This is a genomic window from Streptosporangium sp. NPDC000239 (assembly GCF_040300765.1).
Lineage (GTDB): Bacteria > Actinomycetota > Actinomycetes > Streptosporangiales > Streptosporangiaceae > Streptosporangium.
Window position 1 is genome coordinate 1 of sequence record NZ_JBEPEI010000005.1, and the last position, 112,027, is coordinate 112,027.

Consider the following 112,027-nt stretch of genomic DNA (forward strand, 5'->3'; position numbering starts at 1 on the left):
GCCCATAATCCGCTACCGCAGACACTTACCGCTTAACCTGCAGAAACAGGATCACGCGAAGGGCAGCTCATACACCACTTCGCTGGACGTGACCGATCGGCCGGATGTTCCACCTGACCTACTCCCTGCCGGGGGTGTGGAAGCTGCTCAGGTGGCACGGCTGGTCATGCCAGGTGCTAGCCCGCCGGGCGAGCGAACGGGATGAGGAGGCGATCGCCGTGTGAAAGACGCGAGGTATGGCCGGGCGTGGGACCACCGCGACGGACCTGGGTGCGTGGGTCTGCTTCGAAGACGCGTGCGGCCGGACGATGAGGCCACCGATGGCCCACACCTGGCGCGCGCGTGGCCTCACGCCGGTGATGCGGGTACCGGGCCGCCGCGAGAGCAGGGTCTCGGTCGCCGCCCTGACCTGTTACCGCCCCGGCAGGAGTTCCTGGCTGATCTACCGGATCCACCTCTACTGGCGCCGCAAAAGCGAGGCGGCAAGGTTCACCTGGCGCGGCTACCGGGACCTGATCGTCATGGTGCATGTGTAGCTCGGAGCGCCGATCGTCCTCGTCTGGGACAACCGCAACCGGCGCATCTGCCCGGACATGCGACGCTTCATCGCTGGCAACGCCGACTGGCTGCGGGTCTTTCAGCTGCCCTCACACGCTCCGGATCTCAAAGGCGGTGGAAGGCATCTGGTCGCTGCTGAACCGCAGCGGCCTGGCCAACCTCGCCGCGGCGAACCAGGATCACCTGGTGCGTGTGATCAAGCGCGGGTTGAAGAAGGTCCACCAGTACCGGCCGCATCTGATCGACGGCTGCCTGGCAGGGACCGGCTTGCTCCTCAAGCGCCGTAATCCCACGAATTAAAGGCCAGCAGGGTTTGGCGAAACCCTTCGGTCAGGGTTCGGCTGGACCGTGCCCTTCGAAGGCGAACGGAGTCAGGCGACCTTTGCGGCCGGTGTGGTGAAGGTGTTGTCGGCGTCGGGGCGTCGGCGGATCCAGTGGTCGAAGCTGAAGTTCTCGCCGCGGGTGGCGTGGCTGGTGGAGACCTTGACTTGATCATGTAGGTCAGGTCCTCGCCCCGGTGCCCGGGGGACCGCCGGACACTGCCGACGAAGGACCCGTCGATGGCCATGGCCCCGCACTGACCACCTGCCTGAGCGGCAGTCGAAGCATCAAGACCTTGGCCGACGTGCCCGCCGTCTCTCAGGACATCGACGTCGGCAAAGGGACCGTCGGCCGCAGGCACAACATCGTCACCGACATGGGGACCGCCACCGCCTGTTGCGGATGCTCGGTGGTGACCATGGTAAACGGCGAGCTTGAATAAGCTGAGTTCGACAGGCGGATGAAAGGGCTGTGGGCTCACCAGCGGGAACGCTGAGACGGGGCGGAGACGGAGAGATACGTTTCCGGAGGGGCTACCAAAAAGCCCTAGGATCGCGCTCTGGGTCGTAGATGATACGAGGCGGTGTCTGCAAGGGAATGGTCTTGATCATAGGTGGGAGTGCGCGACGAACCGGTCGGCTCCTCGGCGTGGCTGTGGTTTTCCTTGGCGCATGCCTCCTTACGTCGGGGTGCGGGGTGTTCTCTGGGAAGACTCAAGTCGATCCGGCTGTCCTCGACGAGGTGCGTGGTATCGGCAAGGTGTTGGGAGAGGACACCGACGAAGGAGACTATGGGGCGGGAATTGAAGTCACAAACCTGCTCGTCATCGATGTCGGGGGCGTGAACGGCCCTGATGCGTCCCGTAAGGCCCGTGATCTCTTAAGCAATCGCAAATGGGTGGTTGTGAGAGAGGTGGCTCCCGACGGGGTCGAGATGAGGTCGACCGCGTGGAAAGGTGTATATCTGGATTTCCAGCCGTTCTTCTCCGAGGAACGCCGCACCTATCCAGATGGGATCAGCAAAGCGATCAAGGCGTCGACCAGGCCGGAGACGCTTCTGATCGTGAGCCTGGATCAGACCTGACGATAATTCAGTTTCCCGTTCACCGGGTTGTACTTAAACAAAGAAGATGAAACGCGCTTCACGCCTTAGGCTGGATTCTGATTGCTGTGGCCCATAGGTGCCTAAGGTGAGATGGGCTCCGCCCGTCGGTTTATTCGCGAAGAGGCCGGCGGGCGGAGCTGTATTTGGGCTTGAGTAGATCATCCTTCTTGAGGATTGATGATGAGCCGTTGGTCATGGTTTCCGTTGCGTGCAATTCGGCGACTGTGTGAGAAAATTCTTGATTGGCATGTGCCTGTCGTGCCCACGTGATTCGCCGGTCGTTGTTGGATGATTCATTCTGTTAGGGCTTTGAAAAAGCCATAGGATGCGGGAAGATGAGGAGGAAGGGGGTACTCGTGGAAGGGCGGTGGGACGTTGGTTGCCTCTTCGGAAGGGAAACGAAGCGAGTCGGGTCCGTGGAAGCGATGGCCTCGTCGTGCAGTGTGGGTGCTCGCGCCGGTTCTGCTGCTTTACGTGGTCGTCATGACACCGGCGTGGATGCACGACCATCAGTTGGCCGGTCTGGTTGACCGGGCTCTGGGCTACCCCCTGCCGAAGGGGAGCGATCTCGGGGACTACGAGCCACAGAGCGAAGTGAGACCAGGCGCCGATCTGTGCAACTATCACGTTCGTTTTGAGATCGAGACGGAAGCCTCGGCCGAAGAGGTGCTGACGTACTATCGGACCGCGAAAATCACCCCTGTCGGAGAGGGTGACTTGGCGGTCAACGTCTGGGAACCTTTCGGTCCCCCTGCTTCTCCTATGGACGATCCGAAGGAGAACGGCGGTCGTCGGCGGATCATCGTCGAACTTCAGGACAACCATCACGACGGCGGCTTCTGGGATCTCCGCTGTCTTTGAGGGTCATGGTCTCCGGTCCTGAAGGCCGGAGACGACTCAGCTGAAGGCCTGGTGCCCTCACGGGCTCGACATTGTGACCGCGGCGGACGTGATTTTTTCAGGTGATCCGGCTGGCCGCTGAAAAGGTGCAATACAGCGTGGGCCGACACATTGAATCGACTGTTTGCGGGTGGTCCGGTGGGTCGTCGCCAAATGAACCGCCTTCTCGGTGGCCGGGTCGTGTTCGTGAGCACGCCCTCCAACGGTCTTGAGAGTGAGGACCGAACCTTCGAGCTCTTGAAACCGCGGAGAAGAGGACGTTGTTCTCCTGCTCGGCATCGCGGCGATGCTCATGGACGGAAACGGCCAACCCTCCAGAGCGTGACTCTCGGCTTGAGAAAGCCGGTCTTGTCGTGCTGGGCGTACGGCGTCGGGAGGCCTGATGCGGCCGGAGGACGCGTGGAGGCTTGTGATTTCAACCGGGGTCGAGCCCCCTGCGGCCGTGGACGAGGAAAGCGAGGATCACCTCGGGGAGGTCAACCGGCAGTGGGAGAACGTCGCGCGCCGGACCGGGTGATCGACCGTGACGGGACCTTCCTGCCGTCTCCCTCCGGGGCGGGGCGTCTGGATCAGCCAGGTGACGTCCGGCTGGCCCAGGAGCTAGCGCTTGATCCTGGAGAGCCGAAGTTCGTCACGATGTCGAACCCCGGAAACGCCGTCAGCGGTGTCACGGCCGAAGAGCACAGTACGTGGATAAGAGGCCTGGACCACCTGACGGACCAGAAGGACAAGTCTGACCGTTCTTCCGTCCTTCATGGCCGGCCTGATCCGTGTGCCCAGGCCAAGAGGCAGGACTGCGCATGCCGATCGAACAGTCCCGTTCTGAGGGGCAGAACCCGGCTGGACGACGCCCCTCGAAGATGAACGGAGTCAGGCGACCTTTGCGGCAGGGGCGGTGAAGGTGTTGCAGGCGTCGGGGGAGTCGGCGGCGAAGCCTCGGCGGATCCAGTAGGCGATGTTGGCGTGTTTGCCGTGGGTGGCGTTGCCGATGGCGACCTTGATCATGTAGTTCAGGTCCCTCTTGCGGCGGCCGAGGGACATCCAGACGCTTCCGATGAAGGCACCGCCGAAGCACTCGGCCTGGAGCTCCATTCTGCGGGTCGCGTCGAGTTCCGCCGCCTTGTTCCTGTACTTGCGGTTGAGATACGACGTCATGATCCCGGTGAGCTGCTGCACGTGGTGGCCGTACTCGTGGGCGATCGTCGCGAACAGGAGCAGCTCTGTCTGCTTGGAGAGGATGTCCCGGTCGAGCCGGAAGGTGATCCTCTGGTTGTTCGGGCAGTAGACGGCCTGGGCGGTCTTGGGGTATTTGCCGCAGCCGGTCTGCAGGTCCGTCCGGGTGGTCGTGACGAGCTTGGGCCTGGAGAACGAGAAATTCGCCTCGGTCAGATGGTCTCCCCAGCCGGTGTTCAGGCAGTCGAGCAGGAACTCCAGATCGACCCGGGCCGCGTCGAGGTCGTCGGGCTGGGTCGGCTGCTCGTCGCACGACTTGATCCTGAACCGCCCGCTGTCGTAGATCGGGTTGCTCTTCGTGGGGTCCTTGCTCACGGACGCCTGCGCGAAGGGGGCCGCGCCGGCCGTACCGGCGAACAGCAGGCTCGCCAGCACACCGGAAACAAGGGAGATGGCGGGGATACGCATGATCCCGAACCTTAATGGAGGTAAAGAGGGGGGTAAAGCGAAATGCCCCTGGTGGGTATGGTCAACGAAACGGGGGATATCGGATGTTAAGCCTGATAGGCGGACCGAGGGCGGTTTAAAGATGACCGAAATCTGAGATAAGAGGCATCCGAAGAGATAATACGAAAAATCCGGAAAAAGACGGAAGAGGTCAGGAGACCGTGCTCGCGGAGGCGGACCAGGTGTTGCACGCCGACGGGGAACCCACCTCGAAGCCGCGCTGCATCCAGTAGGCCTGGCTGCGGCCCTTCCCGTGGTCGTTCCTGATCCAGTTCTTGTGGCCGTTGGCCGTGACCCACTCGATGATCGAGTCCCAGTCGGCCTGCTCGACGGACAGGTCGGCGGAGACCTGGCGGAGGAAGGCCGAGCCCAGGCAGTCGGCCTGCAGTTCGAGGCGGCGGGAGAAGGCGAGCTTGGTCGAGAGCCTGGCGTTCCAGACGCTCCTGCCGTAGTAGTCCATGACGCCCATGAGCTTCTGCACGTGGTGGCCGTACTCGTGGGCCATGAACTGGGCGTGGTTGATCGGGTAGGGGTTGCTCAGCGCCTCGCGGAGCACACCGATGTAGATCGTGCGGTTGGTCGAGCAGTAGAACCCCGCGGCCTTGGCCGGCCACCGCCCGCACGGGCTGGTCACCTTGGTAGTGGTGGTGAAGCGCAGGGCCGGGCGGGAGAAGGGCAGGCCGGCGGCGGTGAGCCGCGCCCTCCACACCCGGTCGAGACAGCGGGTGATGCGGGTCATGAACGTCCGGTACGAGGAGGCGCTTCCCTCGCGGATTCCTCCCGCCAGGCACCGTGAGGACGAGGAGACGCCACGCACCCGGTAGAGGGGGCTGGTCGTTGCGGCGGCGCGTCCGGTGGGCGCCTCCCGCTGCGCGCCCCCGGAGAGCCGGGAGGGCTGGGGGGACGGCTTGGCCGCCGGTGAGTCGGCCGCGGGGGTGCTGAGGTTCGTGGTGGCCGAGGCGGCCGTGGCGGGCTTGGCGCCACCGAGGGGGCCGGTGAAGGGACCGATGGGAGCGCACGCACTCACGGCGCCGACGACCACGAGCAGGAGAGATGCCGTGATCGCGGTGGTGAGTGATGGTTGTTGCCCGGAGGGGGAAGTGCGCATGGTGAGGCAAAGGGTATTGCAAGTGTGGATAAAGTGTGCAGAATCGCCGTCCCCGGGGGAGGTGTCCGTCATGCGAACTAGACTCGGCTCTGACGCTGACCGACAGAGGGGATGATTCCGTGAGCGAGCGGACCGGACGGCCTGGCAGTCTGCTGGATTCGGTCAAGGGACCACGGGACCTGAAGGCGCTGGGGGCGGACGAGTTGCCCCGGCTCGCCGCGGAGATCCGGGATCTGCTGATCAGTTCGACGGCGCGTGGCGGCGGTCACCTGGGCCCCAACCTCGGTGTGGTCGAGCTGACGATCGCGCTGCACCGGGTCTTCGACTCCCCGCGCGACCGCATCCTGTGGGACACCGGCCACCAGGCCTACGTCCACAAGATGCTCACGGGCAGGGCGGCGGACTTCGACCGGCTCCGGCAGGAGGGCGGCCTGTCCGGCTACCCCAGCCAGGCCGAGTCCGAGCACGACGTCATCGAGAACTCGCACGCCTCGACCGCGCTGTCCTACGCCGACGGCCTGGCCAAGGCCCACCGGCTGCGCCGCGAGAACGACCGCACGGTCGTCGCGGTGATCGGCGATGGAGCGCTCACCGGCGGCATGGCCTGGGAGGCGCTCAACAACATCGCGGCCCACAAGGACCTGCCGCTGATCATCGTGGTCAACGACAACGGCCGCTCCTACTCGCCGACCATCGGCGGTCTCGCCTCGCACCTGGCCTCGCTGCGCGCCACCCAGCGCTACGAGGACATGCTGGAGTTCGTCAAGGACAACCTGGCGAAGGTTCCCGTGGTCGGCTCCCCGGTCTACGACGCGCTGCACGGCGTGAAGAAGGGCATCAAGGACGTCCTGGCCCCGCAGGTGATGTTCGAGGACCTCGGCCTGAAGTACATCGGCCTGGTCGACGGCCACGACGAGCAGGCCGTCGAGGCCGCGCTGCGCAAGGCACGCGACTTCCGCCGCCCGGTCATCGTGCACGTCCTGACCAAGAAGGGCTTCGGCTACTCCTTCGCGGAGAACCACGACGAGGACCGCTTCCACTCGCCCAGCGCCTTCGACCCGCTGACCGGCGAGGAGAAGCCCAAGCCGCACGGCTGGACCAACGTCTTCAGCGAGGAGATCGTACGGCTGGCCGCAGAACGCCAGGACATCGTGGCCATCACCGCCGCGATGCTCGGTCCGGTCGGCCTGATCCCGTTCTCCGAGGCCTACCCCGAGCGTCTCTACGACGTCGGCATCGCCGAGCAGCACGCGCTGACCAGCGCGGCGGGCCTGGCCCTCGGCGGGCTGCACCCGGTCGTCGCGCTCTACTCGACCTTCCTCAACCGGGCCTTCGACCAGCTGCTCATGGACGTCGCCCTGCACCGCCTGCCGGTCACCGTCGTGCTCGACAGGGCGGGTGTGACCGGTGACGACGGTGCCAGCCACAACGGCATGTGGGACCTGTCGATCCTGCAGGTCGTCCCCGGCCTGTCGATCGCCGTGCCGCGTGACGAGCCGCGCCTGCGCGAGCTGCTGGCCGAGGCGGTCGCGATCGAGGACGGCCCGAGCGTGGTCCGCTACCCCAAGGGGCCGGTGTCCACGGAGATCGAGGCGGTCGGACGGCTCGGCGAGATGGACGTGCTGCGCCAGGGGCGGCAGGGCGGCGACTCCGACGTGCTGCTGGTCTGCGTCGGCCCGATGGCCGAGCTGTGCGTCGAGGCGGCCGCGCTGCTCGACGCCCAGGGCATCTCGGCGACCGTGGTCGACCCGCGCTGGGTCAAGCCTCTCGACGAGGAGGCCCTGGTCAAGGCCGCCTGCGCGCACAAGCTGGTCGTGGTCGTCGAGGACAACGGCCGGGTCGGCGGCGTCGGCGACGCGGTGGCCAGGGTGCTGCGCGACGCCGACGTGGACGTCCCGGTCCGCACCCACGGCATCCCGCAGCGCTTCCTCGACCACGCGAAGCGGGCGAAGATCCTCGGCGACGTCGGGCTGACCGCGCAGGACATCGCCCGCCAGATCACCGAGGCGGTCGCGCGGCGCTCTCCGGCTCTGGAGAACCAGCCGGCCCGCTGACCGCCGTCGCCTCGGCGGCCGGTGAGACGGCCGCCCTGGCGGCGCGGCTGCGCCGTACGATCACGAACAGGCCGACGGCCAGTACGGCGGCGCAGGCGGCGATCGGCACCAGCAGGTGCTGGTGCTCACGGGCGAAGGTGCCCGCCATGGAGCCGAGCGTCAGATAGGTCGTCACCCACAGGGCGCTGCCGGGAACCGCCCAGCGGATGAACCTCCTGTACGGCACGCCGAGGCTCCCCGCCAGGACCGGGGTCAGCCCGTTGACCAGCGGCAGGAAGTAGGAGGCGGCCAGGGCGGGGCCGCCTCCCTCACTCATGGCCACCCGCTCGGCCCTGCTCCAGCGGCGTTCGCCGATCCACCGGCCCGCTCTGCTGTGACGCACGCGCGAGCCGTACCGGCGGCCGATCAGCCAGCCGCCGGTCGAGCCGAGGAAACAGCCCACGACCCCGGCCAGCGCCGCGACCGCGATCTCGGCGGGGCCGGTCAGCGCGGTTCCCGCCACGACGATCGCGGCGTCCCCGGGGACCACGGTCCCGATCAGCAGGGAACCGTCCAGCGTGAGCAGCGCCAGCAGCACCGCGCCGACCAGGAATGGGTCCAGCTGGCCCAGCGTGTCCAAGAGCATGACCCCATGCTTCCTCTGGACGGGCAGGCGGACATCGGGATTTTCCCCTAAAGAACCCCGAGTATCACCGTTCAGCGACTGATCGGTTGGGCATGACTTGCTCCATAAAGGTGGGCGACTGTGGATGGTCAAGGAGGACCCCATGGGTGCGCAACGTGCCAGAGGAGTATTACGCGTAAAGTCGGTCGAGCAGTCGATCAGGGACACCGAGGCCCCCGAGCACCGGCTTCGCAAGGATCTCTCCGCGCTCGACCTGACGGTCTTCGGGATCGGCGTCATCGTCGGCACCGGAATCTTCGTGCTCACCGGGCGGGTCGCCAGAGACCTGGCGGGACCCGCGGTCGCGTTGTCGTTCGTGGTGGCCGGAGTCGTCTGCGCGCTGGCCGCGCTCTGCTACGCGGAGTTCGCCTCGACCGTGCCCGTCGCCGGTTCGGCCTACACCTTCTCCTTCGCCACACTCGGCGAGTTCCCCGCCTGGATCATCGGGTGGGACCTGACGCTGGAGATGGCCCTGGCGGCCGCGGTCGTCGCGGTCGGCTGGTCGGGCTACCTGACGTCGTTGCTGAGCTCCTACGGGATACATCTGCCCGATGCGATCGCGGGGGAGGGGGCGGCCTTCAACCTGCCGGCCGCGTTGATCGTGCTGATCCTCACCGCGGTCCTGGTCGCCGGGGTCAAGCTGTCGTCCCGGGTGAATCTGATCATCGTCGCGATCAAGGTCGCCGTGGTGCTGCTGGTCATCGTCGCGGGGCTGTTCTTCCTCAACGCGGAGAACTACACGCCGTTCGTCCCGCCGGCGCAGCAGACGCCCGCGGTCGAGGGCCTGGCCGCGCCGCTGATCCAGGTGTTGTTCGGGGTCACACCGGTCGCCTTCGGCGTCTTCGGCATCTTCGGCGCGGCGGCGATCGTGTTCTTCGCCTACATCGGCTTCGACATCGTCGCGACCGCCGCGGAGGAGACCCGCCGCCCGCAGCGCGACCTGCCGATCGGCATCATCGCCTCACTGGCCATCTGCACGGTCCTGTACGTCGCGGTCTCCCTGGTCGTCGTCGGCATGCAGCCGTACTCCAGGCTCAGTGAGGCCGCGCCGCTCGCGGACGCCTTCAAGGCCGTCGGCCAGACCTGGGCGGCCACGCTCATCAGCGTCGGCGCGCTGGCCGGTCTCACCACCGTCGTGATGATCCTCATGCTCGGCCAGTCGCGGGTGCTGTTCGCGATGTCCCGCGACAACCTGCTGCCGCGGAGCCTGGCCAGGGTCCACCCCAGGTTCGGCACCCCGGCCAGGATCACGATCATCATGGGCGTCGTCGTGGCCGTGCTGGCGGGGCTGGTCCCGCTGTCCACGATCGCCGAGCTGGTCAACATCGGCACGCTCTTCGCGTTCGTGGTCGTCTCGATCGCGGTGGTCATCCTGCGCCGGACCCGTCCGGATCTGCCGCGTTCGTTCCGTACGCCGCTGGTGCCGTTGGTGCCGATCCTGTCGGTGCTGGCCTGCCTCTACCTGATGCTCAACCTGCCGGTGGAGACCTGGCTCAGGTTCGTGGTGTGGATGATCATCGGAGTCGTCATCTACGCCCTGTACGGCTACCGCCACAGCCGCGTCGCCCATTCGGCCGAGACCGGCTCGTAGCAGGTCAGAAGGAGAACACCGGGCCGGTGAGGGCCGTCATCTCACACCGGTTGTCATAGGTGTGCTCGAACCGCACCGGTCTGCCCTCCCATGTCCCCGAGGCGCTCACGGCGTGCGCCACGTGCTTCCGGCCGCAGATCCTGTCGACGTCGTAGGTCATCCTCGCCAGGTCGCCCCCGAACCTCCCGAGCATGCCGCAGGCGGTGGTGAAGGAGGGGCGGGACTCGGCCCGGCCACAGCGCAGCAGGACGCTCCTGGCGGGACCGCCGCCGACCGACAGGCTCAGCACGACCGCCGAGGCGGGGAGCGTCCCGGAGACCGCGCCGGAGAGCGCGGACGGCGCGGCCGCGGCGGCGAACGTCAGGACGGCGGACACGATCTTGACGGTTCTCATGCCATCCGTTGTTCCCGGTCACTCCCGCCCCCGGGCAAAGATCGCGACCGGATCGTCCCAAGGATCACCCGGCGGTGGCCGCCCCCGTGCGGGGCGGCCACCGTAGGCGTCACGCCGGGACGGAGGCGACGCCGGGAGGAAGGAAACGGGGCTCGGCGACGCCCGTACGGTCGAGATAAGGGGTGACGCCACCCAGGTGGAACGGCCAGCCCGCGCCGAGGATCATGCACAGGTCGATGTCCTGGGCCGCGGCGACCACGCCCTCGTCGAGCATGAGACGGATCTCCTCGGCCAGCGCGCGCAGGGCGCGAAGCCGTACCTCCTGCGCGGTCGAGGGGGAGGACCCGCCGGAGAAGAGGGCCGTGGCCTGCGGGTCCAGCGACAGGTCGGGGGCGTAGACCCCCGGCCTGCCCTCGGCCACCAGCCGGGCGAGGTTCTCCGAGACTCCGTAGCGGGACGGGAAGGCGGCGTGCAGGGTCTCGGCGACGTGCAGCGCGACGGCGGGACCGACGAGCTGGAGCAGCGTGAACGGGGTCATCGGCAGGCCGAGCCCGTCGAGCGCGTGGTCGGCGACCTCAAGCGGGGTGCCCTCGTCGACGGCGGCGATGACCTCGCCCATGAACCGGGTGAGCAGCCGGTTGACCACGAAGGCGGGCGCGTCCTTGACCAGCACCGACGACTTCTTCAGCGTCCTGCCGACGGTGAAGGCCGTGGCCAGGGTGGCGTCGTCGGTCTCCGCGGCCCGGACGATCTCCAGCAGCGGCATCATGGCGACCGGGTTGAAGAAGTGGAACCCGACGACCCGCTCCGGGTGCCGCAGGCCCGCGGCCATCTCGGTCACCGACAGGGAGGAGGTGTTGGTCGCCAGCACGCACTCGGCGGAGACGACCTCCTCGACCTCGGCGAACACCTTCCTCTTGACCCCGAGGTCCTCGAAGACCGCCTCGATCACGAAGTCGGCGTCGGTGAAGGCGTCCTTGGTCAGCGAGCCGGTCACCAGGCCCTTGAGCCGGTTGGCCTGGTCGGCGGACAGCCGGCCCTTGCCGAGCAGCTTGTCGATCTCGGCGTGCACGTGGCCGACGCCCCGCTCCAGCCTGTCCTGGTCCAGGTCGGTCAGCACGACCGGAACCTCAAGACGGCGGGCGAACAGCAGCGCCATCTGGGAGGCCATCAGGCCCGCGCCGACGACGCCGACCTTGGTGACCTTGCGGGCCAGCTCCCGGTCCGGGGCCCCGGCAGGCCGCTTGGCCCTGCGCTGCACCAGGTCGAAGGAGTACAGGCCCGCGCGCAGCTCGTCGCCCATGAGGAGGTCGGCCAGGGCCCGGTCCTCGGCGGCGAAACCCTCGTCGCGGGAGGCGGTACGGGCCAGTTCGATCAGGTCGAGGGCGCGGTAGGGGGCGGGGGAGGAGCCACGCAGCTTCATGTCGACCAGGAAGCGGGCGTCGGCGAGGGTCTTGGACCAGTCGCCGGCGGTGTGGTCGGTCCGGGAGACGGTCACTTCGCCGCGCAGCACCCGGGCCGCCCAGCGCAGCGACTCCTCAAGGAAGTCGGCGGGCTCGAACATCGCGTCGGCGACGCCCGCCTCGAAGGCCTCCCGGCCCTTGATCATGCGGTTCTGGGAGAGCGGGTTCTCGATGATCAGCCTGATCGCGGCGGCCGGGCCGACGAGGCGGGCAAGCAGCTGGGTGCCGCCCCAGCCGGGTACCAGGCCGAGGAAGCACTCGGGCAGCGCGACGGCCGTCACGCCGGAGGAGACGGTCCGGTAGGTGCAGTGCAGGGCGATCTCCAGGCCGCCGCCCATGGCCGCGCCGTTGACGAACGCGAACGACGGCACGTCCAGCTCGCCGAGGCGGCGGAACACCCGGTGGCCGAGCTCGCCGATCCGCAGCGCCTGCTCCCGGCCGGTGATCACCGGGAGGCCCTTGAGGTCAGCGCCGACCGCGAAGATGAACGGCTTGCCGACGACGCCGACGGCCGCAAGGTCGTTCCTGGCCGCGACCGCGTCGAGCGCCTCGCCCAGCGACGCGAGCCCCGCCGGGCCGAAGGTAGACGGCTTGGTGTGGTCGAAGCCGTTGTCCAGGGTGATCAGCGCCATGAGGCCGGCGCCGTAAGGCAGCTCGACGTCGTGGACGATCGCCTTCGTGACGACCTCGTCGGGGAACAGTTCTTCGAGGTTGCTTCCGTTGTCGGTCACTTCGTGCCCTCCCAGGCGAGGTTCTCCCAGACGACCGTTCCGCCCATGCCCATGCCGACGCACATCGTGGTCACGCCGTACCGTACGGCGGGGCGCTCACCGAACTGACGGGCCAGCTGCGTCATCAGCCGCACCCCCGAGGAGGCCAGCGGGTGGCCGTAGGCGATGGCGCCGCCGTACGGGTTGACCCTGGGGTCGTCGTCGGCGATGCCGAAGTGTTCGAGGAAGGCCAGAACCTGCACGGCGAAGGCCTCGTTGATCTCGAACAGGCCGATGTCGGAGACCGAGAGCCCGGCCAGGCGCAGCGCCCGCTCCGTCGAGGGGATGGGGCCGATCCCCATGACCTCCGGATCGACACCGGCGAAGGCGTAGGAGACCAGGCGCATCCTGGCCGTCAGGCCCAGCTCCTCGGCGATGTCGGCGGCGGCCACGATGCAGCCGGTCGCTCCGTCGTTGACGCCGGAGGCGTTGCCCGCGGTGACCCGGCCGTGCGGGCGGAAGGGGGTCTTGAGCGGGGCCAGCCCGTCGAGGGTGGTACCGGGGCGGGGAGCCTCGTCGGCGGTGGCCAGCCCCCAGCCCCGTTCTGCCGAGCGGGTCGCCACGGGGACGAGGTCGGGCTGGATGCGGCCGTCGGCGTAGGCCTTGGCGGCCTTCTCCTGGGAGGCGACGGCGAAGGCGTCCGCGCGTTCCTTGGTGATCGACGGGTAACGGTCGTGCAGGTTCTCCGCGGTCATGCCCATGACCAGGGCCGAGCCGTCCACGAGCCGCTCGGCGAGGAAGCGGGGGTTGGGGTCGACGCCCTCGCCCATCGGGTGGCGGCCCATGTGCTCGACGCCCCCGGCGATGGCCACGTCGTAGGCGCCGAAGGCGATGCCCCCGGCGACCGAGGTCACCGCGGTCATGGCGCCCGCGCACATCCGGTCGATCGCGTAACCGGGCACCGTCTTGGGCAGCCCGGCCAGAACGGCGGCCGAACGACCGATGGTCAGGCCCTGGTCGCCGATCTGCGTGGTGGCCGCGATCGCCACCTCGTCGACGCGCTCGGGCGGCAGGTTGGGGTTGCGCCGCATCAGTTCGCGGATGACACGGATCACCAGGTCGTCTGCGCGTGTCTCGGCGTACAGACCCTTGGGGCCCGCCTTGCCGAAGGGCGTGCGCACACCGTCGACGAATACGACGTCACGAGACGAAGGCACGGGTTCGCTCCTCGTTGCTGGGTGGCTACCCGTCCATGCTACTCGTCGGTAACAACCCCTGGCACGACCGGGCGCGCCACGTCCCTGTCGCGGCGGACATCGAGCGGATGCTGATATATCGGGTTTCAAATTGAGATGACGATTGAGGGTATTTCTCGGAAATATCGATTAACCGGGAATTCGCTCCCTGTTTGGGGTGATAAAAGGCATCCGTCCGACGACCTTTTCGGGTGTTGCCGCAGGTAGAGGTTCCTTTTTGGATGGTTGGCGGCATTATCCGCCTAATCGATATCCATATCATCGTCAAACACTGATATTTGTGTGGTTATTCTCGCTTGAGAAGTTCCGTCTGTTCCCGCCTCGTGAAGCCCAGACCTCCCACTGGCCGGGGCGGGAGACAGAAGGGGCCACTCGTGAGACGAGTCGTCACCGCGGCTCTCGCCGCCCTCACCGCCGTTCTCCTCACCTCCACCCTCACCACCGGTACGGCATGGGCCGTCCCGCCCGGCATCCCCTCGCCGTCCACCGCCGCCGCCAGGCTCGACACGCTCACCGTGGAGAGCGAGTCGCACCAGGACACCTACAGCCGCACCCTCTTCCCGCACTGGATCACCATCAGCGGCACGTGCAACACCAGAGAGACCGTGCTCAAGCGGGACGGCTCCGGCGTGGTCGTCAACTCCAGCTGCGCGGCGGTCTCGGGAAGCTGGTACTCCCCCTACGACGGCGCCACCTGGACCGCCGCGAGTGACATCGACATCGACCACATGGTTCCGCTCGCCGAGGCGTGGCGGTCGGGGGCCTGGGCGTGGACCACCGCCCAGCGGCAGGCCTTCGCCAACGACCTGGACGGTCCCCAGCTGTGGGCGGTCACCGACAACGTCAACCAGCAGAAGAGCGACCATGACCCCTCGACCTGGCAGCCCTCCCTGCCCGGCTTCCGCTGCACCTACGCCTCGGCCTGGATCCAGGTCAAGTGGGCCTACGACCTGACCCTGCAGAGCTCGGAGAAGGCCGCCCTGCAGGACATGCTCTCCTCCTGCTGACCCTCTCCGGGTACGGCCGCCGCCCCACGACGGGCGACGGCCGTACCGAGGGAGACGGTGAGATCGGGCGTTTCCGGAGTGCCGTTTCACTTTCGCCGGAAAAGCGGGCCTTGCTACCGTCCACCGCTTCGACAACCCTGTGAACAGATGCCCGTTCCAGGTGCCGTGACAGCGAGGAACGCACGCGTGAAGTACATGCTGATGATCTACAACAATCCCGAAACCTGGGAAGTCCTGTCGAACGCGGAACAGGACGGCCTGATGGACGAGGCCAGGAAACTGGCGGCGGAACTGACCGCCTCGGGGGAGTGGGCCGGCGGGGACGCCCTGGCCGACAGGTCACGGGGCAGGACCGTCCGGGTGCGGGACGGGGGCCCGATGATCACCGACGGGCCGTTCATCGAGGCGAAGGAACACCTGGCGGGTTACTGCGTGATCGACTGCGCCACCGAGGAACGCGCCCTGGAGATCGCCGCCCGCTGGCCCGACGCGAGGATCTGCGCGGTGGAGATCCGGCCGATCGAACCCCCGAAATGACGGCGCCCCTCGGGCCGTGACGGCCTCAGCCGAAAACGGCCCCGAGGGGCACAGCCGTGCGAACGGCCTGGATCAGGCCTCGCCCTTGGTCTCAAGGCGGAGCAGCGCCTTGGCCATCGGGTGGGCGGTCAGCCCGATCTGCCACTCCCGCGCGCCCAGCTCGCGCAGCCGGGCCGCGACGGTCTCGTCGTCGATGACGGCCGGTGGCTCCCAGGTCAGGCGGCGGACGGCGTCTGGCTGGACGAGGTTCTCCGTCGGCATGTGGTGCTCGTCGGCGAGCGCGGCCACCACGGTCCGCGCGGCGGCCAGGCGTCGCGCGGCGGCCGGGTCACGGTCCATCCACCGGTTGGCGGGCGGCGGTCCGTCACCCGGCGCGCTCGGCTGCGGGAGCTGAGCCTCGGGCAGCGCGCGCGCCCTGCCGATCGCGGCCAGCCAGTCACGCAGGTGCCTGCGGGCGCTACGGCCGGTGAACGGGGGGATCTCGGTGAGCGCCTTGGTGGTGCGGGGCTGTTCCAGGGCCGCGGTGACGATCGCCGCGTCGGGCAGGACCCGGCCGGGTGCGAGGTCGGAGTCCCTGGCCAGCCGGTCGCGGAGCGTCCACAGCTCCCTGACCACGGCGAGCCCGCGCAGCGAGCGGACCTTGTGGATGCCCGAGGTGCGCCGCCACGGGTCGGAGCGGGGCGCGGGGGACTTGTGCGCCAGCACCGCGGAGAACTCCTCCTGGGCCCAGGACAGCTTCCCGCTGGCGTCGAGTTCCTGGTAGAGGACGTCACGCAACTCGACCAGGACCTCGACGTCGAGCGCCGCGTAACGCAGCCAGTCCTCGGGCAGCGGCCGGGTCGACCAGTCGGCGGCCGAGTGACCCTTCTCCAGCCTCAGGCCGAGGACGTTCTCCACCATCATCCCCAGGCCGACCCGTTCGTAGCCGAGCAGCCGCCCGGCCAGCTCGGTGTCGAACAGCTCCCGGGGATGGAAGTTCAGCTCGGCCAGGCACGGCAGGTCCTGGGAGGCGGCGTGCAGCACGATCTCGGCGTCGGCGAGCGCCTCGTCGAGCCCGGACAGGTCGGGGCAGTGGGTCGGATCGATCAGCGCGCTGCCCGCACCGGCGCGGCGCAGCTGTACCAGATACGCACGTCCGCTGTAGCGGTATCCCGAGGCGCGTTCGGCGTCGACGGCGACCGGCCCGGTGCCCTCGGCGAAGGCGCGCACGACACGTGCGAGGTCGGCTTCGTCCTCGATGACGGGTGGGATTCCCTCTCGCGGCTCCAGCAGCGGAACGATGGTTGTCTCGTCGGTCACGTTCGGAAGGACTCCGGATCTTCGCGACGGCGTGGCGGCAGGCTCGCCACGTCGGGTGGCAGGGGTGGTATACCGGCCGCCAGGCACATCAGATCGCACCAGGCGGCGACATGGCCGGAGAGGTCCTCCTCCAGCGGAGACCAGGAGGCGCGCAGCTCCAGTTCCGTGGTCACCGGATCTCCGTCCTTGTTGCCGAAGCCCTCGGAAACCGCCTTGGTGACGGTGCCTCCGGCGGCGGCGTAGGCGACGCCGTGCGCGTCGAGTGACTCAGTGAGCCAGCTCCACGCGACGGGGCCGAGCAACGGATCCTCGGTGATCTCGGGCTCCATGTCGGCCCGGACGTAGGCGACCAGCCGGAACTGGCCGTCCCAGCCGCGCTGGCCGTCCGGGTCGAAGAGCATGATGAGACGGCCGACCGCGAGTTCGTCGTCGTCGCGGTAGACCGACGCGCCGATGGCGGCCGAGTAGGGGGCGAGGCGCTGTGGCGCCGGGATGTCCTCCAGCTCGATCTCCGGTCTGACCTCGGTGGGGCGCATGCTGGCTGCCGCGCGCGTGAAGGCGGCGGGAGCGGGCGGCGCGTCACCGGCGGTCATACCGGAAGCGTAGGTCGGAACTGAACGCATGGGGACCACTGGGGTGTGTGTAGGAGCCATCGGGACCGATCAAGCCACTGCCGCCGCCCGGTGGGGGGCGGGCACGTCCGCGTAGTGGGGGAAGGCATGGGGGGGCTGCCCGGACACCCGCTCGTCGGCACAGGAAGCGCAGTGCTCACCGCGGTGCTCAGGTGAACTCCACATCGTGGACATCGCACAGGCCTTTCGTCGGGTCGTGGTCCGACGTTGGCACGTCGCGCCGACATTTCCGCGCAACGTGCTCGGCGTGTCCCGAAAGTGGTGCCGGAATGATGCCGCGCGGTGACTTGGCGAACATTTGGCTCAGCCGAGGGCTGGGCCAGGTTCGTCAATGGGAGGAACTGTACCCGGAAACATGATCGCTTCGCGCGGCCCGGAGCCTCCCGGGGCGCTCCGCTCCAGGATTCCAGCCGGTGGGGTGGCGGACGAAGCGCTCGAAACGGGTAGAACCCTATCGTCATCATGACTTGAAGCTGTCTGGGTGTTGTTAGGTGTGATCTCATTTAATAACCGGTGATTTCATACCCAGAACGACGCTCAGCAGCCGTGAAGAACGGACCGCGTCACCGGCATGGCACCCTGGTGGGGTGACTCCCGAGCTCGCCGACTCTCCGTTCCTGCGCGCATGCCGCCGCCAGCCCGTCTCCCGCACTCCCGTGTGGTTCATGCGGCAGGCCGGTCGTTCGCTGCCCGAGTACCGGGCGGTGCGCGGTGAGGTGCCCATGCTCACCGCCTGCGCGACCCCGGATCTGATCGTGGAGATCACCATGCAACCCGTGCGCCGCTACGGCGTCGACGCGGCGATCTTCTTCAGTGACATCGTGGTGCCGCTCAGGGCGATCGGGATCGACCTCGACATCAAGCCCGGCGTCGGCCCGGTCGTCGCGGAGCCGATCAGGGACGCCGCGGGGATCGGCAGGCTCCGCCCGCTCGAACCCGGAGACGTCTCCTACGTCACCGAGGCCGTCGGCGCCCTGACCGCCGAGCTGGGCTCGACCCCCCTCATCGGCTTCGCGGGCGCGCCGTTCACCCTGGCCTCGTACCTCATCGAGGGCGGCCCCTCCAAGAACCACGACCACACCAAGGCCATGATGTACGGCAGGCCCGACCTGTGGCACGCCCTGATGGAGCGGCTGACCGGCATCACCGTCGGCTTCCTGCGCGTCCAGGCGGACGCCGGGGCCTCGGCCGTACAGCTCTTCGACTCCTGGGTCGGCGCCGTGGCGCCCGACGACTACCGCGAGTTCGTCATGCCCTACACCACCCGGATCTTCGAGGAACTGGCCGACCTGGACATCCCGCGCATCCACTTCGGCGTCGGCACCGGCGAGTTGCTCGGGCTGCTCGGCGAGGCCGGGGCGGACGTGGTCGGCGTCGACTGGCGGGTCCCGCTCGACGAGGCCGCCAGGCGCGTCGGGCCGGGCAGGGCGCTGCAGGGCAACCTCGACCCGGCGATCCTGCTGGCCCCGTGGGAGGTCGTCGAACGCAGGGCCGCCGACATCCTGGCGCGCGGAGCCAAGGCCGAGGGGCACGTCTTCAACCTCGGCCACGGCGTGCTGCCCTCGACCGATCCCGACCAGCTCGCCCGCCTGACGGACTTCGTCCACGAGGCCTCGACCCGCTGAGGCCGTCAGGTCTCCTCGGTCTCAGCCGGCCCGGAGACCCTGGCGGTCTCGGCGGGCTCGACCGGCTCCCGATCCGGTGCGGCGGGCGCGGACCCGCCCCTGAACAGACGCCGCAGGAGGACCACGGCCAGCCCGACCAGGCCCAGTACGGCCAGCCAGGGCAGCAGCGCGCCCAGCACGACGAGGCCGATCCCGACGGCCGAGACGAGGGACCGCCAGCCGGAGCGCAGACCGCCGAGGAAACCGGGGGACTCCTCCTCCGGTTCCTCGACGGTGACCTCGGGACCGATCAGGTTCAGCGTCAGCGTCGCCATGCTCGTCTGCGAGGCGAGCGTCTTCTGCCGGGCCTGGAGGGATTCGAGGTCGGCCTCGCGCGCCGAGACCTCCCGCTCGACGTCCAGCACCTCACCGATCGTCTTGGCCTTCTTCATGAGGGAGCGCAGCGAGTCGAGCGCGGCCTGCGACGACCGCAGCCGGCTCTCCACGTCGGCGACCTGCTCGGTGACGTCCTCGGTGTTCTGCTGCAGGGACTCCCGTCTGCCCAGCTCCCCGCCCAGGCGCTGCAGTACCCCCGGGTAGGCCGAGGGCGGGACCTTGAAGGTCAGGCTGGTCGAGGCGCGGTCACCGTAGCCGGTGTCCGACTTCTCCGTGGACAGGTAGCCGCCCGCCGTGGTGACGATCCGCCGCGCCGTGTCGGCCGCGGCGACGACGTCCTTGGCGCGGACGGTCAGCTCGGCCGTGTAGATGATCGCCCGATCCTGCGCGACCAGCTTCACCTGTTCGTCCCGCTTGGGTGCGGCCTCTTTCCCCGGCCGGGGGGACGACTCGGCCATCGCCGGTGCGGCCTGGTTCTCGGCGGAGCCACCCGAGTCCGGGATCGATCGCATGCTCTGTCCGGCGCAGGAGGACAGGGACAGCGCGATGGCCGTCACGCACACGCCGTACGCGAGTTTTCTCATGCCCCTGGAGACGGCCCCGGCGGCGGCGTGGTTTTGCCGGGGGGATCACGATGGCATCACGTTCCGGTACGGCCCGCCACGGGACGGGGGGAGACACGCGGGCGGCCATGGCGGGAGGTACGGTCAGGAGTCATGGAAGGCAACCGGTGCCATGTGGTGGTCGTCGGCGGGGGGATCGCGGGTCTGGCGGCCGCGTGGTACCTCAGGCAGGGCGGTGAGGGCGTCCGGGTGACCGTGCTCGACGGCGCCCGGCGGATCGGCGGCAAGCTGTTCGCCTCCGAGGTCGCGGGTGTCCAGGTGGACGCCGGGGCGGAGGCCATGCTCGCGCGGCGCCCCGAGGGCAGGGCACTGGCCGAGGACGTCGGCCTCGGCGGGGAGCTACGCGACCCCGCGACGACCCAGGCGGCCATCCTCAGCAGGGGCGCGCTGCGCGCCATGCCCGCGGGGCAGGTCATGGGCGTCCCCTCGGACCTGGCCGCGCTGGTCAGGTCGGGGGTGCTGAGCCCCGCCGGTCTCGCGCGTGTCCCACTGGATCGCGTCCTGCCCGCCACCCTCGTCACGACCGACGTCTCCGTCGCCTCCTACGTCAGGGCCAGGATGGGCGAGGAGGTCGTCGAGCGGCTGGTCGAGCCGATGCTCGGCGGCGTCTACGCGGGCCGGGCCGAGCGCCTGTCGCTTGAGGCGACGATGCCCGGGATCGCCGCGGCGGCCAGGTCGGAGCGGTCACTGCTCACCGCCGCCCGCGAGATCGTCACCGGGGCGCGGAAGGAAGGGCCGGTCTTCACCACGCTGCACCGGGGCATGGGCTCCCTGCCCGCGGCCGTCGCCGAGGCCTCCGGCGCGGAGATCAGGACCGGTGTCACGGTCAGGGAGCTGCGCCGTACCGAGAGCGGCTGGCGTCTCGTCGCGGGGCCGGTGCCCGAGCCCGAGGTGATCGAGGCGGACGCCGTGGTCGTCGCGGTGCCCGCTCCGGCGGCCGGTCGCCTGCTCGCGGCCGAGGTGCCCGGGGCCGCGGCCGAGCTGGCCAGGATCGAGTACGCCAGCATGGCCGTCGTCACGCTCGCCTACCCCAGGGCGGCCTTCCCCGTACCGCCGACCGGCAGCGGTTACCTGGTCCCGCCCGTCGAGCGGCGCGCGGTCAAGGCCGCCACGTTCAGCTCGGTCAAGTGGCCGCACCTGGCCGAGGCAGACCCCGATCTGGTCATGCTGCGCTGCTCCGTCGGCCGCCTGGGCGAGGAGGCGCTGCTCCAGCGCGACGACGCCGACCTGGTCGCCCTGGCGGTGGAGGAGATGGCCGAGGTCGCCGGGGCGCGCGGGCTGCCCCGCGACTCCAGGGTGACCCGCTGGGGCGGCTCCCTGCCGCAGTACGACGTCGGCCACCTCGACCGGGTGGCCCGCATCCGCGCGGCCGTCGCCTCGCAGCCCGGCCTGGCCGTGTGCGGCGCCGCCTACGACGGCCTCGGCGTCCCCGCCTGCGTCGCGACCGCCCGTACCGCGGCGGCCCGGATTCTGGACCACCTGGATCCGGCGGGACAATGGCATGGGAAAGCTGATTCGCTGACGAAGGGGTGAGGACGACGGACGGGAACCCGCGGCCGAAGGCACGCGACCTGAACCAGGTGATCCGCTACACCATGTGGTCGGTCTTCCGGCTGCGCGAGCGCTGCCCGGCCAACCGCGAGGGCATGGCCGACGAGGTCGAGGACCTCCTGGCCCAGGTGGCGGAGAAGGACGTGGTCACCCGGGGTCTGTACGACGTCGCCGGGTTCCGCGCGGACGCCGACTTCATGTTCTGGTGGCACGCGCCGTCCGCCGACGACCTGCAGGAGACCTACTCCAGGTTCCGCCGCACCGAGCTGGGGCGGCTGGCCGAGCCCGTCTGGTCGGTCATGGCGCTGCACCGGCCCGCCGAGTTCAACAAGTCGCACATTCCGGCCTTCCTCGCCGAGGAGGAGCCACGCGGATACGTCTGCGTCTACCCGTTCGTCCGCTCCCTGGAGTGGTACCTCCTGGAGGACGCCGAGCGCCGTGCGATGCTGGCCGAGCACGGCAAGATGGCCCGGGAGTACCCCGACGTCAGGGCCAACACCGTCGCCTGTTTCGCGCTGAACGACTACGAGTGGATGCTCGCCTTCGAGGCCGACGAACTGCACCGCATCGTCGACCTCATGCGAACCCTGCGGGGCGCGCGGGCACGGCTGCACACCCGGGAGGAGATCCCCTTCTACACGGGCGTCCGCAAGCCGGCCGGAGAGCTGATCGCCGCGCTGCCGTAGCGGCGCCATGACACCGCCCCCGGGGGAGGCCCGGGGAGAACGACGCCGTCTGTGAGGCCGAGGATGGAAACGGGCGGGAACCGCCGCAGGAGGAGCCGGAGCCGGTCCCGTCTCCCGGGGACGCTCCGGGCGCTGGTCGGGGCGGCCGCGCTGGTCGCGGCGCTGCTGGTGCTCGGCGGCTCGCTGCTGCGGCCGGGCGCGCGCACGCAGGAGCAGGAGATGGGGCGGGCGCTGGTGACCGCCCCCGTGGCGGCGCCCGCCGAGACGGAGGATCCGGCGAAGGACCCTGGGAAGGCCACCGGGAAGGCCGCGGAGAAGGCCACGGCCGACAAGCCGCGTAAGGCGAAGAAGGGGCAGGAGGCCAAGGCCGGGGGGCTGTCCAAGCACACCGACAAGCAGGCGCTGGCCTACTTCGTCGAGCACAAGGCGACCAAGCGTCTGAAGGACATCCGGATCGTCGGCGGCTACCTGCGCATCTACACCGACCTTCCCGACTCCGCGAGCAACTCCAAGCAGGCCCTCAAGCTCTGCGAGACGGGTCGTGACTATCTCGTCGGGGAGGTCGGCGATCCGAACCCGGTGGTCTTCGTCCAGGCGAGGTTCGGCGAGAACGGCAACCCCGTCCTGGCGAACATCATCGGCTCCAAGGACCGTGACTGCCGCCTCACCTACCCCGAGCCGAAGTGACGACGGGTCATCTCACCCGGACCCTGGTCCTGCCGCAGATCCTGCAGCGCTGGGTGATCACCCGGCCAATGGTCTCGACGATCTCCCACCTGTGCCGGAGGTGCACGGTTGCTCCCTGAGCAAGAACACGTTGCGGAGGCGGTAGCGTACTTTGAGTTATGGCGCCGTGCCGTGCCGGGCTCCCGCGCTCCCCATGGGGGATCGCGTCGCGGGGCGCCGGGCGCCGGTTATTCGGCGGGTTCGAGCCGCAGGGACACGGAGTTGATGCAGTAACGGTCGTCGGTCGGGGTGCCGTAGCCCTCGCCGTGGAAGACGTGACCGAGGTGGGAGTCGCAGGTCGCGCACCGGACCTCGACCCGGACCATGCCCAGCGAGCGGTCCTCGATCAGGGTCACCGCCTCCGACTGCGACGGCTCGTAGAAGCTGGGCCAGCCGCAGTGGCTGTCGAACTTGGTGTCCGAGCGGAACAGCTCGGCCCCGCAGGCCCGGCAGCTGTAGACGCCCTCGGTCTTGGTGTCGACGTACTCACCGGTGAAGGGGCGCTCGGTGCCCGCCTGGCGGAGCACGTGGAACTCCTCGGGAGAGAGCTGGACGCGCCATTCGGCGTCGCTCTTGACCACCTTTTCCATCCCTCAAGCCTATGCGCTCCCGGCGGTGTCCCCGGGTGGTTCCCGCCGTACACCCGGGAGGAAAAAATCTTGGAGGCGAAGCATCCATTTATGCCCGTTTTGGCGTCTTTAGAGATGTGGGGGGTATTTCGCCTTCCTGCTGAAGGGTGAGATCGTCCGCCCGGTCGTCCGAGGATCAACAGGACGGCCGAAGAACGCCGCCGGCCGGGTGACGCGCCAGCGCTCGGACCGGAGAGCAGGCGGACGGTCACGTGGTCCGTCCCGTCGAGTACGCGGTCCCGCCGCCGCGGCGGCTCCGGGACGGACCCGCCCCACGGCCCGTCGTGTGGGAGCGGGCCCCTGAGGGCTCACAAGGGGTACGGTCGGACGTATGCCGTCGCCGTACATCGAACTCACTGTCGAAGACAGGGTGATCAAGGTCACCAATCCCGACAAGGTCTACTTCCCCGAGATCGGGGTGACCAAGCGGGAGCTCGTCGAGTACTACGTGAGCGTGGGCGAGGGGGCACTGCGCGCCCTTCGTGACCGTCCCACCCACCTCAGGCGCTACCCGGACGGGGTCGAGGGGGAGGAGATCTACCAGAAGCGGATGCCCGTCAAGCGGCCCGACTGGGTGCGCACGGCCACGGTCCGCTTCCCCAGCGGGCGCACCGCCGACGCGTTGTGCGTGACCGAGGTCGCCTCCCTGGCCTACTGCGCCAACCTGGGCACCATCGACTTCCATCCCTGGCAGGTGCGCTCCGGTGACACCGAGCACCCCGACGAACTGCGCGTCGACGTCGACCCGCAACCGGGAACGGGCTTCGCGCAGGCGCGGCAGGTGGCCTTCACGGTCCGCGACATCCTCCAGGAGCTCGGCGTGACCGGCTTCGCCAAGACCTCGGGCGGCCGGGGCGTCCACGTGGCCGTGCGCATCGAGCCGCGCTGGGACTTCGTCCAGGTGCGCCACGCCGGCATCGCCCTCGCCCGCGAGGTCGAGCGCCGGGTGCCCCACCTGGCCACCACCGCCTGGTGGAAGGAGGAGCGGGGCGAGCGGATCTTCATCGACTACAACCAGAACGCCCGCGACCGGACCCTGGCCGCCGCCTACTCGGTGCGGGCCAGGCCGAACGCCCCGGTCTCGGCCCCGCTCACCTGGGAGGAGCTGGCCGACGCAGACCCGCGCGACTTCGACATCCGCACGGTTCCGGCCCGCTTCGCCAAGCTGGGCGACGTGCACGCCGCGATCGACGACCAGGCCTTCTCGATCGAGCCACTGCTCGAATGGTACGAACGCGACGGCGCGCAGGACCTGCCCTATCCCCCCAACTACCCCAAGATGCCCGGCGAGCCGAAGCGGGTGCAGCCGAGCAAGGCGCGAGACTGATCCACCGGCCCCTCAGCGGGCCAGGATGTCGTCCAGGTCGTAGGAGACGGGCTGTTCGAGCTGCTCGAACGTGCACGACTCCGGGGTCCGGTCGGGGCGCCAGCGGCGGAAGTGGGCGGTGTGCCGGAAACGCGTGCCCTCCATGTGGTCGTAGGCGACCTCGATCACCAGCTCGGGCCGCAGCGGCACGAACGACAGGTCCTTGGTCGCGCTCCACTTGGAGATCGCCCCGGGCAGGGACTCGGCGCTCCACGGGTGACCGTCCTGGCTCACGTACGGCGCCAGCTCCTCGACCAGCTCCGCCCTGCGCTTCATCGGGAAGGAGGCCGCGACGCCGACGTGCCTCAGGGCGCCCTCGGCGTCGTAGAGGCCGAGCAGCAGGGAGCCGACCACCGGCCCCGACTTGTGCTCGCGGTAGCCCGCGACCACGGCGTCCGCCGTGCGCTCGTGCCTGACCTTGAACATCGCCCTCTTGTCCGGCTGGTACGGCAGGCCGCCGGGCTTGGCCACGATGCCGTCGAGCCCGGCGCCCTCGAACGTCTCGAACCACTCGGCCGCCCGCTCCTGCGAGGTGGTCACCGGTGTCAGCCGTATGCTCCGGCCCGCGCCGCCGAAGATCGACTCAAGGCGTGCCCTGCGCTCGGCGAAGGGGACCTCCATGAGGGACTCGTCGCCGAGGGCAAGCAGGTCGAAGGCGACGAACGAGGCGGGCGTCTGCTCGGCCAGTAGTCTCACCCGGGAGGCCGCGGGGTGGATGCGCTGCTGCAGGGCCTCGAAGTCGAGCGCCTGGCCGCCGCGGATGACGATCTCCCCGTCCACCACCACCCGCTCGGGCAGCTCCGCCCGCACCGCCTCCACCAGCTCGGGGAAGTAGCGCGTGAACGGCCGTTCGTTGCGGCTGCCGAGGTAGACCTCGTCGCCGTCGCGGAAGACGACGCACCGGTAGCCGTCCCACTTCGGCTCGTAGAGCATGGTGCCGTCCTGCGGCGGCAGGGACTTGACGGCCTTGGCCAGCATCGGTGCGACCGGGGGCCGCAGCGGCAGGTTCATGTCACTCCTCGTCGTCCGTTCGTCGGGCTAGCCTGACCTTTCTACCGGAGAGGACGGACATACCTGGTGAACAGGAAACCGTCCTCCTCCAGGACGTGGGCCAGGTCCAGCCGGACCGACGCCGGAAGGCCGTTGAGGATGCGCGCCGCGGGGCCGCCGGTCAGCATCGGGCTCACCGTCAGGCACAGCTCGTCGACCAGGTCGGCCTCGGCGAGCTGGGCGTTGACCTTGGGGCCGCCCTCGCACAGCACCCGCCCCAGGCCGCGTGAGGCCAGCTCGGCCAGCGCCGCGGCCAGGTCGATCCGGTCGCCACCGGCCACGATCACCTCGGCCACCTCGGCCGTCTCCGCACGCCGCCGCGCGGGAGCCGCCTCACAGGTGACCACGATCGTCCTGGCGTACGGCTCGGCCTCGGTGAACAGCGGGCTTTCGAGGTCCAGGTCGAGCAGCCGGGTGAGCACGGCCACCGGCGGCGCCGCAGGACGCCCCGCACGCAGGTGACGCCACGACTCCCGGGGCCTGGCGGGGCCGTACCCCTCGGCCCTGACCGTCGTGGCGCCGGCCAGGACGACGTCGGCCTGCCCGCGCAGCACCCCGAAGATCCGCCGGTCGCCACGGCCCGACAATCCGCCGGACAGCCCGTCGAGCCAGGCGGCCCCGTCGGCGCTGGCCACCATGTTGAGCCGGACGCACCGTTCGCGGGGGTAGGCGTAGAGCCGGGCGAGATCGACCTCGTCGGAGGCGGCCGGGTGGATGAGACGCATCCTCCTACCTTGGCACAGGAGACCGTACGGCCCTCCCGCGAGAACGTTCGGTAACGGATTCGACACTTCCGGTGAAATCGGGGCGAGTGGCGTTACATGATGCGGCAAAAGAGACGGGGAGGCAGTGTGGGGCTGGCCGCGATCGTGACGTGGTTGATCACCGCGATGTTCGGCGTCCGCCTGTTGCGGCTGTGGCTGCTCCACGGCGGGCCACGCAGCCAGGCGGCGAAGGTCACCCGCTTCCCCGCCGCGCTGCTCTTCGCCCACCCGATGCTCGCCATGTCGGCCCTGAGCTGCTGGGGCGCCTACCTGGTCACCGACCGCCGGGTGCTGGCCTGGCTGGCGTTCGGGGCGCTCGCGCTGACGGCCCTGCTCGGCTTCACCATGTCCACCCGCTGGCTCGGCGGCGGCCGTCACGCGCGCGGCGCCGGCCAGCGCCCGCCGGTCCTCACGATCCTGCTGCACCTTCTCGCCGGGCTGACCACCTTCGTCCTCATCCTGCTGACCAGGCCCTAGCGAGGCGCCGTCAGGGGCGGCGGCAGCGCAGGATCCTGATCGAGCGGGAGGTCACCGGGACGTGGGCGTCGGCGGGCCAGGGCCCCTCGTGGGCGGCCTCGTCGCCGCCCTCCCGCGCGGTGTCCAGCACGGACAGCCAGCGCGCGCCGTACCTGGCGCCGGGGACGGTGAAGGTCAGGTCCTCGTGGTGGCCGTTGATCAGCAGCAGGAACGAGTCGTCCACGATCGGCTCGCCACGCGGGCCGGGTTCGGTGATGGCCGCGCCGTTCAGGAAGACCGCCAGCGACTTGGCGTAGCCGGTGTGCCAGTCGGCGGCCGACATCTCCTCGCCCGAGGGGGTCAGCCAGACGATGTCGCGGGTGCCGTCCTCGGCCTTGCGGCCGTGGAAGAACCGGCGCCGCCGGAAGACGGGGTGCTCGCGCCGCAGCTCGGACAGTCCCCTGACGAAGTCCAGCAGCTCCTTGTCGGTCCCGGCCGGGGACCAGTCGATCCAGGAGATCTCGTTGTCCTGGCAGTAGGCGTTGTTGTTGCCGCCCTGGCTCCTGCCGAACTCGTCGCCGGCCAGCAACATCGGCACGCCCTGCGAGACGAACAGGGTGGTCAGCAGGTTGCGGCGCTGACGGCGGCGCAGGGAGGTGATCTCCGGGTCGTCGACCGGACCCTCGGCGCCGCAGTTCCACGAGCGGTTGTCGTCGGTGCCGTCCCGGTTGTCCTCCCCGTTGGCCTCGTTGTGCTTGCGGTCGTAGGAGACCAGGTCGGTGAGAGGGAACCCGTCGTGGCAGGTGACGAAGTTGATGGAGGCGACGGGACGGCGCCCCGAGGTGGCGTACAGGTCGGCCGAACCGGTCAGCCGCGAGGCCAGCTCAGGCAGCGCCGAGCCGTTGCCGCGCCAGAAGTCGCGCACGCTGTCGCGGTACTTGCCGTTCCACTCGGTCCACAGCGGCGGGAAGTTGCCGACCTGGTAGCCGCCGGGCCCCACGTCCCACGGCTCGGCGATCAGCTTCGCCTGGGAGATGACCGGGTCCTGCTGGATCAGGTCGAAGAAGGCGCTCAGCCGGTCCACGTCGTGCAGCTCACGGGCCAGGGCGGAGGCCAGGTCGAACCGGAAGCCGTCCACGTGCATCTCCAGGACCCAGTAGCGCAGCGAGTCCATGATGAGCTGCAGGGCGTGCGGGGAGCGGACGTTGAGGGAGTTGCCGCAGCCGGTGTAGTCGAGGTAGTAGCGTCGGTCTCCGTCGTGCAGCCGGTAGTAGGCCGCGTTGTCGATGCCCCGGAAACCCAGCGTCGGCCCCATGTGGTCGCCCTCGGCCGTGTGGTTGTAGACCACGTCGAGGATGACCTCGATCCCGGCGTCGTGCAGCGCCCGCACCATCGCCTTGAACTCCAGCACCTGCTCGCCGCGCTGCCCCGAGCTCGAATAGGCGGCGTGCGGGGCCAGGTAGGCGATCGTGTTGTAGCCCCAGTAGTTCGTCAGCCCGCGGGCGACCATCGCGTGCTCGGGCACGAACTGGTGCACCGGCATCAGCTCGACCGCGGTGACGCCCAGGGCCAGCAGGTGGTCGATGACCGCCGGGTGCGCCAGCCCCGCGTAGGTGCCGCGCTGCTCGGGCGGCACCGCGGGGTGGCGCATGGTGAGCCCCCGCACATGCGCCTCGTAGATCACGGTCTGGTGGTACGGCGTGCGCGGCGGCCGGTCGTTCCCCCAGTCGAAGAACGGGTTGACCACCACGTTCTTCGGCATGAAGGGGGCGCTGTCGTCGTCGTTCCTGCTGGCCGGGTCGGTGAAGGGGTAGGAGAACAGCGACTCGTTCCACCTCAGTTCGCCCTCGACCGCCTTGGCGTAGGGGTCAAGCAGCAGCTTGGCGGGGTTGCAGCGGTGGCCGCGCGAGGGGTCGTGGGGGCCGTGCACGCGGTAGCCGTACCGCTGGCCGGGGGCGACACCGGGGAAGTAGCCGTGCCAGACGAAACCATCCACCTCGGGCAGGTCGACGCGCTCCTCACGGCCGTCGTCGTCGAACAGGCACAGCTCGACGCGTTCGGCGACCTCGGAGAACACCGAGAAGCCGGTGCCCGCGCCGTCCCACGTGCCGCCCAGGGGGTAAGGCTCTCCCGGCCAGATCTCGCGCATGCGGCCCTCAATCTCCCTCAGCTAGCCCTCGTGCGCACAGGTGCCGTCGCCCTCCTCACCCTGGTCCGGGGGACACGAAACGAGGGGGCGGGAGCTCACAAGGTGTGCGGACTTTCCTCTGACGGTCTCGGCGGTCTCGGCCGGACGGTGGCCGTGAAAGAGGGACGGCCCGCCCGGCTGAATGGGGGTCGCCTGAGTGTACGCGCCCGGGGTCACCGGGTGGAACGCCTGGCCGCAAGGCTTTAACCTGCGCTTTTCCCGCCTCGCGGGGATGGGACGCAGGTCTCCCGGCCGCGCCGCTGAGGCGGGCACGGCCGGAAGACACGCTCGATCAGCCGACCAGTTCGGCGTTGAGGCTGATCGTGGTGCCGGAGAGGGCCTTGCTCACCGGGCAGTTGGCCTTGGCCGTCTCGGCGGCCTTCTGGAACTCCTCCGCGGACAGGCCCTCGACCTGGCCGCGGACGGAGATGACGATCCCCGTGATGCCCTCGCCCGGCTGGAAGGTCACCTCGGCCTTGGTCTCCAGGGACTGCGGCGGGGTGCCCGCCTGGGCCAGGCCGTGGGACAGGGCCATCGAGAAGCAGGAGGAGTGCGCCGCCGCGATGAGCTCCTCGGGCGAGGTCTTGCCGTTGGCCTGCTCGGCCCTGGAGGGCCAGGACACGTCGAAGGTGCCCACCTTGGACGAGTCCAGCGAGACGGTGCCCGATCCGTCGAGGAGCGAGCCCTTCCACTGGGTCGTCGCGGTACGTGTCGTCGCCATGGCGATGTCCTTTCGATCACGAAGCGTTAACCAGGAACGACCCTACTCGCCGAGATCACGAGGCTTGTCCCCGGAGCCGTCCGTCGCCCCCGTTCCCGAGGCGATTCGATTACCCGGCGTTACCTTACGAACGGAATCTGTAATCGATCCCTTGGTGGTGGACGTAAGAAACATGACGCCAGGTGGGGAAGGGGCGACCGTGCCGGAGGACGAGGAGAAGTGGTTCGAGGAGATGTTCCGCGCCTTCTACGAGCCCGTCTGGGCCTACGCGGCGCGCCGGGTCGGCTTCACCGGGGCCGACGACGTCGCCTCGTGCACCTTCCAGACGGCCTGGCGCAAGAGGAACAGGATTCCCAGGGACGACGACCGCGCCGTCGTCGCCTGGCTGTACCGCGTCGCCTGGGGGCACGTGCGCAACGCCACCCGCGGCGAGGGGCGCAGACAGCGCCTCATGGCGCTGCTGAGACAGCTGCCACCGGAGCTGTCCGGTGACGGGACACACGACGAGGAAGAGGTCAGGACCGCGATGGAGACGGCCATGGCGCGCCTGCGCCCCAAGGACGGAGAGGTCCTCCGCCTGCACTACTGGGAGGACCTCGCGATCGATGAGATCGGCGGGGTTCTCGGTCTGACGCCGAACGCGGTCAGGGTACGGCTGTGCCGGGCCCGCATGAGGCTGGCGGACCTGCTGCGGGGCATGTGCCTGTGGTGCGAGGAGGCGGGCCGGTGAGGGCGCGGGGACGAGACCGGTTCCGCGAGCTCATGGTCCGCTGCAACCCCGTGCCCCCGCACGAGGCGCGGCGGAGGATGGGCGACGGGCAGGAGGAGGTCCTACGGCGGATCATGAGCGAGAGCACCCCTCGGCGGGCGCGGGGCAGGGGGTCGGTCCTGGTGGTGGCCCTGCTGGCGACCGCCGTCGCGGTGGCGGTCCTGCCGAGGGTCGTGCAGCGGGGACAGCCGGGAGACCGGCAGGGGGCGGGGGAGGGCCCGCCGCCGGGCGCCGCCGCCTCGCGCACCGGCCCGCCCATCACCGCGGACCTGGCACGGATCGTCCACCTGTCGGCGGTCGAGCCGCTGCGCGGCCATCCGCTCCCGATGTCGTCCTTCCCCCGGGCCTCGGCAGGACTGCTCGGCCTGGCCCGGCTCGCCGGTTCCCGCCCGGGCAGGCAGGAGGGGCCGTGGAGCTATGTCGAGACCGAGGAGTGGCTGCTGGCCACCAGCGTCACCCGGGACGGCACGACCTCGCGGATGACACCGTGGGTCGTCAGCCGCTGGACGCCGCAGGACGATCGGGGCACCTACCACAGGACGCGCAGGCACGGAAGGCCGTTCGGGAGCGGCGGCTGGGCCGGTATCAGGCCAGGGGCCGACCAGGCGACGGCCACCGAGGGCGGTGAGAACAGTGAGACCGGCGCCGCGGCGGACCTCGGCCCCAGGGCGGCCGCTCTGTCGCGCTCCGAGGAGGAGCTGCGCGACCAGCTGCTCGACGGGGAGCCGCAGGCGGGCATGACGCGCACGCACCGCCTGGTCAGGGCCGTCGAGGACCTGCACTCCCACGACGTGGTCGAGCCCGACCTCCGCGCGGCTCTGTGGCGGACGCTCGCCGCCCAGGACGACCTGCGGGACATCGGGCAGGTCAGGGACCGCAACGGCAGGCCAGGGCGGGCCTTCGGGTTCGAGGACGGGCCGCTGCTCGGGGTGTTCGTCGTCAGCTCGGCGACCGGTGGGCTGCTGGCGACCGAGCTGATCAGGCTCAGAGGCCCGGGGGAACCGCGCCCGGCCGTCGAGGAGTACCGGACCTACCTCACCGCCCGGTGGGTCGCCGGTCCCGGCCTGACCTCATGACCGGCGGCGGCGCCGTACGGTGCGATCCCGCCCAAACCGTACGGCGCCGTCGCCCTCTCATCGGCCGGGGCACTCACGCAGGCTGGGATGGGCGTTGACCCAGCGCCGGTCGGCGACACCCCGGAGATTGCCGTATCCCGACCCGCCGGGGAAACAGGTCCCCTCCTCGTCCCGGTTCCTCTTGACGAGGAAGACGAAGGGGCGGTCGTTCCTGAGGGACATGAAGAGGCCGATCCCGTCGATCCTCCTCGTGCCCGGCACCTTGATGGCCTGCCGCGATCCCTCGTAGGCCCTGCGGTCGTAGAGGCAGACCGCGTTGCCGGGAACGCCGTCCTCGTCGCAGTCGTGCTCGGCGCCACGCCTGGCCGGGCCGCACGACGGGGGCCGGAAGGTGATCACCTCGGCGCCGTCGTCGTAGGAGACCGTGTCCGGCGGGACGAAACGCCCGTCGGGTGCCTTCGCGAGCTGTTCGGCCACCGCCCGCGCGACATCGGCCTGACACGGGGAGGGACGTTCGACGGAGGGCGGCACCGGCGTGGCCGGCGGACCGGTGAGCAGGCAGGAAAGCGCGCCGCACACCGCTCCCAGGGCTTTCAGGCTGGTCGTCATGTTCGATCCTTTTGGTGGGGGTGAAACCGGCCGTCTTCCGAGGGCGGGGACGGGCCGGAAACGACGCGTCCGCCGGGGAGGGGCCGCTCTCGCGCCCTCGCGGATCAATGAATATCCGGCCGCCGCTCGTAATGAACTCCGCTGCGACGGACGTTTACCACCGGAGAGCAATTCTTTGTCAGGACGGAGCGCTTCGGATGAGGACCCCCGGACCGGCCCGCACGGGCCACCGCGATCCGCTGCCGAGGGACGGCAGCCGGGACTGCGGCGTGCTGGAACGGGTGATCCACCGGCGTTGGACGGGGACACCGCGCAGGGAGCTCGTCGCCGCGATCGACGAACTGGCGAGCTTGCCGGTCCACCTGGCGACCCGGCTGTCCGAGGACCTCGACGGGATCTGGCTCGGCGCCGACCTGCTGCCCGAGCCGCCAGAGCCGGACGACTCCTGCGACGCGCGGGTCGCCGCGGAGTCGGCGGGCATCCACATGGGGCGCACGATCGTCGTCACCGGAGGGGCGCACTCGTCGGGCTCGCTGGTCCACCACATGATCGGTCACGCCCTGTGCCAGATGGACGAGATGGACCAGACCCCTGAGTGGCGCCGGATCATGCGCTTCTGCCGCCCCCTGCTGGTTCTCGACCGCTACCGCGACTGCCCGGCCGAGTGGTGGGCGGAGAGCTACGCGCTGTGCGCCGCCAACCGGCTCGACCGGCTGACCAGGCTGCTCGCCGACGACGTCCAGAGCGCGGCGGCCGTCGCCGCCTACCACCAGAGACGCCAGGGATGGGTCAGATGACGGCCCGGCCGATCACGGCCTCCAGGTCGAGGCCGGGCGGCAGGGTGCCGAAGGCACGGCCCCCCTCACCGGCCAGCCGGGAGGCGCAGAAGGCGTCGGCGACGGCCGCGGGCGCCAGCCGTACGAGCAGGGAACCCTGCAGGACCAGGGCCATGTCCTCGGCGATCCGGCGGGCGTTCGCCTCGGCGGCGGAGAGATCGCCGAGCGCGCCCAGCAGGGCACGCAGCCGTACGACCGCCGCGTCGAGACGCCGGTCGGCCCCCCTGGCGAGCGCGACCTCCGCGAGGAACGCCTCGACGGCCTCCGGCTCACGCCCCAGAGCACGCAGCACGTCCAGCGCCGCGACGTTTCCCGAGCCCTCCCAGATGCCGTTGAGCGGTGACTCGCGCAGCAGCCTGGGCATCTGGGAGTCCTCGACGTAGCCGTTGCCGCCCAGGCACTCCATCGCCTCGGCCGCGTGGGCGGGGGCGCGCTTGCACACCCAGTACTTCGCGACCGCCAGCGCGGTACGGCGCAGCGCCGCCTCGGACCGGTCCCCGGCGACGGCCCGGTCGGTGGCCCCGGCGAGCCGGGTCATCAGCGTGGTCGCCGCCTCCGACTCCAGGACGAGATCGGCCAGGACGTTGCGCATCAGCGGCTGGTCGGCCAGCCTCCTGCCGAAGGCGGCGCGGTGCGTGGCGTGGTGGACGGCCCTGACCGCGCCGTACCTCATCCCGGCGGCCGAGCCGATCACGCAGTCGAGCCGGGTCATGTTCACCATCTCCAGGATGGTCCGCACGCCCCGGCCCTCCTCACCGACCGGCCAGGCGAACGCCCCCTCGTACTCCACCTCGGCGCTGGCGTTCGACCGGTTGCCCAGCTTGTCCTTCAACCGCACCAGGTGCATGGCGTTGCGGGTGCCGTCCGGCAGGACGCGGGGCAGCAGGAAGCACGACAGGCCTCCCGGCGCCTGGGCGAGCACCAGGAACGCGTCGCACATCGGGGCGGAGTTGAACCACTTGTGGCCGGTCAGCGCGTAGCCGCCGCCGGTGAGGGGCTCGGCCCTCGTGGTGCCCGCACGAACGTCTGAGCCGCCCTGCTTCTCGGTCATCGCCATCCCGGCGAGCACCCCGCGCTTGCCCAGCGGCGGCCGGAGCCCGAAGTCGTAGCTCCTGGACGTCAGCAGCGGCTCCCATTCGGCGGCGAGGGCGGGGGCGTGACGCAGCGCGGCGACCGAGGCGTAGGTCATCGAGATCGGGCAGCCGTGCCCCGCCTCGACCTGGCTCCAGAGGTAGAACCCGGCCGCGCGGGCCACGTGCGCGCCGGGCCTGGCATCGGCCCAGGGCGCGGCGTGCAGCCCCTCGCCGACCGCGACGGCCATCAGCTCGTGCCAGGCGGGATGGAACTCGACCTCGTCGATCCGGTGGCCACGGGCGTCGTGGGTGCGCAGGACCGGCGGATGCTCGTTGGCCAGGCGCCCCCACTCGGCGGCCCGCGCTGAGCCCGCGAGCACGCCCAGCGCCCGCACCTCCCCCGTGGCCCAGCCCGCACCCTCACGCTCGACGCCGGCCAGGAGGGCGGCGTCGTCGGACACGTCGTGCCCGACGAGCGGCGGAACCTGGTTGAAGACGTCGTGGGCCATCCAGTCAGGCCTCCTTGACCAGGTCGCGCAGGTAGTCGTCGTCCTCGTCGCTCTCGGCGAGGACCCGCTCGACCCCCTGCCTGGCCCGCGGGTCGCCGCGCACCAGCAGGCCGCGCGTCGCCTCGGCCACCGTGCCCAGCTCCTCGTCGCCGAGTCGCGCCGCCAGCGCGTCACGGATCGGCTCGCCGTCCTCGGACAGCCCGGCCAGGCCCATGGTCGCCCACTCGCGCACCTCCTCGTCGGGGTCCTCGCTCATCGAGATGAGCAGCGCGAGCCCCTCGGCGTGGCCGGGCGGCAGCACGGCGGCCAGCGCGGCCGGGTCGGCCTGGGTGCGGGTCCAGCCCGGGGCGGTGACGATCTCCAGCACCTCGGGCAGGGAGCGGGGGTCGGCGTGGTGGCCGAGCGCGCCGAGCACCGAGCGCAGCACCCGCTCGTCGCCCTCGGTGGCCGCCATCCGCCGCAGGATCGGCAGGGTCCGGTCGAGGAAGGGCCGCTCGTCGTCGGTGAAGCCGAACTCGGCGAGCACGTCGACGCCGAACTCCCGCCTGCGCGGGTCCTCACTGACGCACAACCGCGCCGCGGCCTCGAACGTCTCCTCGTCCGCGCGCTTGCTCAGCGCGCCCGCGATCGTCCACCAGGTCTCCGCCTCCTCGTCGACGTCCCGGTACGGCAGCGCCCGCTCGACCAGCGTCTCGACGCCGGGAAGCTGACCGGTCGCCTCCTCCAGGAGGGTCGCGACGGCCGCGTGGCCGCGCTGGCAGCGCAGCTCGGCCAGCCGTTCCCCGTCCTGGCTCACGGCGGCGACGGTCACCAGGTCGGTGCCGTCGGAGGCCCGGCTGCGGCCGACGACGAACTGGGAGTCCTCGGGGACCTGCTCGGTGAGCTGTTCGAGCAGCGCGCTCTCCAGCTGGGTGCCCAGCCAGTCGTAGGCGATGGCCAGCGGGGTGTCGCCCTCGCCGTCGGGCCTGTCGGCCTCGGCCCCGCGCTCCAGGAGCACCCGCGTCGCGCCGAGCGCCCCGCGCCTGGCGGCTAGGGTGAGCGCGGTCTCACCGCTCTCGTTGGCCTCCTCCGGGTCGGCCCCGGCGTCCAGCAGCGCCGTGAGGGTCTCCTCCCGGCCGTTCGAGGCGGCCCAGAGCAGCGCGGTCCAGCCGTCCTCCTCCCTGGCCGAGGGGTCGGCCCCGGCGCGGAGCAGCGCCTCCACGGTCTCGACACGGCCCAGGGCGGCGGCCGCGCACAGGGGCAGGCCCTCCTCCTCGCCGCCGCTGATCCTGCCCGGGTCGGCCCCGTGCGCCAGCAACGCCTCGACGATCGCCGTCCTGCCGCCCGCGGCGGCGGCGTACAGCGCCGTGCTGTGCCCGGCCGCCTCGGGGTCGGCGCCGAGGCCGTCCCGGAGCAGGCGCTCGACGCGCTCGACGTCACCGCGGGCGACCGCCTCAAGAAGTTCTTGGTACATGAGGGGACCCTAACCTGTTCCCGCCCTCCTCAGGGGCGGTCATGTCCTCCTCAGGGAGGAGCCGTTGACCGGACAACTCGCGATATGTTGTGAGTTATGAGCGATCCCGGTGCGATGCGAATCTCGGACGCCGAGCGGGAGGCCACCGTCGAGTGGCTGCGTGTCGCCTCCGTCGAGGGGCGGCTGACGCTCGGGGAGCTGACCGAGCGCACCGAGGCGGCCTACACCGCCGTCACCCAGGCCGAGCTGGCCGTCATCACCTCGGACCTGCCCGGCACAGGACGCTCAGCCCCGGCTCCCGCCCCCGCCTACGAGCCGCAGGGGCGGCCCCCGGGAAGGGCGCGGAAGTGGTTCGTCGCGGTGATGAGCGAGTCGAAGCGCCGCGGCAAGTGGCGCATCGACCAGGGGCTCGGCGCGGTCGCCGTGATGGGCGGGGTCGTCCTCGACCTGCGCGAGGCCGAGGTCCGCACCGACGTGGTCGACATCGTCGTCACCGCGGTCATGGGCGAGGTGAAGATCATCGTGCCGGACGGCGTGGACGTCGAGCTGGACGGCATCGCGATCATGGGGGAGAAGAAGGTCAAGGTCAACGAGGCGCCGCCCGGCGTGAACGCGCCGCTGATCCGGGTCAAGGCCTACGTGCTCATGGGCGAACTCAAGGTGATCGGCGACTCCAGGACCAAGCCCCTGAAGAAGCAGTGGGCCGCCTGGCGGGAGCAGTGGCGGGAAATGCGCGGAGAGCTCACGGGGGAACAGCACGGTCCCGGCTCACACGGCTGGCACGGCTCCGACCGCCGCGACGACCGGCGCTAGCCTCCCCCCGCCGTCCCGTACGGCCGTGCAACGTTCCCGGGGGTCCGGACGGTAGTGATCGGTGAACATCACCGATCAGTGAGGACCATCGGATGCGAGACCGGGCCGACTTCGAAGGCTACGTCGCGCAACGCTCGGCCCGTCTGCTGCGCACCGCCTATCTGCTCTGCCGCGACTGGGGGCAGGCGGAGGACCTGACGCAGACGGCGCTGGCCAAGGCGTGGCTCGCCTGGCGCAGGGTGCGCGACGACCCCGACCCGTATGTGTACCGGATCCTGGCCAACACCCACGCGAGCTGGTGGCGCAGGAGATGGCGGTCGGAGATCCCGACAGGGAGCCTGCCGGAGAACGTCCTGGAGGACCCCTCGGACGGATTCGGCGTCCGCGAGGAACTCCGTACGGCACTGGCCGCCCTGCCCGCCAAGCAGCGGGCGGTGCTGGTGCTGCGCTACTACGCGGACCTGCCGGACGGGCAGATCGCCGAGATCCTCGGCTGCTCGGCGGTCACCGTACGCAGCCAGGCCGCCAGGGCGCTGGCCAAGCTGCGCGTCGATCCCGCGGCCAGGGCCGCGGCCACCCTCGGGGAGCTGACATGACGAACATCGAATCCGAGCTGCGCGACCTGCTGCGACAGGACGCCGAGCGGTGGGAGGGCGCCGGGGGCGGCGTCACCGTCGCCCGGGTCCACGAGCGCGTCCGCGGGATCAGACGGCGCAGGATCGGCCTGCTCGGCGGTGCCGCCGGGGTGGGGCTCGCCGTCGCCGCCACCCTGATCCTGCCGGTCACCGGGGCCCCGGAGAGCACGGACGACACCTGGAACGGCGTCATGTCCGCGGCCTCATCACCCGGCTACGGCGTCGCCTCCAGAAGCAAGGTCGTCCTCGACGAGCGGTTCACCAAGATGGGCGAGCGCGTCGCCTTCGACATCCCCAGAAAGACGGACCGGGGCAACGCGACGGCGATGATCTCCTGTCCGCGCGGGGCGGAACTGCTCTACTGGGAGGACGGCGTCTACCGCAACGCCCTGTCATGCGCCGAATGGCTGCCCGGCACCGACAAGAAGTTCAGAGACGGCGTCAACCTGACCGTGCGACGGGGCTCGCGCTTCGAGGTCGCCGTGCTCCCGGCGGGTTCCGTCGCCCGGCTGGGCAGGACGCTCGTCACCGGTGAGGACGCGCGCCGGGTGCTCGACCTCGCGAACGGGGGGCGGGCCGACATGCGGTTCAGGGTCACCGACACGTGGATCGAACCCTGCGAGAACGGACCCGACTGCACCTTCGTGGACGGGAGCACCCCTGAGCCCACGGTGACCGTGACCGTCACTCCCAGCCCTCCCAAGCCTTCGCCTTCGCCCTCCGTCACCATCACGATCACCATCACCCCCGTCCATCCCACCACCGGTGGAACGGGGTCAGGCGGTGGCTGAGCGCTCCAGCCCGCCCAGGGCCTGCTCGTAACGTTCGATTAACACGGTGGCCAGCTCGGGGGCGGCGCCGAGGACGTCCGCGACGACCTCGGCGCCCACGGCCGTCGTGTCACGGCGGATCTTGTCGGCGAAGTGGCCGGGGGCCAGCAGGTAGGGGGCCACGACCACCCGAGGGGCCCCCGCGCGCAGCAGCCGTAGGACCTCCTCCTGCGGCGTCGGCTCCGCGGCCGTGGCGTAGGCGGCGGTCACCGACCACCAGCCCCGGCGCCGTCCCCACTGGGCGGCCACCCCGGCGACCGTCGCGTTGGCGCTGCGGCTGCTCGACCCGGCCGAGACCAGCACGACCGCGGTCGAGGGGTCCCCGGCCTCGACCCCCGCCTCGGCCAGACGCCGCTCAAGGGCGGTGACCAGCAGCGGGTGCGGGCCGAGCGTCGCGCCCCTGTGCACACGCAGCCTGGGGTTACGGGCCGTGGCCTCGGCCAGCGCGCCGGGGATGTCGACCCGGCTGTGGTAGGCCTCGGTGAGCAGCAGCGGCAGCACCGCCGCCTCGCCCAGCCCCGAGAGCGCCATGGCGAGCGTCGGCGGGGCGTGGTCGAGGTAGGCGGTGCGCACCGGGATCTCGGGACGGGCGCGCCGTACGAGGTCGAGAAGTTCCTCGACCGTCGCGGCGGCGCGCGGGTCGCGGGACCCGTGCGCCACCGCGATCAGGGGCGGTGCCGACGTCACGCCACGCGGGCGCCACGTCACGGACGTCATAGATGCAGCCCGCATTCCGTCTTGCCCATCCCCGCCCAGCGGCCGCTGCGCGGGTCCTCGCCGGGCGCCACCTGACGGGTGCAGGGCGCGCAGCCGATCGAGGGGTAGTTGTCGTAGTGCAGCGGGTTGATCAGCACGCCGTTGTCGGCCATGTAGTTGTCGACGTCCTCCTGCGTCCAGCGGGCGATCGGGTTGATCTTCACCATCTGGCGCTTGGCGTCCCACTCGACGACCTTGACCCCGGCGCGGGTGCTGGCCTCGTCACGGCGGATGCCGGAGATCCAGGCGAGGTACGGCTCAAGGGCGCGGTTGAGCGGCTCGACCTTGCGCAGGTAGCAGCACAGGTCGGGATTGCGCCCGAACAGGCGGGGACCGAGGTCGCGCTCCTGCTCGGCCACCGTCCTGGACGGCTTGACGTCGATCACGTTCACGTCGTAGACCTGCCGCACCGCGTCGCGGGTGCCGATCGTCTCGGCGAAGTGGTAACCGGTGTCGATGAACAACACGTCGATCCCGGGCTTGACCCGGCTCACCAGGTCGATCAGCAGGGCGTCACTCATGGAGGAGGTGAGGCACAGCCGGTCGCCGAAGGTGGCCGCCGCCCAGCGGATGATCTCAAGCGCGGAGGCGTCCTCAAGGAAACGGGCCGCCGACTCGACGATGTCCTGCAGGTCCAGCGTGCCGCGCTGCTGCCGTAATCCGACTTCGATGTCCACCAGGCTCATGACCGCACTCCGATTCCGAGAAACTTCAGCTTGAAGGCGCGGGCGCACGAACGGCAGTACCAGCCGCCGTCGCCCTCGTAGGGTTCGAGGTCCTCTTCGCCGCAGTAGGGGCAGTGGAAGGGGACGGCCCGCTCGCTCATCTTTGGCCCTCCCCGTACGGCAGGCCGGTCACTTGAGGTCCGCCTCGTCGGCCCGCTGGACCCACTCGGAGAAGGTCTCGCCCTCGTTTCGCTGCTTGTCGAAGTTGCGCACCACGCGCTCGACGTAGTCGGGAAGCTCCGTGGCCGTCGTCTTCAGGCCGCGGACCTTGCGGCCGAAGCCCGAGCTGACGCCCAGCGAGCCGCCCAGGTGGATCTGGTAGCCCTCGACCTGCTCGCCCTCGTCGTTGACGATGAGCTGGCCCTTGAGGCCGATGTCGGCGACCTGGACGCGCGCGCAGGAGTTCGGGCAGCCGTTGAGGTTGATCGTCAGCGGCTGCTTGAAGTCGGGAAGGCGCCTTTCGAGCTCGTCGATCAGGTTGGCGCCCGCGCCCTTGGTCTCGACGATCGCCAGCTTGCAGAACTCGATGCCCGTGCACGCCATGGTCTGGCGGCGGAAGGTGGAGGGGTTGACCCGCAGGTCGTTCGCCTCCAGCTCGGCCACGACGCTGTCGACCTGGTCGGGGGCGACGTCGAGGATGACCATCTTCTGCTCGGCCGTGGTGTGCACCCGGCCCGAGCCGTGCCGCTCGGCGATGTCGGCGATCAGGTGCAGCGTGTCACCGCTGAGACGGCCGACCTTGGGGGCGAAGCCGACGTAGAAGTTGCCGTCCTTCTGCGGGAAGACGCCCACGTGGTCCCTGCGCCCGTTGCGGGGCGGCTCGGGCGCGGGGCCGTCGGGAAGCGCGTGGCCGAGGTACTCGGTCTCCAGGACCTGCCGGAACTTCTCCGTGCCCCAGTCGCTGACCAGGAACTTCAGCCGCGCCCTGTGCCGCAGGCGACGGTAGCCGTAGTCACGGAAGATGCCGATCACCCCGGCCCAGACCGCGCTGGCCTGCTCGGGGGTGACGAAGACGCCCAGGCGCTTGGCCAGCATCGGGTTGGTCGACAGGCCGCCGCCGACCCACAGGTCGTAGCCCGCCTCACCCTTGTCGTTGACCACGCCGACGAAGGCCACGTCGTTGATCTCGTGCACCGTGCAGTGCGCCGGGCAGCCGCTCACCGCGGTCTTGAACTTGCGGGGCAGGTTGGAGTAGGCGGGGTCGCCGATGTACTTGTCGCGGATCTCCAGGACCGTCGGGGTGCCGTCCAGGACCTCCTCGGTGTCGATCCCGGCCAGCGGGCAGCCCAGGAAGGCGCGCGGGGTGTCGCCACAGGCCTCGGTCGTGGACAGGCCGACGGCTTCCAGGCGCTCCCAGATGTCGGGGACGGACTCGATCTCGATCCAGTGGAGCTGGATGTTCTGCCGGTCGGTGACGTCCGCGGTGCCCCGGCCGTAGAGGTTGGCGATGTCGGCGATGGTGCGCAGCTGCGCCAGGCTGAGCCTGCCGCCGTCGATCCGGACCCGCATCATGAAGTAGCGGTCGTCGAGCTCCTCCGGCTCCAGGATCGCGGTCTTGCCGCCGTCGATCCCGGGCCTGCGCTGGGTGTAGATCCCGTACCAGCGCATCCGGCCCCGCAGGTCTGCCGGGTCGATGGAGTCGAAGCCCTGCTTGGAGTAGATGTCGATGATGCGCTGGCGGACGTTGAGCCCGTCGTCGTTCTTCTTGAGCTCTTCGTTCTTGTTGAGCGGTTCGCGGTAACCGAGAGCCCACTGACCTTCGCCTCGCGGGCGCTTGTGGTGGCGGTTAGCCGGCCTGGCCGGGGTCGTCATGTGCGCGTCCTTTGTAAATCGGTGGAGTGATTTCCGGACACGCGCAGACGTTGCCGCCGCCTCTTCGTTGAGTGCGGGGGAGTGGCGCTCACAGAGCGATGACGTCTGTCACGCGCCCGAGCTGGATGAAATCAGCGGAGGGCGACGGTCAACGGACGTCACGACAGATGGCGCTGCGGACACGAAGCAGGTCGACGTGGCGTCGCACGACGAGCAATGGGTCCGCTGGCATGTCCATGACGATACCTTGGCGGCCCGAGATGTCCAATGCGGGGTCCGGAATCTGGACTTTCCGCATCCTTCCCTGGCGCCGTCCGCCCAGCCCTGGCGCGGCCGGGTCCACCGGGCGGGAACGGCCGGAGATCACCCCTGTCTCAGCCAGTTCGTCGCGGGCTCCGCGGGAGGTTCCTCCTCCCGGTCCCGGCGGGTCTCCGGCTGGTGCTGGCAGTCGCACCACGAGCCACCCCTGCACTCGCCGTGCCTGCGTTCCTTGCAGCTCGCGCAGATCACCCCTCCATTGTGCGGCGGCGTGGGGCGTACCCCGTGGAGCGGCACTCCGTCCGGATCAGGGGCTTTCCAGGGTTTCGCCAGGGCTGTGCCCGATGGAGTTGTCTGTCCGCTCATTGAGATGATCGGAACATGCGCACGTTGTTGAACGTCATCTGGCTGGTGTTCGCGGGGATCTGGCTGGCCCTCGGTTATGTCGTCGCGGGCGTCATCTGCTGTGTCCTGATCATCACGATCCCGTTCGGCATCGCCTCCTTCAGGATCGCCGCCTACGCGTTGTGGCCCTTCGGGCGGACCGTGGTGCGCGACCCCGAGGCGGGTTGCCTGTCGACCGTCGGGAACGTCATCTGGTGCGTCGTCGCCGGGATCTGGCTGGCCATCGGCCATGTGCTCACCTCGATCCCGCTGTTCCTGTCGATCGTCGGCATTCCGCTGGCCGTCGCGAACATCAAGCTGATCCCCGTCTCCCTGCTGCCGCTGGGCGCCCGGATCGTCGACGTGGACGACGCGGAGGCGTTTTACCGCAGGTGACGACGCGACCGACCCGAGACTCGATCGTTTGCCGCGTGAGCTCGTGATCACAGGGGCGCTGCGCATACCGTGGTGTGCCATGACCTCCACCGACGCGCCGGCGCGCAGGCGAGGGCCACGCAGGCGTGAGCCGGGCGCGGCCAGGGCACGGCTGCGCGCGGGCCTGTCCTGGGTGCGGGGAACGGACGCCTGGGCCCTGGCGCGGGCGACCACCGGCGCGGGCGTCGCCTACCGTGTCACCGGGCTGGCGGGGGAGGCCGCCTTCTTCGCCCTGCTGTCGCTGCCGCCGTTCATGCTCGGCCTGATCGGCGTGCTCGGCCGTTTCACCCGTGTCTTCGGCCCCGAGACGGTCAAGGACGTCAGCGACTGGATCGAGACGCAGGCGCATCTGCTGTTCACCGACAACGCCGTCGACAAGGTCGTCTCCCCGCTCATCGACGACGTGCTGAAACCGGAGAACCAGGTCTCCCTCATCTCCCTGGGTTTCCTGCTGGCCCTGTGGTCGGGCTCCCGGGCGCTGTTCGTCTACGTGGACCTGATCTCCCTGGCGTACGGCCTCGGGGAGGAACGCGGCATCATCCGCACCCGCCTGATGTCCTTCGGGCTCTACCTGGCGGGCCTGCTGATCGGGCTGCTGGTCATGCCGGTCCTCGTCCTCGGCCCGGTCGCGCTGCGCAGCGCGCTGCCCCCCGACTACGCGGGCCTGGTCACCGGTCTGTACTGGCCGGTCGTCGTCGCGGGCTCGGTGTTCTTCCTCACCCTCCTGTACCACGTGAGCGTCCCGGTGCGCACCCGCTGGTGGCGGGAGACACCGGGGGCCGTGCTCGCGCTGATCATCTGGATCGCCTGCGCCGCCGTGCTGCGCGCGGTGCTGGCCGCCTGGTTCTCCCCCGTCTCCATCTACGGCTCCCTCGCCGCCCCCATCGCGGTCCTGCTGTGGCTGTACATCACCGCCCTGGCCGTGCTCATCGGCGCGACGCTCAACGCGGAGGTCGACAGGCTCTGGCCGGTCGACGGCGCGGGCCGCGCAGCGCGTGCGGGGTGAGCACGAAGGGTCCGCTATCGTCTAAAGCGCGACTGGCGCATTGGGTGGGAGCGACCACCGGGGAGCGAAAAGCGGAGGCCGTACGCCTGGGTCTTCGCAGGTTGTCAACGATGACAGGGGAGTGAAGGCGCCATGGGTTCTCTATCCGACGTCGATCCGCAGATCGCCGAGCTCATCAAGGCCGAGGAGCGCCGCCAGGCCGACACGGTGAAGCTGATCGCCTCGGAGAACTACGTCTCCAAGGCGGTCCTTGAGGCCACCGGCACCGTCCTCACCAACAAGTACTCCGAGGGGTACGCGGGCAAGCGCTACTACGAGGGCCAGCAGGTCATCGACCAGATCGAGACCCTCGCCGTCGACCGCGCCAAGTCCCTGTTCGGTGTGGAGCACGCCAACGTCCAGCCCTACTCGGGCTCGCCCGCCAACCTCGCCATCTACCTGGCCTTCCTGCAGCCCGGCGACACCGTCATGGGCATGGGCCTGCCGTTCGGCGGCCACCTGACCCACGGCTGGTCGGTCTCGGCGACCGGCAAGTGGTTCAACCCGGTCCGCTACGGCGTCCGCAAGGACACCGGCCGCGTGGACATGGACGAGGTCCGTGAGATCGCCCTCCGCGAGCGCCCCAAGCTGATCTTCTGCGGCGGCACCGCCATCCCGCGCACCATCGACTTCCCCGCCTTCGCGGAGATCGCCCGTGAGGTCGGCGCCGTGCTGGCCGCCGACATCGCCCACATCGCGGGCCTGGTCGCCGGTGGCGCCCACCCGTCGCCGGTCGGCCACGCCGACGTCATCTCGACCACGACCCACAAGACCCTGCGCGGTCCCCGTGGTGCGATGCTCATGGCCAGCTCCGACGAGCACGCCACCGCGCTCAACAAGGCCGTCTTCCCCGGCCTGCAGGGCGGTCCGCACAACCACACCACCGCGGCCATCGCGGTCGCGCTGAAGGAGGCGGCGACCGACGACTTCAAGGACTACGCGCGTCAGGTCGTCCTGAACGCCCAGGCGCTGGCCGAGGAGCTCAAGAGCCGCGGCTTCGACCTGGTGTCCGGTGGCACGGACAACCACCTCATCCTGTTCGACCTGACCCCCAAGGGCATCGGTGGCAAGCCCGCCGCGCAGGCCCTGGACAAGGCCGGGCTTGAGACCAACTACAACACCGTGCCCTTCGACACGCGCAAGCCCTTCGACCCGTCCGGCATCCGCATCGGCACCGCGGGCGTGACCAGCCGCGGCATGGGCGTCACCGAGATGCGGCAGATCGGCGCCTGGATCGACCAGGTGGTCAGCGCCCTGGCCAAGGACGAGGACGAGGCAAAGCACGTCATCACCCGGGTGCACGGCGAGGTCCGTGAGCTGACGAGCCACTTCCCGGCTCCCGGCCTGTAACCCGCACGAGAGAAAGCCCCGGAGCCCGTGGTTCCGGGGCTTTCGCACGCCGTACGGCCCTGCTTCCCCGGCTCGCCGGAAAAAGGTTTGCGCGTGATGGGGGAGTTCGCGCTAATGTTCTGCGGGTGGGCGTTGTCGCGCCCGTGGGCGACGCCACCGCCGCGAGCGGTGGCCGAGAGATGAGGAGGTGAGGACATGCGGGTCTTCTTCCTTGGCATGCCTTCAGCCGTCCTCCGGGTGCCCGTCTAGCCGACTTCCTTCACCGGGCACCCGACCTTCCTCGAAAAGGGTGTACCCACGTTGTCAGCTTCACGTTTTCCCGTCTCCTCCGACCTGTCCTCGCTCGGCTGGGACGACTCCCACGCCACCTCGCTGCCCGACGGGCTGATCCCCGCCAGGGTCGCGCGCGTCGACCGGGGGGCCGCCGAGATCCTGTGCGCCGAAGGGCACTTCCAGGCTCACTACGGCGCCGCCGTACGGCGGGCCGCCGCGGCCGACCCCGTCGCCCTGCCCTGTGTCGGGGACTGGGCCGGGCTCAGGAAACTCGCCGAGGGCCGTTACGAGCTTGAGGCACTGCTGCCCCGCCGTACGGCGTTCGTGCGCGGCGGTGTCGCCAGGCTCTCGCGCGGCGGCCTGTCGGGCGACTCCAGGGGGCAGGTGCTCGCGGCCAACGTCGACGTCGTCTTCGTCGCCGAACCCGCCCTGCACGCCACGGACACCGCCGACCTCGGCCGGATCGAGCGGCTGCTCGCCCTGGCCTGGGAGAGCGGCGCCCAGCCCGTCGTGCTCGTCACCAAGTCCGACCTCGCGGGGGCGAGCCTGGCCTTCCTGATGGAGGAGGTCGCCGCGGCGGCGCCCGGCGTCGAGGCGCACGCGATCTCCTCCCTCACCGGAGAAGGGGTGGACATCGTGCGCGGGCACCTGGGCGGGACGCGCACCGCCGTCGTGCTCGGTGCCTCGGGCGCGGGCAAGTCCACCCTGGTCAACGCGCTGGCCGGGGCGGAGGTCATGGAGACCCAGCAGGTCAGGGCCGCCGACGGCAGGGGCCGTCACACCACGGTCCACCGCGAGCTCATCCCGTTGCGCGACGGCGGGCTCATCATCGACACCCCCGGTATCCGCCGTATAGGCCTGTACGACATGGGGGAGGGCGTCGACATGGTCTTCTCCGACATCGAGGAACTGGCCGAGCGGTGCCGCTTCGCCGACTGCGGGCACGACAGCGAGCCGGGCTGCGCGGTGATCGCCGCCATCGAGGACGGCACGCTTCCCGAGCGGCGGCTGGAGAGCTGGAACAAGCTCCAGCGCGAGGCCCTGTGGATGGCGTCGCGGACCGACGCGCGCCTTCGCAAGGAGATGCAGAACCGGTGGAAGACCATCCACAAGGAGATGCGTAAGCCGGGGCGCAGCCGTCCCTGATGCCCCGGGCCGCCACAGGCCGTGGAGAACGGGAAAGACCCGGGGCGGGAGACTCCGCCCCGGGTCCGGCACGGCGCCGTGTGTTTCAGCGGACCGGGGAGGGTCGCGTTCCTCCGGGCGCCATGCCGGTCACCGTGGGTCGTGTTTCGTTGACCCAGAGTAGGCAAACCTTGTAGGTGTGATCGCCGGTTCGTGTTCAGGAGCGCCCTCGCGGCGCCGCTGGACGGTGCCGTGGGTCCTGCTCGCCGTCTGCCTCGGGCTCTGTCTCGGCTGGCAGCCGGGTGGACTGGTGGGCCTGGTGGCCGAACGCCAGTGCGTCGAACGGGTGGAGGAGGCCCCGCACCCGGTCGACGAGACGCCCGTCTCACCCCTGGCGCACGACGCCGGGCGGGGACGTGAATCGCACCTGCCCGCACCGCGCCCCGCCGGGGACGCGCGGGCGCCGCAGGGGCGGGGGCCGGAGCGGAGCGGAAACAGGGAGGACCTTCCCGCCGCCCTGCCCACCGGAGCCGGCAGGCTGATCATGATCGGTGTGTCTCGCATATAGGCCGACGTCCTGCCCACAGGCCGGTACGGAATCCATGCGAGAAGAGAGCACATGCGAGAGATCGACACTGTCGCCGAGGCCTGGGACTTCCAGTGCCTGCGCTGCCAGCACGTCTGGGGAGACCTCTACGAGACCTGCCACGCCGACGACGGGCGTCCGGTGGTGTGGCGCAGGAGGGGGATCGTCACCACTCCGCCGTGGGTCGACCAGAGTTGCCCCGAATGCTCGGCGTCCCACGTCAAACCGCTGCCCTCGCGCGGGCACCGGGACACACCGAAGATTCCACCGCGGAACTGACCGCCCGCACGTATCCATCCCTTACACGACAACGTGTGATCTCGCAGGGGAATCAGCGAGATCACACGTCAGGGGGAAGCCGGGTGGAGGTACTTGCTCAGGCGACGGCGCTGATGCCGGCGCTGGCGGCGCGGCGCATGCGACGGCGACGCTCGGAGGCGCGCTCGTCCTCGTTCAGACCGCCCCAGGTGCCGTACTTCTCCGGACGGGACAGCGCGTAGTCCAGGCACTCCGCGCGGACCGGGCACTGGGCGCAGATCGCCTTGGCCTTCCGCTCGCGGATGTCACGCTCAGGCTGACGCTCCCCGTCAGGACCGAAGAAGAGCACGAGGTCCTCACCCCGGCACGCGGCGTCATCCTGCCAGCCCCAGCTGGGCCGGGGCCGGGCGGTCTGCCGACGTACCTGAGACATGAGAAAACCACCTTTTAGTGAGAGGTATTTCGGGTTGATGCCGCATTGGACGTTTCCGGCGTCCTTGGGTCCAACGCCTGGATAGGCCGTGATGTTCCCCAGGTCAGGTCAGGGCGGGCGTGGCGTACCGCACAGGGGTGAGCCTGTCCAGCGCGACCAGCCGATAGGTAGTGATCTCCTCGGCGCAAGCCGTACCACATGGCGTCGTCAACGTCATGGGTTCAACCACTACCCGAAAACGAACGCCACTACCGCGCACAAATGCCTCGGTGATGGCGCCGTCCGACCTGGAGGACTCCACGGCCACTCCGCCAACCGAGAGCTCGCCCGTGTGGGCGCGGACGAAATGCTCGGCGGCCTGCAGTGGCTCAGGGATGCCTGAACGTCCCCGGAAACGGTCGAGAGTGATCTCGCCGGACCGGTACGCATCGGCTGCCGCGATCGCAGCAGCCTGAGACATGCTGCCGTAGTAGAGGCCGTGTGGCAAGCACACAAGGTTGGCGGCGTAGCGATCGCCGCCAACATGTGATGTTTCCCATACTCTGTCCGGCAAAACCTTCGCCAGGGAACGAGCTAGGGGAAGTCCAATGCGGGCGCAGCACGCGTTGCGTTTGGCATGCGTGCAGACCAGAAAAACCGGCTCACTCACAAGTATGCAGGACTCCGGGACCACTCCGGCCATCAAGGCGTCCATGTCAAGATCGTCTGGACCTGCGACGACGCCCTCGGCGAGCCAGGGCTCGGCGGCGGTCGAGTCGGCGACCATGACGTGGATGCCGCCTGTCACGGGTCTGCGGCGTCCGGGACGGCGGATGAGCTGGGGCCGGACACCGGCGGCGACGGCCCTGTCGACGAGGGCGCGCACCCCGGAGGGCAGGCGGCATTCCTCCAGGTGGGAGGCCCAGGGGCCGGGGTGCTCGACCAGCAGCCAGAAGCGTGCCCCGACGGTGGCGCTCGCCAGAACGGGCAGGTCGCCGGTATGGCAGCCCTCGGGATGCGCGCAACCCCTGAGTGTCATATCCGGAACGCTCCCCCCGGTGACGTCTTCCCAATGCATACTTAGGTAAGACTAACCTAAGAGTGTTGCGAACGTGACGGAGGAGGAGCGGGGCGATCCCTGGGTGAATCGGACGTTCACTAAATCCTGCGGTGTCCCGCTGTCAATGGAACCGCCGAATAAAGCCGTTCCCCCGTGCGGGCACCCACACCCCTGCTTCAATGGGCGCTGTCAACGGGCTCACACCGGCGGGCGGTCGTCCGCCGTCCCGAGCCGGCGGTCATGGGGTGGTGGTGGGCCACCGCTCCAGGTCCGCCGGGAGGGGCCCGGTGCCCTGAACCTCCCCCAGCCTCTTCTCTGTTCTTCCGTGATCCCAGGTGACCCCCGCATGGGCGCACGGAAGTCGTCATACGGCGCCGCCGTTCAGCGGTCGAGCGCCGCCCGCGCCGCGGGCAGGGCCACGGCCCTGTCCTCGGCGACCAGCCCGATACGGGTGCGGCGGTCGAGCAGGTCGTCGACGTCGAGGGCGCCTTCGTGCCTGACGGCCCAGACCAGCTCGGCCCGGGTCACCCCGGTCGGCAGCGGTTCGGCCAGTGCCGGGTCCTCCCGTGTCAGTGCCTGGACCGCCGCCGCCTCACTCCCGTAACGCTCGGCCAGTCGTCCGGGTGTCCCGCTTCCCCCGGTCGCGCCGACCAGGGGCAGGCGGGCCGTACGGCTGCCGCCCGCCGGCAGGTCGCGCAGCCGTACCGCCAGGTCGACCGCGTCCTGCGCCATCCGCCGGTAGGTGGTCAGCTTGCCCCCGGCGACCGTCACGACCCCGTCGCGGGAGACCGAGAGCGCGTGCCTCCTCGACAGGTCCGCGGTGCGTCCCTCGGCGTCGAGCAGCGGGCGCAGCCCGGCGTAGGCCCCGGCCACCTCCCGCCTGCCGACCGCCGTTCCGAGCACCGAGTTGAGCACGCCGAGCAGGAACGTCACGTCCTCCTCCGGGACCGAGGGCACGTCCGGCACCGGGCCTTCGACCGGCTCGTCGGTGAGCCCCACGTGAACCCTGCCGTCGGCTTGGGGGAGCACCAGGACGAACCGGTTGGCCTCGCCCGGGATCGGCACGTGCAGCCCGGCGGACAGGCCCGGCAGGGTCTCGGGGCGCAGCACCAGATGGCTGCCGCGTGAGGGCCGCATCCGGACCTCGGGGACCAGCGTGCCCGCCCAGACGCCGGTCGCGTTGACGACCGCCCTGGCCCGGACCGTCAGGACCTGCCCGGTCAGCTCGTCGCGGACCAGCGCCCCGTCCCCCGTCAGTTCGAGCGCCCGGCACCGGGTCAGGATCATGGCGCCGTGCGCGGCGGCCGTCCTGGCCAGCGCGACGACGAGTCTGGCGTCGTCGGTCAGCCGCCCGTCCCAGGACAGCAGCGCGCCGCGCAGGCCCCGGGACTCCAGGCCGGGCACCAGGCGCAGCGCCGTCCCCGCGGAAACCCTTGAGGGGCCGGGCAGCAGGCGCCTGGGCGTGCGCGCGGCGATCCGCAGCCCGTCTCCGAGCCGGTAGCCGGTCATCACCGTCGCCGCCCGGCCCCGGGAGACGGACGGGGTGAGCGGCAGCAGGTACGGCTGGGCCCGTACCAGATGGGGGGCGGTGCGGGTGAGCAGGACGCCGCGTTCGACGGCGCTCTCCCGCGCCACCCCGACCTGTCCTCTGGCCAGGTAGCGCAGGCCGCCGTGGACCATCTTCGAACTCCACCGTGAGGTGCCGGAGGCCAGGTCGCCCGCGTCGATCGCCGCGACGGACAGACCCCGCGAGGCCGCGTCGAGCGCGGCGCCCGTCCCGGTGACGCCGAGTCCGACGACCAGTACGTCGACCACGAGGCCGGGGAGTCCGGCCAGCTCGCGGGCCCGCCGCGCCGCGTTGAGGGAGGAGTTCACGGCCGCAGGTACCTTTCCAGGAGTTCGGTCAGCTCGGCGTCGAGGGCGTCCCCGGTGAGCGGGGCCAGCAGTACGGGGCCGGACAGCAGGAACGACTGGGCGGTGAGCACGACCGTCCCGGCCAGCCGCGCCGGGTCGCCGGGCCGTACGGTGCCCCGCTCCTGGCCCCTGGCGACGGCCGAGCCGACCAGCGAGAGCATCACCTCGTGGCTGGCGCCCCTGCGCCACAGCAGGTACGGCAGGAGCAGTTCGGGGTCCACCTCGACGATCTTGCGCCAGAGCGGGTGGCCGCGCAGCGCGCCGACGGTCGCGACCGCGGCGGTCACCGGGTCCTCGGTGGCGAAGCGGCCCGCGACGCGCAGCCACTCGCGGGTCATCAGGTCGGCGACCAGGGCGTGCACGTCGGGCCAGCGCCGGTAGATCGTCATGCGGGACAGCCCGGCCCTGCGGGCCACGTCGGTGAGCGTGGTCCGCCTGACACCGACCGCGAGCACCACCTCCCTGGCCGCGTCGAGCACCGGGTCGGCGGGTGTTCCGCCCTCTACGGGGTCATTGTGACGAATGGACGCCATATGTCACAGTGTAGAGGTGGACACTCCCAAGAAAACAGCCGAGCCCATGCTCTGGTCCGGATGGGGCGACCCCGCCGGGGCCGTCGAGCTGCCCGAGGCCGTACGGTCGCTGCTGCGCGACCTGCTGGGGGTGCGCGCGCCGAGCACCCCCGCCGTCGGGCTCGAAGAGGTGAGGCCGCCCGAAGTCGTGCTCGCGCCGTCCGTCCTCGACGAGCTGCGCGCGGTCGTCGGCGCCGAGCACGTCCGCTCCGACGACGAGAGCCGGATCCGGCACACCCGGGGCAAGTCGACCCCCGACCTGATCCGCCTGCGCGCCGGGGACGCCTCGCGGGCACCGGACGCCGTGGTGCTGCCCGGCTCCCACGACGAGGTGCTCCGGGTGCTGCGGGTGTGCTCCGGCCACCGGGTCGCGGTCGTCCCGTTCGGCGGGGGCACCTCGGTCGTCGGCGGTCTGAGCGCCGACGGGCACGGCTTCGCCGGGGTCGTCGCGCTGGACGTGGGCAGGCTCGACCGGCTCGTCTCCCTCGACACCGAGTCGATGGTCGCCGAGCTGGGGCCGGGGCTGCGGGGGGCCGAGGCCGAACGGCTCCTGGGCGAGAACGGGCTCACCCTCGGGCACTTCCCCCAGTCGTTCGAGTACGCCACACTCGGCGGCTTCGCCGCGGCGAGGTCGAGCGGTCAGGCCTCGGCGGGCTACGGCGGGTTCGGCGACATGGTGGTCGGCATGACGGTCGCGACCCCGCGCGGCACCCTCGACCTCGGCCGCGCGCCCAGGTCGGCGGCGGGTCCCGACCTGCGCCAGGTGATCCTCGGCTCGGAGGGCGCCTTCGGCGTGATCACCTCGCTCCGGCTCCGGGTACGGCGCTCGCCCGCGGAGCGCCACTACGAGGGATGGCGCTTCGCCTCCTTCTCCGAGGGCGCCGCGGCGCTGCGGCGGCTGGCCCAGGACGGGCCGCTGCCGACCGTGCTCAGGCTCTCCGACGAGACCGAGACGATGATCGGGCTGGCCAGGCCGGAGGAGATCGGCGAACCGGTGGCCGGGGCGGGCTGCCTGGTCGTCGCGGGTTATGAGGGCGGTCCCCTGGAGGTCGCTGAGACGCGGGAGCGGGCCGCCGCGGTGCTGTCCGAACTCGGCGGAACCTGTCTGGGAACCGAGCCGGGACAGGCGTGGGCGCGCGGCCGCTACGCGGCGCCGTACCTGCGGGACGCGTTGCTGGCGGAGGGGGCGACCGTGGAGACGCTGGAGACGGCGGGCTTCTGGGCCGTTCTGCCCCGGCTCTACGAGGCGGTGCGCGCGGCGCTGACCGCCTCACTCGGCGCGCCGCTGGTGATGTGCCACATCTCCCACGTGTACGCCACCGGGGCCTCGCTCTACTTCACGGTCGTCACGGCGCAGGAGGAGGACCCGGTGGCGCAGTGGGAACGGGCCAAACGCGTGGTGAGCGAGGTGATCGTGGCGGAGGGCGGCACGATCTCGCACCACCACGGGGTGGGACGCGACCATCGGGAGGCCTACGCGGTGGAGATCGGCGAGCTGGGCGGGGAGATCCTGCGCGGGATCAAGGAACGGCTCGACCCGGAGGGGGTTCTCAACCCCGGGGCGCTGATCCCCAGTTCTTGATCTACAACGTAAAGGGCTGGGCCGTCGCGGTGGGCGGTTTCACCACGAAACGGATGCGTCTCCGTAAGATCAACGCCAAGATATGACCATGGTCGATGTCGGGCGGGCCGCCAGGCGCGGGCGTGAGGTCTCCTCGCGGGTCTCAGAGGAGGGCGCGGGCTGGTCCTGCGCCCAGATGGGCACCTTCAGGGCCCTGGTGCCCGACAGGAAGACCTTCAGCTGGCTCAGCCCGCGCGTGCTGTGGAAGTCGAGGAACCAGGTGCTCGCGGGCCTGTTCGGCGACCCCTCGGGACAGGCCAGGGCGCGCTGGGTCGCCGCGCAGCTCGAACGGGGGGTCGACCCCTCCCTCCGCGTCCCGATGGACGTCGGGCCCGAGTTCTCCTTCCTCCTCCTCGGGGACACCGGGGAGGGCGACCTGTCGCAGTACGCCGTCGTCCCCGGCATGCTCAAGATCGGGGCGGACACGGCCTTCGCGGTCATCGCCAGCGACGTGATCTATCCGGCGGGCGCGGGCGACGAGTACGAGGACAAGTTCTTCCGCCCCTACCAGGACTATCGGGCGCCGATCTACGCGGTCCCCGGCAACCACGACTGGTACGACGGGCTCGGCGGCTTCATGCGGGTCTTCTGCGACGCGCCCGCGCTCGAACAGGAGCGGCGCGGGTTCAGGATGTCGCGCTCGGGGCTGCGCGGCACGCTGTGGCGTGAGCCGGAGGCGATCGACGAGGTCCGCCTGACCGGCGCGCGCAAACTCAGGGCCCGCCCCGAGCAGGGTACGGCCCAGCCCGCGCAGCCGGGGCCGTACTGGGCGATGGAGACGCCGAGCCTGCTGATCGTCGGCGTCGACACCGGCATCCACGGCGGCCTGGACCGGGAGCAGGGACGCTGGCTGCGCGAGGTCTCCCGGGACCCACGGCCCAAGATCCTGATCACCGGCAAGCCGATCTACGTCCGCAACGACTACAAGCCGTCCGGGATCGAGGGCGGCGGGACGATCGACGACGTCGTCACCGACCCGGCCAACAACTACGTCGCGGCCATCGGCGGTGACGTGCACAACTACCAGCGCTTCCCGGTCAGGGTCGGCGACCGGACGATCCAGTACATCGTGGCGGGCGGTTCCGGGGCCTTCATGCACGCCACCCACACCACCCCCAGGATCACCGTCGGCGGGGTGAACGAGGACGACTACCGGTGCTACCCGCTGCGCGGCGACTCGCTGTCGTTCTACAGCAAGCTCTACAGCGAACGGCTGCGCATGCGCTGGCTCTACCTCACCCCGGAGGAGGGGGTGGCGCTGATGTCGCGGCAGATCGGCAACACCCCGCCGAGGGACATCGGGCCGGTCCCCATCACGCGCAGGATGCGCTGGGCGGCGCGGATCCTGGGCGGCTGGCCCATGCCGTTGCGGCTGCCCGTCGGCAAGACCTTCCACCGCTACCTGTCGGAGTTGTCCGACTGGGACACTCCGCCGTTCTTCAAAAGCTTCCTGCACGTGTCGGTGACCCCGGCCAGTCTGCGGATCCGCTGCTTCGCCGCGACCGGCTGCCTGCCGCAGGAGATGGAGCCGCCGCTTGAGGACGAGGTCGAGATCCCGCTCACCTGACGGGAGGCGCCTGACCGGAAGTGTCGGTCCCGCGTGACAGGCTGGCCGGATGAACATGGCAGTCGCCGCGGGGCCCGGCACCTCGGGGGTGCTGCGCCCCGAAGGGCAGGGGTCCCGGACGGTCGCCGATCTGGCGGCGGCCGTACGGGAGCTTGAGACGGGGGCGGGGACGGCGACGCCCCGCTGGGTCTGGGCCGACACGCGGGAGGTCTACCCGGCGCTGTTGCGTGAGGGGGTGCGGCTGGGGCGCTGTCACGACCTGGCCCTCACCGAGGGGCTGCTGCTGGGCTACGAGGGGCGCCACGGCGAGCCCCGTTCGGCGCGGGCCGCGCACGCCAGGCTGCACGGCCTGCCGGTGCCCGAGGAGCATCCCGGGCCGCAGGCCAGGCAGGCGACGTTGTTCGACGAGGAGGCGCCCCCGCCGGACGCGGACCTGGTGGCCGAGGTCCACGCCGACCAGCTCAGGCGGATCGAGGCCCTTCCCGAGCCGGGACGGTTCCGGCTGCTGGTCGCCGCGGAGTCGGCGGGGGCGCTGGTGGCCGCCGAGATGGCCCACGAGGGCATGCCGTGGCGTCGTGACGCGCACGACGAGCTGCTGACCGACCTGCTGGGGCCGCGTCCCGTGCACGGCATGCGCCCGGCCAAGCTCCAGGCTCTGGCCGACGAGCTCGCGCGGGCCTTCGGCGGCCCGTTCAACCCCGACTCCCCGCAGCAGATCGTCAAGGCGTTCAAGTCCGCCGGTCTGTCGGTGACCTCGACCAGGGCGCGGGAGATCAAGGAGGTCGACCATCCCGGGGTCGCGCCCCTGCTCGCCTACAAGGAGCTGGCCAGGATCCACAGCTTCCACGGCTGGACCTGGGCCGACCAGTGGGTGCGGGAGAACCGCTTCAGGCCCGAGTACGTCGTGGCCGGGGTGGTCTCGGGGCGCTGGGCGACCAACGGCGGAGGGGCGTTGCAGATCCCCAAGGTGATGCGCAGGGTCGTGGTCGCCGACGAGGGCTGGACGTTGGTCGTCGCCGACGCCGCCCAGCTGGAACCCCGGGTGCTGGCCGCGATGGCGGGTGACCGGGGCCTGGCGGCGGCGGCCGGGCAGATCGACCTCTACCAGGCGCTGGCCCGGGCGTTCGGCGGTGAACGCGACCACGCCAAGATCGCCCTGCTGTCGGCGATGTACGGCGGGACCAGCGGCGACGCGCCCAAGCTGCTGGCGGTGATGCGCCAGCGCTTCCCCAGGGCCTACCGGTTCGTCGAGGACGCCGCCAGGGCGGGGGAGGAGGGCAGGCTGGTCCGGTCCTGGCTGGGCCGTACCTCGCCGCCGCCCTCGGCACGCTGGCGGGAGCTGGTCTCGGGGCCGGAGGGGGCCAGGGCGGCGCGTGACTGGGGGCGCTTCACCCGCAACTTCGTGGTCCAGGCGACCGCGGCGGAGTGGGCGCTGGCGTTCATGGCCGTCCTGCGTGGCCTGCTGCCCCCTCCGGCGGCGCTGGTGTTCTTCCAGCACGACGAGGTGATGGTGCACTGTCCCGCCGAGCTGGGCCAGGAGGTGGTCGAGGCGGTCGGCAGGGCCGCGGAGGAGGCGACCGGGCTGCTGTTCGGGGACACGCCGGTGCGTTTCCCGATGCACGCCGTCGCCGTGCGCTGTTACGCCGACGCCAAGTGAACGGGCCGCAGGACCAGCCAGGCGCCGGTGACGGTCACCATGACCGCGACGGCCGTACCGAGCACCCCGTAGGACAGGGTGCCGACGACCACCCCGGCGAGCGCCGCGCCCACCGCGCCGCAGACGTTCATCAGCAGGTCCGAAACGCCCTGTACGGCGGGGCGGTCTTCGAGCCGTACGGCCTCGCTGAGCATCGCGGAGCCGGAGATCAGCCCGCAGGACCAGCCGAGGCCGAGCAGCGTGAGCCCCGCCGCCACCCGGGCGACGTCGTGGGGTCCGGCCCCGCCCGCCAGGACCGCGGCGGCCAGCAGGAACCCCATGCCGAGCACGAGCACTCTGACCCGGCCGATCCGGTCGGAGAGCCAGCCGACCACCGGGGACAGGATGTACATGCCCGCGATGTGCAGGCTGAGCACGATGCCGATGACCGAGTAGTCCGCGCCGCCGTGGCCCAGGTGGACCGGCGTCATGGACATGATCGACACCATCGCCGTGTGGCTCACCGCGATCGCGGCCAGCGCCCGGGAGGCGCCCGGCTCCCGGCGCAGGGTCCGCCAGGCGGTGCGCGGGGTGCCGCCCCGCCTGGGGCCTCCCTTTTCCGGGGCCGCCGGGTTCTCCGTGGGGGCCAGGGAGCGGGCCAGGAGCAACGGGTCGGGGCGCAGACCGGCCAGGATGACGACCAGGGCGACGGCGAAGGCGATCAGGGAGAGCGCGAAGGGGCCGGTGTCCGGCGCCAGGCCGAGGGAGCGGCCGAGGCGTTCCACGGGTTCGGCCAGGTTGGGGCCGGCGACGGAGCCGATCGTCGCGGCCCACACCACCCACGCCAGGTGCCGGGCGGTGTGCCCGGGCGGGGACAGGTCGGTCGCCGAGTAGCGGGAGGCCAGGCTGCCCGCGCCGGCGCTGCCGAACAGCACGAGCCCGCCGAGCAGCAGCGGCCACGACCGCACGGTGACGGCCGCGAGGATGATCACGCATCCCACCAGGGCGCAGCCGTAGGCGAGGGCCAGCCCGGCCCGCCGTCCGCCCTTGCCGGAGGTCCTGGCGGTCGGCAGCGCGAGCAGGGCGGCGCCGAGGACGGTCGCGGTCCCGGCGAGCCCGCTGATCGTCTTCGAGCCCGACAGCTGTGCGACGACCAGGGAGCTCAGGGTGAAGCCGACGGCGGTGCCGATCCCGCTGGCGATCTGCGCTACGGACAGGACGACGAGCGTTCGCCGCTGCACCGCGGCTGCTTTCCGTGTTTCTTTATAGGAAATGGCGCTATTTGTGGGGGTTGCGGTCACAAATGAATTTTGTCATCACTTATAACGCTTTATCGGGTGGGATGGTGGGGGTCGCTCAGGCGTTCGGCTGGAACGTCGAGAAGAAGACCCGCCGTGCCTGGGTGCCCCGGTCCCAGTCCAGATCCTGGGCGGTGAACGAGATCAGGTAGGCGCTCTGCCCGTCCACCGCGACATAGCGCGTCAAACCATGCATGGGGACGGCCCCGGGAGACCTGACGTAGGTGTACTCCCAGTCGGCCGCCCGCCACGAGCCGTACGGCACCGTCTCAACCCCGACCTCGGTGTACTCGTCCAGGTCGTCCTTGGTGATCCCGTCGAGCGCCGCGACCGGGTCGGTCACCGCTGTCTGGGAGACGACGACGCTCTGCCCACTGTTCCTCGGCCCGTGGAAGGTCACGACCCCGTCGGCCTCACGCACCGTCCAGCCCCCGGGCAGCGCCGCCGAGACACCCCCGGCGCCCAGGGTCCGGTAACCGCCGGGGATCTCGGCCCGGGACGGCGACGGCGCGGCCGAGGAGGGGGCCGGAGCGGTCGGGGAGGGAGCCGCCTGCGGGGTGGCCGAACCGGGGAGGAACAGCAGGAACAGTACGGCGGCGACCGCGGCCAGCGCCGCGACCGCGCAGACGGCGATCAGCAGGGGAGCCGGACGGCCCCCGCGCATCCAGGGGCCCTCGTTCACGGCCCTGCGCCGCGCGCTCCTGCGGCCGCCCGCGGCGGGAGGCCGTGTCCCGGCCAGGGTGTCCTCCTCGTCACGCCCGCGCGCCGAACGCCGCGCCGAGGCGGGAGGAGCCTCGGGAAGGTCGACGAAGGAGCCACGCCCGAGACCGGAGGCCGGGCTGCGTAACGCGTCGTACCCGCGGCCGTGCCCCGTCTCCTGACCGTCGGGGCGGGTGGTGGGGCGACCGTCGGGGTGGACGGCGGAGGCCCCGGAGACGAGCCCGGGCGCGTCGTAGGGCACCCGGACAGGCCCGGAGGGGGTCTCGATGATCCGCGAGGGCAGCGGTCCCGTCGGCCCTGACTGCCCCGAAGGCCCCGGCGGCTGGGCGGACGCGGACTGCGTGAACGAGGTCTGGGAGAACGGTGAGAACTGGGCGGGCTGCGGGGCCGCGGGCCGTACCGGGGTGAGGACCTCGGGCGCGGGCGGCGCGGTGGGCAGCTGGTCGTGGGCCACGGAACCGTGGCTGCGCAGCACCCGGCCCAGCAGTTCGGAGACCTGTCCGGCGGTCATCCTGTCCGCCGGGTCCTTGCGGAGCAGGCCCTCGATGACGGCGATCAGCGCCCCGGCCCGCTGCGGCCGGTTGGGCTCCTGGGTGAGGATCGCGCCGAGCACGGCCACCGCGTCCGGCCCCTCGTACGGCGGCCGCCCCTCGACCGCCGTGTACAGCGTCGCGCCGAAGGACCACAGGTCGGCGGCCTGGGTGATCGGCTTGCCGGACAGGCGCTCCGGCGGGATGTAGGCGGGCGAACCCATCAGCAGGCCCGTCTGGGTGACCGAGACGTCGCCCTCTATCGCGGCGATGCCGAAGTCGGTGAGCACCACCCGGTCCGAGGTGAGCAGCACGTTGCCCGGCTTGATGTCACGGTGCAGCACCCCGGCGCCGTGCGCGTGCCGCAGCGCGTCGAGCACCCGGACGGCGATCTCGGCGGCCTGCACGACCGGCAGCGGACCGTTACGCCGTACGGCCTGCTCAAGGGACCAGGCGCGGACCAGCTCCATCACGATCCAGGGACGGCCGTCCTCCTCGACCACGTCGTGGACCGTGATGATCCCCGGATGGCTGAGCCGGGCGGCCGAGCGTGCCTCGCGCAGCATGCGCCGGTGCGCGGCGTGCATGCCCTCCTCGTCGAGACCGGGCGGGAGGATCAACTCCTTGACCGCCACGTCACGGTCGAGCAGCACGTCGTGCGCGTGCCACACCACACCCATACCGCCCCGGCCGACCGGTGAGATCAGGCGGTAACGCCTGCCGACCAGCCTGCCCTGCGCCTCCGCCTCGGTCGTGCCGATGGTGTCGCCCTCCGAACCCATGGGGGGCCCTCCCGGCAGACGATCGGTCGTCCTGCCTCGTCCCCGCAACCAACCCTATGCGCAAGGTTGGACACGATATCGGGATCGTGTCAGGCAACGGAAGTCGGCGGCCCGCCGGTGGCAGCGACCTCGGTGACGGCGACCTCGGCGACCTCGGCGAGCGCGGCCAGCGCGGAGGTGAAGGCCGAGACGGGCGGGGTCACCAGGCCCGCGCCGACCTGTCCCGTGCCCGCGACCCTGCCCGCGATGCCGGTGTTGACGACCGGCAGCAGGCCGGTCCTGGCGACCAGCGTCACGTCCACGCCGACCGGGGTGCCGCGGAAACCGAGCCCGGGGATCCGGTAGACCGGGTGTTCGGCGAGGGTGATCTCGTACATGGAGAGGGTCGCCTCCGTCGCGGCGGCCACCTCCCCGCCGACGAACCGGACGATCGCCGGGGCCGCCGCCATCGCGAAGCCGCCCAGGCCCGCCGTCTCGGTGATCGTGGAGTCACCGATGTCGGGGTTGGCGTCCCGCGGGCCGTACGCGCCGAGGTAGAGACCGTCGGGCACGGCGGCGGGGCCGGTGAACCAGCGCTCGCCGAGCCCGGAGACCTGCACGCCGAAGTCGGTGCCGTTGCGGGCCATCGCCACGACGAGGCTGGAGCCGGGGACGTCCCTGGCGGCGTCCGCGCTCACCTTGCACGCCGCCATGGCCGCGTTGAGGAAGAAGTGGTCGTTGCCGCCGACGAAGCGCAGCACCTCGGCCGCGTGCAGGGGAGCCGTCTCGACCAGGCCGCAGGCCAGCTCCCGCACCAGCAGCGAGGTGGCGGCGCGGTTGCGGTTGTGCAGCTCGTCGCCCATCTGCAGGGCCTGCGCCATCAGCGCCCCGAGGTCGAGCGGCCCGGACGCCCGCAGCGTCTCGCGCAGCGCGGGGCCGAGCACCTCGCCCATCCAGCGCAGCCGCCGCAGCACCCCGTCGTCGTAGGCGCCGTAGCGCAGCACCCTGCCCAGGCCCTCGTTGAGCGAGCAGCAGGCGGTGCCGCCGTTCTCCTCGTCACGCACCTCGAACATCCACATGGACGGGCTGACCACGCCCGCCATCGGCCCGACCGCGCCCCACCCGTGGCAGGGCTCAAGGCGGACACGCCCCTGTTCGAGCAGCCGCAGCGCCTCCTCGGGGTCCCCGGCCAGTCCTTCGAGCAGCACCGCCCCGGTGAGCGCGCCGCGCAGCGGTCCCGAGGCGCGTTCCCAGCGGATCGGCGGGCCCGCGTGCAGGAACGTGCCCGGCGGCAGGCCGAGGGCCTCACCCGCCCGCCGTACCCCCACGAGGTGGGGCCTGGCCGACGTCATGCGGCCGAGCGCCGTCGCGTTCGCGCGGGACCTGCGGGGGTCGGCCAGCACCCGTGCGACGTCGTCCCCGGTGCCCGGCAGCGGCGGACGCCAGTCGACGGCCATCCTCGGTACGGCCTGCGCGTCCAGAGCCTCCCCGAACACCTCGGCCCCGGCCGTGACCACCCTGGGCTCCCCGTGGAGGGCGGGCAGCAAAGCCGGAGTCGCCGGAGTCGCCGGAGTCACCGCGCACCCGCCAGAAGGGCCGCCGCGTACCCGGCCGCGTGGGCGTTGGAGACGAAGACCGAGGCGCCCGCCGCCCGCAGCGCCTCCGCCTGGGCGGTCAGCCCCTGCGGGTCGTCACGCGAGCCGACCAGCGCCACCACGACCGGCACGCCCCGGGCCACGGCCGAGGCGATCCCGGAGGCGAGCCCGGCGGCCGGGTCGGGGTCGGCGGCGTGTCCGAGGACCACGTCGAGCAGCGCGACGTCCCCCGCAGGCACCCGTGCGAGGGCCTCAAGGCGCAGGGAGGGGTCGATCATCGGGTGCGCCCTGCCCCGGGTGTAGACGTCGTCGCCGAAGTCGGTGAACTCCCCGGTCCCGGCGACCGTCCTCGCCTCCGCGCACAGCGTGCCCCCCGAGTAGACGCCGCGCAGCGTCCCGGCGGGGCCCGCCCGCGGGCTCACGGGTGCGGGCCACGAGGGCCACACCGGGACCGGGACACCCAGGGCCCGCAGTACGGCCTCCGCCGCGTGGGTCAGGTCGCCGGGGCCGCCCCCGGAGCCGCCGTCGAGGTCACAGTCGAGGTCACAGCCGGACCCGAGCAGCGCCGTCACGACCGGGGTGGACAGCGCCCGCGTGGCCCGCCGTACGGCCAGGCCGGTCTCGGGGGCGGGCGGTTTGGAGACCAGCACGATCAGCTCGGTCGAGGGGTCGGCGTCGAGCGCCGCCAGGGCACGCAGTGTGGACAGCCCGGCGACCTCGGCGGACAGGTCCCTGCCGCCGACGCCGAGCACGTGGCTGACCCCGACACCGGCCAGGTCCAGCAGACAGGTCACCTGCTGGGCGCCCGTCCCCGAGGCGGCGACGACGCCGACGGGACCGGGCCGCAGCACGTTCGCGAAACCGAGACCCGCGCCGCAGACCACCGCGGTGCCGCAGTCCGGCCCCATGACCAGCGGGCCCAGCTCGGCCGCGCGCCTCTTGAGCAGCGCCTCCTGCTCGACGGGGACGTTGTCGCTGAAGATCATCACCGAGAGACCGGCCTCGATCGCGTCCATCGCCTCGGCGAACGCGTAGGGCCCCGGCACCGAGACCAGCGCCAGCGTGGCAGCGCCTTCACCGCTCTCACCGGCCCCGCGCAGCGCCGCCGAGCGCACGGTGCGCGCGGGCCGTTCCCCGCCGCCTCCCTGAACGGTTCGTACGGTGAGGTCCGTGAGCAGCCGGTCCAGCTCGGCGCGCGCCGTCTCCAGGTCATCGGGGCCCGCGCCGCGCAGCGCGACCAGCAGGTCGCCCTGTCCCGCCTCGGGCAGCGCGAAACCCAGCCCGGCGGCGAGGCCGAGGTTCAGTTCGGTGGCCATCGCCACCACCGCCACCTCGATCCCGGGCAGCGCCGACAGGGCCCCGCTGACCCGCATGAGGCTCACCGAGTCGTGGTAGACCCCGGGGCGCACCCGGACCAGGTCGGCGCTCAACGGCCCGCTCCCGCAAGCCCGGCCACCGCGGCGAGACCGGCGCGCACCCCCCACGCCAGGTCGGCTCCCGAGGTGTGGCCGATCTGGAACAGCCGGTGCAGCGCGGGTTCGAGCGCCTGCCGCCCGGCCAGGCCCCGCAGTACGGCCAGCACCTCCCCGCACGCCTCACCCCTGGCGGCGCAGTGCAGCAGCGCCGCGGAGATGGGCGTCGTCCGCTCACGGGCTTCGAAGGTGACCGCCGCGGCCAGCCAGTCGGCCAGCCACACGGCCCGGCCGACGCCCGAGGCGGTGCCGAGATGGCGCAGCGCGACCAGCAGCCCGGCGATCATGTCGTCACCGCTCGGGGTGAGGCCGGGGCCGAGACCCACGAGCTGCTCGGCGGCCGTGACGCCGCGCAGCAGCGAACCCTCCGCGCACCCGAGCGCGAGCCGTACGGCGGCGTCGTTGCCCTCAAGCCCGGGACGTCTCGGCGAACGCTCGCACAGTCCGGAAAGCACCGGCAGCCAGGAGGCCAGCAGCGCGGGCTCGACGGGACCGAGCGGCGGCGCCGCGTCCCACCAGCGGTGCGCCCGCAGGCCGAGGCCGCCGAGCTCGATGGAACCGTCACCGACCCACGCCTCCTCGCCCACGGCGACCCGGGGCATCGGGCCGTTGATCACCATCGCGTTGGGCAGCCGGACCGCGTCCCCCGAGAGCACCGCGACCACGTGGGGTTCCAGCTCCGTGCGGACCTCAAGGTAGATCCCGGCGGGGAAGGCCGCGAGCACCCGCGCGGGGCGGCGGGGCGACTCCAGCAGCGCGCGCAGGGCCGTGCCGGCCGCGCCCGTCGCGTGCGCCCGTACATGTCCTGGCTGGACGCCCCGGCTCCGCCGGGCCCTCGGACGCGCTCCGACGGTCATGAGCCCTCGCCTGCCTTTCACCGTGCCGTGCTGTGCCGTGCTTGTGCCGCGGTCGTGTCGTCACCGTGTCGCGCGGCTGTGACCGGCCAGGACGCCCCCGTTCCACTGAGCCGACGGTAGAACGCCCGGCGAGCTCGCCGTACGGAGAAAGGTGCCAACAGAAACCCCAAAGGTTGGTTCTTCCTGACAGACGGCCTTATCGGTGACAATCACGTCATGGAACCTCCTGTACGGCTGGCGAGCACCGGAACCATCACCCACGGCGTGGCCGTAGGCGAGGTACTGGGCGCCTCGACACTCGCCGGGGCCAGGCTGCTGGCCGGAGGACGCGGCCTCGGCAGGATCGTGCAGCGGCTCAACGTCATGGAGGTTCCCGACATCCTCGCCTGGGTGAAGCCGAACGAGTTGCTGCTCACCACCGGCTACCCGCTGCGCAACACCCCGCAGTCACTCGACCGGCTGGTCAGCGACCTGGACGAACGCGGCCTGGCCGCGCTGGGCATCAAACTCGGCCGCTATCTGGACCGGCTGCCCGAGGAGATGGTCGAACAGGCCGACCGGCTCGGGTTCCCGCTCATCCAGCTCCCCGAGGACGTCGGCTTCGACGACATCCTCAACCAGGTCCTCACCGACATCCTCAACCGGCAGGCCGCGGCGCTGGCCAGGGCGGAGGAGGCGCACCGGGCGCTGGTCCAGGTCGTGCTCGCGGGTGGCGGGCTGGGCGAGGTGACCGAGGAGGTGGCCGGGCTGCTCGGCGCCGCCGTCGCCGTACTGGACGGGGCGGGGCAGGTGCTGGCCGCGGCGGGGCCCGCCGAGCAGGTGGCCGGGCTGCGCGCGTCGGGAGCGCGGGACCGGGGGGAACACCTTTTCGTCCCCGTCGTCGCGGGCGGCCACCACCACGGGCGGATCGTCGCCTGCGCCCCGCCGAGGCCGGGGGAGAACGACATCGGCATCCTGGAGCGCGCGGCCACCGTGGCCGCGCTCGTGATCACCAGGCAGGAGGCGGTGAACGCCGTCGAGAGCAAGTACCGCGCCGACTTCCTGCGCGACGTGCTCACCGGCAGGGCGGGCAGCGCCGAACGGGTCGCCGCGCGGGCCAAGGCCTTCGGCTGGGACCTGCGGCGCCCGGTGACCGTCCTGGTCGCCGAACTCGACCCGGACGGCGACGAACGCGTCGCCCAGGACAGGCTGGTCACCTGCTGGACCAGCGCGATGCGCCGTCACGACGGGCACGGCGCGGTCGCGGGCTTCTCCCACGAGGTCGTCGCGGTCGTGGACGCCGCCGTGGACACCACCCGCCTGGCCAGGGACGCCGTCGCCGCGTTCGCCGAGTGCCTGCCCGCGACCTTCTCGACCGGCGCGAGCCGGACGGCCGCCGGGATCGAGGTCCTGCCGGAGGCGTACGGCCAGGCCGTGAAGGCCGCCAGGGTCGGCCGCCAGCTCCACGGTCCCGGCGCGGTCGCCCACTTCGACCAGCTGGGGGTCTACCGGCTGCTCTCCCTGGTCAGCGACACCGAGGAACTGCACGCCTTCGTCCGTGAGACCCTCGGCCCGCTCGCCTCCGACACCGACGCCGACAACGGCGACCTGCGCAGGACCCTGCAGGTGCTGCTGGAGACCAACCTCAACGTCGCGGAGACGGCCAGGCGGCTGCACTTCCACTACAACACCCTGCGCTACCGGATCGGCAAGCTGGAACGGATGCTGGGCGACTTCACCGAGGACGCCCATCTGCGGCTGAACCTGACCCTGGCCCTGCACGTCCTGCGGATGCGGGGCATCTAGACTCACGGGCGTGGACGAGACCTTTGAGCTGGAAACCGACTACATCCCGTTGTGCGACCTGCTGAAGTACTGCGCCGTGACCGACACGGGCGGCCAGGCCAAGCACTTCATCGCCGAGGGCAACGTGACGGTCGACGGGCGGGTCGAGCTCCGCAAGACCTGCAAGATCCGCGCCGGACAGGTCGTCGCCGGGGACGGCTTCGAGATCCACGTGGTCGCCCCCGGCGGCTGACCGTCACGCCGGGCCGCTCCCCGAGGGGGACGGCACGGAGACCGGGGAGAGCCTGGCCGCGGACGTGCCGAGCCCGGAGGGCCTCCTGAACGCGGCGACCCCCGCCGGGGCCGGGGCCGCCGGAGCCGGTGCGGGGGAGGAGGGCACGGCGGCGGGGCGCAGGCGCAGCGCCGAGGTGCCCGGCCCCGAGGGCAGGAACCGGGAGACCACCGTCGCGGGCACCACCGCGGACACGGAGCCGTGGTGGTGGCGGCGCAGCTCGGCCTCGGTGTACCGCGCGCACCTGCGGTGCCACTCCAGGATTCCCGACATCCACTCCTTGAGGCCGTCGGCGTGCCGGGTGAGGACGCCGCGGACCTCGTCGCCGAGGCCGAACTCCTCGAACATCGCGGGCAGGTCCTCCTCGACGATGTGCTGGAACTGCCGCATCCGCGCCGTCATCAGGTCCGCCACGACGTCCCTGGCGGTCAGCCGGTCCACCTGGAGGAAGTTCTCCACGACCAGCACCATGTTGTGGACCTCACCCTCGAACTCGACCTCCTTCTGGTAGGAGAACAGGTCGTTGGTGAAGGTCGCGTAGTCCTGGGCGGCGGTGTCCAGCTCACGCATCACCCTGGTGTGGTACAGCTCGGCGGGCACCAGGTCGTAGTGCGCGAGCTTGGCCAGGCTCATCGTCAGGCCGGAGCCGAACGTGTCGCGGCGCATCTCGACGTAGTCGACGGGGTCGGGGACCCGGTTGCCCGTCTGGTTGCCCAGCTCCCACAGCCAGCTGCTGGTCATCGCCTCGATCGCCGCGCGGAAGTCACGCCTGGCGGCCTCGTTCATCGGCGCGGCCGTACGGTGCCACAGGTCGGCCAGGCCCCGTTCGAGCGGGTTGAGCGGCTCGGGGACCGCGCCCAGGTCGATCGGCATGAACAGGCCGAGCCGCTCGTCGCAGAGCTTGGCCGCGGCCAGGTCACGGGAGGCGCCGAAGACCACGGGGTAGTAGTCGTCGCCGTAGGTGCCCCAGGACAGCCAGTCGGACGACAGGTTGAGCTGTTCGAGACTCGCGTCGGCGTGGATCATCGAGGCGCAGTGCGCCAGGTCGAAGAGCAGGAAACGCCGCTCGTCCCAGACGCCGCCGGCCTCGACTCCGGGGATCGCGTCGAACAGGCCGACCCGGCGCGCCCAGCCGACCGAGTCGCGGCGGGCGGCGTCCAGGTGGGGGCTGATGCGGACGGGATAGGGCATGTGGAAGTCGGGCAGCGGCAGGTGCCCGACCGGCTCGAAGGGCCGGTGGGACTGCTGGCGCGTCCTGCGGGCCAGGCCCGGCGTCAGCGTCGCGGTCGGCAGCCGCGCGGCCGAGGTGCCCAGGCCGAGCGGCCCCCTGGAGACGCCGGGGGAGGTGACGGCCCCCTCGTTCATGTAGCGGCTCGACCTGGCGTGCCACTCGTGGCCGCCCGACTGCCAGTCCTGCAGGCCCTTGACGTACAGGCCGACCGCGACCTGCTCGTCCGGGGGCAGGGCGTGCTCGGCCAGCAGCGCCGGGATCTCGGCGAGCGCGGTGTCCTCGAACTGCAGCAGCCGTGAGGTCAGCAGTTCGTTGACCAGTTCGGCGGCCTCCTGGGTCGGGCAGTCGAGGAAGCGCTCGAAGACCAGGACCGCGTTGGAGTTCTCCCCCTCCTCGCGGACCTCGCGCTGGTAGGAGAACAGGTCGTTGCGCAGGTGCACGGCGTCGGAGAAGGTGTCGCACAGCACGTGCAGCGGCCTGGTCCCGGCCAGGACGTCGGGGATCTCGGCGCCGACGGCGTACTCGACGAGGTTGGCCGACCAGGGTGCCCCGCCGACCCTGCGCCGCATCTGGATGTACTCGATGGGGTTGGCGATCCTGCCCTGGTCGATGTTGTGCAGCTCCCACATCGACTCGATCATCAGGTTGTGCGTGCTGGTGATGAACCGCCGCCGCCACCCGGCCGACATCGAGGGGATCGTCCGCCTCCACAGGTCCTTCAGCCCGGCCTCCGCGGGGTTCTCCGGCTCGGGCGGCTCCTGGCCGTCCACGGTCATGAACAGTTCGAGCCGGTCGAGGTGCGCCTTGGCGCCGCGCAGGTCACGCGAGTGCTTGAAGTGCTCAAGGAAGTGGTCGTCGAAGAAGAACACCCAGACGTACCAGTCGGTGATCAGGTCCAGGGCGGGGCCGTCGCAGTCGGGGTGGGTGTAGGCGCACATCAGCGCGTAGTCCATCTTCGCCAGCGCCTGCTCGTCCCAGACAAGACCGCCACCGGGCTTGGGGGAGTCGAGCATGCCCATCTCGCGGGCCCAGGCGTTGCTGTGCGCGCGGGCACGTTCCAGATGCGGATTGAGCCTGGCGGGGTACGGGATGTAGAAGCCGGGCAGCGTGAAAGCCTGCATGGGGGCGCGCCTACTCTTCTCTGGGGCCGATCAGGACGGTTCACTCAAAGTCGCGAAAGCGCCACTCACCGTACTGCATCACATGGTCGTACCGGGAGTTCTCTGACCAATCTCTCCAACCTCCCCATGATCACACAGCTGGGTTTCGCACGTGGTGCCTACGGGAAACCCTCCGTAGACCCTCGCCCGTCCGTGGCGTGGGCCGCGACGACGGCATGGGAGTTCGCCGGAGGGAAGCCTGCGGGGCGGCCGCCGACCGACGGCCCGGTGAGAGGTGGGGCTTGATGGTTGCGGGGTGGACCAAACACGGGGACGGCAGGACCCTCGCACCCGGTGAGGTCGTCAAACCGGACGAGCGGATGTCCTGGCCGCGCATGGTCGGCTTCGGCGCGCAGCACGTCGTGGCGATGTTCGGCGCGACGTTCGTCTTCCCGCTGGTCATGGGTCTCGACCCCAACATCGCCATCATGTTCTCCGGCGTCGCGACGATCATGTTCCTGCTCGTCGTGAACGGCAGGATCCCCAGCTACCTCGGCACCAGCGCCTCCTTCGTCGGCGGGGTGCTCGCCATCAGGTCCCTGTACGGCGGGGACACGCCCGCGGCCGACGCGGTCGTCACCGGCGCCGTCCTCGTCGTCGGGCTGGTGCTGGCCCTGGTCGGCCTCGCCGTACATCGGCTGGGCGTGCAGGTCATCAACCGGGTCTTCCCGCCGGTCGTCACCGGTGCGGTCGTCATGCTGATCGGCTTCGGGCTGGCCTACGTGGTCGCCGACGTCTACTGGCCGCAGGACCAGTGGATCGCGCTGGTCACGATGACCGCGACCTTCCTGTTCCTCGTGGTCCTGCGGGGGTTCGCCGGCCGGATCGCCATCCTGCTCGGCCTGGTCCTCGGCTTCGCGCTGTCCTGGGCGGCCGACCGGGTCCTCGGGGACGTCACCGCCTACAACGCGGTGACCCAGCGGATCGACACCCATCCCAGGGTGAACCTCTCCGCGGTCGCCGACGCCGCCTGGGTCGGGTGGCCGGACACGCACCTGCCGGACATCAGGGTCTCCGCCGTGCTGCTGGTGCTGCCCGCGGTGATCGCGCTCGTCGCGGAGAACGTCGGCCACGTCAAGGCCGTCGGTGAGATGACCCGCACCGACGTGGACCCCTACCTGGGCAGGGCCATCGCGGCGGACGGCCTGGCCACCGCCGTCGCCAGCGCCTTCGGCGGCTCCCCGACGACCACCTACGCGGAGAACATCGGCGTCATGGCCGCGACCAGGGTCTACTCGACGGCCGCGTACTACATCGCGGCCCTCATCGCGATCCTGTTCGGTCTGTGCCCCAAGTTCGGCGCGCTGGTCGCGGCGACCCCGGGCGGTGTGCTCGGCGGCATCACGGTGATCCTCTACGGCATGATCGGCCTGCTCGGCGCGAAGATCTGGGTGGAGAACCGCGTCGACTTCTCCGACCCGGTCAACATGGTGCCGATCGGGGCGGGGATCATCCTCGCCATCGGCCCGGTCAGGCACACCTTCGGCTCGGCCTTCACCCTTGAGGGCATCGCGCTGGGCACCGTCGTGGTCGTCGGCGGCTACCACCTGCTGCGGGTGCTGCGACGCGGAGAGCGGGAGGGCGGGGGAGCGGCAGGCGGCCAGGACAGCGGAGGAACGGGCGAGGGAAGGGCGGCCGGGTGAAGCCTCCCCCGTTCGACTACCACGCCCCCCGTTCCCTCGGCGAGGCGCTGGAGATCCTCGCCGCCGCCGGGCGGGAGGGCAAGGTCCTCGCCGGGGGACAGAGCCTGATCCCGATGCTGAACATGCGCCTGACGCATCCCCGGCACATCGTGGACGTCAACGGGCTCACCGAACTGGCCACCGTGGAGGCCGGGCCCGGCGGCGTCCTGGTCGGCGCGCTGGCCAGGCACGCCCAGGTCGAACACTCCGAGCAGGTCGCCGCCGTACAGCCCCTGCTGCGCAGGGCGCTCAGGCTGGTCGCCCACCCGGTGATCCGCAACCGGGGGACCGTGGTCGGCAGCCTGGCGCACGCCGACCCCGCCGCCGAACTGCCCGCCGTGCTGGCCCTGCTCGGCGGTTCGGTACGGCTGGCGAGCGCGGGCGCGACCAGGGAGGTCCCCGCGGGCGCCTTCTTCACCGGTCCCCTCGAATCGGCGCTGCGGCCGGGAGAACTGGCCGTCTCGGCGCTGTTCCCCGCCCTGGCGCCGCGTTCGGGCACGGCCTTCCACGAGGTGGCCAGGCGGCACGGCGACTACGCGGTGGCCGGGGTGGCCGCGCTGGTCGTCCTGGACGAGGACCTGCGGGTCGTCACGGCCAGGGCGGCGTGCGTGAGCGCCGGGCCGGTCCCGGTGGTCGTGGACGTCTCCGGGGCCTGCGGCCACCGCCCGTGGGGGTCGGCCGACTGGCGGGGCGCGGCGGCGGCCGTACGGGACGGGACGGAACCGGAGGCCGACATCCACGCGAGCGCGGACTACCGGCGGCACCTGCTGGGGGTGCTGGCCGAACGGGCGCTGACAGAGGCGGCCCGGCAGGCGGCGCAGGAAGTGGAGCGGAAGGCGGCGCGCGGGTGAGGGACATCGCGATCACCCTGACGGTCAACGGGGTCGTACGGCGGGTCACGGTGCCGGGGCGGCGGCTGCTGTCGGACTGCCTGCGGCACGACCTCGGGCTGACCGGCACACACGTCGGGTGCGAGCACGGCGTCTGCGGGTGCTGCACGGTGCTGTTCGACGGGCGGCCGGTGCGCTCGTGCCTGATGTTCGCGGCGAGCGCGGACGGGCACGAGGTGACGACCGTGGAGGGGCTCGCGGAGCCGGACGGCACGCTCTCCCCGGTGCAGCGGGCCTTCGCCGAGTGCCACGGCCTGCAGTGCGGGTTCTGCACGCCGGGGTTCCTGTGCACGGTCACCGCCCTGCTGCGCGACAACCCGGCGCCGGGTGAGGAGGAGGTCGTCGAGGGGCTCTCCGGCAACCTGTGCCGGTGCACCGGCTACCAGAACATCGTCAGAGCGGTCCACCGGGCCGCCGAGATCCTGGCGGAGGAGCGGTGACGACACGGCTGTTCGGGGAGCCGGTACGGCGCAGGGAGGACCCCAGGCTGCTGACCGGCGGGGGCCGCTACCTGGACGACATCGGCGAGGGCGCCTTCGAGGCGGCGTTCGTCAGGTCCCCGCACGCGCACGCCGTGATCCGCGACATAGACGTCTCGGCGGCGATCGACGTCGAGGGGCTGGTGGCGATCTACACCTGGGAGGACCTGCCCGCCCGGCTGGCCGAGCCGCTGCCGCTGCTGATCCCGCACCCGGCGCTGACCCACGGCCGCACCGCCCGCCCGCTGGCGCGGGACGTCGTCAGGCACGTCGGCGAGCCCGTCGTGATGGTCGTCGCCCGCGACCGCTACCTCGCCGAGGACGTCTGCGCGCTGATCGAGGTCGACTACGAGCCGCTCACGCCGGTCGTCGGCATCGAGCGGGCGAGGCGCGCCGAGACGCTGGTCCACCGGGACGTGCCGGGCAACGTCGGTGCCCACCTGGTCCAGGAGGTGCGCTCGGCGACCGGCCTGGGCGCCCGGGAGGCGATCGAGGCGGCGCCGTACCGGCTGGAGTTCGGCCTGGACATCGAGCGCAGCGCCGCCACGCCCCTTGAGGGGCGCGGGGTGCACGCCCGCTGGGACGCCGGGGACCGGTCGCTGCGGGTGCATTCGAGCACCCAGACCTCCACCAGCGTCAGGATGGCGATCGCCGCCAAGCTCGGCCTGCCGCTGCCCCAGGTCGAGGTCGTCGCCCCGGACGTGGGCGGCGGGTTCGGCGTCAAGATCGTGCACCCCTGGCCGGAGGAGGTGCTCGTCCCGTGGGCCGCCATGCTGCTCGGCCACGAGGTCAGGTGGACCGAGGACAGGCGTGAGCACTTCGTCTCCTCGGCGCACGAGCGCGCCCAGGCGCACCACGTCCGGGTCGGCTTCGACGACCGGGGACGGGTGCTCGGGCTCGACGTGACGATCCTGCACGACCACGGCGCCTACACGCCGTACGGGATCATCGTGCCGATCATCACCTCGACCCAGCTTCCCGGCCCCTACAGGCTGGGCGCCTACCGGGTGGAGTTCTCCTCCCTCTACACCAACACCGTGCAGGTCACGCCGTACCGGGGGGCGGGGCGCCCGCAGGCGGTCTTCTGCATGGAACGGACGATGGACCGCATCGCCCGGCACCTGGGCCTGGACCGTACGGCGGTGCGCGAGGCCAACTTCATCCAGCCGGAGGAGTTCCCCTACGACCAGGGCCTGACCTTCCAGGACGGCCGTCCGCTGATCTACGACAGCGGCGACTACCCGGCGTCGCTGCGCATGCTCAAGGAACTCGTCGGCTGGGACGACTTCCCCGCGCTGAGGGAACGGGCCGCGGGACAGGGACGCAGGCTCGGCATCGGCATCGGCTGCTACGTGGAGGGCACCGGGGTCGGGCCGTACGAGGGGGGTCACGTCCAGATCACCTCCGACGGCCGGGTGCACGTCTCGACCGGCCTCACCTCACAGGGTCAGGGCCACGAGACGGTGTTCGCCCAGATCGCCGCCTCCGAGCTCGGCGTGCCGATCGAACGGGTCAGCGTGGTCACCGGCGACACCCGCAGGTTCGGCTACGCGGTCGGCACGTTCGCCTCGCGGGCGGCGGTGATGAGCGGCAACGCCATCGCCCTGGCCTGCGGGAAGGTCAGGGAGAAGGCGCTGCGGATCGCCTCGGACGCCCTGGAGGCCGACCCCGGCGACCTGGAGATCGTCGACGGGGTGGTGCGGGTCGTCGGCTCGCCGGGCACGGGCCTGCCGCTGGCCACGGTCGCGGTGCTGTCCAACCCGCTGCGCTACGCCTTCGACGCGGAGGCGGGCCGGGCGACCCAGTTCGCGGGCACCCCGTCCCCGGACAGGCCGCCGGTCGCCGAGGGGGACGAGCCGGGGCTTGAGGGCCGTGGCTACTACTCGCCGATCCGCTCGACCTTCGCCTCCGGCATGCACGCGGCGATCGTGGAGACCGACCCGCTGACCGCGGAGATCCGCATCCTGCGCTACGCCGTCGTCCACGACTGCGGCAACCTGATCAACCCGATGATCGTCGAGGGGCAGATCCACGGCGGGGTCGCCCAGGGCGTCGGCGGCGCGCTGTACGAGCGGATGGTCTACGACGAGCACGGCCAGTTGCTGAACGCCTCGTTCATGGACTTCCTGATGCCGTACGCGACCGAGGTCCCCCACGTGGAGACCGCCCATCTGCGGACGCCGTCGCCGTTGAACCCGCTCGGCGTCAAGGGGGCGGGGGAGGCGGGGGTCATCCCGGTCTCCGCGGTGATCGCCTCCGCCGTCGAGGACGCGGAGGGCATCAGGATCGACCGGATGCCCATCTCCCCGTCGGAGCTGTTCGACCTGCGCCGCTCGGCTTCCCCTGACCGGCGGACCGGTCAGACCGGCTCGGCGACCAGCCTCTTGCGGAACACCCAGTAGGACCAGGCCTGGTAGCCGAGCACGAAGGGCAGCGCGGCCAGGCCGATCCAGGTCAGCATGCCCAGCGTGTACGGCCCGGAGGCCGCCCCGGCGACGGTGAGGCCGGGCAGCGGGGCGGGCCACAGGGCGCCGAACAGGGCGACGCCGCCCAGCGCGAGTGAGGAGGCGGTCGCGGTGAACGCCCAGCCCTCCCTGCCCCGCCAGACCAGCGCGACCCCGGCGGCCAGGGCCGCCATCGCGGTCAGCGCGCAGGCCCACAGCCACGGCGCGGCGGTCCAGTCGGCCACGGCCGTACGGGCCGCGGGGATGCCGGACAGGGCGACGACCGCGGCGGGCACCGCGACCGCGGAGACCGCCATCGCGGTACGTCGGGCCCTGGCCCGTACGGCTCCGGTCGTCTTGAGGGCGACGAAGACCGCGCCGTGCAGCGCGCAGACCGACAGCGAGAACACCCCGCCGACCAGCGCTGCCAGGGCGCTGCCGTGCAGCAGGTCGGCGAAGACGGCGCCCCACAGGAAGGCGGTCAGCCCGCTGCCGACCATGACGCCCAGGTCGCACCAGGCGCGGTCGGAGGCGTGCTGGACCTTGCCCCGCCACTCAAGGCCGACACCGCGCACGATGAGCCCCGCCAGGATCAGCGTGAGCGGCAGGTAGAACGTGCTGAGCATCCCGGCGTACCAGGCGGGGAAGGCGGCGAACATCGCGCCGACCGCGGTGATCAGCCAGACCTCGTTGCCGTCCCAGACGGGGCCGATCGTGCCGAGCACCTGCTTGCGCTCCGCCTCGTTCCTGGAGAGCACCGGGGCGAGCAGCCCGACTCCGAAGTCGAACCCCTCAAGGACGAAGTAGCCGGTCCACAGGAACGCGATGATCGCGAACCAGAAGGTGGTGAGTTCCATGATCTTGACGCCTCAGTACATCAGGGTCGGCTGGAGTTCGGCGGTCGCGTTCCCGCCCACACCGGAGGGCACGTCCGGCCGGCGCGCGGGGACGGGTTCGGGACCCGCCTTGACGTGCCGGACGATCAATACGGCCTCGGCCAGCGCGAGCGCGCCGTACAGGGCGGTGAACAGGGCGAGGGAGACGGCGACCTGGCCGAGTCCGACGCCGGGGGAGACGCTGGCGGCGGTGAGCAGCTCACCCTGGACGGTCCACGGCTGGCGGCCGATCTCGCTGAGCAGCCAGCCCGCGATGATCGCGAGGGTCGGCAGCGGCAGGGCGAGCAGGAACGCGCGGGCCAGCCACGAGGGCACCGCACGCGGCGGACCCTCCCCGCGGCGTCCGCGGCGGCGCCCCCGGGTCAGCCACAGGCCGAGTACGGCCAGGCCGACCGTGGTCATCCCGAAGACGATCATCACGCGGAAGGACCAGAAGACCACCGGCAGGTTGGGGCGGTAGTCGGCCGGGCCGAACCGCTCGGTGAAGCGCTTCTGCAGGTCCTCGGTGCCCTGCACCACGGCCTGCGGGTCGTTGGTCGCCAGGAAGCTGAGCAGCATGGGCACCTCGACGCCGGGCACCGGGGAGAAGGGCGCCCCGGCGGTGTCGTGCCTGAGCCCCTCGGCGGCGGCGAGCTTCATCGGCTGCTGCTCGTACATCAGCTTGGCGGAGGTGTCGCCGCTGACCGCGACGACGGCTCCCGCGATCGCCGTCATGACCAGGGCCGCCCGCACCGGGGTCCGCCACATGTCCGCGCCACGCCGTACGGGCCTGGTGCGGTCGGGGTCGCGCCGTTCCCGCAGGATGCGGTATCCGCACACGGCCAGCACGAAACCGCCCGCCACCACGAACGACGCCGCCACCACGTGGGGCACCTGGGCGGTCGCGGTCGGGTTGGTCAGCACCGCCCACAGGTCCGTCATGCGGGCCTTGCCGTCGACGACCTCGTAGCCGACCGGGTGCTTCATCCAGGCGTTCGCGGCGAGGATGAAGTAGGCCGACAGGTTGGAGCCGATCACCGCGGCCCAGATGGTCGCCAGGTGGACCCGCTTGGGGAGCCGGTCCCAGCCGAAGATCCACAGGCCGAGGAAGGTCGACTCAAGGAAGAAGGCGAGCAGCGCCTCAAGGGCGAGCGGCGCGCCGAAGACGTCTCCGACGAAGACCGAGTACTCGCTCCAGTTCATCCCGAACTGGAATTCCTGCACGATGCCGGTGACCACGCCCATCGCGAAGTTGATCAGGAACAACTTCCCGAAGAACTTCGTCAACCTCAGGTAGTGCTCCTTGCCGGTACGGTGCCAGGCGGTCTGCAACCCGGCCACGAAGACGCCGAGGCCGATCGTCAGAGGTACGAAAAGAAAGTGATAAACGGTGGTGACCCCGAACTGCCACCGTGCCAGGTCTAGTGCGTCCATCTTCCCCTCGCGGGCTGGAGCTCTACAACTCGTAGTTCTACTACTAGTAGTACTACAAGGTGTAGAGCATTGAGAGGGGTTGGCGCCGCGAGCACATGCGATCTCTGTCACATGGCCGGTGGGAGACCGCACATCTCCTCCGGACCAAGATCGTCCCCTCCGGCTCGCGGCGCCTGCTTTCCCCGTGCCACCGGGGCTCCGGGCCCCGGTCGTCCCGGCGGGCGAGGTGCGCGCCCCACCCGCCGGGGAGGGCTCGCGGGTCACCAGGTCCCGCGAGCACACGACCATCGTCGGTCACGTGACCCCCACGGGTCGTCAGCCGCCGGAATGACTCCGGCGTACGCCGGGCGGCGGACCCGCCTCCTCACCGAGACCGGGACGATCCTCCCCGCGCGGATGACCGGGACCTGTTCCGCGGGCCGTCGGCCGGGCGGCCGCGGTGGGCGTGAAGGTCCGCGGAACAGGCCCTAACGCAGCGCCGCCTTCAGGTAGGCGTCCAGGTTGCCGAGCTCGAAGCCCCTGCGTTCGATCTTGTCGACCAGGATGCGGAAGTCCCGCGACAGGTTGGGCCTGAAGTGCATCAGCAGGACGTCTCCCGGGCGCAGCTTCTTGTCCGGCACCTGGTAGGCGATCTTCCCGCCGGGCTGCACGGTCGCGGTCCACAGCAGCAGGGCGTCGACGCCGCAGGACTTGGCGGCCTTACGGGTCAGGGAGTTCTGGTTGCCGAACGGCGGGCGCAGGAGCGTGGGCCTCCTGCCCGTCTGCCTGCGGATCACCGTGGAGGTGCCGCAGATCTCGGCCCGCTGTCCCGCGTAGCCCAGCGTGGGCAGGTTCGGGTGGGTCAGGGTGTGGTTCTCGATCGGCGCCCCCGCGTCGCGCAGGTCGCGCATGTAGCCCCACTTGCCCGCGCCGAGGAACCTGCCGCCCTGGGCGGTCGGGTCGGTCGTGCCCCTGGCCTCGACGGCGTCGCGGGTGACGAAGGCCGTGATCGGGATCCGCCGGTCGCGGACCCGCGCGAGGAAGCCGGGGTCCTGCTCCCAGCCGTCGTCGATGGTGAGGAAGACCACCTTCCTGGTGGTCGGGATCGAGCTGATCACCGGCGGCAGCCCGTCGGCGGGCCGGGGGATCCTGCCGACCTCCCCGGGCCTGGGCAGCACGCCGGGCGGGCCCTGCGGGCGGGCCGGGGCCGTGGTGGGGGTCGTCCTCGCGGAGGATTCCCCGGCGGCCCGCCCGCCCGTGCCCGGCCTCGCGTCGCCGCCGGTCCCCGCCGCGCACCCCGCGCTCGCCGCCAGGGCCGTGAACACGGCCGCCGTCCTGATCGCCCACGACGTCCCCGAAGTCATGGGGCACCATCCTGCCAGTAACAGAAGCCTCAATTGGCTGGTAAACCCCTGATCTCCCTGCGAAACCCCTCATAACCGGTGCATCAGGGGTGGGGCCAGCACTACCACGATCCGGGGTGGCGGCGGGGGTCCGCGCCCCCGGCCGCTGCCGCGATCCTGTGGCGGGTGCCACCCCGGCACTCCACGGATATAGGGGGAAGTGTGACCGAAACGACCATGCTCAGGAGCGCCAGGGGCAGCGACTTCGCGCGCCTGTCGCGTCGCGTCACGGAGGCGGGGCTGATGAATCCACGGCCGGGTCACTACGTCCTGCGCCTGGGGATCGTCGGCGGCCTCTACGTCGCGGGCTGGGCGGCCTTCCTCACGGTCGGCGACTCCTGGTACCAGCTCCTCGTCGCGGTCTTCCTCGCCGTGGTGTTCGCCCAGGTCGCGCTGGTCGCCCACGACCTGGCCCACCGGCAGGTCCTGCGCGCCAGAAGCGCCGCGGAGGCCGCCGGTCTGGTCGCGGGCAACCTGGCGATCGGCATGAGTTACGGCTGGTGGATGGACAAGCACACCCGCCACCACGCCAACCCCAACCACGCCGACCACGACCCCGACGTCGCCCCGGACGCCCTGGTCTGGTCGAGGGAGCAGGCGGTCGAGAGCCGGGGACTGGCCAGGCTCATCGGCGGGTGGCAGGCCTACCTGTTCTTCCCGCTGCTCACCCTGGAGGGGTTCAACCTGCACGTTTCGAGCTTCAGGGCGCTGGCCCGCCCCAGCCTGCGGCGCAGGGGGCTTGAGGCGGCGCTGCTGGCCGTACACGTCGTGGCCTATCTCGGCGCGCTGTTCGCCGTGCTCTCGCCGGGCAGGGCGGTGGCCTTCCTGCTCGTGCACCAGGCGGTCTTCGGCGTCTACCTGGGCTGCACCTTCGCCCCCAACCACAAGGGGATGCCGATGCCGACCGACGAGGACGGGCTCGACTTCCTCAGGAAGCAGGTGCTGACCTCGCGCAACGTACGCGGCGGCCGGGTGGTCGACGTCCTGCTCGGCGGGCTGAACTACCAGATCGAGCACCACCTGTTCCCCGGCATGCCGGCCCCCAACCTGCGTCACGCCCAGCCCATCGTCAGGAGGTACTGCGCGGAACTGGGCATCCCCTACCTGGAGTGCGGCCTGATCGAGTCGTACGGCCAGGCCCTGCGGCACCTGCACGAGGCGGGTGAGCCGTTGCGGACGCGGAGGGCCTGACGGCCTATCGTGCTGGAGTGAAGGTCACAGGCAGTGCCGTACTCGGCATCGACAGAGAACGCGTGTGGTCCGCGCTGCAGAACCCGGCCGTGCTCGTACGGACGATCCCCGGCTGCGAGCGCCTTGAGGAGACGGGGCCCGGGGTCTACCGGATGACGGTCACCGCCGGGGTGGCCTCCGTCAAGGGGGTCTACCGGGGGGAGGTGGCACTGCTCGACCCGCAGGCCCCGCACCGGTTCGTGCTCAGGGCCAGGGGCCAGGGCGCGCCGGGCACCGTGGAGGCGACCGTCGAGATACGGCTCAGCGAGGTCGAGGACGGCACCCGGGTCGACTACGACGCGGAGGCCGTGGTGGGCGGCATGATCGGCGGCGTCGGCCAGCGGGTGCTCGGCTCGGTGGCGAAGAGGACGGCCGGTGATTTCTTCTCCGCCGTCGAGACCCACCTGTCCGGCACCCCCGTCCCCGCCCCTGAGGCCGTCCCCGCCCTTGGGGCCGCGCCCGAGGAGGTCCATGAGGCCGCGACCGGGGAACCCGCCCGGGTCTTCGAGCGGCCCGCCGTACGGCACCGTGAGAACGGTCCCGCCTGGCCGGTCCTGGCGGCGTTCGGCATGGGGGCGGGGGTCGCGCTCGGCAGCGCCGTGATCGGCTGGCTGCTCGGCCGGACCGGCAGAGGGCGCTGACCCCGGGGCGGGCCGGGGATTGATCAGGGAGCGGTGAAGAGGGGGCGCTTTTCGGGTCAAGGCGCCGGTGCGCCAGGCGAGGAAACATCCGGCTTCTGGGACTTTGGGCTGTGCCGACACGGTGCCGACGCTGTGCCGACCACGACGGTGCCCGGGGGAACATGGAGTCGCTGCTGATCCTGCACGCCGTCGCGGCGATGTGCGCCCCGGCGCTGGCCCGTTGTCTCGGGCGCGGCGCCTTCCCCGTGCTCGCCGTCGCGCCCGCCTGCGGGTTCGCCTACACGCTGTGGATCGCCCTGACGGGCGTCCCCGCCGGGTCGAGCCACACCTGGGCGCCCGCCCTCGGACTCGACCTGGACTTCCGCGCCGACGCGCTCGGCGTGCTCATGATGGCGTTGGTCACCGGGGTCGGCGCGCTGGTGCTGGTCTACTGCGCGCGCTACTTCGAGGCGGGCGAGGAGGGGCTCGGCCGGTTCGGCGGGGTCCTCGTCGCCTTCGCCGGGGCGATGCTCGGCCTGGTCGTCGCCGACAACCTACTGCTGCTGTACGTGTTCTGGGAGCTGACCACGGTCTTCTCCTACCTGCTGATCGGCCAGGACCCGCGCAGCAGGCAGGCCCGCAGGGCCGCCACCCAGGCGCTGACCGTCACCGCCGCCGGAGGACTGGCCATGCTGGCCGGGATGGTCATCCTCGGCGAGAGCGCGGGCACCTACCGGATCTCGCGGATCGTCGCGGACCCGCCCTCCGGCGCCGTGGTCCCGGCGGCGGTCGTCCTGCTCCTGGCCGGGGCCCTGTCGAAATCGGCGATCTTCCCGTTCAGCATGTGGCTGCCCGCCGCGATGGCGGCCCCGACCCCGGTCTCCGCCTACCTGCACGCCGCCGCGATGGTCAAGGCCGGCGTCTACCTGCTGGCCAGGTTCGGCCCCGCCTTCGGCACGCTGCCCGTCTGGCGGGCGGTCGCCGTACCCCTCGGTCTGCTCACCATGCTGCTGGCCGGGTGGCGGGCGCTGCGCGAGTACGACATCAAACGGCTGCTCGCCTACGGCACGGTCAGCCAGCTCGGCTTCATGACGGCGCTGTTCGGCGCCGGGACCCGGGACACCGCGCTCGCGGGCGTGGCCGTGCTGCTCGGGCACGCCCTGTTCAAGGCGTCGCTGTTCCTGGTCGTCGGCGTCGTCGACCACGCCACCGGCACCCGTGACCTGCGCGAGCTGAACGGCCTGTGGCGTTCGGCGCCGTGGCTGTGCGCGGTGGCGACGGCCGCGACGGTCTCGATGGCCGGGATACCGCCGACGCTGGGGTTCGTCGGCAAGGAGGCGGCCTTCGAGTCGCTGCTGACCGGGCGGACCGCCGACACCGTGGCGCTCGCGGTCGTCGTCGCCGGTTCCATGCTCACCGTCGCCTACAGCGCCAGGTTCCTGTGGGGGACCTTCGGCGGCGGACGCGGCCTCGCGCCGACCCCGGCGAGCCCCGCCGCCGCGGCGACCTTCACCCCGCCCGCGCTGCTGGCCGTACTGGGCGTGGTGCTCGCCCCCCTGGCCTCCTGGTACGGCCGGGCGATGGAGGGCTACACCGGCACCTTTCCCGGCACCGGCCACGTCCACCTCGCGCTGTGGACCGGGGCGCTCACGCCGCTGCTGCTGTCGGCCGCGGCCCTGTGCGGCGGGGCGCTGCTGTTCGCGGCGGGCGGGCTCGTCGAACGGGTGGGACGGGTGCTGCGGCTCGTGGACTCGGGACGGGTCTACTGGGCGCTGATGCGGGGCCTGGAACGCTTCTCCCTGCAGCTGACCGGGGTCACCCAGCGGGGCTCGCTGACCGACTACCTCATCATCGCGTTCGTCTCCGTCGCGGGCATCGGGGTCTTCGCCGCGCTGTACGGCCCCACGCCGGACGTCCACCTCGACGTCGCCTCCTGGACCCGCCCGGAACAACCCCTGGTCGGGGCGCTGCTGGTGGCCGTCGCCGTCCTCGCCCCGCGGATCCGCACGCACATCGTGCTCGCCCTGGTCGCGGGCCTGACCGGTTACGGCACGGCCCTGCTGTTCCTCGTCCACGGCTCACCCGACCTGGCGCTCACCCAGTTCCTCACCGAGACGCTGAGCCTGGTGGTCTTCGTGCTCGTGCTGCGCAGACTCCCGCTCGGCCCCAGGGAGGGCAGGCCCAGGGTGCCCCTCGGCGTACGGCTCGGCCTCGGCGCGGTCAGCGGCGTCGTCGTGACCGTCGCCGGGATGCTGGCCGTCTCCGCCCGCCAGGCGCCCCCCGTCGGGGCGCTGATCCCCGAGGCCGCCCGCAGGGCCGGGGCCTCCAACGCCGTCAGCGCCCTTCTGGTGGACATCCGGGCCTGGGACACCATGGGGGAGAGCTCCGTGCTCGTCGTCCTCACCCTCGGCGTCACCAGCCTGGTCTTCCTGCGCCGTCGCACCTACACGCTGGAACGCCCGTCGGGGGAACCCGGCCCCGAGCGGGGACCGCACTGGCTGGCGGCGACCCTGCCGAAGGGGGAGCGGGCCGCCGTCCTGGAGATCGTGGCCCGGCTGATCTTCCACACCGTGCTGCTCATCTCGGTCTTCCTGCTGTTCACCGGGCACAGCGCGGTCGGGGGCGGCTTCGCGGGCGGCATCGTGGCCGGGCTGGCGCTGGTGGTCCGCTACCTCGCGGGCGGACGCTACGAACTGGCCCTGGCGGTGCCCGCGCACGCCGGGGTGCTGATCGGCTTCGGCCTGCTGCTCTCGACGGTCACCGCCCTCGTCGGGCTGCTGTTCTCCGGGACCCCGCTGACCATGCTCGCGGCCGACGTGCAGGTCCCGCTGGTCGGCACGCTCCACCTGTCGACCGTGCTGCTGTTCGACGTCGGCGTCTACGCCGCGGTCGTCGGCATGGTCCAGGACTTCCTGCGCAGCCTGGGCGGCGAGCTCGACCGGCAGATCGAGGAGGAGGGCCGGTGACCGTCTCGCTGGTGCCGTTCGCCGCCTCGGGCACGATGGTCGCGGCCGGGGTGGCGCTGCTGCTCGAACGCAGCCTGGTGCGCCTGCTCGTGGGCGTCATCCTGCTCGGCAACGGCGTCAACCTGCTGATCGTCCTGACGGGCGGTCCCGCGGGTGAGCCGCCGATCCTCGGCGTCTCCCCCGTCGAGCGGATGGCCGACCCGCTGCCGCAGGCCATGGTCCTCACCTCCCTGGTGATCACCCTGGGCGTCACCGCGTTCCTGCTGGCCATGGTCCACCGCTCCTGGCAGCTCACCGGCGGCGACGAGGTACAGGACGACACCGAGGACCGCAGGGTACGGCTGCGCGCCCGCAGAGGGGAGCTGGCCAGGTCCGTGCTCGCCAGGCGCGAGGCCTACCGGCGCCTGGTCAGGCAGCAGCGGGCCGAGCTGGCCCGCCTCGACGAGGCCAGGCGCGAACGCGAACGCCGTGACGCCGAGGAGGCCTCGAAGGAGGGCGGCGGCGAGCGGGCCGCCAGGCTGCGCGCCGAGTTCGCCCGCAGGGAGCGGGAGCAGGCCGCGCGGGAGCGCAGGATTCGCAGGAGGCTGCGCGAACGGCGCCGCCAGGCGCGCGCCGAGATGCGGGAGGCGATCAGGCAGGACAGGGAACGGCAGGCCAGGGCGCAGGACCCGGAGTTGGAGGGGGACGACTGATGGCGCAGGCGGTGGAGGGGGTGGCACGGGAACTGGTCGCGGTGCCGGTGCTGCTGCCGCTGTTCGCGGCCGGGCTCAAGCTCGCCATCGGCGGCAGGTCGCGCAGGCTCCAGGCGCTCATCAGTGTGGTCACGCTCACCGCGGTGCTCGTGGTCTCGGTGCTCCTGCTGGCCGCGGCCGACGGCGGCGGGCCGCTGGCCACGCACCTCGGCGGCTGGGCCGCCTCGGTCGGCATCGCCCTGGTCGCCGACCGCCTCTCCTCGCTGATGCTGGTGGTCTCCTCGGCGGTGACGCTGTGCGTGATGGTCTACTCGCTGGCGCAGGCCTACGCCGACCAGGAGTACGCCGCCCCACTGGCGATCTTCCACCCGGCCTACCTGATCATGGTGGCGGGTGTCTCCGACGCCTTCCTCTCCGGTGACCTGTTCAACCTCTTCGTCGCCTTCGAGATGCTGCTCAGCGGCTCCTACGTGCTGCTCACCTTCGGCGGGACCGAGTCCCGCATCCGCGCGGGCGCCACCTACGTGGTGATCGGCCTGGCCTCCTCACTGCTGTTCCTGGTCGGGATCGCGGTCTCCTACGGAGCGACGGGCACCGTGTCGATGGCCCAGCTCGCCGAACGGTTCCAGGTGCTGCCCGACTACCTCAAGCTGCTGGTCGAGCTGACGCTCCTGCTGGTCTTCGTGGTCAAGGCCGCGATCTTCCCGATGTCGGCGTGGCTGCCCGACTCCTACCCGACCGCGCCCGCCCCCGCCACGGCCCTGTTCGCCGGGCTGCTCACCAAGGTCGGCATCTACTCCGTCATCAGGCTGGAGGCGCTGCTGTTCCCCGGTGGCCCGGTCAGCGTCCTGCTGATGTGGGCGGCGCTGCTGACGATGCTGGTCGGGATCTTCGGCGCCGTCGCCCAGACCGACATCAAACGGATGCTCTCCTTCACGCTGGTCAGCCACATCGGCTACATGGTCTTCGGGGTCGGGCTCTCGACCGCCGCGGGCATGTCGGGCGCGGTCTTCTACGTCGTCCACCACATCACCGTGCAGACCAGCCTGTTCCTGGTGACCGGGCTGATCGAGCGGCGCGCGGGCACCACCTCCCTGGACGACCTCGGTGGTCTGATGCGGCTGGCTCCGGTCATCGCGGTCCTCTTCTTCGTCCCCGCGATGAACCTGGCCGGCATCCCCCCGATGTCCGGCTTCCTGGGCAAACTCAACCTCGTCCAGGCCGGGATCGCCGCCGGGGGAGCCCTGCCGCTCATCCTCGTGGCGGGCGGCCTGGTGACGAGCCTGCTGACCCTGTACGCCATGTCCACGGCCTGGAGCAAGGCGTTCTGGCGGGCTCCGGCCCCGGGTGCGGCCGACCGGCCGGGAACCGTGCTGGAGAGCGAGGAGACCACGCTCACCAGGGCGCCCGGCACCGAGGGGATCACCGGGCGGGAGATCGTCACCAGCGCCACCATGCCCGCGCCGATGCTGGGCGCGACCACGGCCCTGGTGGTGCTCGGGCTCTCCTACACCGTCCTCGCCGGGCCGCTGTCGGCCCTGACCAGCCGGACGGCCGCGGAACTGCTCGCCCGCGAGCCGTACATCTCGGCGGTCCTGGGGAGCGCGCGGTGAGGGCGACGGGCGGGGCAGGGCGGGTGCCGCGTCTGCTGGGCAGGCCGGTCCCGCCGGGCGAGGTGGTCTGGCTGACCGTGGTCTGGCTGCTGCTGTGGGGCGATCCGAGCGTGGGCAACGTGCTCGGCGGCCTGCTGGCCTCCACGGTCATCGTCTGGGCGCTGCCGCTGCCCGTACTCGACTCCGGCGTCAGGATCCACCCGGTCGCGGCGGCCGTCTTCCTGGCCCGCTTCGCGGGTGACCTGGTGATGTCCAGCTTCAGGGTGGCCCTCTGGGCGCTGCGCCTGGGCGTCCAGCCGCCCGTCGAGGTGGTCACCGTACGGCTGCGCACCTCGTCGGAGGTGATGACCGTGCTGGTCACGATCGCCCTGTCGGCGCTTCCCGGCAGCCTGGTCCTTGAGGCGCGCTTCGCGGACAGGCGACTGGTCCTGCACGTGCTCGGGGTCGAGGGGGACGTCCCCGCCACGGTCCAGGCCGACGTGACCCGTCTGGAGGGCGCCATCGTCGCGGCCTTCGGCACCTCACAGGACAGGGAGGAACTGCGGTGACGGCGGTGTACCTGACGGCGCTCGCGTTGCTCGGCTGCGCGGCGGCGCTGACGCTCACCAGGCTGGTGCGCGGCCCGTCCATGCTGGACAGGGCGGTCGCGCTCGACGTGCTCACCGCCGTGGTGATGTGCGGGATCGCGGCGGGGGCGACGGCCCTGGGCGCCTACTCCGCGCTGCCGGTGCTGCTGGTGCTGTCCCTCGTCGGGTTCGTCGGGTCGGTCTCGCTGGCCAGGTTCTTCTCCGGGCGGGTCCGGTGACCCCGCTCGAGGTGGCCGCGGCGGTGTGCGTGCTGCTCGGCGCCGCCTTCGCCCTGGCCGCCGGGGTGGGGATGTTCCGGTTCCACGGAACCCTGTCGCGCATGCATCCGGCGACCAAGCCCCAGGTGCTCGGCCTGCAGCTGGTCCTGCTGGCCATGTGGCTGCGCCACCCCACCTGGGCCGTCGCGGGGACGCTGCTGCTGACCGGGGTGTTCCAGGTGATCACCGCGACCGTCGCCGCCTACATGGTCGGCCGCGCGGCCCACAGGAACGCCTCCTCGGCCGGCGGCGACGGCGACGACGGTACGGCCATCCCCGGCGAGGACGCCGGCCGGTGAGCGACGGCGCGCAACCCTCGCGCGAGGTTGGCTCCCGGCGTAATCTGACGCGTATGCGCGAGGAACGTGCGGAGGACGCCCGAACCGAGGCCAGAAGACTGGTTCGTGACCTTTTCGGAGCAGGACAACCCGACGCCGTGACGCTGCTCGGCGAGGCGCGGGCCGTGCTCGGCGCCGAACGGGCCACGCTCTGCGCGGACCTCGTCAGGGGGGTCGCGCTCACCCGCAGGTCGGCCGAGCTGGCGGCGCTCGCCGCGCTGCTGGTCGGCACCCGGGACCTCGGCGAGGAGTGGTGGTCGCGGTCCAGGGGGGAGAAGCTGCCCTCCCCGGACGAGGTGCTGCGCACCGCGACCGCGATCGACCCGTGGACCGACCTGACCGTGCTGGAGATGCTCGCCGCCTGGATCGCCGACGACGCCGCGGACGAGCAGTGGGGGAGCCCCCTGGCGGCGACCGACCTGAACTCCTGGCAGGCGGAGGACCGGATCGACCTGCCGGGGAACGTACGGCCCGGCGAACGGGTCCTGGTCTCCTTCGACGTCGGCGGCAGGCTCGACGCGGTCGTGGTCGCCCGCGCGGACGACACCCTCGGCTCCAACCTGGACTTCCACTCGCTGCGCTACTCCCGTCCGGCCGAGGCGCAGTGGAGCTGGGGCGTCGCCGCGGGGCTCGGCCCGCACCGGCTCGCCGGTGAGGACCCCGACCCCTACGCGCAGCCGGTCGACCCCGCCGCCGCCGAGATCCTGCGCGCCTGGGCGCTGCGCCACGGGGCGCACACCGAGGACGTCGGCGAGTCCTGGCGGGACAGGGGCGACGTCGTCGCCGCGATCGAGCGGGCCGACTGGATGTGGCGCAGCGGAGAGTGGTTCGGCTGGTGGCGCGCCGCCGCCGCGCTGGCCGAGGGAGACAGGGAACGCCTCGCCGCCCGGCTTGAGGACATCGCCTCGGCCATCTGACCTCGTTTCCGGAATCAGTGGGGCTTCGCCCTGGTTGCAGCCTTCTGTGAAGGTTGAAATCTACTCGGACGTGGTCTGTCCCTGGTGCTACATCGGTCACACCCGCTTCGCCCGCGCCGTCGAGCGCTACCGGGCCACCGGCGGCGAGGTCGAGATCGGGCTACGGCCCTTCCAGCTCGCACCGGACGCCGAGTCCACCGGGTCACCCCTGCTCACCTGGGCCGCGGCCAAGTTCGGCGGCCAGGAACGCGCGCGGCAGATGTTCGCCCACGTGACCCAGGTCGCCGCCCAGGACGGCCTTGAGATGCGCTTCGACCGCGCCGTCCACGCCAACACCCTCGACGCGCACCGGCTCATCCAGATCGCCGACGAGCAGGGCAGGGGGGAGGAGGCGCTGTACCGCCTGTTCGCCGCCCACTTCACCGACGGCCTCGACGTCGGCTCCCGCGAGGTCCTGGCCACGATCGCCACGGACCTGGACGTCAAGGCCGACCTCGACGGCCCCGGCGGGACGGAGCAGGTCCGCCAGGAGCTGTCCAGGGCCCGCTCCCTGGGCGTCTCCTCCGTCCCGCTGTTCCTGTTCGAGGGCCAGTTCGCGGTCTCCGGCGCCCAGCCGGAGGACACGCTGCTCGCCGCCCTTGAGGAGGTCGCCGAGCGGACCGGGCAGGCCCCCGGGACGGCGGAGGCCGGCGAGGCCTGCGACGACGGCCACTGCGCGATCTGACGCCCCGCCCTCGCCTGACGTCCGGCCGGACGTCAGGCGTCGCCGAGATCGCCCGCGCGGTAGTGGCGGCGGCAGAGCACCTGGTAGCGGATCGGCGCCTCACCCGTGTCGCCGATGACGACCTGTTCCCCGGTGCGCACCAGCCTGCCCCCGACCACGCGGGCGTTCAGCCTGCCGGGCCTGCCGCACCAGCACAGCACCTCGACCTGCAGCCGGTTGATCTCGTCGGCCAGCTCGAACAGGCGCTGGGCGGCGGGGAACATCTGCGACCGGAAGTCCGAGGCCAGGCCGAAGGCGTAGACGTCGATGCCGAAGTCGTCGGTGAGGTCGGCCAGCTGCTCGATCTGCTCCACCGTGTAGAAGCACGCCTCGTCGCAGATCACGTAGTCGACGCGCCGCTGCCCGCGCACCAGCTCGACCAGGTCGAGGCCGTCGACCACCTCGACGGCCTCGCTGCCCAGGCCGATCCTGCTGGTCACCCTGGCGTCGCCGGAACGGTCGTGCTTGGTCAGCACCAGACCGTGCCTGCCCTGACGCCGATGGTTGTAGTTCATCTGCAGGGCCAGTGTGGACTTGCCGCAGTCCATCGGGCCGAAGTAGAAGCGGAGCACGCCGTCCCTGGTTCCGGTGGGGACGGCGGAGAGCGCGGACGGTTCGGTCACAGGCGGCCAGCCTAGTGGTTCTTCGACGGGGGTTTGGGGCGCGGTACACCGGTAAGGGAGTCAGGTCCCGCGCGACACCTTTCGATTGGCTTGTTCGTGTAAAGCGTGGGAGCCTCGTTGAGGCTCTAACGAGAAGTGGGAGAACCTGTGACGACCACCAAGAACTCCGCTCCGCCCGTCATCAAGTCACCCGCGGTGAACACCTCCGCGGTCCCCCCGACGGCCCCGACGGGCGAGACCGTCGAGATCCCCGTCGCGCTCGCGGCGATGATGACCGAGGACGAGGCCGTGGCCGCCAAGGCCGAGGCGGCCCGCTGGCGCTACGGGTTCTACGTCGTGGTGACGGGCCTTGTCGTCATCCTGGTCGCCTTCGTGGTGATCGCCATGCGCGGCGGCGACTCGACCGCCCCGTTCGCCGGGCTCGTCGGCGTCTCCGGCGCGATCATCGGCGCCTACTTCGGCGTCCAGGTCGGCCAGTCGGGCAAGGACAGGGTCGAGGCCGAGCTGCGCCGTACGAGCGAGATGGCCATCCGGCTCGCGGCCAAGGTGCACGCCCACGACGCGGACTCGGTGATCGGCTCGACCATGGGCCCCCGCCGCCGCTGAACCCGGGTCCGTGCCCGGTGTCAGCTCTGGACGAGCGGCGGGCGCTCCACCGGGGCGACCGCGTAGCCGGGCACGGACGGCCACCTGACCGTCAGCACGACCGACTCCTCCTCGGCGACCCAGGAGTGGTCGACGCCCCTGCCCCACACGACGTAGTCACCCTGGCGTTCGAGCAGGACGCTGCGGCCGGGCAGCTCCACGCGGAAACGGCCGCTGACGAGCACCAGGAGCGCCGTGCGCTCCTCACCCCGCACCCACCGGGCCCGCCGGTCGCCGGGCGGGTGGACTCCCCACTTGATCTCCACGTCCTCGCTGTGCCGCGGGTCCCCGGCCTCCTTGAAGTGCCCCAGGATCCATCCCCGGTCCAGTGCCGCGTCCTCGCCCGCGTTGCCCACGTAAACGCCGTCGTCCATGTGACCGGACGTTAGCAGCCGGGTCTTGCGCGGACGTTCACGGCGAGGTTGGCTGAGGGCATGCCCTCGATGATCACCGCGGTACGCCACGGCCAGAGCGAGTCCAACGTGGCCTACGCCAGGGCGCAGGCGAGCGGGACGGCCGTCGTCCTGACCGGCGCCGACGAGGACGTCCCGCTCACCCCGCTCGGCAGACGGCAGGCGAGCGCCCTCGGCAGGCGCCTGGCGCGGGAGCGGGGGCCCGACGTGGTGTGGTGCTCGCCGTACCGGCGGGCCGTGCAGACCTGGGAACTGGCCGCGGCCGAGCTGAGCGCCGTCCCCGAGGTACGGTTCGACGCCAGGCTCGGCGACCGCCTGATGGGCGAGCTCGCGGGGATGAACCTGGCCGCCATCATGCGGCGCTTCCCCGAGGAGGCGCGGTCACTGCTGCGGGCCGAGTACGGCTACCGCCCTCCCGGCGGGGAGTGTTTCTCCGACGTCGCGGACCGGGTGCGCGCGGTGGTCGGTGACATGCGCGCCGGGTACGCCGGGCGGCGGGTGCTGGTCGTCGCGCACGACGCGGTGGTGCTGATGCTCAAACACGTGATCGAGGGGGTCGCGCTGGACTCGGTCGCCGCGTTCGCGCCGGTCACGAACGCCTCGGTCTCGGTCTGGCGTGGCTCGCGGGCCGAGATCTTCAACGACGACGGGCATCTGAGGGACATATCACTCTGAACCCATTCGTCGATCACCCATTGACGGACGGTCTTTCCTGCGGTCTGCTGCGCTAGTCACGGGTGTCCGGCACCGGCGAGGCTCAGGGAGGCACAGGCATGCGTCCGCGCGCGATGGTGGCGAGTCTCGTGCTGGCCGTGGTCTCGGCGATGGGCCCCAGGCCCGTGCTGCCCGTCCTGGCCCCCGCCCCGCCCTCCGACTCGGTCCCGGCCTCCTCCTCGACGTCCGTGCCGCCGGCCGCCGTTCCCGGGGCGAAGGACGCGGGCTGCGACCCGATCGCGGGTCACGAGTGCCTGCTGCCCTTCCCCAACGACTGGTTCACCGTGAACGCGCGCACCGCGACCGGCCTGCGGGTCGAACTGTCCGCCGGTGCCATGCCCCGCAACGAGGAGGGCGTCCCCGTCGACCCGGCGTCGTGGAACACCGCCGACGGCTTCTCCCCGGGGTCCATGCTGCTGGCCCACGTGCCGGGCCTCGACCTCGCCAGGACGGGGGCGGCGCCCGTCACCGACATCGGGTGGTCCCTGCGGCGCGACGCCCCCATCGTGATCGTGGACACCGTGACCGGGGAGCGCTGGCCGTACTGGGCGGAGCTCGACGCGGGGGCGACCGACCCGGCCCGGCGGGCGCTGATCGTCAGACCGGCGAGGAACCTCATCGAGGGCCACCGCTACGCCGTCGCGCTGCGCGGCCTGAAGGACGCCTCGGGCGTCCCCCTGCGGGCCCCGGAGACCTTCACCAGGCTCACCGGCGCCGACCTCCCCCTGGGGGACCCGCTCGCCGTACGGCAGCGCGCGCTGCGCAGGACCCTCGCCGACCTCGCGACGGCCGGGGTCGACAGGCGGGGACTCCACCTCGCCTGGGACTTCACCGTGGCCAGCGGGCGGGGCCTGGCCGGTCCCGTGCTGAGCATGCGCGATGAGGCACTGCGCGCGCTCAGGGGGGCCGCGCCGCGCTTCACCGTGGAGTCGGTGACCGACCTCACCGAGGCCCAGGACCCCGACATCGCCCGCGAGGTCACCGGGGAGATCCAGGTCCCGAACTACCTCGACAAGCCCGGCGCGCCGCCGGGGGCGCGCCTCAACCGGGACCAGGACGGCAGGCCGCGCCCGCTCGGCGACACGCTGCGGACGCGCTACCAGTGCGTGATCCCGCGCTCGGCCTTCACCAGACCCGCGACCCCCGCCCTGTACGGCCACGGCCTGCTCGGCAGGGCCGCCGAGGTGCGCTCCCGTGACGTGCGGGAGATGGCCGGGCAGCAGGGCTTCGTCTTCTGCGCCACCGCGTGGATCGGCATGTCGGAGGAGGACGTCCAGCATGTGGCGGGCGTGTTCCGCGACCTGTCCGCGTTCGGCACCGTCCCCGACCGGCTGCAGCAGAGCCTGCTGAACTTCGTCCTCCTCGGCCGCGCCATGGTCGGCAGGGACGGGTTCACCGGCCACCGGGCGTTCAGGGACGAACAGGGCAGGCCGCTGTTCGACCGGCGGGCCGGGCTCGCCTACGACGGCAACAGCCAGGGCGGCATCTCGGGCGGCGCGCTGGTCGCGGTCTCCCCCGACGTGCGCAACGCCGTGCTCGGGGTGACGGGGATGAACTACAGCACCCTGCTCAACCGCAGCACCGCCTTCCAGCCGTTCCAGCGGATCATGGACGAGGCCTACCCCGACCGGCTGACCCAGCAGGTCTGCTTCGCGCTCATGCAGATGCTCTGGGACCGGGCGGAGACCAACGGCTACGCCCAGCACCTGACCGACGACCCGCTGCCCGGCTCACCCAGGCACCGGGTGCTGCTGCACGTCGCCTACGGCGACCACCAGGTCTCCACCGTGACCGCACAGGTCGAGGCGCGCACGATCGGCGCCCGTGTCCACCAGCCCGCCGTCGCCGCGGGCCGCGACCCCGACGTCGCCCCCTACTGGGGGATCAGGGCGCTGCCGCCCCGCCCGTACGCCGGGTCGGCGCTCATCGTCTGGGACAGCGGGGCCGTCACCCCGCCGCGGACCAACACGCCGCCGCTGGGCACCGCCTACGGCAGGGACCCGCACCATGACCCGCGCAACTCCCCGGAGGCCCGCGTGCAGAAGGCCCACTTCCTGCGGGAGGGCGTGGTCGTCGACGTCTGCGGCGGCGCCCCCTGCACGGCGGAACCCGTCTCCGCGGTCCCGGACGCTCTCCCCGTCACGGCTTCGGGGGAGACGCCGGGGACGGTTCACGCGAGGCCCTGACGGACCCGGTCGCGGGGCACCCTGACGAACTCCCCGGGGACCCGGGCCCCGTCGACCAGCAGGTCCGCCCTGGCGCGGGTGTCGTCGGCGGCGAACCACGTCTCCTCGGCCCGCCACCAGCGCCGCCACTGCTCGGCCAGCTGCGCGCCGTCCCTGGCCAGCACCCGGGCCCGGCGGACCTCGGCGGACGCGCACACCCACACCGCGAGGGCGGCCGGGGCCGTACGGCGGGCCGTGCTCACCCCTTCGAGGACCAGCGCGGGCGCGACGGGCACCTCGACCCGCTCCGCGTAACCGCCACCGGCCCAGTCGAAGCGCCGGTAGCCCCCCGGCTCACCCGCGGCGAGCGGGCCGAGCACCTGCTCCTCGACCAGCCGGAACCACTCCCTGGGCACCTCGTCCCACGGCACGGGGAAGTCGTCGCTGGAGACGACCTGCGCCCCGAGCGCCGCGCCGAGACGCCGCGCGAAGGTCGTCTTGCCCGACCCGGCGGGGCCGTCGACCGTGACGAGCCGGACGGGGCCGCACGACGGGGGAAGCCGCAGGACCGTGTCCGCGAGCCGCTCGAAGGAGACGATCTCGTCCATTCCTCCATGATGGCCCCCATGGCGGTCCCAGGCCGGATGGAGGGGCCGGACGGAGGGCTGGGAAGATCTTCGATGGGCGGGGCGGCCGGTGGCGGGGGACACCCCTTTCCCGTCGCGATTCGGCTAGGCTCGGCGACCACCAATGGAGGTTGATCTTGCACGGAGCCCTCGGCGACATCGTCGTACTCGACCTCTCCCGCGCCCTGGCGGGACCGCACGCGGCACAGATGCTCGGTGACCTCGGAGCCCGGGTGATCAAGGTGGAACAGCCGGAGGCGGGCGACGAGTCCCGGAGCTGGGGACCGCCCTTCGTCGGCCCCGGCCACGACATCTCCACCTACTTCCTCGCGGCCAACCGCAACAAACGCTCCATCACCGTGGACATGAAGTCCGCCGAGGGCAGGACCCTCATCGAACGCCTGGTGCGGCAGAGCGACGTCCTGGTCGAGAACTTCCGCACCGGCGTCCTGGACCGCCTCGGGTTCGGCGTCGAGCGGCTGCACGAACTCAACCCCCGTCTCGTCGTGCTGTCGATCACCGGGTTCGGGCACGACGGCCCCGAGGGCGGCAGGCCCGGCTACGACCAGATCGCCCAGGGCGAGGCGGGACTGATGAGCCTGACCGGCCCCTCGCCCGCGGAGCCGTACCGGGTGGGGGCCTCCATCGCCGACCTGCTCGGCGGCATCCACGGCGCCTACGGCGTGGTCGCCGCGCTCTACGAGCGGGAGCGGACCGGGCGGGGCAAGGTCGTGCGGACCTCGCTGCTGGCCGCGGTGACCGGCGTGCACTCCTACCACGGCACGGCCTGGACTGTCGGGGGGCGGGTGCCCGGCGCGGGCGGCAACCACCACGCCTCCATCGCCCCCTACGGCGCCTTCCGCTGCGCCGACGGCATGCTCCAGATCGCGGTGGCCAACGACGCCCAGTGGCGCAAGGTCGCCGGCCTGCTCGGCATCGACCCGCTGACCCCGGAGTACGCGACGAACAGGGAACGCTTCGCGCACCGCCCCCGCCTGATCGCCGACATCGAACGGGCCCTGGCCGGGCACGGCCGCGCCCACTGGCTGGCGGCGTTCGCCGGGATCGGGGTGCCCGCCGGGGCGATCAGGACGATCGACGAGGTCTACGCCTGGGAGCAGACACGCTCCCAGGGCCTGGTCGTCGAGGTCGACCACCCGGTCCTGGGCACGATCGAGCTTCCCGGGCCGCCGCTGCGCTTCGACGGCGACCCGCCCATGCGGCACACCGCCCCGCCCGCGCTCGGCGAGCACAACGACGAGGTCCTCGCGTGGCTGGAGGAACGTGAAAGATGACGACCTCTTCCTCGTACCCACCCTGCCGCGCGGGCCGGAGAGCCGGGGTATGAACCTCGTGCGTCCCGACGCCCGCGCGCTGATCGACGCCTTCCTCGACCCCGGGACGTGGCGGTCGTGGGACCGGACGCCCGCCGATCCCGCACCCGAGGGTTCCGGCTACGCGGAGGAGCTGGCCCAGGCCCGCGCCAGGAGCGGCTACGACGAGTCGGTCGTCACCGGGGAGGGGCTGCTCGACGGCCGCAGGGTGGCCTTCGCCGCCTGCGAGTTCTCCTTCCTCGCCGGATCGATCGGGTTCGCCGCCGCCGAACGGCTCACCGCCGCGATCGAGCGGGCGACCGCGGAACGGCTCCCGCTGCTGGCCGCCCCGGCCTCGGGCGGCACCCGGATGCAGGAGGGCGCCCCGGCCTTCGTGCAGATGGTGAAGATCACCGCCGCGGTCGCCGCCCACCGCGCCGCGGGCCTGCCGTACCTGGTCTATCTGCGGCACCCGACCACGGGCGGGGTCTTCGCCTCGTGGGGGTCGCTTGGACACGTCACCATGGCCGAGCCCGGCGCCCTGATCGGGTTCCTGGGCCCCAGGATCTTCGAGTCGCTGCACGGCTACCCCTTTCCCGAGGGCGTCCAGGTCGCGGAGAACCTCCTGGCCCACGGCCTGCTCGACGCGGTCGTGCCCGCCCCTGAGGCCAGGCGGCTCGCCGTCCGGGCCCTGTCCGTGCTGTGCGCCCCGCGTGAGGTACGGCCCGCAGGGCGGGAGCCGGACGAGCACGTCCCCCCGGTCCAGGCGTGGGACGCCGTCACCCGTTCCCGCAGGGACGACCGCCCCGGCGTGCGTGAGCTGCTCGGGTACGGCGCCCGCGACGTCACCCCGCTCAACGGCAGCGGCGAGGGGGAGGCGGACCCCGGCCTGCTCATCGCGCTGGCCAGGTTCGGTGAGGCCCCGGCCGTCGTGCTCGGCCAGGACCGGGGCCGCAGAAGGGTCACGGCCCCCTTCGGTCCCGCCGGGCTCCGGGTCGCCCGGCGGGGGATGCGCCTGGCCGCGGAACTGGGCCTGCCGCTGGTCACGGTGGTCGACACCCCGGGGGCCGCGCTGTCCAAGGCGGCCGAGGAAGGCGGCCTGGCCGCGGAGATCGCCCGCTGCCTGGCCGACCTGGTCACGCTCGGGGCACCGACGGTCTGCCTGCTGCTCGGTGAGGGCGCCGGCGGCGCCGCCCTGGCGCTGCTGCCCGCAGACCGCGTGTTGTGCGCCCAGCACGCCTGGCTGTCCCCGTTGCCGCCGGAGGGCGCCTCGGCGCTGCTGTACCGGAGCGTCGACTTCGCCCCGGAGACCGCCGCCGCGCAACGGGTGAAGTCGACCGACCTGCGGCGCGACGGCATCGTCGACCGGATCATCCCGGAGTTGCCCGACGCCGCCTACGAGCCGGAGGCCTTCTCCCGCAGGGTCGCGCACGCCCTGGAACACGAGATCGCCGGGCTGCTGCGGCCGGCCCCGGCCGACCGGCTCACCGCCCGCCTGGCGCGCTACCGGGCGCTCGGCGGGCGGGCGGACCCGGCCTGAGGCCGGGACGTCACGACTCCGGCTCGGCCGGGGTGAGGGACAGGGGGACGCGCTCGACGCGGATGGAGAAGACCTCGTCACGGGGGACGACGACCTCGTAGGCGCCGTGGTCGACCATCCAGTAGCCGAGCGCCTCGGCCTTCAGCCCGCTGTGACCGGTGTAGGCGATGTGCAGGCTCTCCTCGCCGTTCTCCTCGGAGACGTCGAGGACCAGGCACGGCTCGCCGCCGAACGCCCCGACCGTGCGCACCAGCACCAGCCACTCCAGCTCCTCGCGGGGCACCACGGCCCGCCAGTAGCCGGAGAGACGTTCGAAGCCCTGCCGGGCCTCCTTGGCGAACAGCACGACCTCGGAGTCACCGGGGCCCAGCGCCGCGACGTGGGTCCGCTCGCCGTAGCGCGCCAGGAAACCGGATGCCACCGGTTCGATCACGTCGCTCACGAGGCCCGCCGCCAGGCGAGGCCGTCGTAACGGCCGAACAGGCGCTCTTCGCCGGGTGTCACGTGGATGATCTCGGCTCCCGCTGGGATCGGCACGGGTGTGGTGTGGAACTGCGGCACGACGTGCTCACGCGAGGTGGTGAAGCCGTTGCCCGCGAACGGGGGGACGTCGTTCCAGTCGCCCCCCATGTGCGGGCCGTAGGGGACGGCGTAGGCGTCGACGTCACGGGCGAACCAGCGCATGAGGTACAGCTCCGGGACGGCCGTGGTCAGCTCGGAGCCCTCGAAGCCCAGGTCGAGGCCCGCGAAGAGCTGGGCGGGCGTTGTCAGGCGGGCGCAGTCCTGCACGCGGTAGACATATCCCGATATGACGCTGCGCCTGCCCGCGAGATAGGGCACGAGCAGTCGGGGCGGGATGACCTTCTGCATCTGCGTTCTACGCCCAGGTGGCTCACTCACGGTCGCATTTTACGATCTGCCGACCTGAAGCCGCCGGTGTTCCAAGCAGGGCAGGGCATTCCGGGTGGCAATCGTGACCTGGGGGTCGAGCACGCACGTCCGCACCGCGGGCGCGGGCCCCAGGTCGGTGTGGACGACGCCCATCGGGTCGACGAGCATGCTCCTGCCGATCCCGAAACCGTCGGCGGCCTCGGGGTTCGGCGCCTGCCCGACGGCCGCGACCCAGGTGGTGTTCTCGATCGCGCGGGCCCGCACCAGGGTCGCCCAGTGCTCCTCCTTCATCGGGCCCGACCCCCAGGCGGCGATCACCGCGAACAGGTCGGCCCCCCGGTCGGCCAGTGCCCTGCCCAGCTCGGGGAAGCGGACGTCGTAGCAGGTGACCAGGCCGACCCGAAGCCCGGCCAGCTCGACGACCACCGGCTCCTCACCGGGGACGACCAGCTCCGACTCCTTGGCGCCGAAGGAGTCGAACAGGTGGATCTTCCGGTAGGCGGCCAGGAGCGCGCCCGTCTCGTCGAGGGCGACGGCGGTGTTGTACACCCGGCCCCGCCCTGTCTCTCCGGTCCCGGCCTCTCCGGTCTCGAACACCCCGGCGACGACCGCGAGGCCGGACTCCTTGGCGGCCTCGGCGAGCCCGGTGACGAACGGCCCGTCCAGGGGCTCGGCCAGGCCGGTGATCCGCCTGCCGTACCGGGTGAGGGTGGCCTCGGGGAGGATCGCCAGCTCGGCGCCGTCCTCGGCGGCGGAGCGCAGGGCCTCGCGGGCGCGGGACAGGTTGACGGCGGGGTCCTCGGAGACCGGGATCTGGCACAGTGCGATGCGCGTCACGTCCTCGACCCTATCCGGCGGTTGGGCACCCGTTCCAGCCACGTCAGGCATCGCCATCCCCACTCCAGCGGGCCGTAGCGGTGCCCCCGCAGCCACGCCCTGCTGAGGAACACCTGCGCGGCCAGTACGGTGACCGTCAGCGCGACCACCGTGATCCTGGTCGGGTCCGCGGCCAGCAACGGCAGCGCCGCCAGGATGACCAGGGTGCTCGTCAGATAGTTCGTCAGCGCCATCCGGCCGAGCGGCGCCAGGACCGCCAGCAGCGGCCCGCGCGCCCGGGTCCGCAGGAGCAGCAGCAGCCCCGTGCAGTAGGCCGTCGCGGCGGCGAGCCCGGCCGTGGGGTAGAGGCCGCGGAAGTAGAACGTGCGGTCCCCGGCCGTCGCCCTGACCCACAGGTAGCCGAGGACGACGGCCAGCGCCGTACCGGCCACGAAGACGGGCCCCACCGGCCACCGCGGCGGCCCGTACTCCATCATCGCCATGCCCAGCAGGAACAGACCGGGGATGAGGATGACGCCGCCGCCCTCGCGCACCCCCCACACCGTCACGACGATCCCGAGCAGCAGCACCCCCCGGCGCGGCAGGAACGAGGCGGGCAGCAGCACCAGCGCCCCGAAGATCGCGTACGGCAGGAGCACCTCGCCCGGGTTCACCGTCTGGTGGAGCAGGCCGAGCACCCCGAGCACGGCCAGGCGGCGCAGCAGCACGAGCCTGGGACGGCCGGTGCGCGCGGCGGCCGAATCGAGGAACAGCACAAGGCTCATCCCGAAAAGCACGGAGAAGATTGGATAGAAACGGCTCTGTCCGAGATTCTCCACGACCCAGTCGACGGCACCGCGCTCGGCGCCGGGCACGCGCTCACGAAGGTGCTGCCAGGTGTTGACCAGCATGATCCCGCACACTGCGAACCCGCGTAGCGCGTCCAGCCCGTGGAGCCTTCCGGATGCGGGAGCCGTATGGGTCACAGGAAACAGACGTATCACCGCGCAATCCATCTCGCCTAGACGACCTCTGTCATAAGACGACAAGCCCATACAAATCTAGGTCGTCGGGCTGGCACTCGATCTGTCACGCGCCCCGGTCTACTGTTGCCGTGTGAACGATCCCCTGGTGGCGCGGATGCGCGCGTTCGGCACGACGATCTTCTCCGAGATGTCGGCGCTCGCCGTACGGACCGGTTCGATCAATCTGGGACAGGGCTTTCCCGACACCGACGGGCCCGCCGCGATGCTGGAACGCGCGGCGGCGGCGATCAGGGAGGGGGCCAACCAGTACCCTCCCGGCCCCGGCGTCCCCGACCTGCGCCAGGCCGTCTCCGAGCACCGCAAGGCCTGCTACGGCCTCGACTACGACCCCGACGGCGAGATCCTGGTCACCGTCGGCGCGACCGAGGCGATCGCGGCCTCGATCCTGGCGCTGTGCGAGCCGGGAGACGAGGTGATCGCCTTCGAGCCCTACTACGACTCCTACGCCGCCGCCATCGCCCTGGCCGGGGCCGTGCTGCGCCCGGTCACCCTGCGCCCGGTCGAGGGACGCTTCACCTTCGACCCGGCGGAACTGCGCGCCGCCGTCGGCCCGCGTACCAGGGCGATCCTGGTCAACTCACCGCACAACCCGACGGGGACCGTCCTCACCCGCGCCGAGCTTGAGGAGATCGCCCTGCTGTGCGGGGAGCATGACCTGGTGGCCGTCACCGACGAGGTCTACGAGCACCTCACCTTCGACGGCGTCGAGCACATCCCGCCGGCCACCCTGCCCGGCATGCGCGAGCGCACCGTGATGATCTCCTCGGCGGGCAAGACCTTCTCGGTCACCGGCTGGAAGACGGGCTGGGTGTGCGGGCCGTCCCCGCTCGTGCGCGCCGTGCAGACCGTCAAGCAGTTCCTCACCTTCACCGCCTCGGCCCCCTGGCAGCTGGCCGTCGCCCACGCCCTGCGCCACGAGATGGAGTGGGTCTCCGGGCAGCGCGCGGCCCTGCAGGCCAAGCGCGACCGCCTGACGGCCGGGCTGTCCGCGGCGGGCTTCGAGGTCTACCGCCCCTCGGGCACCTACTTCGTGCAGACCGACATCCGCCCCCTCGGCTTCACCGACGGCCTCACCCTGGCCCGTGAGCTGCCGGACCTGGCGGGCGTGGTGGCCATTCCCACCCAGGTCTTCTACGCCGACCCCGGACGCGGCAGCCACTTCGTCCGCTTCGCCTTCTGCAAGAAGGAGGAGGTCATCGACGAGGCCGTCGCCCGCCTCGGCCGTCTGGCGGGCCGGTGAGCGCGCCGTTCAGCCGACGATCCTGACCGGCAGGCGTCTGGCGCGCAGCGCCGAGCGGACGGCCCTGGCGAGCAGGCCGTACTCGGCGGACCTGGCCGAGCTGGCCCGGTAGGCCAGGCCGATGGTCCTGCCGGGGGCGGGGTCGGCGAAGCGGCGCAGCGCCAGCCGTACCCGCTTGCCCGTCTCGACCGGGACCGCCGACTCGGGCAGCAGCGTCACCCCGAGACCGCCCGCGACGAGCTGGACCAGGGTCGGCAGGCTGGTGGCGTAGGTGGCCGCCGTCGCCCGCGCGCCGACCTCACGGCACACGTCGATGGCCTGTTCGCGCAGGCAGTGGCCCTGGTTGAGCAGCACGATGTCCAGCCCCTTGAGCGCCTCGCGGTCCAGCGGCGTGTCATCCCCGGCCATGGGATGGTCGGGGGAGAAGGCGAGCAGGAAGTCCTCCTCGTAGAGGGGCTCCTCGACCAGCCCGGTCACCTCGGTCGGCAGCGCGAGCATCACCATGTCGAGACGGCCCTCACGCACCTCCTCCAGGATGGTCTCGGTCTTGGCCTCGTGCACGGTCAGCTTGAGCCTGGGGAAGCGCCGCGAGAACATCGGCAGCAACGCGGGCAGCACGTAGGGGGCGACCGTGGGGATCACCCCCAGGTGCGCGGGGCCGTTGAACGGCTCCCGGTTCTGGGCGACCTCACCCATGAGGTCCTCGACCGCCTTGAGCACCCGCGCCGCGTGCACCGCGACCCGCTCGCCCGAGGGGGTCAGCAGGACCTTCCTGGTGGTCCGTTCGAGTAACCGGGTGTGCAGGGTCTCCTCAAGGGCGGAGACCGCGCTCGACAGCGCGGGCTGGCTCATCCGCAGCGCGGAGGCCGCCTCCCGGAAGTGCAGATGATCGGCGACCGCGAGGAATGCCCGCAGTTGAGCGAGGGTGGGGGTTGGCTCACTGATAAGGATCACCTGTCAGATTCGTTCGACTGCTCGATTTCTCGAATCAATGCTAGGTGCGGCAGTCTGGGCTCCGACAACGACGTCCCCTGTGAAGGAGAACCGGACTTGCTCACCATCGGTGACCGCTTCCCTGAGTTCGAGCTGACCGCCTGTGTCTCCCTGGACGCGGACAGCGCGTTCGCCCAGATCGACCACAAGTCCTACGAGGGCAAGTGGAAGGTCTACTTCGCGTGGCCCAAGGACTTCACCTTCGTCTGTCCGACCGAGATCGCCGAGTTCGGCCGTCTCGAAGGCGAGTTCGCCGACCGCGACGCCCAGGTCCTGGGTTTCTCGGTCGACTCCGAGTTCGTCCACCACGCCTGGCGCAAGGACCACCCCGACCTGCGTGACCTGCCCTTCCCCATGCTGTCCGACATCAAGCGGGAGCTGTCGTCGGCGCTGGGCATCCTCGGCTCCGACGGTGTCGCCCAGCGCGCCACCTTCATCGTCGACCAGAACAACGAGATCCAGTTCGTCATGGTGACCGCCGGTTCGGTCGGCCGCAACGTCAAGGAGGTCCTGCGGGTCCTCGACGCCCTCCAGTCCGACGAGCTGTGCCCCTGCAACTGGAACAAGGGCGAGGCCGGTCTGGACGCGAAGCAGCTGCTGGCCGGCGTCTGATGTCCGTCGACAACCTCAAGGGCGCCCTTCCTGAATACGCCAAGGACGTCAAGCTCAACCTGGGTTCGCTCGTCACGACCTCCTCGCTCGGCGAGCAGCAGCTCTGGGGGACGCTGCTCGCCTGCGCGGCGGCGACGAGGTCCCAGCGCGTGATCGCCGAGATCGCGGCCGAGGCGGCCGACGTCCTGTCCGCCGAGGCGTTCAGGGCGGCCAAGGGCGCCGCCGCGATCATGGCGATGAACAACGTCTACTACCGGTCGATGCACCTGATCGGTGACGAGACCTACGCGACCATGCCCGCCAAGCTCCGTATGACCATCATCGGGAACCCGGGCGTGGACAAGGTCGACTTCGAGCTCTGGTCGCTCGCGGTCTCCGCGATCGGCGGCTGCGGCCGCTGCCTGGAGTCCCACGAGCAGGTGCTGCGCAAGGCGGGGCTGCCCCGCGAGCAGATCCAGGAGGCCATCCGGATCGCCGCGGTCGTCAACGCCGTCGCGGCGGTGCTGGAGTCGGAGGCCGCTCTGGCCACGGTCTGAGACAGCGAAGAAGGGGCGGGTGTGCACCCGCCCCTTCTTTGTGCCTGCCCTTCTTCGTGTCTGGCGTCAGCTCGCGTCGGCGAGGTCGGCCTGCGCCGCGGGCACCGCGCCCCGCGCCGAGCGCAGCGGGAGTTCCTTGAGCATCAGCGCCGCCAGCGCGGCCAGTACGGCGATCGGCACGCCGACCAGGAAGACCGTGTGGATGGCCCGGGTGAAGGCCTCAAGGATCACTTCGAGCACCGGCGCAGGCAGACGGTGAATCGCGGCGGGGGAGCCGAGGCTGGGCGCCGTGCCACCGGTCAGGGGCAGATGGGCGGCCTTGGCGAGGGAGACCAGCTCGGAGGAGAGCCGGTTGGACAGGATCGCGCCGAACGCGGCCACGCCGACCGCGCCGCCAAGGGAGCGGAAGAACGTCACGCCGGAGGTGGTCGAGGCCATGTCGGCGCGGGTGACGGCGTTCTGCGCGGCCAGGATCAGGATCTGCATGGAGGCGCCGAGCCCGACGCCGAGCACCGTGATGTCGACGCCGACGCTCACCAGTGAGCTGTCGACGTGCAGCCGGGAGAGCAGGAACAGCCCGAGGCCGACCAGCAGCATACCCACGACGGGGAAGGCCTTCCAGCGGCCGGTCCTGGTGACGAAGCGGCCGACGGCGATGGAGGAGGCGAGCAGGCCGAGCACCATGGGCAGCGTCATCAGGCCGGAGGCGGTCGGGCTCATGTTCTTGACGATCTGCAGGTACTGCGGCAGGAACATCAGCGCGCCGAACATCGCGGCGCCGACCAGCAGCGAGGCCAGGCAGGTGAGCACGAAGGTGTGGTTGCGGAACAGGTGCGGGGGCAGGATCGGGTCGGCCGCCCGGCGCTCGGCGACGACGGCCAGGCCGAACAGCACCAGGCTCAGCGCGCCGAGCCCGTAGGTCCAGCCGGAGCTCCAGGCGAACTCCTTGCCGCCGAGTGACAGCAGCAGCATCAGCGCGGTCGTGCCGCCGGTGATGAAGGTCGCGCCCCACCAGTCGACCTTGGCCGCGCGGTGGGACGGCGGCAGGTTGAGCACCCGCTGGATGACGAAGAAGGCGACCACGGCCAGCGGCACACAGATCCAGAACGTCCAGCGCCAGGACATGTTGTCCACGACGAAGCCGCCGAGGAGCGGTCCCGCGACGGTGGAGACGCCGAAGACCGCGCCGATGTAGCCGGAGTAGCGGCCCCGCTCCCTCGGCTCGACCACGTCGCCGAGGATGATCTGCGGCAGTGCCGCCAGGCCGCCCGCGCCGATCCCCTGGACGGCCCTGGCCGCGATGAGCTGGCCCATGTCCTGGGAGAAGCCCGCGGCGACCGAGGAGAGCACGAAGACCAGCAGGGCGGCCTGGAACATGAACTTGCGGCCGTACAGGTCCGACAGCTTGCCCCACAGCGGGGTCGAGGCGGTCATGGTCAGCAGCGTCGCGCTGGCGACCCAGGCGAGCTGGTCCTGACCGCCGAGCGTGCCCACGATCGTCGGGAGCGCGGTCCCCACCACGGACGTCGAGATCATCGACGTCAGCATGGCGAGCATCAGGCCGGCCAGGATCTCCAGCACCTGTCTGTGGGTGAACCTCGGGGCCGCCTCGGCCTGGACCTGTTGTTCGGTCAGCATGGACCATCCCCCAATGTATGTACGATACACATGAAGTTAGTAGACGCTTGTTTACCCGTCAAATCTGGAAGGAATGGGAAAGTGGACGAGATACGGCGTCGTGACAGGGAGGGCACAAGGTGCCGCATCCTGGACACCGCCCGCCGTCTGTTCGCCGAACTCGGCTACGACCAGGTGACGATGCGGCTCATCTCCGCCGAGGCGGGGGTCAACATCGCCCTGATCAACCGCTACTTCGGCACGAAGCGGGAACTGTTCGCCGAGGTGCTGGCCGTACGGGGGCGTTTTCCCGGGGTGCTGGACGTCCCGCGTGAGCAGCTGCCCCGGCGCCTGGCCGAGTACGTCGCCGACCTGCTCGGCTCGCGGGAGGAGGGGCCGGTGCTGGCGACGCTCAGCCGTTCGACGGTCTGCCCGGAGATCCACGAGATCGTCAGGGACCGGGTCCGTTCGGCGATCCTGGAGCCGCTGGCCGCGTGCCTGCCCGCCCGGGAGGCCCTCCTCGGGGCGACCGCCGCCACCGCGCTCGTGGCGGGCGCGGGCACGCTGCGCCAGCTCTTCGGGCCGGGCGCGTTCGACGAGGCGGGCAGGGAGGCCGTGGTCGCGCGGTTCACGAAGGTCTTCGAGGCCTGCCTCGGGGAGGCGTCAGGCTGACCTGTCGCGGCCCGCGGCGATCCGGCAGGCGGCGCCCGGGACGTGGTCGACCTGCAGCGTGCTGTGGTCGATGTGGAAGCGCTCGTGCAGCAGGTCGGCCAGTTCGCGGCGGACCCGGTGGCAGTCACCGCCCGGCGCGACGGTCACGTGCGCCGACAGCGCGGACAGCCCGCTGGTCACGGTCCACACGTGCAGGTCGTCGACCCCGGTGACCTCGGTGTGGGCGGCGATGGCCGCGCTCACCTCAGCCGGGGGCGCGCCGGGAGGCGCCGCCTCGAACAGGATGCGCCCGGCCTCGCGCAGCAGGCCGTAGGCGGCCTTGCCCATCAGGGCCGCCACGACCAGGGCGGCGATCGCGTCCGCCCTGCCCCAGCCGGTGAGCCAGACGACCGCCCCCGCGACCGCGGTCGCCACGAAGGCGTACATGTCGTTGAGGATGTGCTGGAAGGCGCCCTCGACGTTGAGGCTGCCGCGGTCGGCCCTGGCGATGAGCCAGGCCGCGGCGGCGTTGACCCCGATGCCGACCAGCGCCGTGCCGAGGACCAGCGCCCCCGTCACCTCCGGGGGCTGCAGGAGCCGCCGGACGCCCTCGTAGACGAAGTAGACGACGAGCGCCACGAACGTCAGCCCGTTGATCGCGGCCGAGAGGATCTCGGCGCGTTTCCAGCCGAAGGTGTAGGCGCCGCTGGCGGGACGGGCCGCCATGCTCATCGCCACCAGGGCCAGGGCGATGGAGGCCGCGTCGGTGAGCATGTGTCCCGCGTCCGAGACCAGCGCGATGGAGTTGGCGATGACGCCGACCACGACCTCGGCCGCCATGAAGACCGTCAGCAGAACGAGTGCCGCGACCAGGTAGCGACGGTCGGAGTTCGCCCCGTGGCCGTGCCCGTGTCCATGCCCATGTCCGTGGCCGTGACCCATCCCGAGACCCGCCTCATCAACACTTGAACAGTTGCTCAGACGTTAAGAAAGGTAAGCCTAACGGAACAAGATCTGAAGCGCGGAGGCACCGGCAGGACAGGAAATGCGCGACCCGCACAACACTGGTTCCCCACCCGTCACCCGGGAATCCCCGCACCCCGCACTGTCCGGTGCCGGTCATCTCCGAAACAGCCCAAGTGGCCGTCCCCCTCGCGCCGTCCGCACCCGGGGGGCGATCATGGAGGGACGGCCGCCGCGCCGCCCCAGTCCACAGCACGGAAGGAACCAACATGACCTGGCTGCGTACCCTCAAGCCCAGGCCGAGGGCCACCACGCGGCTGATCTGCTTCGCGCACGCGGGCGGCTCGGTCACCGCCTACCGCGACTGGCCCGACCTGCTCCCCGGATCGGTCGAGCCGTACGGCGTGCAGCTGCCGGGCAGGGCGGACCGGTTCGGCGACCCCATGCCCGCCGACATCCACGAGATCGTCGGCCCCGTCGTCGAGGAGATCCGGCCCCTGATGGACCGGGACGTCGTGCTGTTCGGGCACAGCATGGGCGCGATCGTCGCCTACGAGACCACCAGGGCACTTGAAGCCGGGGGGGACGGCCCCGTCCGGCTGTTCGTCTCGGGAAGCGCCGCCCCGCACGAGCCCAGACGCAGGCGGGAGATCTCCTCCTACGACGACGAGGCCTTTCTGGCCGAGATGACCAAACTCGGCGGGACCGAGCTTGAGATCCTCTCCCACCCGGCGATGAGAGAGGTCGTCTTCCCCTACATCAGGGCCGACTTCCGCCTGGTCGAGGAATACCGCCACACCCCCGGGCCCGCGCTGCGCACCCCCATCTCCGTCATCGTCGGCGACACCGACCCGGTGGTCACCCCGCTGCAGGCCAAGGAGTGGCAGGCCCGCACGGAGTCCGGCTTCTCCCTGACGATCCTGCCCGGCGGCCACTTCTACCTCCAGCCCCAACGCGCCGCCGTGGTGGCCGAGATCCTACGGAGGATGGGGTAGGGGGTTGTGTCTCTTTGCTCCGCCTTCGGCGTCGCGGGTTGTGTCTCCTTGCTCCGCCTGCGGCGTCGCGGGCTTGGGCGCTTCGGGTCGGTGCTTTCCCTCGTCACTGCGTCGCTGCGCTCCTGCGTTCCTCAGTCCAAGCACCGACGCGCCCAAGCCGAAACCCCTCACACGTGGCACCGGGAAAGCATGAGACGAAACTTCTCGCATTTGGGGGTGTTCATGCCTTGGGGGCGGGTTTGGTCTTCACCGAGACGTAGTCGATGAGCATGGGGCGGCCGGGGACGGTGGCGGGGGTGGGGCCGCCGCCGAAGGCGTTGGGGAGGCCGCCGCCCACGGCGACGTTCAGGATCAGGAAGAAGCCGTGCGCCGTCGCCCTGCCCCAGGTCTGCGGGTCCATCCGGGTGGCGGCGACGGTCAGGACGGGGGCGTCGTCGAGATACCAGCGGATCTCCTTCTCGTCGATCTCCACGGTGTAGCGGTGGAAGCTCCCGTGACAGGACGGGCAGGGACGCTCGCCGGAGCCGATACCCGAAGGCTCGCCGCACGGCCCGCCGGGCATCACACCGCAGTGCATGGCGGCCATGACCGAGGGACGGCCGTTGACCGCCTCCATCACGTCGATCTCGCCGATGGCGGGCCAGCCGGTGTAACCGTCGCGCAGCGGGGCGCCCAGCATCCAGAACGCGGGCCAGTAGCCCGCGCCGTCCGCCGGGGTCACCGCCGGGAGCCGGATCCTGGCCTCCACACGCAGCACGCCTCCCGGTGGGGGCCTGAAGTCGGAGCGGGCGGTCTCCACCCGGCCCGACGTCCAGGCCCCCTCGCGCAGCAGCGGGGTGATGGCCAGGTTCCCCGCACCGTCGAGGGAGACGTTCTCCGTCGAGTCGGTCATGGTCTCGATCTCCCCGGTGCCCCACCGGGGGGCGGGGCAGCCGGGATAGCAGGTACCGAGGTCGTGCAGCCACCCCTGGGGAAGCGGGGATCCGGCGGCCCCGGAGAAGTCGTCACGGAAGATCTCGGTCCAGCGTGCCTCCCGGGCCTCCCGGCCGGGCCCCGAGCACCCGGCCAGGAGGACGACAAGGGCGAGGACCACCCGGGTGGCGGGCCTCACAGCACCGTGGGGATCAGGTCGAGGTCCTCAAGGTCCTGCTCGATCCGGGGAGCGAGCCGTACCGCGAGGGTGTCGGTGATGTGCGCGTCGTCGCGGTAGAGCACGATGCCGTCGAGCGCCGCGGGGCAGGTGGCCGAACCGGAGTCCTCCGGGCACAGCAGCGGCGTCACGTCCAGCAGACGGACCCCCGGACGTCCCCCCGCGGTGATCTGCTCGGCCAGCGGATCGGGGCGCAGCCCGGCGGCGCGCGGGAACGCGCAGCCGGAGACGGGACCCCCGGAAAGACAGGCGGGCACGTCCTTGCCGGGCAGCGGCGTGTCACGCAGGTAGACCAGCGAGGCGCCGAGCCGTGACAGCGGGGTGAGGGTCGAGTCCCAGGCGCGGGTCAGCGCGGCCCTGTCGGTGGTGTACGCGTTGAGCGAGGCCAGCAGGATCAGCCGGGGCGGAGCCTCGCTCGCCAGCCGTTTCATCGCGTACTCCCGCCAGGCGTCGCACTCGCGGTACTCCCTGCCCAGCCGGGGGTCGACGACCGTGAGCCGGGGCAGCGGGCAGCCGGGCTTGGTGAGGACCTCCAGGGCCCACCCTCTCCGTACGGCGATGCGCTCGGCCGCGGCGAACCACTGGCCCGCGTGGGAGTCGCCGATGAGGACGACCCTGTCCTTGGAGGAGGTGTCGCCGAACAGGCACGGCGGGCTCGTCGTCGCGGTCAGCGCGATCTCGCAGCCCTGGGACTTGGGGAAGTCGTTCCTGGCCTGCGCGGGTGGCGGGCGCAGCGCCGTACCGGGGGTGTCCGGTGTCTCGGCCGACTGCGCCACGGTGACCGTGGTGGTCGTGGAGCCCTGCACGATCCCGCCGTTGAGCAGGAGCGCGGCGGCGACGGGCACGGCCATCGCGCTGGTGCCCAGGGCCAGGCCGCGCCGGGGCAGCGCCGCCACGACCCGTGACGTCCGCAGCGGCTGTTCGACCAGCCTCAGCGTCAGGGCCGCGGGAAGCGCGCAGGCCAGCACCAGCGCCAGCCGTACCGGCCACGACTGCTCGCCGAACGCGGCCTCGGTGAGGACCAGGACCGGCCAGTGCCACAGGTACCAGGAGAACGACAGCCGCCCCGCCAGCCGGACCGGTGCCCAGGACAGCGCGGCTGAGACCGGCGAGCGGAACACGATGACCGCCGCCGTGCCGAGCGTGGGGACCAGCGCGGCCGTCCCCGGGTACGGCGTCTGCGGGCCGAGCGCCACGATCGACCAGGCGACCGCGGCCGCCCCGGCCAGGCCGAGCGCCCCGGAGACGACCCGCAGGGAGAAGCGGGGGACGTCCCGGTGGCCCTCGCCGCCTCCGGGACGCGCGCCGAGACGCCCGCCGTACGGCGTGAGCAGGGCGGCCAGGGCACCCACGCCGAACTGCCAGGCACGGGAGGGGGAGGACAGGTAGGCGAGCGGGGCGCTGGTGCCCGTCCACCACAGCGCGAGCGCGAACGAGACACCGGTCAGCGCCACGACGGCCACCGCGATCGCGGGCAGGGGACTGCGGCCGAGGCGGCGCGCCACCAGCACGAGCACCAGCAGCAGCGGCGCCCACAGGAGGTAGAACTGCTCCTCGACGGCCAGTGACCAGTAGTGCAGCAGAGGACTCGGGTCCCGCGCGGCGGCCAGGTAGTCGGTCTGGCCCGCGACGAACCGCCAGTTGGCGAGATACAGGGCGGCGGCGACCACGTCACCGGCGACGTCGGTGCCGCGCAGCGGCGGCAGCAGCAGCCAGGCCCCGGCCGTCGTGGCGAGCAGCACGACCCCGGCGGCGGGCAGGATGCGCCTGGCTCTCCTGGCGTAGAAGTCCGCCAGCGAGAAACGGCCCTCGGCCGAGATGTCGCGCAGCAGCAGACCGGTGATCAGGAACCCGGAGATGACGAAGAACACGTCCACCCCGGCGAACCCCCCGGCCATGCCGGGCACGGTCGCGTGGAAGGCGAGCACGGCCAGGACGGCGACCGCCCGGAGCCCCTCGATGTCCGGCCTGAAGCCGAGACGGTAGCGCGGCGTCACGGCAGCAGCGGGGGCAGTACGGCGAGGCCGGAGGCGAGCAGCACGCCGAGCAGTAACAGGACGGTGATGGCCAGGGCCTCTGGCCAGCGCAGACGGTGGTTCAACGGAGAATCCTCCACAGATCACGAATGAGGGGGAGGGCGATGTAGGTGGTGCCGACGGCGAACAGGGTCAGCGCCCAGTACTCACCCCACCCGTAGACGGACGCGCGCAGCGCGATGCCGATCCAGGTGGCGGCCGTGGTGACGGTCAGCCAGACGAAGGCCATGCGGGCGACGGTCGAGACGAGCGTGCTCTTGCCCGCGGCGGCGCCGCTGGGCACCCACGCCGCGGCCTGGTTGCGCACCGCGTGCACGATGGAGATCAGATGACAGTAGGCGTACAGGGTCTGGGCGCGGGTCACCTCGAAGCGCCAGCGGCTCACCGAGACCGCGGGCAGCAGCACCAGCGCCACCCAGAGGGGCCCCACGAACGGGATCATGTGCCACGCCCTGACCTCGTCCGGATAGAAGGCGAGCATGACGAGCCCGGGCAGCGGGACGGCCGCGATGTTGGCGGCGGAGACGAAGTAGCTCAGGAAACCGCTGTAGTAGGACAGCCGTACCCGCCACGACATCGGCGTGCGGTGGAAGTCACGGTCGAACAGCAGGCTCATGCAGCCCATCGCCCACCGGTACTGCTGGGCGATGTAGGAGGCGACGTTGTCGGGGGACAGGCCCTTGGCCAGCAGCACCGGGACGTACTTGGTGCGGTAGCCGTGCTTCATCAGCTCGACGCTGGTGTAGATGTCCTCGCTGTGGTCGATCTTGGGGAAGCCCCCGATCTCCTCAAGCGTCGCGCGCCGGTAGACCACGTTCGTGCCCACGCAGATGGCTCCGCCGTCGGCGTCCCGCGACGGTTGCAGCCACCGGTAGAACATCTCCTGGGCGGCCCCGGCTGTACGCTGCAGCCAGGGCATCTCCTGCGTGGTGTCGAAGTACTGCGGCGACTGGGCCACGGCGATCCTCGGGTCCTCCAGGTAGGGGACCAGGTGGGACAGGAAGTCGGGCCTCGGGCAGAAGTCGGCGTCGAAGACCGCGACGACCTCGCCCGAGCTGATCGACAGGCCGTGGTTGAGGTTGCCGGCCTTTTTCAGGTACCCCTGGTCGGGCCGCGCGCTGTACCGGAAGCCGTGCCGTACGGCCAGCTCCTCCACCTCGTCGCGGGCGGCGTCGTCGAGCACCCAGACCGTGACTGGACCGTTCCACCGGAGTGCTCCCACGTGGCGGAAGGTGTTGCGCAGGATCTCCATGGGTTCGCCCCTGGTCGGCAGGAAGACGTCCACGGAGGGCAGGCGGGCGGGCCGCCAGGAACGCACGAGCAGCTCGTGGGACTCCCAGGTGGTCAGCCGCTGACGCTGCCCGTCGACGAACGACATCGTCCATCCACTGAGGTTCAGCAGCAGGGCCACGAAAAACGGCCACAACGCGGGATGACGCATGGAGAATAGGAAAAGAGTCCCTGCGGTTAATGTCAGGGAAAGGGGCACGGACAGAAGCACCCAGCGCTTTTGTGGCCCGAAATACAGTTTCAGCTCGTCGTCGGACGGAGGCTGTGGAAGATATTGATCGGCCTTGTCAGGAGGCGCGTCAAGTAATGCAAGCATGCGGAGAACCCCGTTTTCTCAGCTGCGTGGAGCGGCTCGTTTTCCACCGCTGGATCAACTGTAAACAAAGTTATTGGTGTCGCGTGCGCGGGCAGATGATCTAGCGGGAAACGTGACGTTAACTGAACGTCATTCGGTGCTGTGAAATATCCGTCGATGTTGTGAGAAGTGGCGATATGTCCAAAATCATCGGATGTTTGGATGTGTCGCAGATCACAGGTTTGAAGCGGCCCGCGGGCGGGGCCGTACCGTGCGGGGGCCGGGTGCGCGGACCGCCCCGGGAGAACGATTACCGATCAAGGAGCCCCCGGGCGCCCTCCTCACGGGTGCCCGTCCCCGGACGGGGAAACCGCTCCCCGCGCCGGTGCCCGCCCCGCGCGGTGGGTATCGCAACGGGTGTCGCGACCCCGGGGCCGGTCCGGGCCGGGGGTCGCGAGGCCACAGCGAGGCCACAGCGAGGCCACAGTGAGGCCACAGCGAGCCACAGTGAGGCCGCAGGGAACCCACAGGGAAGCGGCGGGACCGAGAGGTGACAGGGATGCCGGAACCGATTGAAGTGCGCAAGGTGGCGATCGAGAGCGTGACCGACGCCTCCGGGTTGTCCCGGCTCATCGACGACGGGGTGATCGAGGCGCACCGGGTCCTCGCGGTGATCGGCAAGACCGAGGGGAACGGCGGGGTGAACGACTACACCCGCATCCTGGCCGACCGCGCCTTCCGTGAGGTGCTCGCCGAGCGGGGGCATCCGGCGCCCCAGGACGTCCCGCTGGTCTGGTCCGGCGGCACCGACGGCGTGCTCAGCCCGCACGCGACGATCTTCGCGACCACGGCGGACGCCGAACCGAGCCAGGAACCTCGCCTGAGCGTCGGGGTCGCGATGAGCGAGGTCATCCTGCCCGAGGAAATCGGCCGCCCCGCGATGGTCGAGAAGGTCGCCGCGGGCGTCAGGAAGGCCATGGAGGCCGCCGGGATCGACGACCCCGCCGACGTCCACTACGTCCAGACCAAGACGCCCCTGCTCACCCTCGCCACCATCAACGACGCCAGGTCCCGGGGCCAGGACGTGGTCGTCGAGGACACCGGGCCCTCGATGGACATCTCCAACTCGACCACCGCCCTCGGCGTCGCGGTCGCGCTCGGCGAGATCGGGACGCCCACGGCCGGGCAGATCCACCGGGACCTGTCGCTGTACTCCTCCGTCGCCTCCTGCTCCTCGGGGGTCGAGCTGGACAGGGCGCAGATCGTCGTCGTCGGCAACGTCAGGGGCATCGGCGGGCGCTACCGGATCGGCCACTCCGTCATGCGGGACGCGCTGGACGCCGACGGCATCTGGGCGGCCATCCGGTCGAGCGGGATCGACCTGCCGGAGCGCCCGCACCCCTCCGACCTGGACGGCAGGCTGGTCAACGTGTTCATGAAGTGCGAGGCGGACCCCTCGGGCAGGGTCAGGGGCAGGCGCAACATCATGCTCGACGACTCCGACGTGCACTGGCACCGCCAGATCAAGGCGACCGTCGGCGGTGTCGCGGCCAGCGTCACCGGCGACCCCGCCGTCTT

At 71.3% G+C, this 112,027-nt stretch carries 104 protein-coding genes, 1 pseudogene and 1 riboswitch (1 of these 106 cut by a window edge); of the genes and pseudogenes, 57 read left to right on the forward strand and 48 right to left on the reverse strand.

Features of this window, described 5'->3' with window-relative positions:
* Positions 1-95 precede the first annotated feature (95 nt).
* The 5 genes and pseudogenes from ABT340_RS42465 to ABT340_RS14935 form a co-directional block, all read left to right on the forward strand.
* Positions 96-858, forward strand: a pseudogene (locus tag ABT340_RS42465) (transposase); the annotation flags it as partial.
* A gap of 316 nt (positions 859-1,174) precedes the next feature.
* Positions 1,175-1,321, forward strand: a complete 147-nt coding sequence (locus ABT340_RS14920) for a hypothetical protein (RefSeq protein WP_352011288.1) — start codon at positions 1,175-1,177, stop codon at positions 1,319-1,321.
* A 206-nt stretch (positions 1,322-1,527) separates the two neighbouring features.
* Positions 1,528-1,962, forward strand: coding sequence for a hypothetical protein (locus ABT340_RS14925; RefSeq protein ID WP_352011289.1), 435 nt, complete (start codon positions 1,528-1,530; stop codon positions 1,960-1,962).
* Positions 1,963-2,424: 462 nt separating this feature from the next.
* Positions 2,425-2,844, forward strand: a complete 420-nt coding sequence (locus ABT340_RS14930; protein WP_352011290.1) for a hypothetical protein — start codon at positions 2,425-2,427, stop codon at positions 2,842-2,844.
* 421 nt (positions 2,845-3,265) lie between these two features.
* A complete protein-coding gene (locus tag ABT340_RS14935) occupies positions 3,266-3,400 on the forward strand; it encodes a hypothetical protein (protein ID WP_352011291.1) in 135 nt (44 codons plus the stop codon).
* 353 nt (positions 3,401-3,753) lie between these two features.
* On the opposite strand, the gene ABT340_RS14940 is transcribed toward ABT340_RS14935, so the two are convergent.
* Complete coding sequence (locus ABT340_RS14940; RefSeq protein ID WP_352011292.1) at positions 3,754-4,524, reverse strand: neutral zinc metallopeptidase; 771 nt, start codon at positions 4,522-4,524, stop codon at positions 3,754-3,756.
* 190 nt (positions 4,525-4,714) lie between these two features.
* On the reverse strand, positions 4,715-5,671 hold the full coding sequence (locus ABT340_RS14945) for a neutral zinc metallopeptidase (RefSeq protein ID WP_352011293.1): 957 nt from the start codon (positions 5,669-5,671) through the stop codon (positions 4,715-4,717).
* Positions 5,672-5,790: 119 nt separating this feature from the next.
* Between ABT340_RS14945 and dxs the strand changes: the two genes are divergently transcribed.
* Positions 5,791-7,725, forward strand: a complete 1,935-nt coding sequence (gene dxs, locus ABT340_RS14950; RefSeq protein ID WP_352011294.1) for a 1-deoxy-D-xylulose-5-phosphate synthase — start codon at positions 5,791-5,793, stop codon at positions 7,723-7,725.
* Here dxs and ABT340_RS14955 read toward each other — a convergent pair.
* On the reverse strand, positions 7,670-8,350 hold the full coding sequence (locus tag ABT340_RS14955) for a DedA family protein (RefSeq protein WP_352011295.1): 681 nt from the start codon (positions 8,348-8,350) through the stop codon (positions 7,670-7,672). The genes dxs and ABT340_RS14955 overlap by 56 nt on opposite strands.
* A gap of 142 nt (positions 8,351-8,492) precedes the next feature.
* Here ABT340_RS14955 and ABT340_RS14960 point away from each other — a divergent pair, with 142 nt between their 5' ends.
* Positions 8,493-9,980 (forward strand): amino acid permease, encoded by a 1,488-nt coding sequence (locus ABT340_RS14960; protein WP_352011296.1) that lies wholly within the window; start codon positions 8,493-8,495, stop codon positions 9,978-9,980.
* A 4-nt stretch (positions 9,981-9,984) separates the two neighbouring features.
* On the opposite strand, the gene ABT340_RS14965 is transcribed toward ABT340_RS14960, so the two are convergent.
* The 3 genes from ABT340_RS14965 to ABT340_RS14975 all read right to left on the reverse strand — a co-directional run bounded on the left by ABT340_RS14965 (position 9,985) and on the right by ABT340_RS14975 (position 13,764).
* Entirely contained in the window at positions 9,985-10,374 is a 390-nt protein-coding gene (locus tag ABT340_RS14965; RefSeq protein WP_352011297.1) for an SSI family serine proteinase inhibitor, read from the reverse strand.
* A gap of 109 nt (positions 10,375-10,483) precedes the next feature.
* Positions 10,484-12,568, reverse strand: a complete 2,085-nt coding sequence (locus ABT340_RS14970; RefSeq protein ID WP_352011298.1) for a 3-hydroxyacyl-CoA dehydrogenase NAD-binding domain-containing protein — start codon at positions 12,566-12,568, stop codon at positions 10,484-10,486.
* A complete protein-coding gene (locus tag ABT340_RS14975; protein WP_352011299.1) occupies positions 12,565-13,764 on the reverse strand; it encodes a thiolase family protein in 1,200 nt (399 codons plus the stop codon). Before ABT340_RS14975 ends, ABT340_RS14970 begins: the two co-directional genes overlap by 4 nt.
* Before the next feature lie 413 nt (positions 13,765-14,177).
* On the opposite strand from ABT340_RS14975, the gene ABT340_RS14980 reads away from it, so the two are divergent.
* Both ABT340_RS14980 and ABT340_RS14985 read left to right on the forward strand, forming a co-directional pair.
* Positions 14,178-14,810 (forward strand): GmrSD restriction endonuclease domain-containing protein, encoded by a 633-nt coding sequence (locus ABT340_RS14980; RefSeq protein ID WP_352011300.1) that lies wholly within the window; start codon positions 14,178-14,180, stop codon positions 14,808-14,810.
* Between the two features lie 195 nt (positions 14,811-15,005).
* Positions 15,006-15,347 (forward strand): YciI family protein, encoded by a 342-nt coding sequence (locus ABT340_RS14985; protein ID WP_352011720.1) that lies wholly within the window; start codon positions 15,006-15,008, stop codon positions 15,345-15,347.
* 72 nt (positions 15,348-15,419) lie between these two features.
* Here ABT340_RS14985 and ABT340_RS14990 read toward each other — a convergent pair whose 3' ends face one another.
* Together ABT340_RS14990 and ABT340_RS14995 are read right to left on the reverse strand one after the other, a co-directional pair.
* A complete protein-coding gene (locus ABT340_RS14990) occupies positions 15,420-16,646 on the reverse strand; it encodes an HRDC domain-containing protein (RefSeq protein ID WP_352011301.1) in 1,227 nt (408 codons plus the stop codon).
* The gene (locus ABT340_RS14995) at positions 16,643-17,239 is read right to left on the reverse strand and encodes a DUF3000 domain-containing protein (protein WP_352011302.1); all 597 of its coding nucleotides are present in this window, start codon (positions 17,237-17,239) and stop codon (positions 16,643-16,645) included. The genes ABT340_RS14990 and ABT340_RS14995 overlap by 4 nt, the downstream gene beginning before the upstream one ends.
* A 626-nt stretch (positions 17,240-17,865) precedes the next feature.
* Here ABT340_RS14995 and hemE point away from each other — a divergent pair.
* Positions 17,866-18,903: a uroporphyrinogen decarboxylase gene (gene hemE / locus ABT340_RS15000; protein ID WP_352011303.1), complete on the forward strand. Its 1,038-nt coding sequence runs from the start codon at positions 17,866-17,868 to the stop codon at positions 18,901-18,903.
* Between the two features lie 5 nt (positions 18,904-18,908).
* Here hemE and ABT340_RS15005 read toward each other — a convergent pair whose 3' ends face one another.
* Positions 18,909-19,862, reverse strand: coding sequence for a DUF4349 domain-containing protein (locus tag ABT340_RS15005; protein WP_352011304.1), 954 nt, complete (start codon positions 19,860-19,862; stop codon positions 18,909-18,911).
* A 132-nt stretch (positions 19,863-19,994) separates the two neighbouring features.
* Between ABT340_RS15005 and hemG the strand changes: the two genes are divergently transcribed.
* The 3 genes from hemG to ABT340_RS15020 all read left to right on the forward strand — a co-directional run bounded on the left by hemG (position 19,995) and on the right by ABT340_RS15020 (position 22,825).
* Complete coding sequence (hemG, locus tag ABT340_RS15010) at positions 19,995-21,434, forward strand: protoporphyrinogen oxidase (protein ID WP_352011305.1); 1,440 nt, start codon at positions 19,995-19,997, stop codon at positions 21,432-21,434.
* A gap of 62 nt (positions 21,435-21,496) precedes the next feature.
* Positions 21,497-22,138, forward strand: a complete 642-nt coding sequence (gene hemQ, locus ABT340_RS15015; RefSeq protein ID WP_386190635.1) for a hydrogen peroxide-dependent heme synthase — start codon at positions 21,497-21,499, stop codon at positions 22,136-22,138.
* 63 nt (positions 22,139-22,201) lie between these two features.
* Positions 22,202-22,825, forward strand: a complete 624-nt coding sequence (locus ABT340_RS15020; protein WP_352011307.1) for a hypothetical protein — start codon at positions 22,202-22,204, stop codon at positions 22,823-22,825.
* 227 nt (positions 22,826-23,052) lie between these two features.
* On the opposite strand, the gene msrB is transcribed toward ABT340_RS15020, so the two are convergent.
* Positions 23,053-23,454 (reverse strand): peptide-methionine (R)-S-oxide reductase MsrB, encoded by a 402-nt coding sequence (gene msrB, locus ABT340_RS15025; RefSeq protein ID WP_352011308.1) that lies wholly within the window; start codon positions 23,452-23,454, stop codon positions 23,053-23,055.
* 370 nt (positions 23,455-23,824) lie between these two features.
* Between msrB and ligD the strand changes: the two genes are divergently transcribed.
* Positions 23,825-24,820: a non-homologous end-joining DNA ligase gene (gene ligD / locus ABT340_RS15030; protein WP_352011309.1), complete on the forward strand. Its 996-nt coding sequence runs from the start codon at positions 23,825-23,827 to the stop codon at positions 24,818-24,820.
* Positions 24,821-24,832: 12 nt separating this feature from the next.
* Here ligD and ABT340_RS15035 read toward each other — a convergent pair whose 3' ends face one another.
* Together ABT340_RS15035 and ABT340_RS15040 are read right to left on the reverse strand one after the other, a co-directional pair.
* Positions 24,833-25,870, reverse strand: a complete 1,038-nt coding sequence (locus tag ABT340_RS15035) for an ATP-dependent DNA ligase (protein WP_352011310.1) — start codon at positions 25,868-25,870, stop codon at positions 24,833-24,835.
* A gap of 41 nt (positions 25,871-25,911) precedes the next feature.
* Complete coding sequence (locus tag ABT340_RS15040) at positions 25,912-26,634, reverse strand: dihydrofolate reductase family protein (RefSeq protein WP_352011311.1); 723 nt, start codon at positions 26,632-26,634, stop codon at positions 25,912-25,914.
* A 126-nt stretch (positions 26,635-26,760) separates the two neighbouring features.
* On the opposite strand from ABT340_RS15040, the gene ABT340_RS15045 reads away from it, so the two are divergent.
* Positions 26,761-27,150 carry a hypothetical protein gene (locus ABT340_RS15045; RefSeq protein ID WP_352011312.1) on the forward strand — a complete coding sequence of 130 codons (390 nt, stop codon included), beginning with the start codon at positions 26,761-26,763 and terminating at the stop codon, positions 27,148-27,150.
* A gap of 10 nt (positions 27,151-27,160) precedes the next feature.
* Here ABT340_RS15045 and glgX read toward each other — a convergent pair whose 3' ends face one another.
* Both glgX and ABT340_RS15055 read right to left on the reverse strand, forming a co-directional pair.
* The gene (glgX, locus tag ABT340_RS15050) at positions 27,161-29,278 is read right to left on the reverse strand and encodes a glycogen debranching protein GlgX (protein ID WP_352011313.1); all 2,118 of its coding nucleotides are present in this window, start codon (positions 29,276-29,278) and stop codon (positions 27,161-27,163) included.
* A gap of 331 nt (positions 29,279-29,609) precedes the next feature.
* Positions 29,610-30,038, reverse strand: coding sequence for an OsmC family protein (locus tag ABT340_RS15055; protein ID WP_352011314.1), 429 nt, complete (start codon positions 30,036-30,038; stop codon positions 29,610-29,612).
* A gap of 172 nt (positions 30,039-30,210) precedes the next feature.
* Between ABT340_RS15055 and ABT340_RS15060 the strand changes: the two genes are divergently transcribed.
* Both ABT340_RS15060 and ABT340_RS15065 read left to right on the forward strand, forming a co-directional pair.
* A complete protein-coding gene (locus ABT340_RS15060; protein WP_352011315.1) occupies positions 30,211-30,768 on the forward strand; it encodes an RNA polymerase sigma factor in 558 nt (185 codons plus the stop codon).
* A complete protein-coding gene (locus ABT340_RS15065; protein WP_352011316.1) occupies positions 30,765-31,883 on the forward strand; it encodes a hypothetical protein in 1,119 nt (372 codons plus the stop codon). Before ABT340_RS15060 ends, ABT340_RS15065 begins: the two co-directional genes overlap by 4 nt.
* Before the next feature lie 57 nt (positions 31,884-31,940).
* Here the strand turns inward: ABT340_RS15065 and ABT340_RS15070 are convergent, their stop codons facing one another.
* The gene (locus ABT340_RS15070) at positions 31,941-32,492 is read right to left on the reverse strand and encodes a hypothetical protein (protein WP_352011317.1); all 552 of its coding nucleotides are present in this window, start codon (positions 32,490-32,492) and stop codon (positions 31,941-31,943) included.
* 197 nt (positions 32,493-32,689) lie between these two features.
* On the opposite strand from ABT340_RS15070, the gene ABT340_RS15075 reads away from it, so the two are divergent.
* Entirely contained in the window at positions 32,690-33,289 is a 600-nt protein-coding gene (locus tag ABT340_RS15075) for a hypothetical protein (protein WP_352011318.1), read from the forward strand.
* Here the strand turns inward: ABT340_RS15075 and ABT340_RS15080 are convergent.
* Together ABT340_RS15080 and ABT340_RS15085 are read right to left on the reverse strand one after the other, a co-directional pair.
* Positions 33,282-34,910: an isovaleryl-CoA dehydrogenase gene (locus ABT340_RS15080; RefSeq protein WP_352011319.1), complete on the reverse strand. Its 1,629-nt coding sequence runs from the start codon at positions 34,908-34,910 to the stop codon at positions 33,282-33,284. The two genes, ABT340_RS15075 and ABT340_RS15080, sit on opposite strands and share 8 nt — an antisense overlap.
* A gap of 4 nt (positions 34,911-34,914) precedes the next feature.
* Positions 34,915-36,363 (reverse strand): ankyrin repeat domain-containing protein, encoded by a 1,449-nt coding sequence (locus ABT340_RS15085; protein WP_352011320.1) that lies wholly within the window; start codon positions 36,361-36,363, stop codon positions 34,915-34,917.
* A gap of 96 nt (positions 36,364-36,459) precedes the next feature.
* Here ABT340_RS15085 and ABT340_RS15090 point away from each other — a divergent pair, with 96 nt between their 5' ends.
* The 3 genes from ABT340_RS15090 (at position 36,460) to ABT340_RS15100 (ending at position 38,602) form a co-directional block, all read left to right on the forward strand.
* The gene (locus ABT340_RS15090; protein ID WP_352011321.1) at positions 36,460-37,176 is read left to right on the forward strand and encodes a DUF1707 SHOCT-like domain-containing protein; all 717 of its coding nucleotides are present in this window, start codon (positions 36,460-36,462) and stop codon (positions 37,174-37,176) included.
* Positions 37,177-37,268: 92 nt separating this feature from the next.
* Positions 37,269-37,772, forward strand: a complete 504-nt coding sequence (locus ABT340_RS15095) for a SigE family RNA polymerase sigma factor (protein ID WP_352011322.1) — start codon at positions 37,269-37,271, stop codon at positions 37,770-37,772.
* Complete coding sequence (locus ABT340_RS15100; protein WP_352011323.1) at positions 37,769-38,602, forward strand: hypothetical protein; 834 nt, start codon at positions 37,769-37,771, stop codon at positions 38,600-38,602. Before ABT340_RS15095 ends, ABT340_RS15100 begins: the two co-directional genes overlap by 4 nt.
* Here ABT340_RS15100 and ABT340_RS15105 read toward each other — a convergent pair.
* The 5 genes from ABT340_RS15105 to ABT340_RS15125 form a co-directional block, all read right to left on the reverse strand.
* The gene (locus ABT340_RS15105; protein ID WP_352011324.1) at positions 38,588-39,358 is read right to left on the reverse strand and encodes a sirohydrochlorin chelatase; all 771 of its coding nucleotides are present in this window, start codon (positions 39,356-39,358) and stop codon (positions 38,588-38,590) included. The two genes, ABT340_RS15100 and ABT340_RS15105, sit on opposite strands and share 15 nt — an antisense overlap.
* Entirely contained in the window at positions 39,355-40,083 is a 729-nt protein-coding gene (locus ABT340_RS15110) for a phosphoadenylyl-sulfate reductase (RefSeq protein WP_352011325.1), read from the reverse strand. Before ABT340_RS15110 ends, ABT340_RS15105 begins: the two co-directional genes overlap by 4 nt.
* Positions 40,080-40,223, reverse strand: a complete 144-nt coding sequence (locus ABT340_RS15115; protein ID WP_184616917.1) for an Insertion element protein — start codon at positions 40,221-40,223, stop codon at positions 40,080-40,082. The genes ABT340_RS15110 and ABT340_RS15115 overlap by 4 nt, the downstream gene beginning before the upstream one ends.
* 28 nt (positions 40,224-40,251) lie before the next feature.
* Entirely contained in the window at positions 40,252-41,934 is a 1,683-nt protein-coding gene (locus ABT340_RS15120) for a nitrite/sulfite reductase (protein ID WP_352011326.1), read from the reverse strand.
* Positions 41,935-42,297: 363 nt separating this feature from the next.
* Positions 42,298-42,444, reverse strand: a complete 147-nt coding sequence (locus ABT340_RS15125) for a hypothetical protein (protein WP_352011327.1) — start codon at positions 42,442-42,444, stop codon at positions 42,298-42,300.
* A gap of 129 nt (positions 42,445-42,573) precedes the next feature.
* Here ABT340_RS15125 and ABT340_RS15130 point away from each other — a divergent pair, with 129 nt between their 5' ends.
* From ABT340_RS15130 to ABT340_RS15155, 6 genes are all read left to right on the forward strand, one after another.
* Positions 42,574-42,972 (forward strand): YccF domain-containing protein, encoded by a 399-nt coding sequence (locus ABT340_RS15130; protein WP_352011328.1) that lies wholly within the window; start codon positions 42,574-42,576, stop codon positions 42,970-42,972.
* Positions 42,973-43,051: 79 nt separating this feature from the next.
* Positions 43,052-44,017: a YihY/virulence factor BrkB family protein gene (locus ABT340_RS15135; RefSeq protein WP_352011329.1), complete on the forward strand. Its 966-nt coding sequence runs from the start codon at positions 43,052-43,054 to the stop codon at positions 44,015-44,017.
* Positions 44,018-44,035: 18 nt separating this feature from the next.
* Positions 44,036-44,116: riboswitch (ZMP/ZTP riboswitch) on the forward strand.
* Positions 44,117-44,149: 33 nt separating this feature from the next.
* Entirely contained in the window at positions 44,150-45,406 is a 1,257-nt protein-coding gene (gene glyA / locus ABT340_RS15140; RefSeq protein ID WP_352011330.1) for a serine hydroxymethyltransferase, read from the forward strand.
* 300 nt (positions 45,407-45,706) lie between these two features.
* Positions 45,707-46,825 carry a ribosome small subunit-dependent GTPase A gene (gene rsgA / locus ABT340_RS15145; RefSeq protein WP_352011331.1) on the forward strand — a complete coding sequence of 373 codons (1,119 nt, stop codon included), beginning with the start codon at positions 45,707-45,709 and terminating at the stop codon, positions 46,823-46,825.
* Positions 46,826-47,003: 178 nt separating this feature from the next.
* Positions 47,004-47,372, forward strand: coding sequence for a hypothetical protein (locus ABT340_RS15150; protein ID WP_352011332.1), 369 nt, complete (start codon positions 47,004-47,006; stop codon positions 47,370-47,372).
* Positions 47,373-47,423: 51 nt separating this feature from the next.
* Complete coding sequence (locus tag ABT340_RS15155) at positions 47,424-47,669, forward strand: hypothetical protein (RefSeq protein ID WP_352011333.1); 246 nt, start codon at positions 47,424-47,426, stop codon at positions 47,667-47,669.
* A gap of 97 nt (positions 47,670-47,766) precedes the next feature.
* Here the strand turns inward: ABT340_RS15155 and ABT340_RS15160 are convergent, their stop codons facing one another.
* The 4 genes from ABT340_RS15160 to ABT340_RS15175 all read right to left on the reverse strand — a co-directional run bounded on the left by ABT340_RS15160 (position 47,767) and on the right by ABT340_RS15175 (position 51,567).
* On the reverse strand, positions 47,767-48,081 hold the full coding sequence (locus tag ABT340_RS15160) for a WhiB family transcriptional regulator (RefSeq protein ID WP_012893126.1): 315 nt from the start codon (positions 48,079-48,081) through the stop codon (positions 47,767-47,769).
* A gap of 103 nt (positions 48,082-48,184) precedes the next feature.
* Positions 48,185-49,099 (reverse strand): ferredoxin family protein, encoded by a 915-nt coding sequence (locus tag ABT340_RS15165; protein ID WP_352011334.1) that lies wholly within the window; start codon positions 49,097-49,099, stop codon positions 48,185-48,187.
* 402 nt (positions 49,100-49,501) lie between these two features.
* Positions 49,502-50,995 (reverse strand): glycerol-3-phosphate dehydrogenase/oxidase, encoded by a 1,494-nt coding sequence (locus tag ABT340_RS15170; protein ID WP_352011335.1) that lies wholly within the window; start codon positions 50,993-50,995, stop codon positions 49,502-49,504.
* Positions 50,992-51,567 (reverse strand): TetR/AcrR family transcriptional regulator, encoded by a 576-nt coding sequence (locus ABT340_RS15175; RefSeq protein WP_352011336.1) that lies wholly within the window; start codon positions 51,565-51,567, stop codon positions 50,992-50,994. The genes ABT340_RS15170 and ABT340_RS15175 overlap by 4 nt, the downstream gene beginning before the upstream one ends.
* A gap of 46 nt (positions 51,568-51,613) precedes the next feature.
* Between ABT340_RS15175 and ABT340_RS15180 the strand changes: the two genes are divergently transcribed.
* From ABT340_RS15180 to ABT340_RS15190, 3 genes are all read left to right on the forward strand, one after another.
* Positions 51,614-53,188 (forward strand): FAD-binding oxidoreductase, encoded by a 1,575-nt coding sequence (locus tag ABT340_RS15180; RefSeq protein WP_352011721.1) that lies wholly within the window; start codon positions 51,614-51,616, stop codon positions 53,186-53,188.
* Positions 53,189-53,276: 88 nt separating this feature from the next.
* The gene (locus ABT340_RS15185; protein WP_352011337.1) at positions 53,277-54,794 is read left to right on the forward strand and encodes a metallophosphoesterase family protein; all 1,518 of its coding nucleotides are present in this window, start codon (positions 53,277-53,279) and stop codon (positions 54,792-54,794) included.
* 49 nt (positions 54,795-54,843) lie between these two features.
* Complete coding sequence (locus ABT340_RS15190) at positions 54,844-56,451, forward strand: bifunctional 3'-5' exonuclease/DNA polymerase (RefSeq protein ID WP_502992506.1); 1,608 nt, start codon at positions 54,844-54,846, stop codon at positions 56,449-56,451.
* Here ABT340_RS15190 and ABT340_RS15195 read toward each other — a convergent pair.
* The 5 genes from ABT340_RS15195 to ABT340_RS15215 form a co-directional block, all read right to left on the reverse strand.
* Complete coding sequence (locus ABT340_RS15195) at positions 56,433-57,671, reverse strand: MFS transporter (RefSeq protein ID WP_352011338.1); 1,239 nt, start codon at positions 57,669-57,671, stop codon at positions 56,433-56,435. The genes ABT340_RS15190 and ABT340_RS15195 overlap by 19 nt on opposite strands.
* Positions 57,672-57,786: 115 nt before the next feature.
* Positions 57,787-59,760 carry a serine/threonine-protein kinase gene (locus ABT340_RS15200; RefSeq protein ID WP_352011339.1) on the reverse strand — a complete coding sequence of 658 codons (1,974 nt, stop codon included), beginning with the start codon at positions 59,758-59,760 and terminating at the stop codon, positions 57,787-57,789.
* An 89-nt stretch (positions 59,761-59,849) separates the two neighbouring features.
* Positions 59,850-61,316: a YlbE family protein gene (locus ABT340_RS15205; RefSeq protein ID WP_352011340.1), complete on the reverse strand. Its 1,467-nt coding sequence runs from the start codon at positions 61,314-61,316 to the stop codon at positions 59,850-59,852.
* The gene (locus ABT340_RS15210) at positions 61,313-62,764 is read right to left on the reverse strand and encodes an AllF/FdrA family protein (RefSeq protein ID WP_352011341.1); all 1,452 of its coding nucleotides are present in this window, start codon (positions 62,762-62,764) and stop codon (positions 61,313-61,315) included. Before ABT340_RS15210 ends, ABT340_RS15205 begins: the two co-directional genes overlap by 4 nt.
* Positions 62,761-63,663 (reverse strand): oxamate carbamoyltransferase subunit AllH family protein, encoded by a 903-nt coding sequence (locus ABT340_RS15215; protein ID WP_352011342.1) that lies wholly within the window; start codon positions 63,661-63,663, stop codon positions 62,761-62,763. Before ABT340_RS15215 ends, ABT340_RS15210 begins: the two co-directional genes overlap by 4 nt.
* 216 nt (positions 63,664-63,879) lie before the next feature.
* Between ABT340_RS15215 and ABT340_RS15220 the strand changes: the two genes are divergently transcribed.
* Both ABT340_RS15220 and ABT340_RS15225 read left to right on the forward strand, forming a co-directional pair.
* On the forward strand, positions 63,880-65,448 hold the full coding sequence (locus ABT340_RS15220; RefSeq protein ID WP_352011343.1) for a PucR family transcriptional regulator: 1,569 nt from the start codon (positions 63,880-63,882) through the stop codon (positions 65,446-65,448).
* A 10-nt stretch (positions 65,449-65,458) separates the two neighbouring features.
* Complete coding sequence (locus ABT340_RS15225; RefSeq protein WP_352011344.1) at positions 65,459-65,680, forward strand: RNA-binding S4 domain-containing protein; 222 nt, start codon at positions 65,459-65,461, stop codon at positions 65,678-65,680.
* A gap of 3 nt (positions 65,681-65,683) precedes the next feature.
* On the opposite strand, the gene ABT340_RS15230 is transcribed toward ABT340_RS15225, so the two are convergent.
* A complete protein-coding gene (locus tag ABT340_RS15230; RefSeq protein ID WP_352011345.1) occupies positions 65,684-68,071 on the reverse strand; it encodes a terpene synthase family protein in 2,388 nt (795 codons plus the stop codon).
* A gap of 284 nt (positions 68,072-68,355) precedes the next feature.
* Here ABT340_RS15230 and ABT340_RS15235 point away from each other — a divergent pair, with 284 nt between their 5' ends.
* The 4 genes from ABT340_RS15235 to cutA are packed head-to-tail and all read left to right on the forward strand — an operon-like array spanning position 68,356 to position 73,563.
* Entirely contained in the window at positions 68,356-69,753 is a 1,398-nt protein-coding gene (locus tag ABT340_RS15235; RefSeq protein ID WP_352011346.1) for a uracil-xanthine permease family protein, read from the forward strand.
* On the forward strand, positions 69,750-70,643 hold the full coding sequence (locus ABT340_RS15240; protein ID WP_352011347.1) for an FAD binding domain-containing protein: 894 nt from the start codon (positions 69,750-69,752) through the stop codon (positions 70,641-70,643). The genes ABT340_RS15235 and ABT340_RS15240 overlap by 4 nt, the downstream gene beginning before the upstream one ends.
* Positions 70,640-71,122, forward strand: a complete 483-nt coding sequence (locus ABT340_RS15245; protein ID WP_449343619.1) for a (2Fe-2S)-binding protein — start codon at positions 70,640-70,642, stop codon at positions 71,120-71,122. The genes ABT340_RS15240 and ABT340_RS15245 overlap by 4 nt, the downstream gene beginning before the upstream one ends.
* Complete coding sequence (gene cutA, locus ABT340_RS15250) at positions 71,119-73,563, forward strand: aerobic carbon-monoxide dehydrogenase large subunit (RefSeq protein ID WP_352011348.1); 2,445 nt, start codon at positions 71,119-71,121, stop codon at positions 73,561-73,563. The genes ABT340_RS15245 and cutA overlap by 4 nt, the downstream gene beginning before the upstream one ends.
* Here cutA and cydB read toward each other — a convergent pair.
* The 3 genes from cydB to ABT340_RS15265 all read right to left on the reverse strand — a co-directional run bounded on the left by cydB (position 73,521) and on the right by ABT340_RS15265 (position 77,257).
* Positions 73,521-74,462: a cytochrome d ubiquinol oxidase subunit II gene (cydB, locus tag ABT340_RS15255; RefSeq protein WP_352011349.1), complete on the reverse strand. Its 942-nt coding sequence runs from the start codon at positions 74,460-74,462 to the stop codon at positions 73,521-73,523. The genes cutA and cydB overlap by 43 nt on opposite strands.
* A gap of 12 nt (positions 74,463-74,474) precedes the next feature.
* On the reverse strand, positions 74,475-75,914 hold the full coding sequence (locus ABT340_RS15260) for a cytochrome ubiquinol oxidase subunit I (protein ID WP_352011350.1): 1,440 nt from the start codon (positions 75,912-75,914) through the stop codon (positions 74,475-74,477).
* A gap of 467 nt (positions 75,915-76,381) precedes the next feature.
* A complete protein-coding gene (locus ABT340_RS15265; RefSeq protein WP_352011351.1) occupies positions 76,382-77,257 on the reverse strand; it encodes a polysaccharide deacetylase family protein in 876 nt (291 codons plus the stop codon).
* 282 nt (positions 77,258-77,539) lie between these two features.
* Here ABT340_RS15265 and ABT340_RS15270 point away from each other — a divergent pair, with 282 nt between their 5' ends.
* The 10 genes from ABT340_RS15270 to ABT340_RS15315 all read left to right on the forward strand — a co-directional run bounded on the left by ABT340_RS15270 (position 77,540) and on the right by ABT340_RS15315 (position 87,240).
* Positions 77,540-78,487 carry a fatty acid desaturase family protein gene (locus ABT340_RS15270; RefSeq protein ID WP_352011724.1) on the forward strand — a complete coding sequence of 316 codons (948 nt, stop codon included), beginning with the start codon at positions 77,540-77,542 and terminating at the stop codon, positions 78,485-78,487.
* Positions 78,488-78,504: 17 nt separating this feature from the next.
* Entirely contained in the window at positions 78,505-79,167 is a 663-nt protein-coding gene (locus ABT340_RS15275) for an SRPBCC family protein (RefSeq protein WP_352011352.1), read from the forward strand.
* Positions 79,168-79,328: 161 nt separating this feature from the next.
* Positions 79,329-82,112, forward strand: a complete 2,784-nt coding sequence (locus tag ABT340_RS15280; RefSeq protein ID WP_352011353.1) for a Na+/H+ antiporter subunit A — start codon at positions 79,329-79,331, stop codon at positions 82,110-82,112.
* A complete protein-coding gene (locus tag ABT340_RS15285; RefSeq protein ID WP_352011354.1) occupies positions 82,109-82,804 on the forward strand; it encodes a Na(+)/H(+) antiporter subunit C in 696 nt (231 codons plus the stop codon). The genes ABT340_RS15280 and ABT340_RS15285 overlap by 4 nt, the downstream gene beginning before the upstream one ends.
* The gene (locus ABT340_RS15290; protein WP_352011355.1) at positions 82,804-84,417 is read left to right on the forward strand and encodes a Na+/H+ antiporter subunit D; all 1,614 of its coding nucleotides are present in this window, start codon (positions 82,804-82,806) and stop codon (positions 84,415-84,417) included. Before ABT340_RS15285 ends, ABT340_RS15290 begins: the two co-directional genes overlap by 1 nt.
* Positions 84,414-84,965 (forward strand): Na+/H+ antiporter subunit E, encoded by a 552-nt coding sequence (locus ABT340_RS15295; protein ID WP_352011356.1) that lies wholly within the window; start codon positions 84,414-84,416, stop codon positions 84,963-84,965. The genes ABT340_RS15290 and ABT340_RS15295 overlap by 4 nt, the downstream gene beginning before the upstream one ends.
* Positions 84,962-85,222, forward strand: a complete 261-nt coding sequence (locus ABT340_RS15300; RefSeq protein ID WP_352011357.1) for a monovalent cation/H+ antiporter complex subunit F — start codon at positions 84,962-84,964, stop codon at positions 85,220-85,222. Before ABT340_RS15295 ends, ABT340_RS15300 begins: the two co-directional genes overlap by 4 nt.
* The gene (gene mnhG / locus ABT340_RS15305) at positions 85,219-85,560 is read left to right on the forward strand and encodes a monovalent cation/H(+) antiporter subunit G (RefSeq protein WP_352011358.1); all 342 of its coding nucleotides are present in this window, start codon (positions 85,219-85,221) and stop codon (positions 85,558-85,560) included. Before ABT340_RS15300 ends, mnhG begins: the two co-directional genes overlap by 4 nt.
* 53 nt (positions 85,561-85,613) lie before the next feature.
* Positions 85,614-86,516 carry a hypothetical protein gene (locus ABT340_RS15310; protein ID WP_352011359.1) on the forward strand — a complete coding sequence of 301 codons (903 nt, stop codon included), beginning with the start codon at positions 85,614-85,616 and terminating at the stop codon, positions 86,514-86,516.
* 46 nt (positions 86,517-86,562) lie between these two features.
* The gene (locus ABT340_RS15315) at positions 86,563-87,240 is read left to right on the forward strand and encodes a DsbA family oxidoreductase (protein WP_352011360.1); all 678 of its coding nucleotides are present in this window, start codon (positions 86,563-86,565) and stop codon (positions 87,238-87,240) included.
* Between the two features lie 32 nt (positions 87,241-87,272).
* Here the strand turns inward: ABT340_RS15315 and ABT340_RS15320 are convergent, their stop codons facing one another.
* Positions 87,273-87,902 carry a thymidine kinase gene (locus ABT340_RS15320; protein WP_352011361.1) on the reverse strand — a complete coding sequence of 210 codons (630 nt, stop codon included), beginning with the start codon at positions 87,900-87,902 and terminating at the stop codon, positions 87,273-87,275.
* A gap of 147 nt (positions 87,903-88,049) precedes the next feature.
* Between ABT340_RS15320 and ABT340_RS15325 the strand changes: the two genes are divergently transcribed.
* Entirely contained in the window at positions 88,050-88,508 is a 459-nt protein-coding gene (locus ABT340_RS15325) for a hypothetical protein (RefSeq protein ID WP_352011362.1), read from the forward strand.
* Positions 88,509-88,528: 20 nt separating this feature from the next.
* Here the strand turns inward: ABT340_RS15325 and ABT340_RS15330 are convergent, their stop codons facing one another.
* A complete protein-coding gene (locus ABT340_RS15330; RefSeq protein WP_352011363.1) occupies positions 88,529-88,921 on the reverse strand; it encodes a cupin domain-containing protein in 393 nt (130 codons plus the stop codon).
* A gap of 60 nt (positions 88,922-88,981) precedes the next feature.
* Here ABT340_RS15330 and ABT340_RS15335 point away from each other — a divergent pair, with 60 nt between their 5' ends.
* Both ABT340_RS15335 and ABT340_RS15340 read left to right on the forward strand, forming a co-directional pair.
* Positions 88,982-89,635: a histidine phosphatase family protein gene (locus ABT340_RS15335; protein WP_352011364.1), complete on the forward strand. Its 654-nt coding sequence runs from the start codon at positions 88,982-88,984 to the stop codon at positions 89,633-89,635.
* A gap of 98 nt (positions 89,636-89,733) precedes the next feature.
* Positions 89,734-91,860 carry a hypothetical protein gene (locus ABT340_RS15340; protein WP_352011365.1) on the forward strand — a complete coding sequence of 709 codons (2,127 nt, stop codon included), beginning with the start codon at positions 89,734-89,736 and terminating at the stop codon, positions 91,858-91,860.
* Here ABT340_RS15340 and ABT340_RS15345 read toward each other — a convergent pair.
* Positions 91,845-92,447, reverse strand: coding sequence for a uridine kinase family protein (locus ABT340_RS15345; RefSeq protein WP_352011366.1), 603 nt, complete (start codon positions 92,445-92,447; stop codon positions 91,845-91,847). The genes ABT340_RS15340 and ABT340_RS15345 overlap by 16 nt on opposite strands.
* A 155-nt stretch (positions 92,448-92,602) precedes the next feature.
* Between ABT340_RS15345 and ABT340_RS15350 the strand changes: the two genes are divergently transcribed.
* Together ABT340_RS15350 and ABT340_RS15355 are read left to right on the forward strand one after the other, a co-directional pair.
* The gene (locus tag ABT340_RS15350; RefSeq protein ID WP_352011367.1) at positions 92,603-93,760 is read left to right on the forward strand and encodes a CaiB/BaiF CoA transferase family protein; all 1,158 of its coding nucleotides are present in this window, start codon (positions 92,603-92,605) and stop codon (positions 93,758-93,760) included.
* Between the two features lie 49 nt (positions 93,761-93,809).
* Positions 93,810-95,318, forward strand: coding sequence for a carboxyl transferase domain-containing protein (locus tag ABT340_RS15355; protein WP_352011725.1), 1,509 nt, complete (start codon positions 93,810-93,812; stop codon positions 95,316-95,318).
* 10 nt (positions 95,319-95,328) lie between these two features.
* On the opposite strand, the gene ABT340_RS15360 is transcribed toward ABT340_RS15355, so the two are convergent.
* Genes ABT340_RS15360 through ABT340_RS15375 form a run of 4 tightly spaced genes read right to left on the reverse strand, consistent with a single transcriptional unit; the run spans position 95,329 to position 97,936 of the window.
* Positions 95,329-95,760, reverse strand: a complete 432-nt coding sequence (locus tag ABT340_RS15360) for a hypothetical protein (RefSeq protein WP_352011368.1) — start codon at positions 95,758-95,760, stop codon at positions 95,329-95,331.
* Complete coding sequence (locus tag ABT340_RS15365) at positions 95,757-96,218, reverse strand: hypothetical protein (RefSeq protein WP_352011369.1); 462 nt, start codon at positions 96,216-96,218, stop codon at positions 95,757-95,759. The genes ABT340_RS15360 and ABT340_RS15365 overlap by 4 nt, the downstream gene beginning before the upstream one ends.
* A 9-nt stretch (positions 96,219-96,227) precedes the next feature.
* Complete coding sequence (locus ABT340_RS15370) at positions 96,228-97,046, reverse strand: carbon-nitrogen hydrolase family protein (RefSeq protein ID WP_352011370.1); 819 nt, start codon at positions 97,044-97,046, stop codon at positions 96,228-96,230.
* Positions 97,043-97,936: a DUF418 domain-containing protein gene (locus ABT340_RS15375; protein WP_352011371.1), complete on the reverse strand. Its 894-nt coding sequence runs from the start codon at positions 97,934-97,936 to the stop codon at positions 97,043-97,045. Before ABT340_RS15375 ends, ABT340_RS15370 begins: the two co-directional genes overlap by 4 nt.
* A 205-nt stretch (positions 97,937-98,141) precedes the next feature.
* Between ABT340_RS15375 and ABT340_RS15380 the strand changes: the two genes are divergently transcribed.
* Positions 98,142-99,311 carry a pyridoxal phosphate-dependent aminotransferase gene (locus tag ABT340_RS15380; RefSeq protein ID WP_352011372.1) on the forward strand — a complete coding sequence of 390 codons (1,170 nt, stop codon included), beginning with the start codon at positions 98,142-98,144 and terminating at the stop codon, positions 99,309-99,311.
* Positions 99,312-99,320: 9 nt separating this feature from the next.
* On the opposite strand, the gene ABT340_RS15385 is transcribed toward ABT340_RS15380, so the two are convergent.
* Complete coding sequence (locus ABT340_RS15385) at positions 99,321-100,265, reverse strand: LysR substrate-binding domain-containing protein (RefSeq protein ID WP_352011373.1); 945 nt, start codon at positions 100,263-100,265, stop codon at positions 99,321-99,323.
* Between the two features lie 96 nt (positions 100,266-100,361).
* On the opposite strand from ABT340_RS15385, the gene ABT340_RS15390 reads away from it, so the two are divergent.
* Both ABT340_RS15390 and ahpD read left to right on the forward strand, forming a co-directional pair.
* A complete protein-coding gene (locus ABT340_RS15390; RefSeq protein ID WP_352011374.1) occupies positions 100,362-100,916 on the forward strand; it encodes a peroxiredoxin in 555 nt (184 codons plus the stop codon).
* Entirely contained in the window at positions 100,916-101,452 is a 537-nt protein-coding gene (ahpD, locus tag ABT340_RS15395) for an alkylhydroperoxidase, AhpD family (RefSeq protein ID WP_352011375.1), read from the forward strand. Before ABT340_RS15390 ends, ahpD begins: the two co-directional genes overlap by 1 nt.
* Positions 101,453-101,518: 66 nt before the next feature.
* On the opposite strand, the gene ABT340_RS15400 is transcribed toward ahpD, so the two are convergent.
* On the reverse strand, positions 101,519-103,090 hold the full coding sequence (locus ABT340_RS15400; RefSeq protein ID WP_352011376.1) for an MDR family MFS transporter: 1,572 nt from the start codon (positions 103,088-103,090) through the stop codon (positions 101,519-101,521).
* An 81-nt stretch (positions 103,091-103,171) separates the two neighbouring features.
* Here ABT340_RS15400 and ABT340_RS15405 point away from each other — a divergent pair, with 81 nt between their 5' ends.
* Complete coding sequence (locus ABT340_RS15405; RefSeq protein ID WP_352011377.1) at positions 103,172-103,741, forward strand: TetR/AcrR family transcriptional regulator; 570 nt, start codon at positions 103,172-103,174, stop codon at positions 103,739-103,741.
* Here the strand turns inward: ABT340_RS15405 and ABT340_RS15410 are convergent.
* Entirely contained in the window at positions 103,733-104,662 is a 930-nt protein-coding gene (locus ABT340_RS15410; protein WP_352011378.1) for a cation diffusion facilitator family transporter, read from the reverse strand. The two genes, ABT340_RS15405 and ABT340_RS15410, sit on opposite strands and share 9 nt — an antisense overlap.
* 290 nt (positions 104,663-104,952) lie before the next feature.
* On the opposite strand from ABT340_RS15410, the gene ABT340_RS15415 reads away from it, so the two are divergent.
* Complete coding sequence (locus ABT340_RS15415) at positions 104,953-105,678, forward strand: thioesterase II family protein (RefSeq protein WP_352011379.1); 726 nt, start codon at positions 104,953-104,955, stop codon at positions 105,676-105,678.
* Positions 105,679-105,898: 220 nt separating this feature from the next.
* Here ABT340_RS15415 and ABT340_RS15420 read toward each other — a convergent pair whose 3' ends face one another.
* The 3 genes from ABT340_RS15420 to ABT340_RS15430 form a co-directional block, all read right to left on the reverse strand.
* The gene (locus ABT340_RS15420) at positions 105,899-106,789 is read right to left on the reverse strand and encodes a glycoside hydrolase family 16 protein (RefSeq protein ID WP_352011380.1); all 891 of its coding nucleotides are present in this window, start codon (positions 106,787-106,789) and stop codon (positions 105,899-105,901) included.
* Positions 106,786-108,825, reverse strand: a complete 2,040-nt coding sequence (locus ABT340_RS15425; protein WP_352011381.1) for an acyltransferase family protein — start codon at positions 108,823-108,825, stop codon at positions 106,786-106,788. The genes ABT340_RS15420 and ABT340_RS15425 overlap by 4 nt, the downstream gene beginning before the upstream one ends.
* 100 nt (positions 108,826-108,925) lie before the next feature.
* Positions 108,926-110,305 (reverse strand): glycosyltransferase, encoded by a 1,380-nt coding sequence (locus tag ABT340_RS15430; RefSeq protein WP_352011382.1) that lies wholly within the window; start codon positions 110,303-110,305, stop codon positions 108,926-108,928.
* A 703-nt stretch (positions 110,306-111,008) separates the two neighbouring features.
* On the opposite strand from ABT340_RS15430, the gene bar reads away from it, so the two are divergent.
* On the forward strand, positions 111,009-112,027 hold the 5' portion of the coding sequence (gene bar, locus ABT340_RS15435) for a barbiturase (protein WP_352011383.1). 73 nt of this gene lie beyond the right edge of the window; the window shows 1,019 of its 1,092 coding nt (coding positions 1-1,019); its start codon is at positions 111,009-111,011; its stop codon lies off the right edge, out of view.

What these genes read in the sequence shown, in the direction of transcription:
- ABT340_RS14935 (WP_352011291.1), top strand. Translation starts at nt 3,266, where the DNA reads ATGCGGCCGGAGGACGCGTGGAGGCTTGTGATTTCAACCGGGGTCGAG.
- ABT340_RS14940 (WP_352011292.1), bottom strand. Translation starts at nt 4,524, where the DNA reads ATGCGTATCCCCGCCATCTCCCTTGTTTCCGGTGTGCTGGCGAGCCTG.
- ABT340_RS14945 (WP_352011293.1), bottom strand. Translation starts at nt 5,671, where the DNA reads ATGCGCACTTCCCCCTCCGGGCAACAACCATCACTCACCACCGCGATC.
- ABT340_RS14955 (WP_352011295.1), bottom strand. Translation starts at nt 8,350, where the DNA reads ATGCTCTTGGACACGCTGGGCCAGCTGGACCCATTCCTGGTCGGCGCG.
- ABT340_RS14960 (WP_352011296.1), top strand. Translation starts at nt 8,493, where the DNA reads ATGGGTGCGCAACGTGCCAGAGGAGTATTACGCGTAAAGTCGGTCGAG.
- ABT340_RS14965 (WP_352011297.1), bottom strand. Translation starts at nt 10,374, where the DNA reads ATGAGAACCGTCAAGATCGTGTCCGCCGTCCTGACGTTCGCCGCCGCG.
- ABT340_RS14985 (WP_352011720.1), top strand. Translation starts at nt 15,006, where the DNA reads ATGCTGATGATCTACAACAATCCCGAAACCTGGGAAGTCCTGTCGAAC.
- ABT340_RS14995 (WP_352011302.1), bottom strand. Translation starts at nt 17,239, where the DNA reads ATGACCGCCGGTGACGCGCCGCCCGCTCCCGCCGCCTTCACGCGCGCG.
- ABT340_RS15005 (WP_352011304.1), bottom strand. Translation starts at nt 19,862, where the DNA reads ATGAGAAAACTCGCGTACGGCGTGTGCGTGACGGCCATCGCGCTGTCC.
- hemG (WP_352011305.1), top strand. Translation starts at nt 19,995, where the DNA reads ATGGAAGGCAACCGGTGCCATGTGGTGGTCGTCGGCGGGGGGATCGCG.
- hemQ (WP_386190635.1), top strand. Translation starts at nt 21,497, where the DNA reads ATGTGGTCGGTCTTCCGGCTGCGCGAGCGCTGCCCGGCCAACCGCGAG.
- ABT340_RS15020 (WP_352011307.1), top strand. Translation starts at nt 22,202, where the DNA reads ATGGAAACGGGCGGGAACCGCCGCAGGAGGAGCCGGAGCCGGTCCCGT.
- msrB (WP_352011308.1), bottom strand. Translation starts at nt 23,454, where the DNA reads ATGGAAAAGGTGGTCAAGAGCGACGCCGAATGGCGCGTCCAGCTCTCT.
- ligD (WP_352011309.1), top strand. Translation starts at nt 23,825, where the DNA reads ATGCCGTCGCCGTACATCGAACTCACTGTCGAAGACAGGGTGATCAAG.
- ABT340_RS15035 (WP_352011310.1), bottom strand. Translation starts at nt 25,870, where the DNA reads ATGAACCTGCCGCTGCGGCCCCCGGTCGCACCGATGCTGGCCAAGGCC.
- ABT340_RS15040 (WP_352011311.1), bottom strand. Translation starts at nt 26,634, where the DNA reads ATGCGTCTCATCCACCCGGCCGCCTCCGACGAGGTCGATCTCGCCCGG.
- glgX (WP_352011313.1), bottom strand. Translation starts at nt 29,278, where the DNA reads ATGCGCGAGATCTGGCCGGGAGAGCCTTACCCCCTGGGCGGCACGTGG.
- ABT340_RS15055 (WP_352011314.1), bottom strand. Translation starts at nt 30,038, where the DNA reads ATGGCGACGACACGTACCGCGACGACCCAGTGGAAGGGCTCGCTCCTC.
- ABT340_RS15060 (WP_352011315.1), top strand. Translation starts at nt 30,211, where the DNA reads ATGACGCCAGGTGGGGAAGGGGCGACCGTGCCGGAGGACGAGGAGAAG.
- ABT340_RS15070 (WP_352011317.1), bottom strand. Translation starts at nt 32,492, where the DNA reads ATGACGACCAGCCTGAAAGCCCTGGGAGCGGTGTGCGGCGCGCTTTCC.
- ABT340_RS15075 (WP_352011318.1), top strand. Translation starts at nt 32,690, where the DNA reads ATGAGGACCCCCGGACCGGCCCGCACGGGCCACCGCGATCCGCTGCCG.
- ABT340_RS15080 (WP_352011319.1), bottom strand. Translation starts at nt 34,910, where the DNA reads ATGGCCCACGACGTCTTCAACCAGGTTCCGCCGCTCGTCGGGCACGAC.
- ABT340_RS15085 (WP_352011320.1), bottom strand. Translation starts at nt 36,363, where the DNA reads ATGTACCAAGAACTTCTTGAGGCGGTCGCCCGCGGTGACGTCGAGCGC.
- ABT340_RS15090 (WP_352011321.1), top strand. Translation starts at nt 36,460, where the DNA reads ATGAGCGATCCCGGTGCGATGCGAATCTCGGACGCCGAGCGGGAGGCC.
- ABT340_RS15095 (WP_352011322.1), top strand. Translation starts at nt 37,269, where the DNA reads ATGCGAGACCGGGCCGACTTCGAAGGCTACGTCGCGCAACGCTCGGCC.
- ABT340_RS15100 (WP_352011323.1), top strand. Translation starts at nt 37,769, where the DNA reads ATGACGAACATCGAATCCGAGCTGCGCGACCTGCTGCGACAGGACGCC.
- ABT340_RS15105 (WP_352011324.1), bottom strand. Translation starts at nt 39,358, where the DNA reads ATGACGTCCGTGACGTGGCGCCCGCGTGGCGTGACGTCGGCACCGCCC.
- ABT340_RS15110 (WP_352011325.1), bottom strand. Translation starts at nt 40,083, where the DNA reads ATGAGCCTGGTGGACATCGAAGTCGGATTACGGCAGCAGCGCGGCACG.
- ABT340_RS15115 (WP_184616917.1), bottom strand. Translation starts at nt 40,223, where the DNA reads ATGAGCGAGCGGGCCGTCCCCTTCCACTGCCCCTACTGCGGCGAAGAG.
- ABT340_RS15120 (WP_352011326.1), bottom strand. Translation starts at nt 41,934, where the DNA reads ATGACGACCCCGGCCAGGCCGGCTAACCGCCACCACAAGCGCCCGCGA.
- ABT340_RS15130 (WP_352011328.1), top strand. Translation starts at nt 42,574, where the DNA reads ATGCGCACGTTGTTGAACGTCATCTGGCTGGTGTTCGCGGGGATCTGG.
- ABT340_RS15135 (WP_352011329.1), top strand. Translation starts at nt 43,052, where the DNA reads ATGACCTCCACCGACGCGCCGGCGCGCAGGCGAGGGCCACGCAGGCGT.
- glyA (WP_352011330.1), top strand. Translation starts at nt 44,150, where the DNA reads ATGGGTTCTCTATCCGACGTCGATCCGCAGATCGCCGAGCTCATCAAG.
- ABT340_RS15155 (WP_352011333.1), top strand. Translation starts at nt 47,424, where the DNA reads ATGCGAGAGATCGACACTGTCGCCGAGGCCTGGGACTTCCAGTGCCTG.
- ABT340_RS15160 (WP_012893126.1), bottom strand. Translation starts at nt 48,081, where the DNA reads ATGTCTCAGGTACGTCGGCAGACCGCCCGGCCCCGGCCCAGCTGGGGC.
- ABT340_RS15165 (WP_352011334.1), bottom strand. Translation starts at nt 49,099, where the DNA reads ATGACACTCAGGGGTTGCGCGCATCCCGAGGGCTGCCATACCGGCGAC.
- ABT340_RS15175 (WP_352011336.1), bottom strand. Translation starts at nt 51,567, where the DNA reads ATGGCGTCCATTCGTCACAATGACCCCGTAGAGGGCGGAACACCCGCC.
- ABT340_RS15180 (WP_352011721.1), top strand. Translation starts at nt 51,614, where the DNA reads ATGCTCTGGTCCGGATGGGGCGACCCCGCCGGGGCCGTCGAGCTGCCC.
- ABT340_RS15185 (WP_352011337.1), top strand. Translation starts at nt 53,277, where the DNA reads ATGGTCGATGTCGGGCGGGCCGCCAGGCGCGGGCGTGAGGTCTCCTCG.
- ABT340_RS15190 (WP_502992506.1), top strand. Translation starts at nt 54,844, where the DNA reads ATGAACATGGCAGTCGCCGCGGGGCCCGGCACCTCGGGGGTGCTGCGC.
- ABT340_RS15200 (WP_352011339.1), bottom strand. Translation starts at nt 59,760, where the DNA reads ATGGGTTCGGAGGGCGACACCATCGGCACGACCGAGGCGGAGGCGCAG.
- ABT340_RS15215 (WP_352011342.1), bottom strand. Translation starts at nt 63,663, where the DNA reads ATGACCGTCGGAGCGCGTCCGAGGGCCCGGCGGAGCCGGGGCGTCCAG.
- ABT340_RS15220 (WP_352011343.1), top strand. Translation starts at nt 63,880, where the DNA reads ATGGAACCTCCTGTACGGCTGGCGAGCACCGGAACCATCACCCACGGC.
- ABT340_RS15230 (WP_352011345.1), bottom strand. Translation starts at nt 68,071, where the DNA reads ATGCAGGCTTTCACGCTGCCCGGCTTCTACATCCCGTACCCCGCCAGG.
- ABT340_RS15235 (WP_352011346.1), top strand. Translation starts at nt 68,356, where the DNA reads ATGGTTGCGGGGTGGACCAAACACGGGGACGGCAGGACCCTCGCACCC.
- cydB (WP_352011349.1), bottom strand. Translation starts at nt 74,462, where the DNA reads ATGGAACTCACCACCTTCTGGTTCGCGATCATCGCGTTCCTGTGGACC.
- ABT340_RS15260 (WP_352011350.1), bottom strand. Translation starts at nt 75,914, where the DNA reads ATGGACGCACTAGACCTGGCACGGTGGCAGTTCGGGGTCACCACCGTT.
- ABT340_RS15265 (WP_352011351.1), bottom strand. Translation starts at nt 77,257, where the DNA reads ATGACTTCGGGGACGTCGTGGGCGATCAGGACGGCGGCCGTGTTCACG.
- ABT340_RS15270 (WP_352011724.1), top strand. Translation starts at nt 77,540, where the DNA reads ATGAATCCACGGCCGGGTCACTACGTCCTGCGCCTGGGGATCGTCGGC.
- ABT340_RS15280 (WP_352011353.1), top strand. Translation starts at nt 79,329, where the DNA reads ATGGAGTCGCTGCTGATCCTGCACGCCGTCGCGGCGATGTGCGCCCCG.
- ABT340_RS15290 (WP_352011355.1), top strand. Translation starts at nt 82,804, where the DNA reads ATGGCGCAGGCGGTGGAGGGGGTGGCACGGGAACTGGTCGCGGTGCCG.
- ABT340_RS15310 (WP_352011359.1), top strand. Translation starts at nt 85,614, where the DNA reads ATGCGCGAGGAACGTGCGGAGGACGCCCGAACCGAGGCCAGAAGACTG.
- ABT340_RS15330 (WP_352011363.1), bottom strand. Translation starts at nt 88,921, where the DNA reads ATGGACGACGGCGTTTACGTGGGCAACGCGGGCGAGGACGCGGCACTG.
- ABT340_RS15335 (WP_352011364.1), top strand. Translation starts at nt 88,982, where the DNA reads ATGCCCTCGATGATCACCGCGGTACGCCACGGCCAGAGCGAGTCCAAC.
- ABT340_RS15340 (WP_352011365.1), top strand. Translation starts at nt 89,734, where the DNA reads ATGCGTCCGCGCGCGATGGTGGCGAGTCTCGTGCTGGCCGTGGTCTCG.
- ABT340_RS15345 (WP_352011366.1), bottom strand. Translation starts at nt 92,447, where the DNA reads ATGGACGAGATCGTCTCCTTCGAGCGGCTCGCGGACACGGTCCTGCGG.
- ABT340_RS15355 (WP_352011725.1), top strand. Translation starts at nt 93,810, where the DNA reads ATGAACCTCGTGCGTCCCGACGCCCGCGCGCTGATCGACGCCTTCCTC.
- ABT340_RS15375 (WP_352011371.1), bottom strand. Translation starts at nt 97,936, where the DNA reads ATGCTGGTCAACACCTGGCAGCACCTTCGTGAGCGCGTGCCCGGCGCC.
- ahpD (WP_352011375.1), top strand. Translation starts at nt 100,916, where the DNA reads ATGTCCGTCGACAACCTCAAGGGCGCCCTTCCTGAATACGCCAAGGAC.
- ABT340_RS15400 (WP_352011376.1), bottom strand. Translation starts at nt 103,090, where the DNA reads ATGCTGACCGAACAACAGGTCCAGGCCGAGGCGGCCCCGAGGTTCACC.
- ABT340_RS15410 (WP_352011378.1), bottom strand. Translation starts at nt 104,662, where the DNA reads ATGGGTCACGGCCACGGACATGGGCATGGACACGGGCACGGCCACGGG.
- ABT340_RS15415 (WP_352011379.1), top strand. Translation starts at nt 104,953, where the DNA reads ATGACCTGGCTGCGTACCCTCAAGCCCAGGCCGAGGGCCACCACGCGG.
- ABT340_RS15430 (WP_352011382.1), bottom strand. Translation starts at nt 110,305, where the DNA reads ATGCGTCATCCCGCGTTGTGGCCGTTTTTCGTGGCCCTGCTGCTGAAC.